The 113518-nt window shown below is 68.7% G+C and carries 108 protein-coding genes and 1 tRNA gene (1 of these 109 cut by a window edge); 57 read left to right on the plus strand and 52 right to left on the minus strand.

The genetic code is table 11. The annotated features are described in order from the left end of the window. A partial coding sequence (locus EP28_RS11590; RefSeq protein ID WP_255358277.1) for an SPFH domain-containing protein occupies window positions 1-665 on the minus strand: 665 nt, incomplete at its 3' end. Between the two features lie 146 nt (window positions 666-811). On the opposite strand from EP28_RS11590, the gene EP28_RS11595 reads away from it, so the two are divergent. Beyond that, window positions 812-1561 (plus strand): protein sorting system archaetidylserine synthase, encoded by a 750-nt coding sequence (locus EP28_RS11595; RefSeq protein WP_049984170.1) that lies wholly within the window; start codon window positions 812-814, stop codon window positions 1559-1561. Between the two features lie 97 nt (window positions 1562-1658). On the opposite strand, the gene psmB is transcribed toward EP28_RS11595, so the two are convergent. Continuing rightward, window positions 1659-2390, minus strand: coding sequence for an archaeal proteasome endopeptidase complex subunit beta (gene psmB, locus EP28_RS11600; protein WP_049984171.1), 732 nt, complete (start codon window positions 2388-2390; stop codon window positions 1659-1661). A gap of 142 nt (window positions 2391-2532) precedes the next feature. After that, window positions 2533-2706, minus strand: a complete 174-nt coding sequence (locus EP28_RS14475) for a hypothetical protein (protein WP_196219642.1) — start codon at window positions 2704-2706, stop codon at window positions 2533-2535. Between the two features lie 336 nt (window positions 2707-3042). On the opposite strand from EP28_RS14475, the gene EP28_RS11605 reads away from it, so the two are divergent. Further along, window positions 3043-3699: a uracil-DNA glycosylase family protein gene (locus EP28_RS11605; RefSeq protein WP_049984172.1), complete on the plus strand. Its 657-nt coding sequence runs from the start codon at window positions 3043-3045 to the stop codon at window positions 3697-3699. A gap of 413 nt (window positions 3700-4112) precedes the next feature. On the opposite strand, the gene EP28_RS11610 is transcribed toward EP28_RS11605, so the two are convergent. The 4 genes from EP28_RS11610 to EP28_RS11625 all read right to left on the minus strand — a co-directional run bounded on the left by EP28_RS11610 (window position 4113) and on the right by EP28_RS11625 (window position 8071). Further along, window positions 4113-5342, minus strand: a complete 1230-nt coding sequence (locus EP28_RS11610) for an asparagine synthase C-terminal domain-containing protein (protein ID WP_049984173.1) — start codon at window positions 5340-5342, stop codon at window positions 4113-4115. Window positions 5343-5347: 5 nt separating this feature from the next. After that, complete coding sequence (locus tag EP28_RS11615; protein WP_049984174.1) at window positions 5348-6031, minus strand: PHP domain-containing protein; 684 nt, start codon at window positions 6029-6031, stop codon at window positions 5348-5350. Between the two features lie 130 nt (window positions 6032-6161). After that, a complete protein-coding gene (locus EP28_RS11620) occupies window positions 6162-6428 on the minus strand; it encodes a DUF7513 family protein (RefSeq protein WP_049984175.1) in 267 nt (88 codons plus the stop codon). Further along, entirely contained in the window at window positions 6425-8071 is a 1647-nt protein-coding gene (locus EP28_RS11625) for a Na+/H+ antiporter NhaC family protein (protein WP_049984176.1), read from the minus strand. Before EP28_RS11625 ends, EP28_RS11620 begins: the two co-directional genes overlap by 4 nt. 315 nt (window positions 8072-8386) lie before the next feature. Between EP28_RS11625 and EP28_RS11630 the strand changes: the two genes are divergently transcribed. The 6 genes from EP28_RS11630 (at window position 8387) to EP28_RS11655 (ending at window position 12689) form a co-directional block, all read left to right on the plus strand. After that, a complete protein-coding gene (locus EP28_RS11630) occupies window positions 8387-8857 on the plus strand; it encodes a 30S ribosomal protein S15 (protein ID WP_049984177.1) in 471 nt (156 codons plus the stop codon). Between the two features lie 45 nt (window positions 8858-8902). After that, entirely contained in the window at window positions 8903-10120 is a 1218-nt protein-coding gene (locus tag EP28_RS11635; protein WP_049984178.1) for a hypothetical protein, read from the plus strand. After that, window positions 10117-10470 (plus strand): KEOPS complex subunit Pcc1, encoded by a 354-nt coding sequence (locus EP28_RS11640; protein ID WP_049984179.1) that lies wholly within the window; start codon window positions 10117-10119, stop codon window positions 10468-10470. The genes EP28_RS11635 and EP28_RS11640 overlap by 4 nt, the downstream gene beginning before the upstream one ends. Beyond that, on the plus strand, window positions 10467-11114 hold the full coding sequence (locus EP28_RS11645; RefSeq protein ID WP_049984180.1) for a 30S ribosomal protein S3ae: 648 nt from the start codon (window positions 10467-10469) through the stop codon (window positions 11112-11114). Before EP28_RS11640 ends, EP28_RS11645 begins: the two co-directional genes overlap by 4 nt. A 178-nt stretch (window positions 11115-11292) precedes the next feature. Next, window positions 11293-11571, plus strand: a complete 279-nt coding sequence (locus tag EP28_RS11650; protein WP_049984181.1) for a DNA-directed RNA polymerase subunit L — start codon at window positions 11293-11295, stop codon at window positions 11569-11571. A gap of 89 nt (window positions 11572-11660) precedes the next feature. Further along, window positions 11661-12689 (plus strand): glycosyltransferase family 4 protein, encoded by a 1029-nt coding sequence (locus EP28_RS11655; RefSeq protein ID WP_049984522.1) that lies wholly within the window; start codon window positions 11661-11663, stop codon window positions 12687-12689. A gap of 33 nt (window positions 12690-12722) precedes the next feature. Here the strand turns inward: EP28_RS11655 and EP28_RS11660 are convergent, their stop codons facing one another. Further along, window positions 12723-13043 carry a DUF7510 family protein gene (locus tag EP28_RS11660; protein ID WP_049984182.1) on the minus strand — a complete coding sequence of 107 codons (321 nt, stop codon included), beginning with the start codon at window positions 13041-13043 and terminating at the stop codon, window positions 12723-12725. Between the two features lie 141 nt (window positions 13044-13184). Here EP28_RS11660 and EP28_RS11665 point away from each other — a divergent pair, with 141 nt between their 5' ends. The 4 genes from EP28_RS11665 (at window position 13185) to EP28_RS11680 (ending at window position 17493) form a co-directional block, all read left to right on the plus strand. Next, a complete protein-coding gene (locus tag EP28_RS11665) occupies window positions 13185-14459 on the plus strand; it encodes a Single-stranded DNA binding protein (RefSeq protein ID WP_049984183.1) in 1275 nt (424 codons plus the stop codon). Then, a complete protein-coding gene (locus EP28_RS11670) occupies window positions 14456-16075 on the plus strand; it encodes a hypothetical protein (protein WP_049984184.1) in 1620 nt (539 codons plus the stop codon). The genes EP28_RS11665 and EP28_RS11670 overlap by 4 nt, the downstream gene beginning before the upstream one ends. Then, window positions 16075-16845 (plus strand): metallophosphoesterase, encoded by a 771-nt coding sequence (locus tag EP28_RS11675; RefSeq protein ID WP_049984185.1) that lies wholly within the window; start codon window positions 16075-16077, stop codon window positions 16843-16845. Before EP28_RS11670 ends, EP28_RS11675 begins: the two co-directional genes overlap by 1 nt. 72 nt (window positions 16846-16917) lie before the next feature. Beyond that, the gene (locus EP28_RS11680) at window positions 16918-17493 is read left to right on the plus strand and encodes a putative phosphothreonine lyase domain-containing protein (RefSeq protein WP_049984186.1); all 576 of its coding nucleotides are present in this window, start codon (window positions 16918-16920) and stop codon (window positions 17491-17493) included. 22 nt (window positions 17494-17515) lie between these two features. On the opposite strand, the gene EP28_RS11685 is transcribed toward EP28_RS11680, so the two are convergent. The 3 genes from EP28_RS11685 to mutL form a co-directional block, all read right to left on the minus strand. Next, window positions 17516-17989 (minus strand): Zn-ribbon domain-containing OB-fold protein, encoded by a 474-nt coding sequence (locus tag EP28_RS11685; RefSeq protein ID WP_049984187.1) that lies wholly within the window; start codon window positions 17987-17989, stop codon window positions 17516-17518. Further along, on the minus strand, window positions 17986-19146 hold the full coding sequence (locus tag EP28_RS11690; protein ID WP_049984188.1) for a thiolase family protein: 1161 nt from the start codon (window positions 19144-19146) through the stop codon (window positions 17986-17988). Before EP28_RS11690 ends, EP28_RS11685 begins: the two co-directional genes overlap by 4 nt. A gap of 105 nt (window positions 19147-19251) precedes the next feature. Continuing rightward, a complete protein-coding gene (gene mutL / locus EP28_RS11695) occupies window positions 19252-21603 on the minus strand; it encodes a DNA mismatch repair endonuclease MutL (protein WP_049984189.1) in 2352 nt (783 codons plus the stop codon). Between the two features lie 182 nt (window positions 21604-21785). On the opposite strand from mutL, the gene EP28_RS14300 reads away from it, so the two are divergent. Next, complete coding sequence (locus EP28_RS14300; protein WP_155118487.1) at window positions 21786-21944, plus strand: hypothetical protein; 159 nt, start codon at window positions 21786-21788, stop codon at window positions 21942-21944. A 102-nt stretch (window positions 21945-22046) separates the two neighbouring features. Here the strand turns inward: EP28_RS14300 and EP28_RS11700 are convergent, their stop codons facing one another. Continuing rightward, window positions 22047-23078, minus strand: a complete 1032-nt coding sequence (locus tag EP28_RS11700) for a glutathione S-transferase family protein (RefSeq protein WP_049984190.1) — start codon at window positions 23076-23078, stop codon at window positions 22047-22049. Window positions 23079-23434: 356 nt separating this feature from the next. Between EP28_RS11700 and EP28_RS11705 the strand changes: the two genes are divergently transcribed. The 12 genes from EP28_RS11705 to EP28_RS11760 all read left to right on the plus strand — a co-directional run bounded on the left by EP28_RS11705 (window position 23435) and on the right by EP28_RS11760 (window position 34175). Continuing rightward, on the plus strand, window positions 23435-23851 hold the full coding sequence (locus tag EP28_RS11705; protein ID WP_049984523.1) for an NADH-quinone oxidoreductase subunit A: 417 nt from the start codon (window positions 23435-23437) through the stop codon (window positions 23849-23851). Further along, window positions 23851-24549 carry an NADH-quinone oxidoreductase subunit B gene (locus EP28_RS11710; protein ID WP_006113007.1) on the plus strand — a complete coding sequence of 233 codons (699 nt, stop codon included), beginning with the start codon at window positions 23851-23853 and terminating at the stop codon, window positions 24547-24549. The genes EP28_RS11705 and EP28_RS11710 overlap by 1 nt, the downstream gene beginning before the upstream one ends. Beyond that, complete coding sequence (locus EP28_RS11715) at window positions 24546-26210, plus strand: NADH-quinone oxidoreductase subunit D (protein ID WP_049984191.1); 1665 nt, start codon at window positions 24546-24548, stop codon at window positions 26208-26210. Before EP28_RS11710 ends, EP28_RS11715 begins: the two co-directional genes overlap by 4 nt. Further along, window positions 26210-27283, plus strand: coding sequence for a complex I subunit 1/NuoH family protein (locus tag EP28_RS11720; protein WP_049984192.1), 1074 nt, complete (start codon window positions 26210-26212; stop codon window positions 27281-27283). The genes EP28_RS11715 and EP28_RS11720 overlap by 1 nt, the downstream gene beginning before the upstream one ends. Further along, entirely contained in the window at window positions 27283-27744 is a 462-nt protein-coding gene (locus EP28_RS11725; protein WP_049984193.1) for a NuoI/complex I 23 kDa subunit family protein, read from the plus strand. Before EP28_RS11720 ends, EP28_RS11725 begins: the two co-directional genes overlap by 1 nt. Before the next feature lie 49 nt (window positions 27745-27793). Next, window positions 27794-28060: an NADH-quinone oxidoreductase subunit J gene (locus EP28_RS11730; protein WP_049984194.1), complete on the plus strand. Its 267-nt coding sequence runs from the start codon at window positions 27794-27796 to the stop codon at window positions 28058-28060. 68 nt (window positions 28061-28128) lie between these two features. Continuing rightward, window positions 28129-28404 carry a hypothetical protein gene (locus EP28_RS11735; protein ID WP_230455368.1) on the plus strand — a complete coding sequence of 92 codons (276 nt, stop codon included), beginning with the start codon at window positions 28129-28131 and terminating at the stop codon, window positions 28402-28404. Then, window positions 28401-28721: an NADH-quinone oxidoreductase subunit NuoK gene (gene nuoK, locus EP28_RS11740; protein ID WP_049984196.1), complete on the plus strand. Its 321-nt coding sequence runs from the start codon at window positions 28401-28403 to the stop codon at window positions 28719-28721. Before EP28_RS11735 ends, nuoK begins: the two co-directional genes overlap by 4 nt. A gap of 1 nt (window position 28722) precedes the next feature. Next, window positions 28723-30765, plus strand: a complete 2043-nt coding sequence (nuoL, locus tag EP28_RS11745) for an NADH-quinone oxidoreductase subunit L (protein WP_049984197.1) — start codon at window positions 28723-28725, stop codon at window positions 30763-30765. After that, a complete protein-coding gene (locus EP28_RS11750) occupies window positions 30762-32294 on the plus strand; it encodes a complex I subunit 4 family protein (RefSeq protein ID WP_196219643.1) in 1533 nt (510 codons plus the stop codon). Before nuoL ends, EP28_RS11750 begins: the two co-directional genes overlap by 4 nt. Beyond that, window positions 32287-33795, plus strand: a complete 1509-nt coding sequence (locus EP28_RS11755; RefSeq protein ID WP_049984198.1) for an NADH-quinone oxidoreductase subunit N — start codon at window positions 32287-32289, stop codon at window positions 33793-33795. Before EP28_RS11750 ends, EP28_RS11755 begins: the two co-directional genes overlap by 8 nt. Before the next feature lie 83 nt (window positions 33796-33878). After that, the gene (locus tag EP28_RS11760) at window positions 33879-34175 is read left to right on the plus strand and encodes a hypothetical protein (protein WP_049984199.1); all 297 of its coding nucleotides are present in this window, start codon (window positions 33879-33881) and stop codon (window positions 34173-34175) included. 21 nt (window positions 34176-34196) lie between these two features. Here EP28_RS11760 and EP28_RS11765 read toward each other — a convergent pair whose 3' ends face one another. Both EP28_RS11765 and srp19 read right to left on the minus strand, forming a co-directional pair. After that, a complete protein-coding gene (locus tag EP28_RS11765; RefSeq protein ID WP_049984200.1) occupies window positions 34197-34427 on the minus strand; it encodes an H/ACA ribonucleoprotein complex subunit GAR1 in 231 nt (76 codons plus the stop codon). A 2-nt stretch (window positions 34428-34429) separates the two neighbouring features. Next, window positions 34430-34708, minus strand: a complete 279-nt coding sequence (gene srp19 / locus EP28_RS11770; protein ID WP_049984201.1) for a signal recognition particle subunit SRP19 — start codon at window positions 34706-34708, stop codon at window positions 34430-34432. A gap of 159 nt (window positions 34709-34867) precedes the next feature. Here srp19 and alaS point away from each other — a divergent pair, with 159 nt between their 5' ends. From alaS to citZ, 5 genes are all read left to right on the plus strand, one after another. Beyond that, window positions 34868-37645 (plus strand): alanine--tRNA ligase, encoded by a 2778-nt coding sequence (gene alaS, locus EP28_RS11775; RefSeq protein ID WP_049984202.1) that lies wholly within the window; start codon window positions 34868-34870, stop codon window positions 37643-37645. 18 nt (window positions 37646-37663) lie between these two features. Further along, window positions 37664-38467: an alpha/beta fold hydrolase gene (locus EP28_RS11780; protein WP_049984203.1), complete on the plus strand. Its 804-nt coding sequence runs from the start codon at window positions 37664-37666 to the stop codon at window positions 38465-38467. Window positions 38468-38517: 50 nt separating this feature from the next. Then, window positions 38518-39234: a type 1 glutamine amidotransferase gene (locus EP28_RS11785; RefSeq protein ID WP_049984204.1), complete on the plus strand. Its 717-nt coding sequence runs from the start codon at window positions 38518-38520 to the stop codon at window positions 39232-39234. Between the two features lie 60 nt (window positions 39235-39294). Continuing rightward, complete coding sequence (locus EP28_RS11790) at window positions 39295-41193, plus strand: PINc/VapC family ATPase (RefSeq protein ID WP_049984205.1); 1899 nt, start codon at window positions 39295-39297, stop codon at window positions 41191-41193. 120 nt (window positions 41194-41313) lie between these two features. Then, entirely contained in the window at window positions 41314-42462 is a 1149-nt protein-coding gene (gene citZ / locus EP28_RS11795) for a citrate synthase (RefSeq protein ID WP_049984206.1), read from the plus strand. A 64-nt stretch (window positions 42463-42526) separates the two neighbouring features. Here citZ and EP28_RS11800 read toward each other — a convergent pair whose 3' ends face one another. Further along, complete coding sequence (locus tag EP28_RS11800; RefSeq protein WP_049984207.1) at window positions 42527-43171, minus strand: ferredoxin--NADP reductase; 645 nt, start codon at window positions 43169-43171, stop codon at window positions 42527-42529. Window positions 43172-43474: 303 nt separating this feature from the next. On the opposite strand from EP28_RS11800, the gene EP28_RS11805 reads away from it, so the two are divergent. The 4 genes from EP28_RS11805 to EP28_RS11820 all read left to right on the plus strand — a co-directional run bounded on the left by EP28_RS11805 (window position 43475) and on the right by EP28_RS11820 (window position 49874). Beyond that, entirely contained in the window at window positions 43475-45232 is a 1758-nt protein-coding gene (locus EP28_RS11805; RefSeq protein ID WP_049984208.1) for a 2-oxoacid:acceptor oxidoreductase subunit alpha, read from the plus strand. A gap of 3 nt (window positions 45233-45235) precedes the next feature. Then, complete coding sequence (locus EP28_RS11810) at window positions 45236-46099, plus strand: 2-oxoacid:ferredoxin oxidoreductase subunit beta (protein ID WP_049984209.1); 864 nt, start codon at window positions 45236-45238, stop codon at window positions 46097-46099. A 75-nt stretch (window positions 46100-46174) separates the two neighbouring features. After that, the gene (locus EP28_RS13885; RefSeq protein ID WP_080506147.1) at window positions 46175-48526 is read left to right on the plus strand and encodes a PAS domain S-box protein; all 2352 of its coding nucleotides are present in this window, start codon (window positions 46175-46177) and stop codon (window positions 48524-48526) included. Between the two features lie 115 nt (window positions 48527-48641). After that, window positions 48642-49874 (plus strand): digeranylgeranylglycerophospholipid reductase, encoded by a 1233-nt coding sequence (locus EP28_RS11820; protein ID WP_049984210.1) that lies wholly within the window; start codon window positions 48642-48644, stop codon window positions 49872-49874. Here the strand turns inward: EP28_RS11820 and EP28_RS11825 are convergent. After that, entirely contained in the window at window positions 49871-51166 is a 1296-nt protein-coding gene (locus EP28_RS11825) for an ATP-binding cassette domain-containing protein (protein WP_049984211.1), read from the minus strand. The two genes, EP28_RS11820 and EP28_RS11825, sit on opposite strands and share 4 nt — an antisense overlap. After that, window positions 51163-52305 (minus strand): vitamin B12 ABC transporter permease BtuC, encoded by a 1143-nt coding sequence (btuC, locus tag EP28_RS11830; RefSeq protein ID WP_049984212.1) that lies wholly within the window; start codon window positions 52303-52305, stop codon window positions 51163-51165. The genes EP28_RS11825 and btuC overlap by 4 nt, the downstream gene beginning before the upstream one ends. Before the next feature lie 62 nt (window positions 52306-52367). On the opposite strand from btuC, the gene EP28_RS11835 reads away from it, so the two are divergent. Next, window positions 52368-53504, plus strand: coding sequence for a PGF-CTERM-anchored ABC transporter substrate-binding protein (locus EP28_RS11835; protein WP_049984526.1), 1137 nt, complete (start codon window positions 52368-52370; stop codon window positions 53502-53504). Between the two features lie 35 nt (window positions 53505-53539). On the opposite strand, the gene EP28_RS11840 is transcribed toward EP28_RS11835, so the two are convergent. Both EP28_RS11840 and EP28_RS11845 read right to left on the minus strand, forming a co-directional pair. After that, a complete protein-coding gene (locus tag EP28_RS11840) occupies window positions 53540-54274 on the minus strand; it encodes an MBL fold metallo-hydrolase (RefSeq protein ID WP_049984213.1) in 735 nt (244 codons plus the stop codon). A 34-nt stretch (window positions 54275-54308) separates the two neighbouring features. Next, a complete protein-coding gene (locus EP28_RS11845; protein WP_080506148.1) occupies window positions 54309-56366 on the minus strand; it encodes an ATP-dependent DNA ligase in 2058 nt (685 codons plus the stop codon). Window positions 56367-56489: 123 nt separating this feature from the next. Here EP28_RS11845 and EP28_RS11850 point away from each other — a divergent pair, with 123 nt between their 5' ends. Further along, entirely contained in the window at window positions 56490-58049 is a 1560-nt protein-coding gene (locus EP28_RS11850) for a glutamate-cysteine ligase family protein (protein WP_049984214.1), read from the plus strand. A 91-nt stretch (window positions 58050-58140) separates the two neighbouring features. Here EP28_RS11850 and EP28_RS11855 read toward each other — a convergent pair whose 3' ends face one another. From EP28_RS11855 to EP28_RS11870, 4 genes are all read right to left on the minus strand, one after another. Continuing rightward, a complete protein-coding gene (locus EP28_RS11855; protein WP_049984215.1) occupies window positions 58141-59385 on the minus strand; it encodes a glycosyltransferase family 2 protein in 1245 nt (414 codons plus the stop codon). Between the two features lie 84 nt (window positions 59386-59469). Then, entirely contained in the window at window positions 59470-60432 is a 963-nt protein-coding gene (locus tag EP28_RS11860; protein WP_049984216.1) for a segregation and condensation protein A, read from the minus strand. Further along, window positions 60425-64003, minus strand: coding sequence for a chromosome segregation protein SMC (gene smc, locus EP28_RS11865; protein WP_049984217.1), 3579 nt, complete (start codon window positions 64001-64003; stop codon window positions 60425-60427). The genes EP28_RS11860 and smc overlap by 8 nt, the downstream gene beginning before the upstream one ends. A 21-nt stretch (window positions 64004-64024) precedes the next feature. Next, window positions 64025-64459, minus strand: coding sequence for a DUF7518 family protein (locus tag EP28_RS11870; protein WP_049984218.1), 435 nt, complete (start codon window positions 64457-64459; stop codon window positions 64025-64027). A gap of 324 nt (window positions 64460-64783) precedes the next feature. Here EP28_RS11870 and EP28_RS11875 point away from each other — a divergent pair, with 324 nt between their 5' ends. The 4 genes from EP28_RS11875 to EP28_RS11890 all read left to right on the plus strand — a co-directional run bounded on the left by EP28_RS11875 (window position 64784) and on the right by EP28_RS11890 (window position 68139). Beyond that, a complete protein-coding gene (locus EP28_RS11875) occupies window positions 64784-65359 on the plus strand; it encodes a double zinc ribbon domain-containing protein (protein WP_049984219.1) in 576 nt (191 codons plus the stop codon). Between the two features lie 216 nt (window positions 65360-65575). Continuing rightward, the gene (locus EP28_RS11880; protein ID WP_049984220.1) at window positions 65576-65755 is read left to right on the plus strand and encodes a ribbon-helix-helix domain-containing protein; all 180 of its coding nucleotides are present in this window, start codon (window positions 65576-65578) and stop codon (window positions 65753-65755) included. A gap of 4 nt (window positions 65756-65759) precedes the next feature. Continuing rightward, window positions 65760-66974, plus strand: a complete 1215-nt coding sequence (ftsZ, locus tag EP28_RS11885; protein ID WP_049984221.1) for a cell division protein FtsZ — start codon at window positions 65760-65762, stop codon at window positions 66972-66974. 166 nt (window positions 66975-67140) lie between these two features. Then, window positions 67141-68139, plus strand: a complete 999-nt coding sequence (locus EP28_RS11890; protein WP_049984222.1) for a zinc-dependent alcohol dehydrogenase — start codon at window positions 67141-67143, stop codon at window positions 68137-68139. Between the two features lie 54 nt (window positions 68140-68193). On the opposite strand, the gene EP28_RS11895 is transcribed toward EP28_RS11890, so the two are convergent. The 3 genes from EP28_RS11895 to EP28_RS11905 all read right to left on the minus strand — a co-directional run bounded on the left by EP28_RS11895 (window position 68194) and on the right by EP28_RS11905 (window position 71542). Continuing rightward, the gene (locus tag EP28_RS11895; RefSeq protein ID WP_049984223.1) at window positions 68194-68976 is read right to left on the minus strand and encodes a CDP-alcohol phosphatidyltransferase family protein; all 783 of its coding nucleotides are present in this window, start codon (window positions 68974-68976) and stop codon (window positions 68194-68196) included. A gap of 71 nt (window positions 68977-69047) precedes the next feature. After that, on the minus strand, window positions 69048-69434 hold the full coding sequence (locus EP28_RS11900) for a DUF7475 family protein (RefSeq protein WP_049984224.1): 387 nt from the start codon (window positions 69432-69434) through the stop codon (window positions 69048-69050). A gap of 89 nt (window positions 69435-69523) precedes the next feature. Then, complete coding sequence (locus tag EP28_RS11905; RefSeq protein WP_049984225.1) at window positions 69524-71542, minus strand: aldo/keto reductase; 2019 nt, start codon at window positions 71540-71542, stop codon at window positions 69524-69526. Window positions 71543-71677: 135 nt separating this feature from the next. Here EP28_RS11905 and EP28_RS11910 point away from each other — a divergent pair, with 135 nt between their 5' ends. The 4 genes from EP28_RS11910 to EP28_RS11925 all read left to right on the plus strand — a co-directional run bounded on the left by EP28_RS11910 (window position 71678) and on the right by EP28_RS11925 (window position 75238). Next, entirely contained in the window at window positions 71678-72550 is an 873-nt protein-coding gene (locus tag EP28_RS11910; RefSeq protein WP_049984527.1) for an alkaline phosphatase family protein, read from the plus strand. A 71-nt stretch (window positions 72551-72621) separates the two neighbouring features. Continuing rightward, window positions 72622-72999, plus strand: a complete 378-nt coding sequence (locus EP28_RS11915; protein ID WP_049984226.1) for a 6-pyruvoyl trahydropterin synthase family protein — start codon at window positions 72622-72624, stop codon at window positions 72997-72999. Next, window positions 72996-74156, plus strand: a complete 1161-nt coding sequence (locus tag EP28_RS11920) for a glycosyltransferase family 4 protein (protein WP_049984227.1) — start codon at window positions 72996-72998, stop codon at window positions 74154-74156. The genes EP28_RS11915 and EP28_RS11920 overlap by 4 nt, the downstream gene beginning before the upstream one ends. Next, window positions 74153-75238 carry a hypothetical protein gene (locus EP28_RS11925; protein WP_049984228.1) on the plus strand — a complete coding sequence of 362 codons (1086 nt, stop codon included), beginning with the start codon at window positions 74153-74155 and terminating at the stop codon, window positions 75236-75238. Before EP28_RS11920 ends, EP28_RS11925 begins: the two co-directional genes overlap by 4 nt. Window positions 75239-75310: 72 nt before the next feature. On the opposite strand, the gene EP28_RS11930 is transcribed toward EP28_RS11925, so the two are convergent. The 5 genes from EP28_RS11930 to EP28_RS11950 all read right to left on the minus strand — a co-directional run bounded on the left by EP28_RS11930 (window position 75311) and on the right by EP28_RS11950 (window position 79933). Further along, window positions 75311-76339: a tRNA 2-thiolation protein NcsA gene (locus EP28_RS11930; protein ID WP_049984229.1), complete on the minus strand. Its 1029-nt coding sequence runs from the start codon at window positions 76337-76339 to the stop codon at window positions 75311-75313. Between the two features lie 129 nt (window positions 76340-76468). Then, window positions 76469-77257 carry a response regulator gene (locus EP28_RS11935; protein ID WP_049984230.1) on the minus strand — a complete coding sequence of 263 codons (789 nt, stop codon included), beginning with the start codon at window positions 77255-77257 and terminating at the stop codon, window positions 76469-76471. A gap of 102 nt (window positions 77258-77359) precedes the next feature. After that, window positions 77360-78313 carry an alpha/beta fold hydrolase gene (locus EP28_RS11940; protein WP_049984231.1) on the minus strand — a complete coding sequence of 318 codons (954 nt, stop codon included), beginning with the start codon at window positions 78311-78313 and terminating at the stop codon, window positions 77360-77362. A gap of 66 nt (window positions 78314-78379) precedes the next feature. Beyond that, entirely contained in the window at window positions 78380-79513 is a 1134-nt protein-coding gene (gene meaB / locus EP28_RS11945; protein WP_049984232.1) for a methylmalonyl Co-A mutase-associated GTPase MeaB, read from the minus strand. Further along, on the minus strand, window positions 79514-79933 hold the full coding sequence (locus EP28_RS11950) for a cobalamin B12-binding domain-containing protein (RefSeq protein WP_049984233.1): 420 nt from the start codon (window positions 79931-79933) through the stop codon (window positions 79514-79516). A 126-nt stretch (window positions 79934-80059) separates the two neighbouring features. Between EP28_RS11950 and EP28_RS11955 the strand changes: the two genes are divergently transcribed. After that, complete coding sequence (locus EP28_RS11955) at window positions 80060-80980, plus strand: VOC family protein (RefSeq protein ID WP_049984234.1); 921 nt, start codon at window positions 80060-80062, stop codon at window positions 80978-80980. 58 nt (window positions 80981-81038) lie between these two features. On the opposite strand, the gene pstB is transcribed toward EP28_RS11955, so the two are convergent. From pstB to EP28_RS11975, 4 genes are read right to left on the minus strand one after another with little or no spacing between them, the layout of a single operon-like run. Next, window positions 81039-81869 (minus strand): phosphate ABC transporter ATP-binding protein PstB, encoded by an 831-nt coding sequence (gene pstB / locus EP28_RS11960; RefSeq protein WP_049984235.1) that lies wholly within the window; start codon window positions 81867-81869, stop codon window positions 81039-81041. Between the two features lies 1 nt (window position 81870). Continuing rightward, complete coding sequence (gene pstA / locus EP28_RS11965) at window positions 81871-83637, minus strand: phosphate ABC transporter permease PstA (RefSeq protein ID WP_049984236.1); 1767 nt, start codon at window positions 83635-83637, stop codon at window positions 81871-81873. Then, window positions 83637-84611, minus strand: coding sequence for a phosphate ABC transporter permease subunit PstC (gene pstC, locus EP28_RS11970; protein WP_049984237.1), 975 nt, complete (start codon window positions 84609-84611; stop codon window positions 83637-83639). Before pstC ends, pstA begins: the two co-directional genes overlap by 1 nt. Window positions 84612-84667: 56 nt before the next feature. Continuing rightward, window positions 84668-85687, minus strand: coding sequence for a PstS family phosphate ABC transporter substrate-binding protein (locus tag EP28_RS11975; RefSeq protein ID WP_049984238.1), 1020 nt, complete (start codon window positions 85685-85687; stop codon window positions 84668-84670). Window positions 85688-85933: 246 nt separating this feature from the next. Here EP28_RS11975 and EP28_RS11980 point away from each other — a divergent pair, with 246 nt between their 5' ends. Then, window positions 85934-86260, plus strand: a complete 327-nt coding sequence (locus EP28_RS11980; RefSeq protein ID WP_049984239.1) for a DUF7853 family protein — start codon at window positions 85934-85936, stop codon at window positions 86258-86260. A 5-nt stretch (window positions 86261-86265) separates the two neighbouring features. On the opposite strand, the gene EP28_RS11985 is transcribed toward EP28_RS11980, so the two are convergent. From EP28_RS11985 to EP28_RS12000, 4 genes are all read right to left on the minus strand, one after another. Next, window positions 86266-88473, minus strand: a complete 2208-nt coding sequence (locus EP28_RS11985) for a heterodisulfide reductase-related iron-sulfur binding cluster (protein WP_049984240.1) — start codon at window positions 88471-88473, stop codon at window positions 86266-86268. A 90-nt stretch (window positions 88474-88563) separates the two neighbouring features. Then, window positions 88564-89277: an energy-coupling factor transporter transmembrane component T family protein gene (locus EP28_RS11990; RefSeq protein ID WP_049984241.1), complete on the minus strand. Its 714-nt coding sequence runs from the start codon at window positions 89275-89277 to the stop codon at window positions 88564-88566. Continuing rightward, entirely contained in the window at window positions 89274-90032 is a 759-nt protein-coding gene (locus EP28_RS11995; RefSeq protein WP_049984242.1) for an energy-coupling factor ABC transporter ATP-binding protein, read from the minus strand. Before EP28_RS11995 ends, EP28_RS11990 begins: the two co-directional genes overlap by 4 nt. 81 nt (window positions 90033-90113) lie before the next feature. Then, window positions 90114-90695: a biotin transporter BioY gene (locus EP28_RS12000; RefSeq protein WP_049984243.1), complete on the minus strand. Its 582-nt coding sequence runs from the start codon at window positions 90693-90695 to the stop codon at window positions 90114-90116. Window positions 90696-90825: 130 nt separating this feature from the next. On the opposite strand from EP28_RS12000, the gene EP28_RS12005 reads away from it, so the two are divergent. Further along, window positions 90826-91494: a hypothetical protein gene (locus EP28_RS12005; protein ID WP_049984244.1), complete on the plus strand. Its 669-nt coding sequence runs from the start codon at window positions 90826-90828 to the stop codon at window positions 91492-91494. A gap of 36 nt (window positions 91495-91530) precedes the next feature. Here EP28_RS12005 and EP28_RS12010 read toward each other — a convergent pair whose 3' ends face one another. Both EP28_RS12010 and EP28_RS12015 read right to left on the minus strand, forming a co-directional pair. Continuing rightward, window positions 91531-92925, minus strand: coding sequence for a signal recognition particle protein Srp54 (locus EP28_RS12010; protein WP_049984245.1), 1395 nt, complete (start codon window positions 92923-92925; stop codon window positions 91531-91533). 109 nt (window positions 92926-93034) lie between these two features. Continuing rightward, window positions 93035-93883: a pantoate kinase gene (locus tag EP28_RS12015; protein WP_049984246.1), complete on the minus strand. Its 849-nt coding sequence runs from the start codon at window positions 93881-93883 to the stop codon at window positions 93035-93037. A gap of 121 nt (window positions 93884-94004) precedes the next feature. Between EP28_RS12015 and EP28_RS12020 the strand changes: the two genes are divergently transcribed. The 3 genes from EP28_RS12020 to EP28_RS12030 all read left to right on the plus strand — a co-directional run bounded on the left by EP28_RS12020 (window position 94005) and on the right by EP28_RS12030 (window position 96185). After that, a complete protein-coding gene (locus EP28_RS12020) occupies window positions 94005-94538 on the plus strand; it encodes a zinc ribbon domain-containing protein (protein ID WP_049984247.1) in 534 nt (177 codons plus the stop codon). Between the two features lie 97 nt (window positions 94539-94635). Then, complete coding sequence (locus EP28_RS12025) at window positions 94636-95136, plus strand: FlaD/FlaE family flagellar protein (protein ID WP_049984248.1); 501 nt, start codon at window positions 94636-94638, stop codon at window positions 95134-95136. Further along, complete coding sequence (locus tag EP28_RS12030; RefSeq protein ID WP_049984249.1) at window positions 95133-96185, plus strand: actin-like salactin; 1053 nt, start codon at window positions 95133-95135, stop codon at window positions 96183-96185. The genes EP28_RS12025 and EP28_RS12030 overlap by 4 nt, the downstream gene beginning before the upstream one ends. Before the next feature lie 92 nt (window positions 96186-96277). On the opposite strand, the gene EP28_RS12035 is transcribed toward EP28_RS12030, so the two are convergent. Then, complete coding sequence (locus EP28_RS12035) at window positions 96278-96748, minus strand: hypothetical protein (RefSeq protein WP_049984250.1); 471 nt, start codon at window positions 96746-96748, stop codon at window positions 96278-96280. Window positions 96749-96997: 249 nt separating this feature from the next. Then, window positions 96998-97070, minus strand: a tRNA-Gln gene (locus EP28_RS12040). A gap of 115 nt (window positions 97071-97185) precedes the next feature. Between EP28_RS12040 and EP28_RS12045 the strand changes: the two genes are divergently transcribed. Continuing rightward, a complete protein-coding gene (locus EP28_RS12045; protein WP_049984251.1) occupies window positions 97186-97722 on the plus strand; it encodes a hypothetical protein in 537 nt (178 codons plus the stop codon). An 81-nt stretch (window positions 97723-97803) separates the two neighbouring features. On the opposite strand, the gene EP28_RS12050 is transcribed toward EP28_RS12045, so the two are convergent. Beyond that, on the minus strand, window positions 97804-98955 hold the full coding sequence (locus tag EP28_RS12050) for a hypothetical protein (protein WP_049984252.1): 1152 nt from the start codon (window positions 98953-98955) through the stop codon (window positions 97804-97806). Window positions 98956-99174: 219 nt separating this feature from the next. On the opposite strand from EP28_RS12050, the gene EP28_RS12055 reads away from it, so the two are divergent. The 3 genes from EP28_RS12055 to EP28_RS12065 all read left to right on the plus strand — a co-directional run bounded on the left by EP28_RS12055 (window position 99175) and on the right by EP28_RS12065 (window position 102331). Further along, on the plus strand, window positions 99175-100299 hold the full coding sequence (locus EP28_RS12055; protein ID WP_049984253.1) for a DUF7504 family protein: 1125 nt from the start codon (window positions 99175-99177) through the stop codon (window positions 100297-100299). A 103-nt stretch (window positions 100300-100402) separates the two neighbouring features. After that, on the plus strand, window positions 100403-101521 hold the full coding sequence (locus tag EP28_RS12060) for a DUF5305 domain-containing protein (RefSeq protein ID WP_049984254.1): 1119 nt from the start codon (window positions 100403-100405) through the stop codon (window positions 101519-101521). A 57-nt stretch (window positions 101522-101578) separates the two neighbouring features. Then, window positions 101579-102331 (plus strand): AMP-binding protein, encoded by a 753-nt coding sequence (locus EP28_RS12065; RefSeq protein ID WP_049984255.1) that lies wholly within the window; start codon window positions 101579-101581, stop codon window positions 102329-102331. 4 nt (window positions 102332-102335) lie between these two features. On the opposite strand, the gene EP28_RS12070 is transcribed toward EP28_RS12065, so the two are convergent. Next, window positions 102336-104249 carry an ABC transporter substrate-binding protein gene (locus EP28_RS12070; RefSeq protein ID WP_049984256.1) on the minus strand — a complete coding sequence of 638 codons (1914 nt, stop codon included), beginning with the start codon at window positions 104247-104249 and terminating at the stop codon, window positions 102336-102338. Window positions 104250-104347: 98 nt separating this feature from the next. On the opposite strand from EP28_RS12070, the gene EP28_RS12075 reads away from it, so the two are divergent. Continuing rightward, window positions 104348-104845: a LabA-like NYN domain-containing protein gene (locus tag EP28_RS12075; RefSeq protein WP_049984257.1), complete on the plus strand. Its 498-nt coding sequence runs from the start codon at window positions 104348-104350 to the stop codon at window positions 104843-104845. Between the two features lie 52 nt (window positions 104846-104897). Here EP28_RS12075 and EP28_RS12080 read toward each other — a convergent pair whose 3' ends face one another. The 7 genes from EP28_RS12080 to EP28_RS12110 form a co-directional block, all read right to left on the minus strand. Beyond that, window positions 104898-106109: a M20/M25/M40 family metallo-hydrolase gene (locus EP28_RS12080; RefSeq protein WP_049984258.1), complete on the minus strand. Its 1212-nt coding sequence runs from the start codon at window positions 106107-106109 to the stop codon at window positions 104898-104900. Next, entirely contained in the window at window positions 106106-107083 is a 978-nt protein-coding gene (gene dapF, locus EP28_RS12085; RefSeq protein ID WP_049984259.1) for a diaminopimelate epimerase, read from the minus strand. The genes EP28_RS12080 and dapF overlap by 4 nt, the downstream gene beginning before the upstream one ends. Then, complete coding sequence (gene lysA, locus EP28_RS12090; RefSeq protein WP_049984260.1) at window positions 107080-108531, minus strand: diaminopimelate decarboxylase; 1452 nt, start codon at window positions 108529-108531, stop codon at window positions 107080-107082. The genes dapF and lysA overlap by 4 nt, the downstream gene beginning before the upstream one ends. Then, window positions 108528-109367 carry a 2,3,4,5-tetrahydropyridine-2,6-dicarboxylate N-succinyltransferase gene (locus EP28_RS12095; protein WP_049984261.1) on the minus strand — a complete coding sequence of 280 codons (840 nt, stop codon included), beginning with the start codon at window positions 109365-109367 and terminating at the stop codon, window positions 108528-108530. Before EP28_RS12095 ends, lysA begins: the two co-directional genes overlap by 4 nt. A 76-nt stretch (window positions 109368-109443) precedes the next feature. Then, entirely contained in the window at window positions 109444-110250 is an 807-nt protein-coding gene (dapB, locus tag EP28_RS12100) for a 4-hydroxy-tetrahydrodipicolinate reductase (protein ID WP_049984262.1), read from the minus strand. After that, window positions 110247-111233: a 4-hydroxy-tetrahydrodipicolinate synthase gene (gene dapA, locus EP28_RS12105; protein ID WP_049984263.1), complete on the minus strand. Its 987-nt coding sequence runs from the start codon at window positions 111231-111233 to the stop codon at window positions 110247-110249. Before dapA ends, dapB begins: the two co-directional genes overlap by 4 nt. Window positions 111234-111566: 333 nt before the next feature. Continuing rightward, window positions 111567-112250, minus strand: coding sequence for a haloacid dehalogenase type II (locus EP28_RS12110; RefSeq protein ID WP_049984264.1), 684 nt, complete (start codon window positions 112248-112250; stop codon window positions 111567-111569). Between the two features lie 140 nt (window positions 112251-112390). On the opposite strand from EP28_RS12110, the gene EP28_RS12115 reads away from it, so the two are divergent. Both EP28_RS12115 and EP28_RS12120 read left to right on the plus strand, forming a co-directional pair. Continuing rightward, window positions 112391-113299, plus strand: a complete 909-nt coding sequence (locus EP28_RS12115) for an HD domain-containing protein (protein WP_049984265.1) — start codon at window positions 112391-112393, stop codon at window positions 113297-113299. Next, on the plus strand, window positions 113296-113518 hold the 5' portion of the coding sequence (locus EP28_RS12120; protein WP_049984266.1) for a PUA domain-containing protein. The gene runs 305 nt beyond the window's last position; only the first 223 of its 528 coding nucleotides appear in the window; the start codon lies at window positions 113296-113298; its stop codon lies off the right edge, out of view. The genes EP28_RS12115 and EP28_RS12120 overlap by 4 nt, the downstream gene beginning before the upstream one ends.

A 113518-nucleotide genomic window follows, 5' to 3' on the forward strand; every position in this document is an offset into this window, starting at 1 on the left:
CGGATGATGTTCGACTGCTTGTCACCCTCCGCCTGCTCGACCGCGGAGCGACGCTCTCCCTGCGCCTCCAAGATCATCGCGCGGCGGCGGCGCTCGGCGGAAGTCTGTTGTTCCATCGCCTGCTGGACGTCCTTCGAGGGGTTGACCTCGCGGACCTCGACGCTCTCCACGCGGATCCCCCACTCGTCGGTCGGCTCGTCTAACTCCTTGCGGATCTTCGCGTTGATCTCTTGGCGCTTGTTCAGCGTGTCGTCGAGTTCCATGTCGCCGAGGACCGCGCGCAGCGTGGTCTGTGCCAGGTTCGAGACGGCCTTCTTGTAGTCGTCCACTTCGAGAAACGCCTTCTTCGCGTCCATCACCTTGATGTAGACGACCGCATCCGCGGTGACCGGCGAGTTGTCCCGCGTGATCGCCTCTTGGCGGGGGACGTCGAGCGTCTGCGTCCGCATGTCGAACGGGTACGTGCGGGAGACGAACGGCGGGATGAGGTTGATGCCCGGTTCGAGCAGCTTCCGGTACTCGCCGAACACCGTGAGCGTCTTCTTCTCGTAGGCGTCGACGATCTCGACCGATTGCCACAGGGTGATGATCGCCAGAAACAAAAAGAGCAGACCGACGCTCACCAGCCCAAAGCCGAGACCGGATTGGAGGGTAATCGGGCCCATACCGAGGGTTAGGCCATCGGACGCTTAATACTTCGGCCGCCGTCCGTCGATCGATCTGCCGGTCTCGACGGCGATCTGCGATCTGTCGCTGTACCGCCCCGTCGACGATAATAAACCCTAAACCCCGGCTCGTCGACCGATCCGGTATGCACCTGCGGTTCGTCGAGCGGTTGGGACTCGCAGACGCGGTGACGGTGGCGAACGCGGCGGTGGGCTTTCTCGCCGTCGTGGCCGCGACCGTCGACGCCACGCTCGCAGCCCGACTGATCCTCCTCGCCGCGGTCGCGGACGGGCTCGACGGCGTCGTCGCCCGACACCGCGGCTCAACGGACGCCGGTCCGTACCTCGACTCGCTTGCCGACGTGGCGTCGTTTGGTGTCGCTCCCGCCGGATTGGTCGCGTTCCTCGTCCTCGACGCGAGGTCGTTCGCGACCGACCCCCTGTTCGTCGGCGGCGGCATGGCGGCGACGGCGCTTTTCGTCGCGGCCGCGGTCGCTCGATTGGGAATGTACACCGCCTACGACAGCGACAGCCGCGAGACGGTCGGCGTGCCGACCACGCTCGCCGCGACGGTGTTGGCCGCGGGGGTCGTCGCCGGATACACCGCACCAGGGCTGCTCGCCGCGGTCACGGCCGTGTTCGCTCTGCTTATGGGGTCGACGATCACCTATCCCGACCTCCACGCGCAGGACGCGCTCGTCATGGGCGTCGTGCAGGTCGCCGTGATCCTCACACCAGCGGCGCACATGGCGACGGCGCGGCTCCCGCCGTGGATCGGCGAGGGGTTCGCGTTCGCGCTGTTGTTTCTCTCGTGTGGCTACCTGCTCCTCGGTCCGCGGTTCTACTGGGGCGACGGGATCCGGTCGCCAGAGGAGACGACGGAACGACGAGTGTGAGCGCAGGCTGCGAGGTCACGACCGTCGAGAGAACTCGCGAACATCAGGAGAAATCACGAACGCCGGGAAAAAACAGATCCGGTAGACGCGACCGCGCCTACAGCAGCTCGTCGAACTCCTTGTAGCGGGTGATGTCGACGCCCTCGTCGGTGACGACGGCGACGTTGATCCCGTTGCCGGACGCGAGGTCGCGCTCGACGGCGGACTGGATCGCCTTGGCGGCGACGCTCTTCGCCTCGTCGACGGTGAGGTCGTCGTGGTACTCCTGTTCTAAGACACCGAGGGCGTACTGCGAGCCGGAGCCGGTGACGGTGTACTCCTCTTCGGTCGTGCCGCCGAGGGCGTCAATGGAGTAGATGTGTGCGCCGTCGTCGTCGACGCCGCCCAAGATCGGCTGGACGATGAAGAACGCGCCCGTCCGGAGGAGGTTGCCGGTGAGCGTCGAGAGCGCCTCCATCGACATGTCCTTGCCGCGACGGGTCTCGTAGAGGCTCGTCTCGGCTTTGAGCGTGGAGATCAGGTTCTGAGCCGCCGAGACGGATCCGGCGATGGTGAGCGCGCCGCGGGGATGGACCTCCTCGACCTTCTGAACGTCCTTCGAAGAGACCATGCCGCCCATCGAGGCGCGCATGTCGGTCGCCATCACGACGCCGTCGGCGGTGCGGATGCCGACGGTCGTCGTGCCGGTTTTCATCTCGCCTTCGCCGTCGGCCTGTGCCGCACGGCGCTCGCTGTGTTCGAACTCGCCGATCTCCGGTCCGAAGACGGGCTGGTCGCGGCCCAACTCGTCGACCGGGCTGCTGGAGAGATCGCCAGTCGGTGATCGCATTAGGCGTGCGTTGGCCCGGCGCGCTGATAAAGGCAACCCTTCGGGGACCGACCGCCGGTTCCGACGGGACTATCAGTCCACTCTCGACAGCGCAACCGAGGACGGAACCCGGCAGTCGGGCGCGGTGACGCGCTGTGTGTCGTCACTCCTCGGCGTTCTCGTACGCGGAGCCGGTGGTCTCGACGAGCCGGCCGATGGGAACGTTGATGCCGAGTCGGTTGCGCGCGAAGACGGCGACTGGGAACAGCGAGATGCCGATGGCGACGGTCGCCTGGTGCAGCCCGAAGAGGGCCGCCGAACGGATGCGGTCGAACATTGGTCGTCACCCGAGCCGAGCAGCGGGATGTATATATACTTTCCGTGGCGCTCGCCGATTCGAACTCTTCGCAGTCGTGCGATTTTGGAAATTCGTATATCTGTTCTGAAATGACCTGACCGGTCGGCCGAGGCCGCCATATCACAGGCCGTGTGGACCCCGTTCGTTTCCATAAGTTATGTGAATTACCACCGACTCGTGCGCCTCGCTTCACGTCGTGCGGTTCGGGAGGCCGGACTGAGAGCGGCGCTCGGCGTCGTCGCCGAGGGCGGTCCAGATCAGCCGGGTGAGAGCGGACCGAACGGGATATATCCGGGCGCGCGCCTATGGGTTCGCGTGCAGAACGTTACGGACCGGACCCGCAACCCGTTCGGGATGCGGCCCGACTGTCAGACGTACGTTCCCGGCTACGGCGACGCCAACGCGGACTTTCACCTCGTCGGCGACCACCCTGGCGTCCACGGCGGCGTCGAGACGGGCGTCCCGTTCACCGGCGAACCGTGGTCTGCAGCCTTCCTGTCGGCGTTGACCGACGCCGGGCTGATCGCGGGGTTCGATTCTGACGCCGCGTCAGCGGCCAACGAGACGCCGGTTCGAACCGAGCGGTCGTTCTTCTCGTACCTCCACATGTGTGCGGCGGCGGGAACGCCGAGCGAGGACGACTACGCCGACATGGAGCGGTTCTTCGACGCGGAACTCCGAGCGATCGCGGCCCACGTTCTGCTCCCGGTCGGCGCGCGGGCGACTGACCACGTCCTCCGACAGTACACCGCGCAGGCGCAGACGACCGACGTCGACATGCAATCGCTCCACGCCGAGGAGATCCTCGGCTCCGGCTGGCTCGTCGTCCCGATCAGAGACCCCGCCCAGTGGGCGGACGGCGACGCGGACCGGCTCGTCGACTCGCTCCGGGAGCTTCAGTCGACCGACTTCCGCCGAGAGAGCGACCTCGGTCGGTTCATCGCCGGCAGCGATCCGTATCTGGTCAGATGATCCAGACTCTGTCGCGCGCTCCGAACCTCGGCAGGCGACCCGGTCCCCGCAGGGCGATCCGAACCTCGGCAGGCGACCGGCGTCAGAGTCGAGGGGCTTCGAGCGATGTCGGCTCGCCGCGACGACCGCCGAACCCAGTGGATCGCGCCGATTCGCTGCCTGATGCATGTGGAGTTCCGGCGGCGCTCCGGGTCGGAAATCGGATCGTTCGACAAGAACCGACGCATGGACAGCCCGATCGTCAGCAATTTCGTGCGTAGGATAGCTATATTTGTCACTACTGCCCGAATTTTATAACGGTCACCGCTATCTCACAGCAGACGCCCGAACGATCGGGCGTCGGCCGTAGGACTGGTACTCCATACGGCGGCTTGGTCAGCCGGCCCTCACGGGCCATTTTTCATTCGAGATACTCAGCCGTCACTCACCAGCTCGTCGAGATACCGCCCGACGTGGTCGTCCATCCGCCGCTTGAACCCCGCCTGCCGCGCGAGTCGGTCGAGTTCGCGCGAAGCGTACGTCCCGTACTGGACCGCCTTCTTGTCGGCGACACGAACCGACTCCGGGACGCGGCCCGCCGCGGCGCGGCGCAGGGCGATCTTCCGCTCGCCGCCGGCGGACAGGAGCGCTCCGGGGAGCGCGAGCGCGGCGTCGACGATCCGGTCGTCGAGAAGGGGTGCGACCGGCTCCGTTCCCGCGGCCCGGATCGCGAGCACGTCCCGTTCGAGCTGGTCCGGGAGCGTGCGGACCGTCTCGGTCCGCGCCCCGCGGACGGTGTCCGCGTCGACGCGGTGGTCGTCGGCCGGATCGACGACCTTGCTGTAGCCGCCGAACAGCTCGTCTGCGCCCTGTCCGACCGCGAGTCGATCGAACCCGTCTTCGGCGGCCGCCTCGGCCACGAGGTACAGCGGGACCGCGATTGCGACATCCATCGGGTTCCGTCGCCCCGTCGCGTGAGCGACCGCGCGGACGGCGCGGATCAGCTCCTCGTGCGTGATCTCGACGACACGGAGGTCGACCGCTCGGTCGGCCGCCGCGGCCGCCTCGCGCGCTGCCGCGATGTCGTGACACCCCTCGAATCCGGCGACGTAGCGGGGAGCGTTCGGCACCGCGGCGGCGACGACGCCGGAGTCGACGCCGCCGGAGAACGCGACGGCGAGGTTGCCGGCCTCGCTCTCGCCGCCCGAACCGCCGCCGGCTCCGTCGTCCGAACCGCCGTCGCGAGCGAGGTCGGCGAGGACGTCGTCGAGCGCGGCGTCAACGGTCGCCTGCCCGGCGTCCGGATCGACGGGTCCGTCGTCGGGGAGGGTCCAGACGCGCTCCGTCCCCTCGGCGGACGCGACGCCGCCGGCGGGAACTGACACCGGATCGTCGAGATCGTGCCGGTCGAAGCTCCAGTTGGTCGGAGCGGTCGGATCGCGGTCGGAAGTGGGTGGGTCACGGTCGGTCTCGGGCGTCGCGCCGCGGTCGACGAAGATCGGCTCGCGGCCGAGCACGTCGCGGACGAGGACGGGGCCGGACCGACCGGGAGGATCGGCGATCCGTCCCGCGAAGCCGCGGCCGCCTGGAAGCGGGTCGCGCGTCCTGAGGGCCTCCCGAACGCGGTCGGCCGGCGCGCCGCGGAGCGTGGGCGTCCGCGTCATCGGCGTCAGCGAAGCCCCCGGAGCGCGCGGAGCGCGCGTCGCTTCGCGCCGCCACCGAACTGCCGGAGCGAGACGCGCCACGGCGTCCGCTTTCCGACGACGCTGGTCCGCCCCTCCCGGATCGCGTCGAGGATCGCGTCGGCGGACCGCTCCTCGGCCGCGACCTCGGTCACCGCCTGTCCGACCATCTCGGAGATGTGCGCGTCGCTTCCGGCGGTCATCGGGAGTCCGTGGCGTATCGCGAACGTCTCCGCCTGTCGGTTCGAGCGGCCGGTGAACAGCCGGGAGTTGTACACTTCGAGGGCGTCGGCGCTCGCCAGTCGCTCGTCGGAGATGTGAGCGGCGACGCCGTGGCGGGACTTCTGGAAGGGATGGGGAACGACCGCGATACCGCCCATCTCGCGGATGCGGTCAAGCGTCTCGTCGAAGGGGAGGCCGCTCTCGACGCGCTCGTCGATGCCGAACGCGAGGACGTGGCCCGCCGCGCAGGTCACCTCCATGCCGACGATGCCGACGAGCCCGTAGTCGGCGGCCTTCTCGGCCGCCTCGATGCTGGCGTCGATCTCGTCGTGGTCCGTGACGGCGAGCGCGTCGAGGCCGACGCCGGCCGCCTGCTCCAAGAGGAGGTCGACCGGGTCGCGCCCGTCGTACGAGAGCGCCGAGTGCGCGTGCAGCTCGACCGATAGCACGCGCTCACCTTCGCGAGTCGACTTAAAAAGCGCCTCGGTCCGGAGCGGCCGGCCCCGTTCCGGCGGCACCCCGGCGTTCGGCGGCCGGCACAGGTCGGTGACGCCGGGGAAGGCCGGCGGTGCCGACCGGTCAGAACGCGCTCTCGCCGACCGTCTCGCGGTAGGTGCCCGTGCCGCGGCGCTCGCCCGCGTCCCACGTCTCGACCTCGACGAGCACGCGGGTGTCCACCGCGTCGGCCGGTGCCTCCCCGATCTGCAGCGCCGAGTCGCCGATGCGGGCGATCGCGGTCTCGCCCTCGCGACCCGTCACCATCACTTCGATCGTCTCGCCCGGCTCGTAGGCCGGCGTCGAACTCCGGAACGACCAGCCGGCGAGGAACTTCTCGAAGACGCTCATGCGCGCGACACCTCCTCGGAGGTCCGGTCCGGGATGTACTCCCGCCCGAAGCCGGTCACGGCGGCGATCAGGAAGACGATCACGAGGAACCAGCCGTGGAAGACGTACGGCACGGCCTGTATCGGGTTGACGACCATCTCGGGGCCGTACTCCGCGCCGAGGCCGTTCGGCCCGACCATCACCTGATAGCCGACGAGGACGCCGCCGGCCCACGGGAAGATGTACCCGAGCGCCGACGTGTTGGCGTCGAGAATGTTCGCCCGTCGGTAGCCGTTGATGTTGAACTTCTCGCCGATCCGCGCGATGTACGGCGCGATCGCGATCTCGGCCGCCGTGTTGATCGTTATCATGCCGTTGATCGCGGCGGTGCCGAGCACCATCGTCACCTCGGCGCGGCGGACGGTCGTCGCGACGGAGTTCAACAGGAACTCCAAGATCGCCTCGAAGCCGCCGCCGCGGATCATGATCCGCGCCATCCCGACGATCAGGAGGGTGAGGACGATGAGCGGGAAAAAGCCGATCGCACCGGCGTAGAGGCTCCCGCCGACGCCCGCCGTCTCGCCGACGGCGACGAACGGGAGCGAGCTGAACGCGCCCTGTTCGGTCACCGTGAACACGAGGATGTCGGACACGGAAGAGAGCCCGAACGCGAGGTTGAACGCGATCGCGACGATCAGCCCCCACGAGATCGCCTCGACGATGTGGCGACCGGCGACCGCGGTCGCGATGACCACGCCCATCGAGATCAGGTGGACCAGTCCGGGCGCGGTCGCGGACTCGCGGAGCGCGGCCGCGCCTTCAAGGCTCGCGCCGGAGAGGACGGACCCCATCACGAGGTACGCGACGAACGCGGGCACCGCGGCGAGGATCGCGTACTTGAACCGCGAGGCGACCACGCCGCCGATGTCGGCGTTTTGCGTCACCGCGCTCACGATCGTGGTGTCGCTCACGGGCGCGAGGTTGTCACCGAAGACGGCACCCGACAGAATCGCGGCGAAGAGCAGGACGGGGTTCGCGCCGATGAGGACGCCCGCGGGGAAAAACAACGTCACGAACGCGACGGTCGCGCCGTAGCCGGTCCCGATCCCCGTCGCGAGCAGGCCACAGAGGACGAACGCGGCCGCCGGGAACGTCGCCGCCCCGACGTTCAACGCGTCGGCGGCGTAGATGAGTCCCTCGACGAACCCGCCGACCTGCAGCGTCTCAGCGAACATGCCCGCCCACAGCCACGCGACGATCGCCGTGGCCGCGACGCGCTGGGTCATCCCCTCGAAGATGGTGTTCGCGTACGCCTTCCAGTCGCCGCGCACGAAGAACATCCCGAGGATGGTGCCGAGAAGCGCGCCGATCACGAGGCCGTTGGTGTCGCCGATGCCGAGGACGCCGCTCTGGAAGATCGCCCAGAGGATGAACACGACGAGCGGGATCGTGCTGGCCCACTTCCCGCCGTAAAAGGAGATCCGCGGGCCGACCGCGGCGTCCGGGTCGTCCGCGAACCCGCCGTCCGCGACGGCGACCGGCTCGTCGTCGGTGGTCGTCTCGGCTCCGCCACCGCCGCTCCGTGGTTCGTCGCCGCGCGGCGCGTCGCCCGTTGGCGCGTCGTCGGTTCGATCCGTCGAATCGTCGTCGGGTGGGTTGATCATGTGTCGCTCCTACACCTCCTGTGCCCGACGATCCACCTAAATCCTCGTTTCTGTGCCGCGGCCGAGCCACACGAACACGCTTAAGAACCTCGGCGGCGACCGGTCGGACGGGAACAGCACAGCCGCAGATCCGACTCGCCGGGGTATTTTCGCCCGCGGCTTGGGAATGTGGCAGTGCGCCGACGCCTCCGGCGTCGCGGCCGGGATGGGTCCGCGCTCGCGAACCCGTCCGCGGGTCGCTCGCAGCCGCGAGCACCCGGTAGCCGCGTCGCCCGGAGCCGCACGTTGTGGTTGTGCCGTTCCAATTTCGAAACAATGGCACGAATGCACACGCGCCGTCGCGGTTCGTCCGGTTCGGACAAGCCGGCGACGGACGAGAACCCGGAGTGGAGCGACGTCGACGCGGAGGACATCGAGTCCCGCGTCGTCGAACTAGCGGAGCAGGGCCACGACCCAAGCGTCATCGGACTCAAACTCCGTGACGAGGGCGTCAAGGGCGTCCCGGTCCCCGACGTGAAGCTGGCGACCGGCAAGAAGCTCACCGAGATCCTCGAAGAGCACGACGCCGACTCGGAGTACCCCGAGGACCTCCGCAACCTGATGGCACAGGCCGTCCGCCTGCGCGAGCACATGGAAGAGAACGGCCAGGACTACCAGAACAAGCGCGCGCTCCAGAACACCGAGTCGAAGATCCGCCGTCTCGCGAACTACTACCGCGGCGACGAGATCGACGAGGAGTTCACGTACACCTACGAGCGCGCCGCAGAGCTACTCGCCGACGAGTAACACAGACAGATCCACCTGCGACGACAGACACGGCCCATCTCGACCATGACCGAAGCGACATCCGCCGCGCCAGCCCCCGACGCCCTCGCCGGCGTCCTCGCCGACGCGCCGTTCGTCCGGCTCGTCGCGACCGACGACGGCGACGCGCTCGCAGCCGCCGGGCTGCTTGCCAAGGGACTCAGAGCGGCCGGCACGCCGTTTCAAGTCCGCGTCGACCGCGACCCGATTCCCGACGACGTCGACGACGGGGTCGCGGTGACGGTCGGCGTCGATCGGGGGGCACACGCAATACCGGGAACGACTCGGCCGGCGAGCGCGGACGCGTTCGCCGTCGTCCGACGGCTGGGCGTCGACCCGGATCCGGTGGTCGCGCTCGCGGGCGTTGTCGCCGCCGGATCCGTCCCCGGAACGGACGGGTCCGGCGACGCGCTCGACGCCGCCGATCGAGACGGGCTGGTCGAGCGACGTCCGGGAGTCGCGGTCCCGACCGCGGACCTCGCGGACGGTCTCGCCGCCTCGACGCTCGTTCGGACGCCGTACTCCGGCGACCCGGAGGCGGCTCGCGCGGCCCTCGCCGACCTCGGCCTCCCTGCCGAGATGGACGGCGACGCGCACCGGCGGCTCGCGTCGCTCGTCGCCGTCGACGTCGTCGGCGGCGAGGAGGCGGCCGCGCGCTCGGCCTCGGCGGTCGAGCGCGCGCTCCGTCCGTACGCGATTGCGGGAGCTGCCGCACCGGTCGAGACGGTCGGCGGCTACGCCGACGTGCTCGACGCGCTCGCCCGCGAGGCCCCCGGAACCGGTATCGCGCTGGCGATCGCCGCCGACCCGAGCGCCGCGGTGCGCACCGCGGCGATCGAGGCGTGGCGGGCGCACGGGATCGCGGCACACCGCGCGTTAGACGCCGCGACGGTCAGCCGATACGACGGCTGCGTCGTCGCCCGCGTCGGAGGGCGCGAACCGGCAGACGACGCCGGCACGCCGCGCGCCGTCCTCCCGACAGTCGCACGGCTGCTGCGCGACTTCCGGTCGCCGGAGCCGGTCGCGGTCGCGGTCGACGAGTCCGACGACCGGCTCGCGGCGGCCGCGACCGAGCCGACGGGTCTCGGCGACGCCTGCCGGTCGGTCGCGGCCGAACTCGACGCCAACGGCTGGGGGACCGCCGACCGCGGCGGGATCGCGGTCGGCGAGAGCGACGGAGGCGGGAAAGCCGAGTCCGGCGCCGACATCACGGGCGCGCTCGCCGCGCTCAGGGAGGCGATATGACCGTGACGGGGTCCGACTCGTCCCGGACAGCGATCGTCCGGACGACGCACGCCGACGCCGCGCTCGTCGCGGCCGCGCTCGCGCCCGACGACACCGAGTCGATGGCGACCCGAGTCGACGGGGACGCGATCGCCTGTGAGATCGAGCGAGAGACGACCGGCGGGCTGCAGTCGACCGTCGACGACTACGTCGTGAACCTACACGTCGCAGACCGGATCGCGGAGCGCGCGCGGGCACACCGCGCCGCTCGCGGTTCGGACACAGACACAGCAGACACCACGAACACTGCAGACACAGCAGACACCACGAACACTGCAGACACAGCAGACACCACAGACACCAACACATGAGCGAACGATCCGTATCCAAGAGCAGAGAACAGAAGCGCTGGTACTCCGTGCTAGCGCCCGAACAGTTCGACCGACAGGAGATCGGCGAGACCCTCGCCGAGGAGCCTCAGCAGGTCGTCGGCCGCACGATCACGACGACGCTCGGCGAACTCACCGGCGACTCCGGCGCGAACAACACCAAGCTGACGTTCAAGATCACCGACGTCGGCAGCGACTCGGCGTACACCGAGTTCATCAAGTACGAGCTGACGCGCGATTACCTGCGCTCTCTCGTCCGCCGCGGAGCCTCGAAGGTTGAGGCGTCGATCACCGTGCTGACGACGGACGACTACCGGATCCGCGTCCAGCCCGTCGCGCTGACGACGAAGAAGGCCGACCGGTCCCAGGAGAAGGCGATCCGCCGCGTCATGATCGACAAGGTCAACGCGGCCGCCGCGGACCGGACCTTCGAGTCGTTCGTCGACGCGATCGTCGAGGGTAACCTCTCGTCTGCGGTCTACGGCGAGGCGAAGACGATCTACCCGCTGCGCCGCGTCGAGGTCCAGAAGCTGACCCTCGAAGCGCGTCCGTCCGAGGTCGCCGCCGAAGAGGAGGCCGCCGTCGACGTCGACGCCGACGAAGTGGCGGTCGACGCCGACGAGTAACCGGTTTCGCCGGCACGGCTTCTCTCCTTATTTCCGCCGCCGAGCGGTGACACTGGAAGACGTGAGGCCGTTCCCTGCGCCGACGGCATCGGCGAGGAGCCGTCTCCACACGACGGGGCGCGGCCGCCGGGATCCGAGAGACGAAACCTTGAAACGCCGCTCGCCCGAGGTTTGGAGCATGGAACTGCGGGTCATAGAAAAGACCGACACGGAACTCCGCATCGAGGTCGCCGGCGAGGACCACACCTTCATGAACGTGCTGAAGGGCGTCCTGCTGGAGACCGACGACGTCGCGGCCGCGACTTACGACGTGAATCCCGAGCAGTCCGGCGGACAGACGGAGCCGGTGTTGACGGTGAAAGCCGAGTCCGGCGATCCGCTCGATCTGGTCGGCGAGGCGGCGGACTCGATCACGGACCAGACGACCGCGCTTCGCGACGCGGTGCAGGCGGCCTGACCGGTCGGCACCGACGCTTCTCCGAGCGAACGAGGGGCATACCTAAGTGGTGACTCCCGAAACGGGTGAGTATGCCGCCGAGCGTACTCATGTTGGGATGGGGGTATCCGCCGAACATCACCGGCGGCCTCGACGTCCACGTCGGTGAACTGTTCTCCGGGCTTCGCGACGACCTCGGAGTCGACGCCACCCTGGTGTTGCCCGCGGAGTTCGCGCCGGACGACGAGCCGGGTCTCGAACCGGTCGAGACGGGCGAAGGCGACGTCGCAACGCGAGTCGAGCGCCTCAGCGACCGGTTCGCAGAACTCGCGTCCGACCACGACGTGATCCACACCCACGACTGGTTCGGCTACGCGCCCGGGCGACAGGCCGCTCGCGTGTCGGACGCGACGTGGGTGTCGTCGTTCCATTCGCTCGCGAGCGACCGGAACATCGACCCGCCGAAACGCGAGGTCGAAACGGAGCGTCGGCTCGCGAACGCGGCCGACACGAACGTCGCGGTCAGCGAGATAGTCCGCGAGGACATCCGAGAGCTGTACGACGCCGACGCTCGGGTCGTGTACAACGGCTTCTCGACGCCGACGTTCTCGGGGAAAGACGTGCGCGCGGACCTCGGAATCGACGGCGAAATGCTGTTCTTCGTCGGTCGCCACACGGACCAGAAGGGGATATCGCACCTGCTGTACGCGATGAAGAAGCTCCGCGGGCGCGACACGACGCTCGTCGTCGGCGGGTCCGGCCACCAGACAGAACAGCTGAAACGGTTCACAGAGCTTCTCGGCATTGAGGAGCGCGTCGAGTTCGTCGGCTACGTCCCCGAGGAGGAACTCGGCGACTACTACGCCGCCGCCGACGCGTTCGTCTCGCCTTCCTTCGCGGAGCCGTTCGGGATCACTATCACCGAGGCGCTTGAGGCCGGCACGCAGGTCGTCGCGACCCGCTCCGGGGTCGCAGAGGTGCTCCCAGACGGCTGTCTCGTCGAGGTCGAGACCGACTCGGAGTCTATCGTAGAGGGACTCATTACCGCGCTCGACCGCGAGGAACCGCCCGCGTACGAGCGCCGCGAGTGGTCGGCGGTCGCGGAGGACACGCTGGCGGTGTACGAAGACGTCGCCTGAGAACACACGCGTCGCTGCGTCCGTCGCGGCGAGCTAGGTGTCGTCGCCGCGAAACACATCGAACGCCGTGGCCGCCTCCGGGTGCGTGATGCGGAACCCGTCCACGGTCTCGACGACGCCGCGTGTGCTGCCCGAAGTGCCGCCGTACGGACTCTCCTCGCCGTCGACTCCGCTTCCGCCCTGATACGGCGACGCGTACGGCGACTCGGACACCGGCTCGTCGAACCCCTCCGGGGGGAGGTAGATCCGTTCTGCCCCAGCCGACCGGACGACGACGGCGACGTCGCGGGTGCCGCTCACGTCGATGACGGTGCGGTCGTCCGTGACGCGCGCGTCGATGTCGATTTCGTCCATGCCGAACGGTCGGACGGGAGCGGTTTAGCCCTACCGGCCGCGTTGACGACACTCAGCTGGCGGCGAGAGTGGCTGTCGGCGACCACGCGACCGGCCGAACGTGGTGAATCCTTTTGTGTGGTCGCGTCGAATCTCGCCTCGATGGACGTCAACAGCCATGCCGAGGAACTCGCCTCCGACCTCGGTGTCGACAAAGAGGAGGTCAAAGCCGACCTGCAGAATCTACTGGAGTACAGCGTCCCGATAGACGAGGCGAAACAGAGCGTTCGCCGGAAGCACGGCGGCGGGGGAGGGGGGTCGACGCCGACACCCGACTCCGTCGACGTCGGCGATATCACGACCGACCACGACGGCGTGACGGTCACCGTCCGCGTGCTCACGCAGGGGACTCGAACCATCCGCTATCAGGGGGACGATCTCACGATTCGCGAGGGAGAGGTCGCGGACGAGACCGACGTCGTCTCGTACACGGCGTGGCAGGAGTTCGGCTTCGAGCCGGGCGACTCGCTGACGATCGGCAACGCCGGCGTCCGCGAGTGGGACGGCGAGCCGGAGCTCAACCTCAACGACTCCACCACCGTCGCGATCGCCGATGAGCCGGTCGAAGTCGACCGCGAGGTCGGCGGCGACCGATCCCTCGTCGACATCCAGGCGGGCGACCGCGGTCGCAACGTCGAGGTCCGCGTGCTGGAGGCCGAAGAGAAGACGATCTCCGGACGCGACGGCGAAACGGAGATAGTCGAGGGCGTCGTCGGCGACGAGACGGCGAAGCTCCCCTTCACCGACTGGCAGCCGCGCTCCGCAGTCGAGCCCGGTGCCGACCTCCGGATAGAGGACGTGTACGTCCGGGAGTTTCGCGGCGTCCCCTCGCTCAACCTCACCGAGTTCTCGACGGTGACCCCGCTTCCCGATCCCGTCGCAGTCGCAGAGGAGGCCCCCCGTCTCTCCGTCGCCGACGCGGTCGCCTCCGGCGGGATGTTCGACGTCGAGGTCGTCGGAAACGTTCTCGAAATCCGGGACGGCTCCGGGCTCATCGAGCGCTGTCCGGAGTGCGGTCGCGTCGTCCAGAACGGCCAGTGTCGGAGCCACGGCGCGGTCGACGGCGAGGACGACCTGCGCGTGAAAGCGATCCTCGACGACGGGACAGACACCGTCACCGTCGTCTTGGACGACGAGCTGACCGCCGAGGTGTACGGCGGCGGACTCGACGACGCGCTCGCTGCGGCACAAGAGGCGATGGACAAGTCGGTCGTGTCCGACGACATCGCCGACGAGACCGTCGGTCGGGCGTACCGCGTCCGCGGGAACCTCTCCGTGGACGAGTACGGCGCGACGCTCGACGCGACGGAGTTCGCGGTCGCGGACGACGACCCGACAGAGGCCGCTCGCGCCGCGCTGGCGGAGGTGGGCGAATGAGCGCCGACGGCCCGGGGACGCGGGAGGTCGCACACCGCGTGTTCGCCGCGGAGTTCGACGACGCCTCGCTGTCGTACTCCGAGAGCGACGAGGAGCGCGCCCCGAACTACGTGGTCACGCCGACGGGCGCGCGCGTGAATCGGTTGTTCGTCGCGGGCGTGCTCACCGAGGTCGAGCGGGTGAACGACGAGACGCGCCGCGGGCGGGTCGTCGACCCCTCCGGCGCGTTCGTCACCTACGCCGGCCAGTACCAGCCGGAAGCGCAGACGTTCCTGGAGCGCGCCGACCCGCCGGCGTTCGTCGCGCTGACGGGGAAGGCGCGCACCTTCGAGCCCGAGGACTCGGACCGCGTGTTCACCTCGGTCCGCCCGGAGAGTCTCACCGACGTGGACGCCGACACTCGCGACCGGTGGGTCGTCTCGGCCGCGGAGGCGACGCTCGACCGGCTCGCGGTGTTCGCGCAAGCCCTCGACTCGGACCGCCGCGGCGACGACCTCCGAGCGGCACTTGAGGCCGGCGGCGCGCCGGCGGCGCTGGCGGACGGAATCCCGCACGCGATAGCCCACTACGATACTTCGACGGCCTACGTGGAGGCGGTCCGGCGGCTCGCGGTCGACGCGCTCGAACTCGTCGCCGGCGACCGCGACGAGGTCCGCGCACCCGAGTTTGCGCCCGACGGCGGCGGCGACGCCGCGATCGGGCCGCTCCCCGAAACCGACGTGACGATCGACGCGTCTGCAGACGCGGACGAGGCGGACGAGGCGGACACGGAAGCCGGTTCCGTGGACGCGGAGTCGGAAGCCGCAGAGGCGGAGTCGGAAGCTGTGGACGCAGAACCGGAAGCTGTGGACGCGGAGTCGGAGGCCGCGGATCCGGAGCCTACGACGGCAGCGACCGACGCGCAAGAGTCGGCGACCGAGCCGGCAGGCGGGACGGAAGCGCCCGACTCGGCGACCGAACCGGAGTCGAGCGCCGAGGCCACTGCCGACGCCGACGGAATCGAGTCGGAGGGCGTCGACGACGACGGATCCGAGGACCAGCCGAGCGGCGCGGGGCTGGGGGACTTCGACGCCGGAGGGGACGAAACGGACCCGACCGGGGACGCCGGCGGCGAGGCCGCCTCGGACGACATGTACGAACTCGACGACGAGGAGCGCGAGGAGATCGAAGCCGAGTACGGGACGGACTTCTCGACCGGCACGGAAGTCAGTGAGCCCGGCGAGGCAGACATCGACGTGCCGGACCCGGACGACCTCGCCGAAGAACCGGCCGACGGAGCCGAGTCGGACGACGCGTCGCTCGGCGGCGCTGCGCCCGACGACGTGCCGACCGCCGAGACCGACGAAGCACCCGGCGAGTCGACCGCCGCCGAGACAGACCGTGGTGGCGAGGAGGCGGACGAGACCGGGGAGGCGGCCGACATCGACCTCGAAGCCGCGGCCGTCGACGCGATGGCAACCCTCGACGACGGCGAGGGAGCCGACCGCGAGACCGTGGTCCAAGCGGTGGTCGACGAGTACGGCGCGGACGCGGACGCCGTCGACGACGCGATCCAAGATGCGCTGATGAGCGGGAAGTGTTACGAGCCCGGTGACGGAGTTCTCAAGCCCATCTGATGGCGCGCGTCGAGCCGGTCGTCGGCGAGCCGGCCGCGGTCGCGGACCTCGGGGAGGAACGGGCCCTCCTCGTCGCCGACGTCCACGCCGGCATCGAGGCGGGGCTCCGCTACGAGCGCGGCGTCGAACTCGACAGCCGAGCGGGCGAGCGGCGCGAACGGCTCCGCGCGCTTATCGACGAGACTGACGCCGACCGGCTCGTCGTCCTCGGCGACCTCGCCCACCGGATCGCCGCGCCGGAGGGAGACGAACGCGAGGAGCTGACGGAGCTGATCCGCGCTGTCACCGACCGCGTACCGATGACACTCGTCGAGGGGAACCACGACGCCGGCGTCGCGGAGGCGTTCGCGGACGACCTCAGCGTGATCGGCCCTGCGGGCGGACTGCTCGGCGGCGACGTCGCGGTCTGCCACGGCCACACATGGCCCGGTCCCGGCCTGCTCGACGCCGACGTGGTCTGTTCTGGCCATGAACACCCGCAGGTCCGGCTGGAGGACGCGGTCGGCGGCTCGCGCGTCGAGCGCGCGTGGCTCCGCGGCGAACTCGACTCCGCGGCGTTCACCGGGGATCGATCCGAACTCGCTGAGGGCTCCCGCGATACCGACCCGCCCGAACTCGTCGTCTTCCCGGCGTTCAACGAGCGGTCCGGCGGCACCTGGGTGAACGTGGAGGGGCAGTCGTTCCTCGCGCCGTTCCTCCCCGCGGCGCTGCCGGACGCGGACGCATACCTGCTCGACGGGACGCGGCTCGGCGACTACCGGCGAGTCTGAGCACCGCGATCCCGACGGCGCTCGCGCCACGTCCGGCGGGACCGTTTTCCCTCACGGCGCGGAACTGGTCCCATGGTCACCGACCGCTCGCCCACGGCGATCGACGAGACCGGGTGGCACTGGCTCCGGGTCAAACACGCGACCGGGTTCCCCCGGCAGGCCCGCGACGGCTACTTCCCGGACCACGACGTGACGCGGCCGGCCGCGGCGGCCGAGGAGGATCTGCCGAACATCGGTCTCGAAGCGGAATCGATTCCGGCCGACCGCGAGACCGTCCGCGACGCCGACCGGCTCGCGCTGGAGACGACCTACCTGAGCGGGAAGTGGCTCGTCGAGCGTCCCGCGGCGACGGTCGACGATCTCTGGGAGGCGGTGGTCGACGACGTCGCAGCCGGGCGGTTCTGGGACGCGAAGGCGACGACCCGCGCCGGCCGCGAGGCGTTCGACGAGACGGAACACGCCGTGCTGGTGTTCACGCCGAACTACTTCGATCGGGCGGACGTCGATCGGGTTCGGCGTCGGCTCAGGGAGGCGCACGGAGTGACCGAAGAGATCCGATACCGCCCCGACGTCTACACGCTCGACGGAGTCCACGAGGAGCGGATCGGCGCGCTCGCAGATTCCGCCGCGTCGCGGTTCCGGACCTGAGACTCGCAACCGGGGCGTCGGACTACTCGACCGGCCGGAACCGGAACCCGTCCCACTCCTGACTGTCGGGTTCGCGGATGCCGGCTCCCGGCTCGCGGATCTCGTCTGCGTACACCGGTTCGACGCGGTCGCCGATCTCGACGTCGACCTGCCCGCCGTCGCCGTCCGCGGCGACGTCACCCGCGCCGTCGCGCTCGACGACCTGTCCGAGCGCGCGGACCGGCGGTCCGTCGTAGTCGTCGCCCATCTCGAACTCGACGATAGCGAGCGTGTTGGGCTCGCGGACGCCCGGCGGCGTCGCCGTTGAGGTCGTCCATGTGACGATCCGTCCCTCGTAGTCCCGAAGGTCGACCGATCCCGTTCGGTCCGCACCGTTCGGGCTCACGGTGTGGGGCGGGTACGTGACCGTCCCGTCCGCGTACTCGGCGGCTTCGAACGTCGGTTCCGCGCCTGTCTCCTCGCCGCCGTCCGTCCGCGTCTCGTCGTGGTCGCTCATTGGTTGCCCTCCAAGATTGCGGTGGTCACGCAGTTGCCGAAGCCGCCAACGTTGCAGGCGAGGCCCGTGTCAGCCTCGACCTGCCGCGCGCCGGCGTCGCCGGTGACCTGCTCGACTATCTCGTACACCTGTGCCACGCCGCTGGCTCCGAGCGGGTGCCCCTTCGATTTGAGCCCGCCTGAGGTGTTGATCGGGAGGTCGCCGTCGCGGTCGGTGACCCCCTCCTCGACGGCCTTCCATCCCTCGCCCTTCTCGAAGAACCCGAGATCCTCCGACTGGAGGAACTCCAAGATGGTGAACATGTCGTGTAGCTCCGCCACGTCGATGTCGTCCGGGCCGACACCCGCCATCTCGTAGGCGGTCTCGGAGGAGTCGACGACGCCGCCCATCGTCGTCGGGTCGACGCGCTCGTGGACGACGTGCGTGTCGGTCGCGCCGCCGATCCCGGATATCACCGCGTACTCGTCCGCGGGGACGTACTCCTCGGCGACGGACTCGGGGCAGAGCACGAGCGCCGCGGAGCCGTCCGTGATCGGACAGAAGTCGTACAGCCGCAGGGGGTCGGCGACGATCGGCGAGTCGAGCACCGTGTCGAGGTCGACCTCCTTGCGGAACTGGGCGTGCGGGTTGTCCACGCCGTTCGCGTGGTTCTTCACGGCGACCTTACCGAGGCTCTCGCGGGGCGCATCGTACTCGTCGAGATAGAGCCGCGCCGTCATCCCCGCGAAGGAGGGGAGCGTGACGCCGTGTTTGTACTCGACCGGATGCGTGAGCGACGCGATCACGTCGGTCGCTTCCGAGGTGGAGCGGTGAGTCATCTTCTCGCCGCCGACCAACAGCGTGAGGTCGCTCGCGCCGGACGCGACCGACTGCCACGCCCCGTACACACCGGCTCCGCCGGAGGCGGACGTCTGGTCGATGCGGGCGGTGTACGCCGGCGTCGCGGCTAAGTCGTGAGCCAGCGCGTTCGAGACGCCCGTCTGTCCCTCGAACTCGCCGCTCGCCATGTTCGAGACGTACAGGTGGTCGAGGTCGTCGCCGTCGACGCCGGCGTCGGCGAGCGCGGCCTCGCCCGCCTCTGCCAACAGTTCTCGCACCCACGCGTCACGCTGCCCGAACCGGGTCATCGACGCGCCGATGATCGCTACGCGTTCCATACCCGTCGGTTCACCGCGGCCGACTAAAACGTACCTCTCTGCGGGCGAGTGAAAGCGCCGACCCGTCGGTGCCGTCGGCTCGAACGCACCTCGGCTTCGGGCGGGCTACTCCGCGCGGCGTTCGGCGTGTCCGGGGTAGTCGCGCTCGAACCGGGAGCCGATCTCCTCCCGATCGAGCCGAATCACGACCGGCCGCCCGTGCGGGCACGCGTACGGGTTCTCACACGCGTCGAGCCGGTCGAGCAGGTCGATGACCCGCCCCTCCGTCAGCGAGGTGTTGCCGGTGACGGAGGGGTAACACGCCAGGTCCGCGAGCAGTTCGTCGACCACGTCCGCGACGGGCTCGTCGCCCTCGGTCGCGTCGCCCACGAGCGACGAGAGCACATCGCACAGGAGATCGGGGTCGAGCGCGGTGTCGAACACCGCGGGGACAGCCTCGACGACGACCTCGCGGTCGCCGGTCCGCTCGGCTCGAAATCCTATCTCGACGAGATCGTCCGTGAACTCCGCGAAAAGCGCCGCCTCCCGCGCCGTCAGTTCCACGCGGACCGGTTCCGCGAGCGCCTGCGCGTCCGCGCCGTCGGCGAACGTCTCGCGGAGCCGCTCGTAGTGAACCCGCTCGTCGGCCGCGTGCTGGTCGATCAACACGAGGCCCTCGGGCGCCTCCGCGATCACGTACGTCTCGTGGAGCTGTCCGAGCACCCGCAACGGTGGCAACGAGTCGTAGGCCCGCTCGCTCCCCGTCGTGTCGCCCCCGAGCGTCGACTGGTCCGTCGGCTCAGACCGGACGGTGCGGTCGGCCGCCGCGGCGCGTCCGGGACCGGACGAGTCGCCGGCCGACGAGTTCGGCTCCGGACGCGACTCTCCGCCCGAGTCCGACTGGCGGGTCCGTGACGACGGCCGGTCCGCCGCCGACGCGGGCGTGGTGTCGGCGTCGTCTGCGGCTGCAGACGGAGTCGTCGGCTCCGCCCCGTCAGGCCCGGCGGCCGACGATTCCGCGGCCGGGGGGTCCGCGTCGGCGGATCCGCTCGCTCGATCGGCCGACTCGTCGCCGGAGTCCGTCGTCGACGCCATCGACGGCGGTGGTGTCGACGACGGTGGTGTCGACGGCGGCTGCAGGTCGTCTGCTGCGTCCGGGGGGCCATCCCCGCCGACATCCTCGACCGCCCACGCGCCCGCGTCGGTCGGATCGAGCTCGGCGGTCCCACCGGCCCCGACGCTCTCGTCCGCCTCGCCTTCGGGTCCGTGCTGGCTCCCAGTCTCGTCGGCCGTACGGTTCTCCCGCGCCGCGCGCTCGTGGTCGGTTCCGGCGCCGCCGACGGCGGCGTGGTCCGGCGACTCCGGACGGACTGTCGTCTCGTCGGGCGCGGACTGTCCGCGCGGGGCCGTCGACCGGATCAGTCCGTGATCGAGAAGCGCCGACTCGACTGCGGTCTCGACGGCCGACCGCACCGCCGGCTCCTCGTCGAACCGGACTTCGAGCTTGCGTGGGTGGACGTTCACGTCCACGTCGCCGGGCGGCACCTCAACGAACAGCACCGCGAACGGGTACCGGTCGGGCGCGAGCTGGCCGCCGTACGCCGCAAGCGTCGCGTCGCGGAGCGCGCTCGCGGTGACGTACCGGTCGTTGACGTACGTCGAGAGGTACTCGCGGGTCGAGCGCGTCGTCTCCGGATGCGAGACGAGCCCGGTCACGCGGGCGACGGGAGGAGCGTCCTCGCCGGCGCGGCCGCCTTCGGCGACGCCACCCGCCTCGCCGTCGTCCGGCGTCCACTCGACGTCGATCATCGACTCGGCGACCTCGCGGCCGTACACGGCGAGTACGGCGGACCGGAGGTCGCCGTTCCCCTCCGTGGCGAACGTCTCTCGGCCGTCGTGCTCCAGCGAGACGGCCACGTCGGGATTCGCGAGCGCGTAGCTCGTCGCGACGGTGTTGACGTGGTCGAACTCGGTCGCCGTCCGCTTGAGGAACTTCTTTCGCGCGGGTGTGTTGAAAAAGAGGTCCTCGACCTCGACGGTCGTTCCCGCGGGACAGCCCGCGGGGCGGACCTCGCCGACCTCGCCGCCCTCGACCGTGATCTCCGCGCCGGCGTCTGCGCCCGGCGGTCGCGAGCGGACGGTGAGTCGGGAGACGGCACCGACGGTGTACAGCGCCTCGCCGCGGAAGCCGAGCGTCGAGACCCCGTGGTCGAGGTCACCGATGTCGCCGATCTTCGAGGTGGCGTGTTCCGCGACGGCCGCCTCCAACTGGTCGGCGGGAATGCCGACCCCGTCGTCGCGGACCCGAACTCCCTCGATCCCGCCCGACTCGACGGCGACCGCGATTCGGCTCGCGCCCGCGTCGAGGCTGTTTTCGATCAGCTCTTTCACCACGCTCGCCGGACGCTCGACGACCTCGCCGGCCGCGATCTTCTGGACGGTCCGCTCGTCCAGCCGCTCGATGTTCGGCGACTCCATAGCTGGGATCCGCTCCGTCGACCGCGCACTTGAACCCGTTGGCGACTGCCCCGAGGCGGGCGGGCCCGCGCCTGCGCCGAACTGCGGCGGCGTTCTGCGACACGAAAACAAGTTGAGGCGTATTAGATAAATCTGAATAGATCATTTTATGTGGATCGAGCGTGGCGTCTCTCACACGACAGATGGATCCTGTTACGTTACACCACGTCAGCGAGGGGATGGTCGCCGGACTCGTCGGCTTGACCGGAATCGTCTCATTCGGAGCCGGCGTCGCGTACGCGCGGCTCAAAGACCACGGGTCGCTCAGCGGTCCGAGCAGGACGACCGAACCGGTGGAGTGACGACCGACTGAGCGAGACGAACGGTTCAGACGACGAACGGTGTCGTCGCCAAAGTGGCGTCGACGACCCCGTCGCCGAACGGTAGCACCGCAAAAGCGGGTGTCAGTCGCCGGCCGTCGGGGTCGGCGCGGTGCCGTCGAGTTCCTCGCGGTCGTGTGCGGCGTCGAAGTCAAGATCGGGTCCGCGCGCGATGATACCCGACGGGGTCACGTCCGGGTGCGTCGTGTAGTAGTGCTCTTTGATGTGGCTCATGTTCACCGTCTCCGCGACGCCCGGCGTCTGGTAGAGATCGCGCAGGTACGGCCAGAGGTGGTCGTACTGGTGGACGAACGTCCGGTTGCACATGAAGTGGGTGTGATAGACCTGATCGAAGCGGACCAGCGTCGTGAACATGCAGATGTCCGCCTCGGTCAGGGAGTCGCCGACGAGGTACCGCCGGTCTGCGAGTCGATCGTTCCAGCTGTCAAGCGCCGAAAAGAGGTCGTCAATCGCCTCGTCGTAGGCGTCCTGAGAGGTGGCGAACCCGGCGCGGTAGACGCCGTTGTTGATCGGCTCGTAGATGTCGGAGATTGCGTCGTCGACGTCCGCGACGGTCGCCTCGTCGTCGGGACCGGGAAGGAGCGACGCGCCGTTGCTCAGCTCCGTGAACGCGGTCGACAGCATCCGGAGGATCTCGCGGGACTCGTTGTTGACGATGGTCTCCGCTTTCGTGTCCCACAGGACCGGGACCGTCACTCGACAGGTGGCGTCGGGGTCGGCGTCGACGTACCGCTCGCGGAGGTAGTCGCTGCCGTGGAGTCGGTCCGGAGTGCAGCCGTCCTTCTCGGGTGAGAACTGCCAGCCGTCCTCGCCGCGCCACGGGTCGACGACGCTCACGCCGATCGCGTCTTCGAGGCCGAGAAGCGACCGCGCGAGAAGCGTTCGGTGCGCCCACGGGCAGGCGTACGAGACGTACAGGTGGTATCGTCCGGTCTCCGGCTGAAACCGCTCGTCCGGCTCGGCGTCGACGTGGTCGGGCACGTCGCTGCCGGCGACCCAGTTCCGGAACGTCGTCGTCCCGCGCTCGAAGGCCCCGTCCGCGTTCGTGGTCTCGTACGCGTCCGTTCGCCACTCGCCGTCGACGAGTTGGTTCATACCCCGATGTGGGGTTCGATGCCCATAACGTGGCCGGGGACACGCGTGTCACCGGCCGACCCACCGCCGAAGCCGCCACGTCCGTCCACCGGTTCGGGACCGTCGTTGCCGCGCCGGACCCGCTCAGATCGGTCGGCAAACGGATCGCACTCGGAGCGGTCGGCAAATGGATCGCACTCGGAGCGGTCGGCAAATGGATCGCACTCGGAGCGGTCGGCAAACGGATCGTGGTCAGGACGGCGCTTCGGCGGCGCTTCGGGCGAAAACATGTGTTCTCGGGCCGAATACACGCGGGCGTACAAGACTCAACGCTTATGAGGGGGCGGTCCAAATCCCCGCACGTTACGGAGACCTATATGAGCGATTGGATAGCGATCGGCGCCTTGGCGGTCGTCGGCCTGCTCATCCCCGTCGGGATGATGAGCGTGTCGGCGTTGCTCCGTCCGAGCGTGCCTGAGACCGGTAAAAGTACCACCTACGAGTCCGGCGAGACGCCGACGGGCACGACGCGGATCCGGTTCAACATCCAGTACTACATGGTCGCGTTGTTGTTCGTCGTGTTCGACATCGAGACCGTGTTGCTGTTCCCGTGGGCCGTCATCTACCGTCCGGCGATACAGGCCGGCGTTCCGATGACCGCTCTCCTGTGGCCGATGCTGGCGTTCGTCGGCATCCTCGCCATCGGGCTCGTCTGGGCGTGGCGGTCCGGGGCCATCAGTTGGGCCCGGAGTCCCCGCGCGACCAGCAGAAAGACGGAGCGTGACCTCAACTAATGAGCAGCGATCAACCTTTCATCACCGACGAATCGCAAGTCGTAACCGAGACCCGCGACGCCCGAATGACCGGGCAGGGCGATCGGTTCAACTCTCGGCTTCGGGAGGCGTTCGGCTCCTCGCCGTTCATCCTCACCAAGTTCGATAAGTTCCTGAACTGGTGCCGCGGCTCCTCGATGTTCATGCTGCAGTTCGGGATCGCCTGTTGCAGCATCGAGATGATGCACACCTACGCGGTGAAACACGACCTCGACCGGTTCGGGTCTGGCGTTCCCCGCGCGTCGCCGCGGCAGGCCGACGTGATGATCGTCCCCGGGACGATCGTCTCGAAGTTCGCGCCGCGGATGAAACGTGTCTACGACCAGATGCCCGAGCCGAAGTTCGTCGTCGGCATGGGCTCGTGTACCATCTCCGGCGGTCCGTTCCAGGAGGGGTACAACGTGATCAAGGGCGCAGAGGAGGTCATCCCGATCGACATCCACGTCCCGGGCTGTCCGCCCCGTCCCGAGGCGCTCGTCTACGGCGTCGTGAAGCTGCAAGAGCGCGTCGCGAACGGCGAAGCGGCACCGGTGACCGTCAAGCCCTACGAACTCGAGGAGTTCTCGGACCTCGAACGCGACGAGCTCGTGGACAAGCTCGCAGACCAGATCGACGACGACGAACTCGTCATGCGGTACAACTTCGCTGATTCGCCATGAGCCTCGAACGACCAGACACCGTCGACGATGGGGTTCCGGCGCAGACGCCGGACGAGCTCGAAGCCCTGCTCGGCGACCTCGTCGTCGGCCGCGACGACCATCTGAACGCCCCCGGATTCGTCATCCGTCCGGACACCGTACAGGAAACGCTCTCGATCCTGAAAGAGCAGGCGGGATACGACCACCTCTCGGTGGTCACAGCACAGGAGTACGAGAACCGGTACGAGTCGATCTACCACCTGAAAAAGTACGACGACCCGACCCAAGAGGTCAGCGTCGTCGTCCCCGCAGACAAGGACAACCCCGTCTCCGAGACGGGAGAGCCCGTCTTCCGAACCGCCGACTGGCACGAGCGGGAGGCGTACGACCTGATCGGCATCGAGTACGAGGGGCACCCGGACCTCCGGCGTATCCTGTTGCCCGAGACGTGGCAGGGACACCCGCTGTCGATGGACTACGACAAGGACCGGCCACAGATCGCCACGCTACCGGAGCACGCGAACCCGCTACAGGACCATCACAAGGACGACGAGTCCGACACGATGTTCCTCAACATCGGACCACACCACCCGGCGACACACGGCGTGCTCCACCTGAAGACGGTCCTCGACGGCGAGCAGGTCGTCGACGTCGAACCCGACATCGGCTACCTCCACCGCAGCGAAGAGCAGATGGCTCAGTCGGGGACGTACCGCCACCAGATCATGCCGTACCCCGACCGCTGGGACTACATCTCGGCGGGGCTTCTCAACGAGTGGGCGTACGCCCGCGCGGCCGAGGACCTCGCCGAGATCGAGGTGCCAGAGTACGCGCAGGTCATCCGCACGATGGGCGCGGAGATGTGCCGCATCGCGGCGCACATGCTCGCGCTCGCCACGTTCGCGCTCGACGTGAACGGCGACTTCACGGCGACGTTCATGTACGCCATCAACGACCGCGAGCGCGTACAGGACCTCTTAGAGGATCTGACGGGCCAGCGGCTGATGTTCAACTACTTCCGGCTCGGCGGCGTCGTCTGGGACCTGCCGGAGCCGCGCGAGGAGTTCTTCTCGAAGACGCGCGACTTCCTCGACCAGCTGCCCGAGTCCGTCGAGGAGTACCACAACCTCGTCACGTCGAACGAGATCTTCCAGATGCGGACGATCGACACGGGCATCCTGCCGCCCGAGGTCGCGAAGAATTACGGCGCGACCGGTCCCGTCGCCCGCGGGTCCGGGATCGACTACGACCTCCGGCGGGACGACCCGTACGGCTACTACGACGAGCTCGACTGGGACGTCGTGACCGAGGACGGGTGCGACAACTTCAGCCGCCTGCTCGTCCGGATGCGCGAGGTCGAGGAGTCGGCGAAGATCATCGAGCAGTGCGTCGATCTGCTCGAAGACTGGCCGGAAGACGAGCGGACGATTCAGGCGAACGTGCCGCGCACGCTACGTCCCGACGACGACACCGAGATATACCGTGCCGTTGAGGGCGCAAAGGGCGAACTCGGGATCTACATCCGCGCGGACGGCACTGACAAGCCGGGGCGGTTCAAGATCCGGTCGCCGTGCTTCTCGAACCTCCAGACGCTTCCGGAGATGGCGAACGGCGAGTACATCCCCGACGTCATCGCGGCGCTCGGGAGCCTTGACATCGTGCTCGGGGAGGTGGACCGCTGATGGGGACGGCACCCGCACAGCTGTTCCCCGAGTGGCTTGCAGAGACGTTCGGACTGCCGGGCGTGCTCGGCGAGGTCGTCGCGGCGCTCATCGCCGCGGCGGTCGTCGGCAACATCGTGCTCGCGTTCACGGGCGTTGCGGGTCCGTGGGCAAAACGGAAGATCACAGCCGCGTTCACGGACCGAATCGCGGTCAACCGCGTCGGGCCCTTCGGGTTGCTCATCATCCCGGCGTCAGCGGTTCAGCTGCTCGCGAAGGAGCTTATCGTCCCCGAGGGCGTCGACCGCCCCTCCTGGGACATTGCGCCCATCATCCTGCCGGCGTCCGCGCTTTTAGGCTTCGCCGTGATCCCGATGGGGCGGCTCGGCCCGATAAACTTCCACCTCGCCGACCCCGAAGTCGGGTTCGCGCTGGTGTTCGCGTTCGCGTCCATCGCGTCGATATCGCTTGTGATGGCCGGCTACGCGTCGAGCAACAAGTACTCGCTTTTGGGCGGGCTCCGCGCGGTCGCACAGAATCTCGCCTATGAGATCCCGCTCATCGTCACGGCGATGTCCGTCGTGATCTTCGCGGGGACGCTCCAGATGAGCGGCATCGTCGGCGCGCAGACGGAGACGCTCGTCACGATCGCCGGGTTCGATATTCCGGCGTGGTACGCGTTCGTGAACCCGTTCGCGTTCGTGTTGTTCCTCACGGCGAACCTCGCTGAAATCGGACGAAACCCGTTCGACATCCCGGAGGCACCCACCGAGATCGTCGCCGGGTACCAGACCGAGTACTCCTCGGCGTACTTCGTCCTCTTTTATCTCGGCGAGTTCGTGCACATCTTCCTCGGCGGCGCGATCCTCGCCGTGACGTTCCTCGGCGGCGCGTCCGGCCCCGGGCCGGAGAGTATCGGCTTCATCTGGTTCGTGGTGAAGCTCTGGGCCTTCTTCCTGTTCACGCAGTGGGCCCGCTCCGCGCTGCCGCGCGTCCGCATCGACCAGCTCATCGAGATCGGCTGGAAGGGCATGCTGGTGCTGTCGTTCGCGAACCTGGTTCTCACGGCCGTAATCGTGGGGGTGATCGCGTAATGATCGGACTCATGAAATCCATGGCGACGACGATGAAACACGCGCTGGACGGGTCGACGTTCACGGTGGAATACCCGGAGGACGCCCCCGAGGTGAGCCCGCGGTTCCGCGGCGTTCACAAGTTCAGCCAAGAGCGGTGCATCTGGTGTCGACAGTGCGAGAACGTCTGCCCGAACGACACGATCCAGATCGTTCAAGACGACCAGCGCAACGGGGAGCAGTACAACCTCCACATCGGCCAGTGCATCTACTGCCGGCTCTGTGAGGAAGTCTGTCCCGTCGACGCGATCTTGTTGACCCAGAACTTCGAGTTCACCGCCGACACGAAAGACGACTTCGTGTTCAACAAAGAACAGCTCAAGAACGTCCCGTGGTACAAGGGAATCGACCCGCTGGAATCCCGAAACCCCGATCGCAGCGCGTGGATCGGGGAGGGAGACGGCGAGGTCGACTACCAATAGCGGGCGCGTCTCGAAATCTTCAAAGGGACTCTCATAGGAGACACACACAATGGTTTATGCTACCATCGCGTTCGGGCTGTTCGCCGCTGTCACGCTGGCGTTCAGTCTCGGGGTCGTCTTAGCGCGCGACGTGTTCCACGCCGCGTTGCTTCTGGGCGGTGCCCTGACGAGCGTCGCGGTGCACTACGTGATGTTACAGGCGGAGTTCATCGCCGCCATGCAGATCCTCGTCTACGTCGGCGGGGTTCTCATTCTCGTCACGTTCGCCGTGATGCTCACGCGAATGGACACGGAAACGGAGGTGAATAGCGCGTGAGCGATTCGAGTTCCGGAGTCGGAAGCCGGATCGTCCCCGTCATCGCGGTCGCGGCCCTGTTCGTCGTGATGGCCATCACGGCCCTCTCGGCGGAGTTCGGTGCGGTAACCGGCTTCCCGGCCGACGCGTCGATCGTTCACAACATCGGGTACGCCCTGTTCGGGCTCGGCGAGTACGACGTGACGACGGTCCCCGCCGAGGGGTTCCTCGCGGCCTTCCTGATCGCCGCAGTGGCCCTCGACGTCGCCGTCGACGGCGCGGTGTATCTGGCGAAACGCGAGGAGGACGGCTCCATCGTCGCCGCGGTCGGGCAAGCGCTTACCGACGGAGGTGACCGGCAGTGACCGCCGTCGCCGCGTCCATCCCCCCGTCGTGGTACCTGCTTTTGGCGGCCACGGTGTTTTGTGTCGGACTACTCGGCGTGCTCACCCGGCGGTCGGCGCTGTACTTCCTCATGAGCGTCGAGCTCATGATGAACGCCGCGAATATCAACTTCGTCGCGTTCGCGCTGTACTACGGCGACCTCACGGGACAGGTGTTCGCGCTGTTCGTCATCGCGCTCGCCGCCGCCGAGGTCGCGATCGGTATCGGCATCATCCTCGTGTTGTACCGCAACTTCGGCGTCACAGACGTCACCGTTCCAACGGAGATGAGGTGGTAACATGATAGACGTGTTCTCGTACGTTCCGGCGATAGTTCTCCTGCCGTTCTTCTCGTTCCTGGTCGCGCTCGGGGCAGGCAAGTACCTCCCGAAGGGGGGTGCCTTCGGCGGCATCGCCGCGACTGCGGGGTCGTTCCTCCTCTCGCTTTGGGTGCTCGCGACCGTGGCCGGCGGACAGGCAGCGAATCGGACGATCTACACCTGGGCGAGCGCCGGCGGTATCGGGCCGACCGACGTCGAGCTCAGCTTCGGCATCCTCGTGGACCCGCTTTCGGCGCTCATGCTCGTCATCGTGACGCTCGTGGCGCTTTTAGTCCACGTGTTCTCGCTGGGATACATGAACGACGAGGGCGAGACCGGGCTCCCGCGGTACTACGCCGGACTCGGGCTCTTTACCGCGTCGATGCTCGGCTTCGTCGTTGCGGACAACCTGCTCATGGCGTTCATGTTCTTCGAGCTGGTCGGGCTCTGCTCGTACCTGCTCATCGGCTTCCACTTCCGGGAGCCCGGGCCGCCGTCGGCGGCGAAGAAGGCCTTCCTCGTCACCCGGTTCGGGGACTACTTCTTCCTGATCGGCGTCGTGGCGGTGCTCGCGACGTTCGGCACGGCGCAGTTCGCGGGTAGCGAGTCGTTCCCGCACCTCGCCGAGGCCGCACTCGCCGGAGAGGGGTCGGTCGCGTGGACGCCCGGCGGGCTCGCACTCGACACATGGTTCACGATCGTCGGGCTGCTCGTGCTCGGCGGAGTCGTGGGGAAGTCGGCGCAGTTCCCGCTACACACATGGCTCCCCGACGCGATGGAGGGTCCGACGCCCGTCTCCGCGCTGATCCACGCCGCGACGATGGTCGCGGCCGGCGTCTACCTCGTCGCGCGGATGTACGGCTTCTACGCGCTGTCACCGACGGCGCTCGCGGTGATCGCCTTCATCGGCGGCTTCACCGCGCTGTTCGCGGCGACGATGGGCGTCGTGAAAGACGAACTGAAGCAGGTGCTCGCGTACTCGACCATCTCGCAGTACGGCTACATGATGCTCGCGCTCGGCGCGGGCGGGTACGTGGCCGCGGTCTTCCACCTGACGACCCACGCCTTCTTCAAGGCCCTGCTCTTCTTGGGCGCGGGCTCGGTCATCATCGCGATGCACCACAACGAAGACATGTGGGACATGGGTGGACTGAAATCGAAGCTGCCCGTCACCTACTACACGTTCTTGGCCGGTTCGCTGGCGCTCGCGGGTATCTTCCCGTTCGCCGGCTTCTGGTCGAAAGACGAGATCCTCTATGAGGCGCTCGTGCACGCGCCCGGCGAGCCGCTGCTGTTCGGCGGCTACCTGATGGGGCTGCTCGCGGTACCCGTCACCGCCTTCTACACGTTCCGGATGGTCTTTTTGACCTTCCACGGCGAGCCGCGCAGCGCCACCGCACGCGACCCCGAACCCGTTCGCTGGAACGTGAAGGGGCCGCTTTCGGTGCTGGGCGTGCTCGCCGTCGTCACCGGCTTCATCAACATGGTGCCGGTCCAGAAGGTGCTCGGACTGGAGGGCATCGACCTGCTCCATCTCTGGCTCGACAACCACTGGGGCGGCATCGAGGGACTCTCTTCGCACCACTACGCCGACCTCGGTCCGTACAGTAGCGAGTACCTCTTCGGCGGCGAGGTCGGCACTATCCTCGTCGGCGCGGCGGTCTCGCTCGGTCTGGCGCTTGCTGGCCTCGGACTCGCGTGGCGGCTCTACGGGGTTCCGTCGCCGACGGAACACACGGCGAAGCTCGGCGGGATCAAAGACGTGCTGTACAACAACTACTACCTCGACGAACTGCAGGTATGGCTCGCGTATCGCACCGAGGACGTGGCCGGCGTGGCCAACGTCTTCGACCAGGGGATCATCGACGGCGTCGTCAACGGCGTCTCGTCGGTGAGCCTTTTCGGGGGGAACCGGATCCGACGGATCCAGAGCGGCGTCGTCTCGCAGTACACGGCGCTTTTGACGCTGGGCCTCGTCGCGCTCGTCTTGGTCCTCGGCGTCACAGGGGGGTGGTTCCTGTGATACTCGAAGCGCTCATCGCCGTCGCGTTCGTGAGCGCGCTCGTCATCCTCCTCGCGCCCAACGAGTGGGCGGGGAAACTGGCGTTCGCACTCAGCCTGATCCCATTCGCGGGGTCGCTGTACCTGTGGTCCGCCTTCGACGGCTCCGGCAACGCGCTTACGGGCGGTGACATCGCGTTCCAGACGCAGATCGAGTGGCTCGAAGTCGGCGGCCGGTCGGTGTCGTGGTTCGTCGGCCTCGACGGGATCAGCCTCCCGCTCGTGGTGCTCACGACGTTCCTCGTGCCGCTCGCTATCGTGAGCGCGTGGACGCCGATCGACTCCCGACAGAGCCAGTTTTACGGGCTCATGCTGTTCATGGAGGCGAACCTCCTCGGCGTGTTCACGGCGCTCGACTTCTTCCTGTGGTTCATCTTCTGGGAGGCCGTCCTCGTGCCGATGTACTTCCTCATCGGCATCTGGGGCGGCCCGCGCCGGAAGTACGCCGCGATCAAGTTCTTCGTGTACACGAACGCGGCGTCGCTCCTGATGTTCATCGGGTTCATGTCGCTCGTGTTCGCGCTCGGCGACTCGGTGAGTTCGTTCGCGCTCCCGGAGATCACGCAGGCCATCGCGGCCGGCGATCTCTCGGCGTGGTTCGGGATATCGCCCGATCGGATGGCGCTCCTCGCCTTCCTCGCGATGTTCCTCGGGTTCGCCGTGAAGGTACCCATCGTCCCGGTGCACACATGGCTGCCTGACGCCCACGTCGAAGCGCCGACACCGGTGTCGGTGCTTCTGGCGGGCGTGCTCCTGAAGATGGGGACGTACGCGCTGCTCCGGTTCAACTTCACGATGCTCCCGAATCAGGCGTCCGCACTCGCGATTCCCATCGCGGCTATCGCCGTTATCAGCGTCATCTACGGCGCGATGCTGGCGCTGGCACAGAAAGACCTGAAACGTATCGTCGCGTACTCCTCCGTCTCGTCGATGGGGTATGTCATCCTCGGACTCGTCGTGTTCACCGAGTACGGCGTGGGCGGCGCGACGTTCCAGATGGTCGCTCACGGACTCATCTCCGGGCTGATGTTCATGGCCGTTGGCGTCGTCTACAACGCGACGCACACGCGGATGGTCGGCGACATGGCCGGAATGGCCGACCGGATGCCGATCACGGTCGGGATCTTGGTCGCCGGCGCGTTCGGTTACATGGGGCTTCCCCTGATGGCCGGCTTCGCCGGTGAGTTCTTCATCTTCGTGGGCTCGCTTTCGGCACCGGCGCTCCCGTACGCGCCCGTGTTCACCGCGCTCGCGATGTTTGGTATCGTCATCGTCGCCGGCTACCTGCTGTCGGCGATGCAGAGCACGCTGTTCGGGCCGTTCCACCTCGAGACGGACTACGAGGTCGGCCCCGCGCCGTTCCACGACGTCGCCCCGCTCGCGGTGCTTCTGGTGGCGATCATCGTGCTCGGCGTCGCACCCGACATCTTCTTCGAGATGATCCGTGACGCTGCGCTGCCTGTCGTCGAGGGGGTGACGCTCAATGGGTAACGCACCGGCTGCGGTGACGGCGCTGCTTCCGGTGTTGCTTCTGGCACTCACCGGGCTCGCACTGCTGTTGGTCGATACGATCCGACCGTCGGAACGGTCGAACACCTCGATGGCAGTCGTGAGCGCGCTCGGATCGCTGGGCGCGCTCGCCGCGACCGCGTGGCTCGTCGTCTCCGGGACGGTCGGCGTCGAGGCGGGCGCGGTTCGCCTGTTCGCGGACACGATCGCCGTCGACACCATGGCGCTGTTCTTCACCGCCATCTTCGCGTCGGTGACTGCGCTCGTCGTCGTCGCCGCGCACGACTACTTCCACGACCACGCGAACCCCGCGGCGTTCTACTCGCTCGTGCTGTTCGCGACGACGGGGATGGCACTTCTCGCGGTCGCCAACTCGCTCGCGGTCGTGTTCGTCGCTCTGGAGATGGTGTCGCTGCCGTCGTACGTGCTCGTCGCGTTCTTGAAACAGAACCGCGGGAGCGTCGAGGCGGGGATGAAGTACTTCCTCGTCGGCGCGCTCTCGTCTGCGATCTTCCTGTTCGGGATCTCGCTCGTCTACGCGGCGACCGGGTCGCTGCTGTTCGGTGACGTCGCCGAGGCGATGGGATCGCTCGACGGACTCGCGGGCGTCGCCGGGCTCGGCATCGTGATGATCGTCGGCGGGGTGGCGTTCAAGACCGCCTCCGTTCCGTTCCACTTCTGGGCTCCGGAGGCGTACGAGGGCGCGCCGGCACCCGTGAGCGCGTTCCTCTCGTCGGCGTCGAAGGCCGCCGGGTTCGTGGTGGCGTTCCAGCTGTTCACGGAGGCGTTCCCGGTCGGCGCGTCGCTCGGTGCCAACATCGACTGGGTGCTCGCGTTCGGGATCCTCGCGGCCGTGACGATGACGCTCGGGAACTTCGCGGCGGCCGTTCAAGAGGAGGTCAAGCGGATGCTCGCGTACTCCTCGATCGGTCACGCCGGCTACGCGCTCATCGGTCTCGCCGCGCTGTCGGCCGGCGGTCAGGCCAACGGGACCGTGATGGGCGCGGCGATGGCGCACCTGCTCGTCTACGGGTTCATGAACACCGGCGCGTTCCTCTTCGTCGCGATGGCGGAGCGGTGGGGCGTCGGTCGGACCTTCGCGGACTACGCCGGGCTCGCGCGTCGCGCACCCGTCGCGTCGACCGCGATGGCCGTGTTCATGTTCTCGCTCGCGGGGCTCCCGCCGTTCGCCGGGTTCTTCTCGAAGTACTTCCTGTTCCAGGCGGCCATCGACAACGGCTTCCTGTGGCTCGCTGCGCTCGGTGCGGTGAACAGCGTGATCTCGCTGTACTACTACAGCCGAGTCGTCAAGGCGCTGTTCATTGACGATCCCAACTCGCCGAGCGCGCTCGACGCGATCGACGTGCGGCCGACGGCGCTGTACGCCGCGGTCGTGTTCGCCGCCGTCGCGACGGTGCTGCTCTTGCCCGGCTTCGGGCCGGTCATCGAGACCGCCGAGGCGGCCGCGTCCGCGCTATTCTGACCGCCTCGGGAATCGGGTCCCGACTTTTTGTTCGATTCGACCGGTACCCGCAGGTATTCGGGCGTCCGGCACCTCCGTTCGATATGGGACGCACTCGCACGTACCGGTGTCTTGGCTGTCTCGATCACACGCTAGACCGCGCGTTCGACACGTCACACCTCTCCGTGACGTGTCCGTCGTGTGAGTCGTTCGAGCGGTTCGTCAATGAGGCGGCATATCAGACGTTTCGCGGGTTCGAGGAGTCGCCGCCCGACGAACTCGACTGGGCGCGTCTGGAACGGGAGGAGAAGCTGCTCATTTCCGAACGAGTCACCCGAACGACGAAGACGCTCGCCGACTTCGACGTGATCGACGACCGCGACGCGATGCCGGCCGAGTGAGCGGTCCGTGTGGGAACTGGCCTACCGAGCGTAGAGCTTTCCGCCGATGAGCGACGCGAGCGCGACGCCGTCGTTCGGCGTCACCGCCACGTAGGGGCGATCGACGGGGCCGAACACGTCGACTACCCGGCCCACCGTCGAGAGCGACTCGTCGACGACCGACGAGCCGATCCGCGGCGGTTCCTCGTCGGCGTCGGCACGGGCGATAGCGAGCCCCCCGGCGGTACGGACGACGGAGCCTACTCGTCGCATCGCTACTCTCGGATGACCCCGAGGTAGGCGGCGATCGCCTGCACGAGGTCGTTTTTCGCCGTGTCGTCCGTTCCGCGGACGACGACCATCCCGCGGGGTTCGAACTCGCGGGAGTACGCCTTGTCGCGTTCGATCACCGCGTCGTAGCCGATCTGCTGAACAGCCTTCGCGATCTCGTCGACCGTCGGGTCCTCGACCGCCAGGTCCATCGGGACACGGCGGCCCGCAGACCGCGACCGATCGGCGTCGAAGTACGCGGGATAGACGACGTTCTCGACCATATACCGGAGAGGCGAGCGCGCGGCGTAAGGTCGTTTCGGACGCGGTCGGGGTGGTTCGTCGGTCCATGTAGACGTTCGAGCGCGGCACTCTCACCCCGCGGAGCCGCCGCGAGATCCACCCCGGAACCCTTTTGGAGCAACACGGGCCACGTTCGTGTAATGAGCGATCTCGAAGCGGAGTACCGTCTCGACTACTTCGAGGAAGAGGGGTTCGAGCGCAAGGAGTGTCCCTCCTGTGGCGCGCACTTTTGGACCCGCGACGCCGACCGCGAACTGTGCGGCGAACCGCCCTGTGCGGACTACAGCTTCATCGGCGACCCGGGCTTTCCGGAGCCGCACTCGCTGTCGGAGATGCGCGAGGCGTTCCTCTCCTTTTTCGAGGATCACGGTCACGAGCGGATCGATCCGTACCCGGTCGCGGCGAACCGCTGGCGCGACGACGTGCTCTTAACGCAGGCGTCGATCTACGACTTTCAGCCGCTCGTCACCTCCGGGCAGACGCCACCGCCGGCGAACCCGCTTACCATCTCACAGCCCTGCATCCGGATGCAGGACATCGACAACGTCGGGAAGACCGGGCGGCACACGATGGCGTTCGAGATGATGGCACATCACGCGTTCAACACGCGCGAGGACGCGGACGAGGAGTACGCCTACGAGGGCGAGGTGTACTGGAAAGACGAGACGGTCCGGTACTGCGACGAGCTGTTCGAGAGTCTGGGAGCCGACCTGGAGGAGATAACCTACATCGAGGACCCGTGGGTCGGCGGGGGCAACGCCGGCCCCGCAATCGAGGTCATCTACAAGGGCGCGGAGCTGGCGACGCTCGTCTTCATGTGCATGGAGCGGGACCCCGACGGCGACTACGAGATGAAAGACGGGCACACGTACTCGTTCATGGACACGTACATCGTCGACACGGGGTACGGGTTAGAGCGGTGGACGTGGATGAGTCAGGGGACGGCGACGGTGTACGAGGCCATCTATCCGGACGCAATCGACTTCCTCAAAGAGAACGCCGGCATCGAACACACGGCCGACGAACGCGAGATCGTCCACCGCGCGGCGACGCTCTCGGGACGGCTCGACATCGACGACGTCGATGACGTGGAGGCGGCCCGCGGGGACATCGCCGACAGGCTCGACGTCGACGTCGAGCGGCTCCGCGAACTGGTCGAGCCGCTCGAAGCCATCTACGCTATCGCGGACCACTCGCGGACGCTTGCGTACATGTTCGGCGACGGCATCGTCCCGTCGAACGTCGGCACGGGCTACCTCGCGCGGATGGTGCTCCGCCGGATGAAGCGGCTGGTCGACGAGGTGGGCGTCGACGCGCCGCTCGACGAACTTGTCGATATGCAGGCCGACCGGCTCGGCTACGAGAACCGCGACACGATCCGCGAGATCGTCCGCAGCGAGGAGCGGAAGTACCGCAAGACGCTGGAGCGAGGCTCCCGGAAGGTCGAACAGCTCGCCGACGAGTACGCCGGAACCGGCGATCCGATCCCGACGGAGACGCTGTTAGAGCTGTACGACTCCCACGGCATCCAGCCGGACATGGTGGCCGATATCGCGGCGGAGCGCGGCGCGACCGTCGACGTGCCGGACGACTTCTACGCGCTCGTCGCCGACCGTCACGAGGAGGCCGACGGCGACGACGCGGCCACAGCCCGCGACGAGCGGTTCGACGACCTCCCCGAGACGGAGAAGCTCTTTTATGACGATCAGGGGCGGACCGAGTTCGAGGCGGTCGTCCTCGACGTGTTCGATCGCGAGGAGGGGTACGACGTCGTGTTGGACCAGACGATGTTCTATCCCGAGGGCGGCGGCCAGCCCGCGGACCGGGGGCAGCTCACGGTCGGCGAGACCACGGTCGACGTGACGGACGTACAGGAGGTCGGCGGAGTCGTCCTCCACCGCACCGACGCCGATCCCGGAAAGGGTGAGTTCGTTCGCGGGCAGGTCGACGGCGACCGTCGCGACCGGCTGCGGGCACACCACACGGCGACGCACCTGATCGGGCACGCGGCCCGCGAGGTTCTCGGCGACCACATCCGGCAGGCGGGCGCAAAAAAGGGGATAGATTCCTCTCGGCTCGACGTGCGCCACTACGACCGGATCACGAGAGAGCAGGTCAAAGCGATAGAACGCGTGGCAAACGAGCTGGTCCGCGATAACGTCCCGGTTCGACAGGAGTGGCCGGACCGCAACGAGGCAGAGGCCGAACACGGGTTCGACCTGTACCAAGGCGGCGTCCCGCCGGGAACCAACATCCGGCTCGTCCACGTCGGCGACGCCGACGTGCAGGCGTGTGCCGGCACGCACGTCGACCGCACCGGACAGATCGGCGCGGTGAAGGTACTGAAGACAGAGCCCGTCCAAGACGGCGTCGAGCGGATCGTCTTCGCCGCCGCCGGCGCGGCGGTCGAAGCGACCCAGCGCACCGAGGACGCGCTGTACGACGCCGCCGATGCGCTCGACGTCGACCCGCTCGACGTGCCCGAGACGGCAGAGCGATTCTTCGAGGAGTGGAAGGCGCGCGGCAAAGAGATCGAGTCGCTCAAAGAGGAACTTGCGACCGCGCGCGCGTCCGGTGGTGCCGACGCCGAGGAGGTCGACGTCGGCGGGGCGACGGTCGTGGTCCAGCGGCTCGACGGCGACGCGGACGAGCTGCGCGCGACCGCGAACGCCCACGTCGACGACGGAAAGGTCGCCGTCGTCGGGAGCGGCGGCGACGGATCCGCGAGTTTCGTCGTCGGCGTGCCCGACGGCGTCGGTGTCAACGCCGGACAGGTCGTCTCGGCGCTCGCCGACCGGGTGGGCGGCGGCGGCGGCGGGCCACCGGACTTCGCACAGGGCGGCGGCCCGGACGTCGACGCGCTCGACGACGCCCTGGAGTCGGCACCGGAGATAGTACGCAGCGTCCAAGAGGCCTGACTCGGGGAGACCAGACCGATGCCGAGAGCCGACAACGCCGGAGTCTCGATCCGGTACGAGGTCGACGCGCCTGACGCGAGCGACGCCGACGAGGCGGTCGTGTTCTGTGGCGACGCCGGCCTCGGCGCGTGGCAGTTCGGCTGGCAGCACGCCGCGGTCGCGGGGCCGCACACGGTCGTCACGCCCGAGACGCGGGGCGTCGGTCGGTCCGACGCGCCACCGGGGCCGTACTCGGTCGAGACGCTTGCGAGCGACGTCGACGCCGTCTGTTCCGCGGCGGGAGTGCGGAACGCCCACGTCGTCGGGTACGGGCTGGGCGGGATGGTCGCGCTCGCGTACGCCCTCACGTCGTCGCGGCCCGCGAGCCTGACCGTCGTCGGGACGCCGCCGTCGGGGGCGGACTACAACGCCCTCGGGGTGTGGGCCGATCCGTCGACGCCGACGGCGGTCGAGGGGTCACTGACCGGACTGCTCTCTGAGCCGTTCCGCGAGAGGCACCCGGACGTGCTCTCTCGGATCGCCGACTGGCGGATGAGAGAGGACGCCGACCGCGAGACGTTCGAGGCGCACCGCGCGGCCGTAGAGGGCTTCGACGTCTCGGACCGGCTGTACGAGATCACGACGCCGACGCTCGTCGTCCACGGCTCGGAAGACACCGTCTGCCCGCGGACGGCGGCGGAAACGCTCGTCGACGGGCTTCCACGCGGCGAGTCGTTCGTCGTCGAGGGGGCGAAACACCTCGTCGGCGTGGAGGCGTCCGTGGCGGTCAACGACGCGCTTGTCGGGTGGCTCGCGGAGCACGCCGCCGATCCGCTCTCCTGAGTGAACCGCGCCCACAACCGTTTTCAGTGTCTCTGACCACCGTTCGGTCAATGACACGCCTCCGGTTCGCGCTGTTGAACGCGGCGCAGACAGACGGAAGCACCCGGCGGAACTTCCGCCGCGAACTCGACGCTGACCTCGCGGAGTTCGACGCCGCGAACGGCCACCTTCCCGACCACACCGAGTTCGACGGCGTCGTGGTCACCGGGTCGCGGTCGTCGGTCTACTGGGACGAGGCGTGGATCCCCTCGCTCATCGAGTACGTCGCCGACGCCGCCGACGCGGGGGTTCCGGTGCTCGGCGTCTGTTACGGCCACCAAGTGCTCGCGGAGGCGCTCGGCGGTCGCGTCACCGGAATGGACGGGTTCGAGATCGGCTACAACACGGTTCGACACCGCGGGAACGACCCGTTATTCGAGGGGATAGACGAGGAGTTCACCGTCTTCACGACGCACGGCGACACGGTCGTCGACCTCCCGCCGAGCGCGACGCTGATAGCCGAGAACGACCACGGCGTCCACGCGTTCCGCGACGGGCACTGCTGGGGCGTTCAGTTTCATCCGGAGTACGACATCGACACGGCGCGCGACGTCACGGACGGCAAGCGCGAACGGCTGGGCGACGCCCGCGTCGACGCCGTCTTGGAGGAGATCACGCCCGACGCCTACGACGCAGCCTGCGAGGCGAAGGGGATCTTCGACAATTTCGTCGCGTACGCCCGGCGGCTGAAAGCCGAACGCGAGTCGGCTGCCGCTGCCGACGACTGACCGCCGACGGAGTCCGCTCGGGTCGAACACCCTTATACCGCTCCCGCCCGGAGCGACCGTATGAAGGTAGTACCGGACACCAGTGCGGTCGTCGACGGCCGCGTGTCCGAACGCGTCGCCGCCGGGAGCTACGAGTCGGTGACGGTGCTCGTTCCCGAGGCCGTCGTCGGCGAACTGGAGTCGCAGGCCAACGACGGCCTGGAGTCTGGATGGGACGGCCTGAGCGAACTCAAGCGGCTCGCCGACCTCGCCGACGAGGGGACAATCGAACTGCGATACGTGGGCGAGCGCGCGAGCGGCGACGCGCGATCGCACGCACACGAGGGCGACGTCGACGCGCTGATCCGCGATCTGGCGACGGACCACGAGGCCACGCTTCTGTCGAGCGACATCGTGCAGGCCGAGGTCGCCCGCGCGAAAGGCGTCGACGTCGAGTACGTCGAACCGGTCGCCCGAGGGGTCGTCGACGACCTCCCGATACAGGACTTCTTCACCGACGAGACGATGTCGGTCCACCTCAAGACCGATACCGTTCCGAAGGCCAAACGGGGGAACCTCGGCGAGATGCGGTACGTCGAGATCACGGAGGAGCCGACCGACGAGGCGCAGATGCGCGAGTGGGCGAACTCGATCGTCGATCTCGCGCGCCAGTCGAACGAGGGGTTCATCGAGCTCTCCGACGACGGGATGGACATCGTCCAGTTCCGCAACTACCGGATCGCGGTCGCGCGGCCGCCCTTCGCCGACGGGATCGAGATCACGGCCGTCAGGCCGATCGCGAAGACGACGCTCGACGACTACGAGTTCGCCGACGAACTCCGCGAACGGTTCCTCGAACGGAAGCGCGGCGTGCTCATCTCCGGATCGCCCGGCGCGGGGAAATCGACGTTCGCGCAGGCGGTCGCGGAGTTCCTGAACGACGCCGACTACGCCGTGAAGACGATGGAGAAGCCGCGCGACCTGCAAGTCGGTCCGGAGATCACCCAGTACGGCGCGCTCGGCGGCGACATGGCGAACACCGCCGATTCGCTGCTTCTGGTTCGACCCGACTACACCGTCTACGACGAGGTGCGAAAGACCGACGACTTCGAGGTGTTCTCCGACATGCGGATGGCCGGCGTCGGAATGGTGGGCGTCGTCCACGCCTCCCGCGCTATCGACGCGCTCCAGCGGCTCGTCGGCCGCGTCGAACTCGGGATGATCCCGCAGATCGTCGACACGGTCGTCTACATCGAGGCCGGGGAGATCCACACGGTCTACGACGTCGAGACCGAGGTGAAGGTGCCGGCGGGACTCACCGCCGAGGACCTCGCCCGGCCGGTCATTCAGGTGTCGAACTTCGAGACCGGTCGTCCCGAGTACGAGATCTACACGTTCAACCGACAGGTGGTCACGGTTCCCCTCGACGACGCGGACGGTGACGACGCGGAGTCCGGAGTCGGTCGGATCGCCAAACAGGAGATCGAACGGGAGATCCGGTCGGTCGCACACGGACACGTCGACGTCGAACTGAAGGGCAACGACAAAGCCATCGTGTACGTCACGGAGGGCGACATCGGCACCGTCATCGGCAAGGGCGGCGGACGCATCAGCGACATCGAGAACCGGCTCGGCATCGAGATCGACGTGCGGACGCACGCGGACAAGCCCGGTGGGGGTAGCGCTTCGGCCGGTGCCGGAACCAACGGAACTGGCGGCTCGGACGGGAGTGCCGGCGGACAGGTCGGCGAAGAGCGCGGCACCGTCGTCGAACCGGAGATCACCTCCCGGCACGTCGTCATCGACGTCGACGACGGCGTCGGCGAGACCGTCGAGGTTCGCGCGGACGGCGAGTACCTCTTCACGGCCACCGTCGGTCGCGGCGGCGAGGTTCAGGTGTCTCGCGGCTCTGCGATCGCGGAGGAGCTCGAAGACGCGATCGACCGAAAGCGCCGGGTAACGGTCGTCCCGGCGCGCTGACTCACACCGGGACCAGATTCTGCGGCCTCCGTCGTTCGGTTCACACGAAGTACCACGATCGTCGAATCGTATCCCTCCTGAAAGATAACGCTTTTTTGGTGGTGGAAGGAACCCACCTCCATGTCAGACGAGTTAAAGCGCGGGCTCGAAGGTGTCCTCGTCGCGGAGTCGGATCTGAGTTACGTCGACGGCGAGGTTGGCAAGCTCGTGTACCGCGGGCACGACATCGAAGACCTCGCGCGCGGCGCGAGCTACGAGGAGGTGTTGTACCTCCTCTGGTACGGCTCGTTGCCGACGCGGGAGGAGCTCGACGCGTTCGCCGCGGAACTCGCGACCGAACGGGACGTCGACGACGACGTGCTCGAAACGGTCCGCACGCTGGCCGACGCCGGCGAACGGCCGATGGCGGCGCTCCGGACCGCGACGTCGATGCTCTCCGCGTACGAGCCCGAGCCGGACGCAGACCCGGAGGACCTCGAGGCGACGCTCCGGCAGGGACGTCGGATCACGGCGAAGATCCCGACGGTGCTGGCCGCCTTCGAGCGCGCGCGGCAGGGCGACGACCCGATCGCGCCTGACCCCGACCTCTCGCACGCGGCGAACTTCCTCTACATGCTCACGGGGACCGAACCCGACGCCGTCAGCGCGGAGACGTTCGACATGGCTCTCACGCTCCACGCCGACCACGGGCTCAACGCCTCGACGTTCACCGCGATGGTGATCGGCTCGACGATGGCCGACATCTACTCCGGCGTCACCGGCGGTATCGGGGCGCTCTCCGGGTCGCTTCACGGGGGCGCGAACCAGGACGTCATGGAAGTGCTCTACGAGATCGACGCGTCCGCGAAAGACCCCGTCGAGTGGGTAAAAGACGCCCGCGAAGAGGGTCGGCGCATCCCCGGCTTCGGTCACCGCGTGTACGCGGTCAAGGACCCGCGAGCGAAGATCCTCGAAGAGAAACTGCGTGACCTCGCCGAGTCCTCGGGCGACACGAAGTGGCTCGACTACACCACCGCGATCGAGGAGTATCTCACCGATCAGGGGCTCTTAGAGAAGGGAATCGCGCCGAACGTCGACTTCTATTCGGGGTCGGTGTACGACTCGCTTGGCATTCCCGTCGACATGTACACGCCCATCTTCGCGATGAGCCGCGTCGGCGGCTGGATCGCACACGTCGTCGAGTATCAGGAGGACAACCGTCTCATCCGGCCGCGGGCGCGGTACACCGGTCCCGACGACACCTCGTTCGTTCCGATCGACGAGCGCTGATTCGGCCGGTCGGCCGCCGGTTCGGACGACCAGCCCGCCGCGTTCGCCTGCCGCGGTCGCCTCGTCAGCCGAAGTTCTCCACTTTCGCCGCGTCAGCGTCGCCGCCTGCGGCCTCGATCGCTGCGGTCGCGTCGTCGACGAGGTCGGCGAAGCCGTAGACGAAGAGGGTCTCGTCGGCCGATCCGGTCACCGCGTCGTCGAGCGCGTCGCGCAGGTCGGCGTCGGCGTCGAGGAGGTGGACGGTCACGCCGCGCGCCGTCAGCGCCTCGATCCGATCGGCGTGTGCCACGTCGGCGGCGCGGTAGAGTATCGCCGCCTCGCCGCCGTCGTCGAGCGCGCGTTCCGCGATGGCCACCGCCGGTCCGACGCCGGGGCCGCCGGCGACGACGACCGCCCGAGCCTCGCCGTCGTAGTGCTGGTCGCCGTACGGCCCGGAGAGCGTCATCTCGGTTCCGGCCTCCGCGTCCGCGAGGAACGCGGAGAAGTCGCCGCCGTCGTCGGGGTCGATGCCCACGGTGACCTCGAAGGTGTCGTCGACGGTCGGCGAGGAGAGCGTGTAGAAGCGGGCGACCGACTCCCCGTCGATCTCGGTGCCGAGCTTCACGAACTGTCCCGGCTCCGCGGTGAAGCCGTCCGGCGCGTGAAATCGGAGGGCGTACGTGTCGCGGCCGACCGTCTCGACCGAGCTGACCGTAGCTATCGTGTCCATGGCGTCGATCGGACCGGCGGACACAAACGTGTTCCCGTCGGCGTCGGTCCTGCCCCGGTCGACACACCGGAGTCGGGTCGTGTCCGTCTGACGTGAAAAATACGACGATCGTCGAAATGTACTGCGACAGAAAGGGTCGATCATGAGGGACATAGAACACAAACGCCCACTTATTTCTATATAATCCAACGTATATTTTTTAACTCGGCAATACTTACAGATAAAAACACGAACGTACAGATCTGTGTCGGTGGCTCCTTCCAGAAGTCTTTTGATGAGTCCGGTGAAACGTCCGACTATAGCATGGCTGCGGACTTCAACTGGGCCGTCGGCGGAGAGGCCGGTGACGGCATCGACTCGACCGGGAAGATTTTCGCGCAAGCGCTCTCTCGGGCGGGTCGGCACGTGTTCACGTCGAAGGACTTCGCGTCGCGTATCCGAGGGGGATACACCGCGTACAAGGTGCGGACGTCCGTCGACAAGGTACAGAGCGTCGTCGACCGTCTGGACGTGCTCATCGCGTTGACCCCGCGGACCATCGAGGAGAACCTCGACGAACTCCACGAGGGGTCGGTGATCATCTACGACGGCGAGCGAACGACGATGCAGAACGTCGAAATCCCCGACGAGATGATCGGGATCGACGTGCCGCTCAAACGGCTCGCAGAAGAGGCGGGCGGAGCGATCATGCGGAACGTCGTCGCGCTCGGTGCCGCCTGTGAAGTCGCCGAGTTCCCGATCGAGAACCTCGATTCGGCGCTCGAAAAGCGCTTCAAGGACAAAGGACAGAAGCTCGTCGACAACAACAAGGAGGCCGCCCGCGCGGGGCGGTCGTACGTCGCCGAGGAGTTCGACCACGAGTTCGACTACGACTTGGAGACGACGGACGAAGACTACGTTCTCCTCAACGGCGACGAGGCGATCGGGATGGGGGCCATCGCGGCCGGCTGCCGCTTCTACGCCGGCTATCCGATCACGCCCGCGACCGACGTGATGACGTACCTCACCGGTCGCATCGAGCGGTACGGCGGCCACGTCGTGCAGGCCGAAGACGAGCTGTCAGCGATCAACATGGCGCTCGGAGCCGCCCGCGGAGGCGCGCGATCGATGACCGCCACGTCCGGTCCCGGGATCGACCTGATGACGGAGACGTTCGGGCTCATCGCCACCTCGGAGACGCCGCTCGTCATCTGTAACGTGATGCGCTCCGGCCCCTCCACCGGGATGCCGACGAAACAGGAGCAGGGCGACTTGAATCAGATGCTGTACGGCGGCCACGGCGAGGTGCCGCGGTTCGTGCTCGCGCCCACGACGATCGCCGAGTGCTTCTGGAAGACCGTCGAGGCGTTCAACCTCGCCGAGAAGTACCAACTGCCGGTGTACATCACCGCGGACCTCTCGATGGCGGTCACGGAACAGACGTTCACGCCCGAGACGTTCGATATGGACGCAGTCGATATCGACCGCGGCTTCGTGGTCGACGAGTCCGCGATCGACGACCACATGAGCGAGTCGGGCGGCTTCCAGCCCCACGAGATTACCGAGGACGGCATCTCGCCGCGCGCGTTCCCCGGCACCGCGGACGGCGCGCACATGTCCACGGGCCTCGAACACGACGAGCAGGGCCGCCGGACGGAGGACACGGAGATGCGCGTCGAGCAGGTCGACAAGCGCAACCGGAAAGTCGAGACCGCCCGCGAGCGCGAGGACTGGAGTCCGCGCGAGTTCGGCGACGAGGACGCCGACACACTCGTGATAACGTGGGGATCGAACGAGGGCGCGCTCGCCGAGGCGATCGAGTTCCTCGACGACGAAGGGATCGATGTCCGGGTGCTTTCCGTTCCGTACATCTTCCCGCGGCCGGACCTGTCCGAGGACGTGGCGGCGGCGGAGAACGTCGTCGTCGTCGAGTGTAACGAGCAGGGACAGTTCGCCGACCTCGTGGAGCACGACGTGCTCGAACGGGTCGACCGGATAAACAAGTACAACGGCGTGCGGTTCAAGGCCGACGAACTCGCAGACGAAATCAAAGCCACCCTCGCGGCGGAGGTGGAGGCGTAACCAATGAGCTCAGACATTCGATTCACCGACTTCAAATCCGACAAGCAGCCGACGTGGTGCCCGGGGTGCGGCGACTTCGGCACGATGAACGGTATGATGAAGGCGCTCGCGGAGACGGGCAACGATCCCGACAACACCTTCGTCGTCGCCGGTATCGGCTGCTCCGGTAAGATCGGAACGTACATGCACAGCTACGCGCTTCACGGCGTTCACGGCCGGGCGCTTCCGGTGGGCACGGGCGTCAAGCTGGCCCGTCCCGACATCGAAGTGATGGTCGCCGGCGGCGACGGCGACGGCTACTCTATCGGCGCGGGCCACTTCGTCCACGCCGTCCGGCGTAACGTCGATATGACGTACGTCGTGATGGACAACCGCATCTACGGACTGACGAAGGGGCAGGCGTCGCCGACCTCCCGAGAGGACTTCGAGACGTCGACGAGCCCGGAGGGACCCAAACAGCCGCCGGTCAACCCGCACGCGCTGGCGCTGGCGTCGGGCGCGACGTTCATCGCGCAGTCGTTCTCCTCTGATGCGCTCCGCCATCAAGAGATCGTCCAGCAGGCGGTCGAACACGACGGGTTCGGCTTCGTGAACGTCTACTCGCCCTGTGTCACGTTCAACGACGTCGACACCTACGACTACTTCCGCGACTCGCTCGTCGACCTCAAGGAGACCGACCACGACCCGTCCTCCCGCGAGGACGCCAAGGACGTCATCTTGGACAGCGAACAGGAACACCAAGGCGTCATCTACCAAGACGAGGAGTCGGTGCCGTACCACGAGCAACACGGCGTCGACGAGGACATGTCCGTCATTCCCGACGGCGCGCCGGAGGGCGCGACGGACCTCGTCCGCGAGTTCTACTGAGCGGCCAGCGGTCGTCCGATCCGTTTTGTCGCCGGACGACACAGCTATTTATTCTCGACGCGAGCATCACGACGTATGGACGAGATCCGGGTTCTCCACGTGGACGACGAGCCCGACTTCGTCGATCTCACTGCGACTTTCCTCGAACGGATAGACGATCGATTCACAGTGAAGACGGCCACGTCTGTCGCGGCGGGACTCGACGCGCTCGCCGAGGAGGCGACCATCGACTGCGTGGTGTCCGATTACGACATGCCGGAACGGTCGGGTATCGAGTTCCTCCGTGCCGTCCGTGAGGACCGTCCGAACCTCCCGTTCGTGCTGTTCACGGGCAAAGGCTCCGAGACGGTGGCGAGCGAGGCGCTCCGGGTCGGCGCGACCGACTACCTCCAGAAGGAGCCGGGCACGGAGCAGTACGAACTGCTCGCGAACCGGGTTATGAACGCCGTGTCGCAGTTCCGCGGTCGGCGCGCAGAACAGCGGCTGGTCGAGGTCGCGGACAACACCGATCAGCTCATCTTCGTCTTCGACGCCGACTGGAGCGAGCTGCTGTTCGTGAGCGCCGCCTACGAGGATCTGTGGGAACGGCCGATATCCGGGTTGGAGGGCGATCCGACCGCGTTCCTCGACGGCGTCCATCCCGATGACCGCGGACGCGTGCGAGACGCGATGGACCGGCTCGCAGCCGGGGAGTCCGTCACACGGACGTTTCGCGTCACGCCGGACGAGAGCGCGCAGCGGTGGATCGAGATCCGCGGTGAACCGATCCGCGACGAGACGGGAGCGGTCGTTCGAGTCGCCGGCTTCGGCGTGGACGTGACCGACGCGAAGCGCCGGCGACAGCGCCAACAACGTCAACAAGAGACGCTGCTTCGGTTGGCCACGAACGAAGCGGTGGCCGAAGGCTCCTTCGAAACGGCGATCCGGACGATCACGGAGGCGACCGCTCAGGTGCTCGATGTCGACCGCGTCAACGTCTGGCTGACCGATCCCGAACCGGGCGATACCGTGACGAACGCCGCCGACGAAGGGGTTCTCCACTGCGTCGACGACTACGACCGTCGGGCCGACGAGCACGCCGCGGGAGCCCGGTTGCGGATCGACGAACATCCCACGTATCTAGATGCGCTCGAAACGAACCGCGCGGTCGCCGTCGACGACGCCGAGAGCGACCCGCGAACGGCCGAGTTGGCGGAGGGGTACCTCGCGGACCACGACGTCGGTGCGCTGCTCGACGGGACGCTCCGGTCCGGCGGCGACGTGATCGGGATGATCTGCCACGAGCACATCGGAGAGAGACGCGAGTGGACCGACGACGAGGTCGAGTTCGCGAGCGACGTGGCGGAGATCGTCCATCGCGCGGTCCGGAACCGTGAGCGCGCCGCGCGCGAACGCGACCTCGAACGGTACGAGACGATCGTCCAGTCGCTCGCGGATGCTGTGTACACGCTGGACGACGAGGGCCGGATCGACTTCGTCAACGAGGCGTACGCGGAGCTGAAGGGGGCGAGCCGCGAGGAACTGATCGGGAGACCGATACGCGATCTCGTCGACGAGGAAGTGATAGCGCAGACGACCGCGATGTACCAGTCGCTGGACCGACGCGATCAGGATGTCGGCCGGATCGAGTACGACTTCCGGACGATAGACGACGAGACGATACCGGCTGAACTCCGATTCACGTCGCTTCCGGGGGCAGAAGAGGGGGCCGCGCGCGTCGGGGTGATTCGCGATGTCAGCGATCGGAAAGAGTGGGAGCGCGAACTCGAACGGCAGAACGAGCGGCTCGACGCGTTCGCGAGCCTCGTCTCTCACGATCTGCGGAGTCCCCTCCGCGTGGCCGCCGGGAATCTCGATCTCGCGAGAGAGTCGTGTGAAAACCCGCGGCTCGGGGACGCCGCGAACGCGCTCGACCGCATGGAAGCGCTCATCGGCGATCTGCTCGCGGTCGCGCGCGAGGGGAAGCCGGTCGAGGACCGGGACGAGGTTCACCTCGGAGCCGTGGCTGAGGCGGCGTGGCGGACGGTCGAGACCGGGGACGCGACGCTCGAAGTCGAGACGGACGCGCGAGTCAACGCCGACGAGAGCCGCCTTCGACAGCTCTTCGAGAACCTCTTTCGGAACGCGATCGAGCACGGACGTGCCGAGAAGGCGGAGACCGACGGGTCGTCTCTGTCGATCACCGTCGGACCGCTGGCGGATCGGACGGGGTTTTTCATCGAAGACGACGGCGTCGGAATCCGTGCCGCCGAGCGAGACCGCGTGTTTGAGGGGGGCTACTCCACGGACTCCGACGGGACCGGCTTCGGTCTCACGATCGTGCGGGAAGTGGCCGAAGCACACGGCTGGTCGGTCGACGCGGTCGCCGGTGAGGCGGGCGGAGCGCGGTTCGAGGTCTCGGGCGCGACGGTCATCCGGAGCGAGTGAACGGCGGGGATTCCGACCTCTCCGTTCGGCCAAAATACGCCGGTAGCGAGGGTTCAGCGGTCGGTCACGACCGGTTTCAGCAAGCCTAATTACGTGGGTCCGTATTCACCGGTATATGGTTGACCGCTACGACGTCGTGATCGCAGGTGCCGGACCGGCGGGGGCACAGTGCGCCCGCGATCTGGCGACCCGCGGCTACGACGTCGTCGTCCTCGAAACGGAGCCGGAGGCCGAGTTCCCCCGCCAGAGCAACAAATCGACCGCCGGCACCTTCCCGTCGATGATGTCCGCGTTCGGCATCCCCGACGACGTGGTGATGTCGTACACCGACGACGTGGTGTTAGAGTCGCCGAACAGCTACTATGAGAGCTACCAGCCGGGCGCGGTGTTGGAGTTCGGGGAGTTCAAGCGGTTCCTCGTCGAGGACGGCCGCGAGAACGGTGCTGAGTATCGGTTCGACGCGCGCGTCTCTCGGCCGATTCTCGACGGTGAGGAGGTCATCGAGGGCGTCCGATACAACGGCGACGAAGCGGTGTACGGCGAGGTCGTGATCGACGCGACCGGTCCGGCAGCCCCCATCGCGAGCGCGCTCGACGTGGTCGATCTGGAGCGTGAAAACCAGGCGATCGGCATCGAATACGAGATGGAGGGCGTCGAGATGAACCACCCGGAGTACGCCGACCTGCGGCGCGCGATGATGCTCCGGCTCGACCACGACATCGCCCCGGGCGGATACTCGTGGATCTTCGCCACCGGGGAGGACACGGCGAAGGTCGGCATCTGTTACATCCAGAACGACCGCCACCGCGAGTTCGCCGACGAGGGGCAGACCGTCGACGGCTACTTAAACGAGTGGATAGAGCGAGATCCGCGGTTCGCCGACGCCGAACGCATCGACGGGAAGGTCCACCGCGGCTCCGCCCACATCCAGATGCCGGACGAGATGCACACCGACCGCTTCCTCGCAATCGGGGACACGGTCCCCTCCATCGACCCGCTGTGGGGCGAGGGGATCCATAAGGGGATGAAGTCGGCTCGCGCCGCCGCGGCCACCGTCGACCGGTGTCTCACCGACTCGGAGCGCCGCCTCGACGCGGAGAGCCTCGCGGTTTACGAGCGGCTCTGGCACCGCGACGTCGCGCCGCGGATGAAAGCACGGCTGATGCTCACGCGCCTTCTGTACCTCGCGCCGAACGAGCGGTACGACCGGTTTATGCGCGACCTCCGCGCGACCGACGAGAACACGCTTGAGAAGGCGAATCAGGGAGACACCGCCGCGATGGCGAAGCTTCTCCACCTCGACGACCTCCCGCTTTTGGCCACCTTCGCCCGCGAGCATTTCCTTTAACTCGGGCTCGGATCGCGCTCTTCGCGAGCGCTCTCCGGATCGTCGTCGGGGACGGGGGCGGCCTCGCGAACCGCCGCCAGTAGCGCCTCGTCGCTCGCGTCTCCGTCGACGGAGACGACCTGGTCGGCGGCCGCGAGAACGGGCGCGTTCGGTCCCGCATTCCCGCCGAACGCGACCGTCACGTCGACCGTGCTCGCGAGGGCGACCGCAGCCTCCAGCGCCTCGTCGTCCACCGGCTCGAACGGCGGAGCGGAGACGACTGTCGCGGCCGCGTCCGCGGCGACCGCGGCGGCCGCGTCACCCGCGGGAACGACGCCGACGGAGAGACTGTAGCCGGCGGCGGCGAGTCGGGCGATCGCCCGTGCCGCGTCGCGGCCGCTCCCGACGACGTGGATCCGACGGGCGTCGGATTGGACGGCTCCTCCGGAGGAGTGACCGGAATCAGACGCGTCTCGGCCGCTGGACGCGTCCCAGTCGTCGACCGCGGCGAACGCCGTCACCGCGGCCTCGCCGGTCGCGGGACTTCGGCCGACGAACGCCTCGGCGTCGAAGGCCGCGCGCAGCGTCTCCGCGGTCAGCACGTCGTCCGGTGGCCCGGCGGCGTGGACGCCGCCGTTCGCGACGACGACGAGTTCGTCGCAGAACCGGGCGGCCGCGTCGAGGTCGTGGATCGCCGCGAGCGCGCCGCGTCCGTCGTCGACGAGGTCGCGGACGAGTTCGAGTGTCTCGACGGCGTGGTTCACGTCGAGGCTCGCGGTGGGTTCATCGAGGAGCAGGGCGGGCGTCTCTTGAGCCAGCGCCCGCGCGAGGAGCACCCGCTGGCGTTCGCCGCCGGACACGGCGGTGATCGACCGGTCGGCGAACCGGGACACGCCGGCGGCGTCCATCGCCTCGCGAACCGCGCGCTCGTCGTCTGCTCCGTGGCCGTCGAACCGCCCGAGGTGCGGGGTCCGTCCCATCTCCACGACGTGTCGCACTCGGAAGTCGAACGCGAGGTTCGTCTCTTGGGGGACGCTCGCGACGCGGCGTCCGGTCTCGCGCGCGGAGAGGTCCGCGACCGACTCGCCGTCGAGCCTGACCGAACCGGCGTCCGGGGTGATCGTCCCCTTGATAGCCCGGAGGACCGTGGTCTTGCCGGCCCCGTTCGGGCCGACCAGTCCGACCAGATCGCCGCGGTCGACGCGGAGGTCGACGCCCGAGACGACGGAGACGTCACCGAAGGCGACGGCGAGGTCGTCGACGGCGACGAGTGGAGCGTCGCGGTCGGACGGCTCCGGGGCTTCGGGAGTCACAGCTCGTGCACCTCCCGGTTCACGAGCAGGTAGACGAAGAAGGGCGCGCCGACGGCGGCGGTGACGATGCCGACCGGAAGCTCCGTGCTCCCGGCGCGGGCCACGGTGTCTGCGGCGACGAGGAACGAGCCGCCGGCGAGCGCCGCAGTCGGGAGCAGGACGCGGTGGTCAGGGCCGACCACGAGCCGGAGCATGTGCGGGACGATCAGCCCGACGAAGCCGATCACGCCGGCGAAGGCGACCCCCGCGGCGGTGATGAGCGCGGAGGCACAGAGCAGGATTCGCTTCGTACGTTCGACGGCGACCCCGAGTCCGCGCGCCTCCTCTTCGCCGAGCAACAGGACGTTCAGGTCGCGCGCGTACGCGAGAAGCAGAACGAAAAGCGGCGGCACGACGACCGCGGTGACGGCCACGTCGCTCCACGCGGCGCCCGAGAGGTGACCCATGAGCCACGCGACGACGCGGCGGAGCGACTCGCCGGCCCGTAACTGGAGGTACGAGATCACCGCGCCGAGAAACGTCTGGACGGCGACGCCGGCGAGGAGGAGAGTCGCCACGGGCGTCCGACCGCGAGTGGTCGCGATCGCGTAGACGCCGAACGCGGCCGCGAGCGCGCCGACGAACGCGAAGAGGCTCACCCCGGTGCCGTCCGAGACGCCCACGTCGACCGCGCCCACGAGCGGGAGGGTGACGGTGGCGGAGACCGCGACGGGAAACACGATGAACGCGACCGCGCCGGCGGCCGCGCCCGAGGAGACGCCGATGATCGACGGGTCCGCCATCGGGTTGCGGAAGAACCCCTGCATGACGGTTCCGGCGGCCGCGAGCGCGAAGCCGACGAGCGCGGCCAAAAGGATCCGCGGGAGCCGCACCCCGACGACGATCTGGCGGTGGACGTCGTCGACGGGGAAGGCGAACGGCGAGCGGTAGGCGACGTCGACGCCCGGCAGCAACAGCGGTCCGCCGCCGAGCGACGTGAACTCGACGCCCACGGGGACGACGAGCACGTTCACGACCGCCTTCAGCACCTCCGTAGGCGGGATGGTGACCGGACCGATCGCGGCGCTCACCACCATCACGGCGACGAGCGTCGCCGCGAGCGCCGCGGACCACGCCATCGACCGCGTCCACGCGTGCATCTGTTCACCAAGGAGACTTGTGGTAGATAAGTACTTATTGGGTGCGCGCCGTCGTCGATCTGATGCGACTCACATCCGTCTTCGTCGCGGCGCTGCTCGTGACGAGCGCGATCGCCGGCGGCGTCACCGCCGCGACCGTGAACGCCCAGCCAGCGGTAACACACGTCGACCACGCCGCCGCTCACCCTGTCGCCTCTGCGGACCCCGTCACGTCCGGCGGTGTACAGTCGCAGGCGCAGGCCAGCCACGGCGGCGGGGCCTCCGACGCGTGTGAATTCCCGGTCGAACTGACGGACGCGACGGGGACGACGGTCACGCTCGACGAGCGACCCGAGCGGATCGTGACGGTAAACCCATCGGCCGCCCAGACGCTCTGGGAGATCGGCGCGCGCGACCGCGTCGTCGGCGTGACGCAGTTCGCGGCGTACCTCGACGGGGCCGGAGAGAAGACGGACGTCTCGGCCGAGGGACTCGGCGTCAGCGTCGAGAAGGTCGTGAACGCCGATCCCGACCTCGTGCTCGCCCCGAACGCCTCCGCCGATCAGGTTGCGGACCTCCGCGAGCAGGGGCTCACCGTCTATCACTTCCCCGCGGCGACGAGCGTCGACGACATCGCGGCGAAGACGACGACGACCGGCCGGCTGGTCGGCAACTGCGAGGCAGCGGCGGCGACCAACGAGGAGATGGCCGCGGCCGTCGCCGACGCGGAAGCGCGGACCGCGGACGTCGACCGGCCGAAAGCGCTGTACCCGCTCGGCGACGGGTTCGTCGCCGGCGGCGACACGTTCATCGACGAGATCATGCGCGTCGGCGGCGTCGACAACGTCGCCGCCGAGGAGGGCGACGGCTACCCGCAGCTGTCGAACGAGGTGATCCTCCAGACCGACCCCGAACTGATCATCGTCACCGATCCCGACGCGCCGCTCCTCGACGAGGAGCCGTACGCGAGCACGACCGCGGGCGTCGAGCGGAACTACGTCGTCTTGGACCGGAACTACCTCAACCAGCCCGCGCCGCGCAGCGTGATCGAGACGACGACGACGCTCTCGACTGCAATCGCGGACAGACAGGCACAAGCCGGCAGCGGTGACGGCGCGAGCGGGGCGGACGACGGGACCGGCGCTGCCGCACCCGGCTTCGGCGTCGTCGCCGCCGTACTCGCAACGCTCGCGGTCGCGGTGCGGGCGAGCCGACGCTGAAGATCGGAACTGACGCCGAGAGGCGGCGACCCGACCTACTGGTTCGCCGAGCGCGCGTCGAGCGCGACCGGGATCGATCGCGCCGCAACGTCGCCCGCGAACGCTTCGCCGTCGGCTTCCAGCCGGTCGAAGGTGTCGTAATGGATGGGAACGACCAGATCCGGATCGAGCTCCTCGGCGAGGTCGGCCGCGGCATGGCGGTCGGAGACGAGTCCGCCACCGGCGATGTTCGCGAGGAATATCGAAACGTCGAGCTCGGCGAACCCGTCGAGCGCGTCGGAGTCGCCGGGCCAGAACACGGTGCGACCGCCGACAGAGAGGAGGAAGCCGCAGCCGAGCCCCGGCGGGTGGACCACCGAGCCGTCCGGGCCGGCGTTCGGCCCCTCGGGGTCGTTGTGCGCCGGGACGGTCCAGCACGTAGCCACGCCGGCGGGAGTGTCGACATCAACCTGCGCCTCGTCGTCGACGCGGACCACGTCGTAGTCGGCCGCGAGCGATTCGATCGGCTCCACGTCGCGGTCGATACCGGCGGAATCGACGGCGTCGTAGATCACGACCGTCGCGTGGTCGGCGGCGACAGACCGGATCCCCGCGGGGTCGTAGTGGTGGTCGTGGGTGACGACGACGAGGTCGCCGTCGCGTGCCCAGTAGTCGTCCAAGACGCCGTATCGGCCGGGGTCGGTGTACGCGACAGGGCCGTCCGCGGGCTCCAGCCGCGCCGTCGCGTAGCCGAGCCACTCCACGGTGAACTCGTCGTATCGAACGGTCATGGGGGGAGTCCGATTCCCACCGCCTTGAGCGTGGCTATGGTCGATCGGGGCGATCGGCCGCGCTGTCGTCCCGGCCGGTCGTCCCGCCGTCCCGGCCGGCCGTCTCGTCGTCGATCACGGCCGTCGAATCGCCCGCCAGCCGCTCCACCCGTTCTAACGAGTCGGCGTCGGCCACATCTTTGTCCTCGCGGACGCCCACGAACCGCGGGAACCGGAGCGCGTAGCCGGACGAGTACGTCGGCGACGGCTGGATCTCTTCGTACCCGACCTCGACGACGAGCGCCGGGTCGAACGCGACCGTCGTCCCCTCCTCGCGGACGACGTGCGGTCTCAGACGCTCCGTGAGGTCGGCGAGCTCCTCGTCGGTGACGCCCGTAGCGACTTTTCCCACGGTCGCGTAGCCGGCGAGAGGGGCCGCGTCGCCGGCGGTGGTGTCGGCGTCTCCGGACTCGACGACTCCAGAGTCGAGACCCCCGGAACCGCCCGATTCGTCACGAACCCCGAGCAGGAACGTCCCGAACAGCTCCGCGCGACGGCCCTCGCCCCACTCCGCGCCCACGACGACCGCGTCGAGCGTCTCCACGTCGGGCTTGCGCTTCAGCCAGTCGCGCCCGCGGTCACCGGGCGTGTACGCCGACGCGGGGTTCTTCAGCATGACGCCCTCGTGGCCCGCCTCCAGTGCGGTGCGCTCCGCCGCCGCAATCGCCTCGACGTCGGTCGCGACCGACCGGTCTACGGCCGCGTCGGGGAGGACGTCGACGAGCCGCTCGTGGCGGACACGGCGGGGGCCGTCTACGAGATCGGTGCCGTCGGCGTGGAGACAGTCGAACGCGTGCAGCCGGAGCCGGACCTCCTCGCGCATCCGATCCACGTCGTGTTTCCGCCGGAAGCGTCGGAGTACCTCCTGAAACGGACGGGGGTCGCCGTCGTCGTCGACCGCGACCACCTCGCCGTCGAGGATGACCGGGGCGTCGACCCGCGCTTCGACGTACTCCGCAATTTCCGGGAGCGCGTCCGTCACGTCGTCCATGTTGCGCGAGTAGATCCGCGGGCCGAGGCCGGCGGGGTCGGGGTCCGTGGAGTCGCCCGCCGCGTCTGCAGGCGAGCCGGAGTCGCTCGCCGCGTCGGCGTCGGGCGCGTAGTGTATCTGCACCCTCGCGCCGTCGAACTTCGTCTCGACGGCGACCTCGCCGAACGACTCGAGCGCGTCGGTGGCGGTCCCCGCCTGCGCGAGCATCGCCTGCACCGGGCGGCCGACCGCAAGGTGCTCCTCGCGGAGCCCCGTGACCCCCTCCTCGCGCGCGAGCCTGGCGACGCGTCCGTAGTCGTTCGTCACCTGCAGCGCGCGCTCGACGGCCGCGACCGCTTCGGTGTCGGCTTGGAGTGCCGGTTCGTCGGCGTCTCCATCGTCGCTCTCTGCGTCACCGTCAGCGCTCTCTGCGTCGTCATCGACCGTGAGAAACGCCTCCGCGACCGCGTCGCGGACGGTTCCCTCGCCGACGCCGAGCCGCATCTCTCCGAGCACAAGCCGGGAGAGCAGCTTCGCCTCGGCCGGGCCGCAGCGGTTGAACAGCCCGAACAGCGCGTCGCGCTTGCGCGACTCGCTGCCGTCGCCAGCCGCGGCCGCGAGCGAGCGAAGCTCCGCGTCGACCGCGCGGACAGTGAGCGCATCGCGACCGGCGGTTCCGGGCTCGCTTCCCCCGCCGAACGTGGCGAGCCCGCGCTGTCCGCCGACGTCGAGGCCGGCGGCGACCGCGCCGATCTCGCCTTCGGCCGCGAGTCGGTCCTCGACATCCGCGGCGGTGACGTTGGGGCCGGCGGCCTTCGCGAGCGCCTCACGACACAGCGTCGGCCCCACGTCCAACGTCTGCGTGTCGTGCGCCGGGAAGACGCGACCGAGCAGGAACCGGGTGACCGTCGGGAGGTCGTCGGAGCTATCGGCGATGTCGCCGTCAGCGCCGGCCGTGTCGCCGTCAGATCCGGTGTCCTCGCCCGCGGCGGCGAGCAGGTCGGCGACCGCGAGGGTGGTCTCGATGTCGCCCGGCTCGTCGGCCAGCCGCTCCGCCCGCTCCGCGAACGCGGCGAACTCCATGTGCCGACTCGGCTATCGGCGGGCAAAAACGCGCCGATACGTCGGACGCCGGCGCGTGGTGACCGCTCGCACGCCGCCGATCGGCCGTTGCCCTTTTTAGGTGGGCGGTCCGTCGACCGTCGCATGAGCACCGAGTCCGCCCTCGCCGACGGCGTCCGCGAGGCGCTCGCGGTCGACCCCGACGAGTTCGCCGCCCGGGCCGAGGAGGAGGCGGAGATCGTCAAACAGGAACTCCGAGACGGCTCGTTCGACAACCATCAGTCGATCGTCGGATTCGAGTACGAGTTCTACGCGGTCGCCGACGGCCGGTGGAGCGAGGAGTCCCGCGCCGGCGACTACGCGTTGATGCGCGTCCCGCGCCGGATGCTGGAACTCATGGGATTCGAGAAGGAGCTCGGCTTGCATAACGCCGAGATGTCGACGAGCCCGCAACCGCTCTCGGACCACGGGCTGATGGCACAGCTCGCGGAGGTCCGCGCGCGGCTAGAGGCCGCGGAGAACACTGCGGGCGTCGAGGGGATGCGGCTCGTCTCAGACGGGATCTGGACCATCCCGCCGGCGGGCGAGACGGCCGCGGGATATATCACTGACAGCGTCGACGTCGACGGGGTGACCGTCGCCGTCAACATGAGCGACTCGGTCCGGTACCATGCGATGGCCAACACCGAAGGCGCGGGCGCGACGGACGTGTCCGTCGACGCGCCGGGCGTGTCGCTGTCGGCGGACACCGTGATGCCGGAAAGTCTCATCACCTCGATCCAGCCGCACTTTCAGGTCGCGCAGGCGACGACGCTGCCGCGGCACTTCCGGTACGCCCTCCGGATCGCCGGGCCGCTTCTCGCGCTCGGCGTCAACTCGCCGTTTTTCCCGCCGGAGCTGTACGACGACGACTGGGACGGCGAGCGCGTGCTCGCGGAGGGTGCGACCGAAAACCGGGTCCACGTGTTCGAGTCCGTGCTCAACGCTCGGACCGACGCGGACAAGGTCCGGTTCCCGCGGGAGTTCCACGACGTGGAGACCGCGGTCGACCGGATCGCCGGCGACGAGACGCTCATCCCGATGCCGGAGTCCGACGGGACGGACCGGTTCGACGACGCGTTCGCGACGTTCCGGACGAAACACGGGAGCTACTGGCGGTGGGTCCGCCCCGTCTTCGAGGGGGCGAGCCGTTCCGCCGCGAACGCCCGCATCGAGTTCCGGCCGATCCCCGGCCAGCCGACGGTCCGCGACTCGATCGCGTTTCAGGGCGCGTTCGCCGGGCTGATGCAGGCGCTCCCGCAGCGCGAGCACCCCGCGATCGGATTGGAGTGGGAGACCGCTCGCGACAACTTCTACGCCGCGGTTGCGGACGGGCTCGACGCCGACATCGAGTGGATCGGCCCCGACGGCGAGCGAACGACGGACACAGACGCGCTGTTCGCCGACATCCTCGACCACGCGGAGGCCGGGCTCCGGACCGCGGGCTGTGCGGACGACGAGGCGGCCGCGTGGATCGCGCCGCTGCGGTGGCGCGTCGCGAACCGCACCACGCCGGCGAGCTGGAAGCGCGACCGCGTCCGCGAACGGCTAGAGGACGGCGACGACTTCGAGACCGCCCTCTCCGACACCCAGCGGGAGTACATCGACAACCAGTCCGAGACGCTCATCGACGGCGGGTTCTCCGCGTGGATCGACGACGAGTGAGCGGGAATGAGCGGCGACCGACCGGAAATGAGCGGCGACCGAGCGAGCACGGAGAGCGGCGCGTCCGCAGGCGTCACTGACGGTGGCCGCCCTAGTCGTCGAACACGTCGAAGGTGGACTCCTCGTCCGCCTCACGCATCAGCCGTTCCGCGCCGTCGTGTTCGCTGAGCGCACCGTCCTCCATCGACTCGTGGACTGACTCGATCACGTCCGGCGTCACCTTCTCCGTCACCTCGAAGGTCGTCACGGGACTGACGACGCCCCACAGCGCCCCGGCGGAGTGGGCGAGGAAGGCGACGGGCGTCAAGAGGAGGTACAGCGGCCACGTAAGCGGATGTTTGTCGTACGCGGCCGCGCCGACGAGCGTGTAGACGAACAGGATGCAGAAAAGCGCCAGCGACGCGGTCCGATACCACTCCATACCGGGGGCGGTGCCCGGGAAGACGAGCGACGCGAGCACGAGAAGCGGCACCAGCGGCGAGAACGCCCACGCGATTATCCGCGTGTAGTACAGCGGCCGGTACGCGAGCGGGAGCAGGTCCCCGTCGGCGCGCGTACCCGAGATCCACCGTCGGCGCTGTTTCGTCATCGCGCGCAGCGACGGCGGGGCCTGATTGCGGAACCGCACGTCGAGCACAGCGAAGGAGACGCCGACCTCGTCTGCGGCCCGCCAGATAAAATTCGTGTCCTCCGTGATCGTCGCCACGTCCCACGTGATCTCCTGTTCGAGCGACCACCGGACCGCCACGCCGCCGCCCCACGCGTACAGCGGATATCGCAGCCGGTGGAACGCGAACTGCTCGTACTGGTAGCCGACCCGGAACACCTCGCTGAGGTACGCGATCCGCGATCCGGTGTACAGCGGCTTCTCCGTGAACTGGACCACGTCGGCGTCGGGAAGCCCCTCGAAGCCGGCCATGATCGTGTCCTCGTCGAGGTAGAGGACGTACTCGCGGTCACAGGGAACGTGTCGACGGGCCCACTCGACGGCTCTCCCCTTGTTCGTCGCGTCGCACTCGAAGGCGTCGGGGACGACGTGGACCTCCGCGCCGTCGACGTCGATGTCCGCCTCGGCGATCACCCGGACGTCGTCGAGCCCGTCTGGAACGGCGTTCACCGTCGCCTGCACCACGGCGTCGGCGTCGATGGTCAGTATGCGCACCTGTATGTCGTCGTACTCCCACTCCACCTCTTCGGGGTCGACGCGGCCGTCGCGCGCGAGCACGATCGCCTCGACGATCCACCAGAGTGCCGAGGCACCATACAACACGAGGGCGATCCACAGCGCCGCGACGACGACGGCGAGCGCCGGGTTGGCGGCGGCGAACTCTATCACTACCGGTCTTCTCCGTCGGCACCCATATCAACGTGTTGAAATTTCCCGATCGGACGCGTCGTGGCTCGTCGCGGACGCGCCCGCTCAGTCCGCGACCGCCTCGGAATCGGCGGTCGCGGCCGCGGGGTCTTTCACCCACAGGTCGTCGAACAGCTCGTCCTGCTGGAGCCGCACGGTTCCACGGTGCGCCATGAACAGCAGCGCGAGATACGTCATGAACGGACGCCCCCCGGCCGTTGCGATCTCCGCGAACAGCACCTCCGTGCGGCCGCGGTCGAAGTGGGTGCGAAGGGCGTTGTCGATTTCCACGATGACCTCCTCTATGTCCTCGTCGTGGGTTCGCTCCGTCGCCTCGCCCGCGGTCGGTTCCCCGTCTCTGCGGAACTCGTCACCGGCGTGGTAATCGAGCGTCTGCGTGCCGCGGGCGTAGCCGCTCGGCGACTCGCTCGTGTCGTACTCGCGGGACTGCTTCCACCACGAACCGCGCTCGGCCTCCCGAAGCTCCCGGACCAGTTCGTCGAGCGTCTCCGGCGAGCCGCGGGTGCTCTTCCGGTCGAGCCGGCGGTCCATCTCCGCCTCCAGTTCATCGACGGGATCGAAGTCGCCGTCGGCGGGGTCCGGCGCGCCGCCCTCCATCGCGCGCTCCCACGGCTCCGGCTCCGGCTCGGCGTCCTCGCCGTCGTCGTCGGACAGCATCCCGTCGCTTTTCATTCGCAGGAGGACGCTGGCGTAAAACAGCGCCCGACCCGTGGTTCGGAGGTCCGTCTCGTCGAGCCGGTCCAAGAACGCGTCCGTCACCTGCACGATGTCGATGTCCCACGGTTCGATCTCTCCTTCCTCTGCGAGTGAGACGAGCAGTTCGACGGGCTCGACCTCCTCGTCGTCCGCCTCCGTAGCGCCGCCGTCGCCCGGCGAGTTCGAGCGGTCGTCTTCATCGCCGCCGAACGCGGGGCCGGCGCGAGCGCGGCCACCGTCGCGTTCGCTCGTCAGGTCGAGGTCGGGAACGCCGCCGCTCGCCCCGGCGTCGGCCGAGCCGTCGTCAGTCATCCGCGGTCACCTCCTCGTCGCCGTCGCCGAACTGCATCCCCGTCACAGCAGAGAGATTGTCGCCCTGCATGGTGACGCCGATGGCGCGGTCGGAGCGCTCCAAGAGCGCGGAGCGGTGGCCGACGACGACGAACTGCGCGTCCGCGGCCAGTTCCTCTATCATCTCGCCGACGCGCTCTGCGTTGACCGCGTCGAGGAACGCATCGATCTCGTCGAGCGCGTAGAAGGGTGCGGGGTTGTGCCGCTGGATAGCGAAAATAAAGGAGAGAGCGGTCAGCGACTTCTCGCCGCCGCTCATCGCGTCGAGCCGCTGGACCGGCTTGTCCGCCGGCTGCGCTTTCATCGTCAGTCCCTCCTCGAACGGGTCCGCCGGGTTCTCCAAGAGGAGTTCGCCGCTGCCCGCCGACAGACGCGCGAAGATGTCCTCGAAGTGGTCGTTTATCGACTCGAACGTCTCCATGAACGTCCGCTTTTTTTCCGCCTCGTACCCCTCGATGCGCTCTTCGATCCCGTCCCGCTCCTCTGCGAGCACGTCGCGACGCTCCTGGAGCCGATCGAGCGCCTCCTCGACCTCGTCGTACTCGTCTATCGCGAGCATGTTCACTGGCTCTAACGCCTCCATCTCCGACTCCAGCTCCTCGATCCGCGACTCGACCGCGTCGAGGTTGGGTATCTCTTCGGGGTCGTACGCGCCCACCTGTGACTCCAGCTCGTCGATCTCCCACTCCAGCCGGTCGCGGCGGTCGGTGAGGTTCTCCAGCGTCGACTCCGCGTCCGCGACGCGGGACTGCTGTTCGTCGCGCTCGCGGGTCGCCTCCGTGATCGCCTCGCGAAGCTCCTCGCGCTCCGATTTCAGTTCGGTCAGTTCCTCTTCGAGGTCCGCGATCGCCTCGCGTTTCTCTTCGAGGACGATCTCCTTCTCTTCGATGGCCGCCTCGTGTTCGGCGACTGCCTCCTCCGCGTCCGCCTTCCGGTTCTGTGCCTCCTCGACCGTGTCGTGGAGGTCAGAGAGCGCGTCCTCGGTGTACCCCTTCTCTAACTCCAGCTCGTTCTGTCGGCCGTCGAGAGAGCCCATCCGGTCTTCGAGGTCGTCGATATCGGCGCGGATCTCGTCCGCTCGCTCGGAGAGCTCCGGGATCTTCGAGTCGGCGAGCTCGGCTTCGATCTCCGCGATCGAAGACTCCACCTCGCGGATCTCGGCGTCGAGGTCGTCGATCTCGCTGTCGAGATCGCTCATCTGCTCGTCGACAGACTCGCGTTCCGCCTCCAACTCGTCGATTTCCGTCTCCAACTCGCCGATCCGCGCTTTCGCCTTCGCGAGTTCGTCCTCGGCGCGATCCACGTCGGCTTCGAGCGACCGGACGCGCTCCGCGGCGTCCGCCTTCCGGTCGCGGGCGTCGTCGATGTCGCTTTCCAGCTCGTCGATATCGGTCTGCAGCGACTGTCGCTCGTCTTCTAACTCGGATATCTCCGCCGCGAGCCGTTCGAGCTTGCCGCCGCCGGACTTGGTAAACGAGTAGCGGGAGCCGCCGCCGGAGCCGCCGGTCATCGCGCCGGACTTCTCGACTAAGTCGCCGTCGAGGGTAACCATCCGGTAGTCGCCCATCAGCTCGCGGGCGGTCGCCATGTCCTCGACGACGAGCGTCGAACCGAGCACGTACGAGAAGATCGACTCGTAGGCGGCGTCGTACTCGACGAGGTTTCGCGCGAAGTCGACCACGCCCGGCTGTGAGGGTTTCCGCGGGAGTCCCCGATTGTCCATCTTCGTGATCGGGAGGAACGTCGCGCGGCCGGCATTGCGCCGCTTGAGGTAGTCGATACACGTCGATCCGACGCCGTCGTCGTCGACGACGACGTTCGCGAGCCGCCCGCCGGCGGCCGTCTCGCAGGCCTCGGCGTACTCCGCGTCGACGGAACCGAGTTCGCCGACCGCGCCGTGAACGCCGTCGATACCGCCGTTTTTCACCTCGGTCACCGCGCGGGGCCACGAGGCGTCACCGCGCTCGTCCGCGGCCGCCTCCAGTTTCGCGTACTCGTTCTGCTTCTCGCGGAGGTCCGCCTCGATCTCCTCCAGCCGTTCGCTGACCTCGGCCTTCTCGGCGAACAGGTCCGCGACCCCGTCTTCTATCGTCGACTGGTTCTTTTGTGCCTTATCGAGTTCGCTGTGCAGCTCCGAGATGCGCGCTTTCCGCTCCGGGATCGACTCGCGGGCCTCCTCTAACTCCTCGCGCGTCTCGCTCACCGCGTTCGAGCGCCGGCGGGCCTCGTCAAGGAGCCGATCCTTCTCGCGTTGCAGCTCGTTTTTCTCCTCGCGCAGCGACTCGACGCGCTCTTTTTTCTCGGACAGCTCGGATTTTAGCTCGTCGAACTCGGTGTCTGCGCCCTCGATTTCGGCCTCCACGTCCGCCAGCTCTGAGCGCTTCGTCGCGATCTCCGATTTGACCGACGCCTTCTCGACTTTCACCTCGCGGATCTCGGCGTCGAGGTCGTCTATCGTCTCCTCTTTTCGGTCGATCTGGACGAACGCGTCGCGACGCTCGGTCTCCGCGTCGGCCGCGCGCTCTTCTGCCGTCTCGATTTTGTCTTCGAGCCGCGAGATCTCGCCTTTGATCTCCTCTATCTCCGAGCGGATCTCGATCTGTTCGTCCTCGCCTTTCGTCTCGATCTCGTGGTTGAGATCCGCGAGATCCCCCTCCAGCCGCGTGAGCCTCCCCTGTTTCGCGTCGAGTTCGTCTCTGCGGTCGTCGAGTTCGGCGTCGGCGTCGTCGATGTCGCTCTCGACGTCCGCGAGCGTCTCGCGTTTCTCCTCTAACTCGGAGGCCTTGAGGAAGCCGCGGTACTCCTCTAACTCCTCGCGGTACTCCTGATACTGGAGGGCGGTCTCGCGCTCGTCTTCGAGCTGGTCGAGCCGATCCTGTTTCTCGCCGATCCGGAGGTCAGCCTCGCCGATCCGGTCTTCGACCGTGTCGAGTTCCTCGTAGGCGGCCGCCTTTTTTTCGTCGAACTCGGCGACGCCCGCGATCTCGTCGATTATCCCCCGCCGCTGGTAGGGGGTCATGTTGATGATCTCGGTCACGTCTCCCTGCATCACGACGTTGTACCCCTCCGGCGTGACGCCCGCGGCCGCGAGCAGATCTTGGACGTCGGAGAGGTTCACCGACCGGCCGTTGAGGTAGTAGTACGAGTAGTAGTTGTCCTCCGTCTCCTTGACGCGACGTTTGATCGTGATCTCGGAGACGTCGCCGACATTCTCCGTGCCCGCCGCGGAAACCACCTGCGAGCGATCCAGCGTCCCGTCCTCGTTCGAGAGCACCACCGTCACCGAGGCCTCGCTCGGCCCGTCGGCCTCCTCGTCGCCGTCGTGGCCGGGGTTGTAGATGAGGTCGGTGAGCTTCTGGGCTCTGATCCCGCGGGTGCGCGCCAATCCGAGCGCGAAGAGGACGCCGTCGATGATGTTCGACTTGCCGGAGCCGTTCGGCCCCGTGACGACGGTGAAGTCGTCATAAAAGGGGATCCTCGTCGTCCGCCCGAAGCTCTTGAACCCGTCCAAAACGACTTCAGTGATGTGCATGTGTCGCGGTGTGGCGTCGGCTTACGCGACGATGATGTCGCTGTCCGACTCCGCCTCGTCGTCCGTGTCGGTCTCCGCGTTGCCCTCGGCGTCCGGCGTCGTCGCCTCCTGTTCGGGGACGACGACCTCGTCTCCGGCCGGCCCGGCGTCTGCGGCCGAGTCAGGAGACGCGGTCTCGTCGTCGGTCCGCTCTACAACTTCGACGTGGTCGTCGGAGTGGGTCCGCCGCTCGCCGCCGGCGGCCGCGTCGGTGTCGGCGTCCGCCTCCGCGGTCGCGGGCTCCGAATCGGACGCGTCTGGGGCCGCCTCGGTCCCCGCCGCGTCGGCGGTCGCCGTCTGGGCGTCCTCCAGTTGTCTGACGCGCTCTTTCATCTCCACGAGCTCTTCTGTGAGCCCGTTGACCGCTGCTTGGAGTTCCGAGACCTGCCGTTCGAGATCCTCGACGCGATTGCTCATATACTCACGTATGCCCACGCGGGCCGTATAAATCTGCGTCAGACACATGTGTGATCACACCGCATGGAACGGGGATACACGACGGATCACACCAAGCGTCGTACACGGCGAGTCAGCCGACGTCATACCGCGTCCCGGCGGCCCGTCTCACGAGTGAGAAATATGTCAGGAATTGTGATATGTGGGCGGCTGTCGACGACGACGCGCGTCACACGGTCGGACGCGATTCGGTCGCTTGACCGATGTTTCGTGCGGTTGAAACGAGTCTGACGTGAGACTGACGGCAGGGGAAGATTCTTGTACCCTGACCGATATCTCGGGCACATGAGCAAGATCACCTTCCGGGCCGACGACGACCTCGTCGAGCGGCTGGAAGCGTGTGACGCCTCTAAGAGCGAGGTGATGCGCGAGGCCCTCCGGACGCACCTCGGAGACGGGGACTCCGCGTCCGACGCGTCTGACGCCACGCTGGACGCCGCGGTGGCAGACCGAATCGACGATCTCATCGCCGACCGACTCGACGCCGCGTTAGACGACCGGCTCGGCGGGTCGGGTGACCGCGCGTATACGCCTGGAAACGCCGGTGAGATCAACGTAAACGTCACACTCGACGCCAACGGTGCCGAAGACGGCGATGCGCGTGTGACACGGGAGGCCGCGACAGACGCCGAGTCGGAAACGCGTAAGACGCCGGCCGATACCGACGTGCAAACGCGAGAAAACGTCTGTGGCGGATGTGGCGAAAACGTCCCCTCTGACCACGTTTACTGCCCGAACTGCGGCGAAAAGCAGTCGCACCGAGCGTTCTGTGAGTGCGGTGACGAACTCCGAACAGACTGGGCGTTTTGCCCCGGTTGCGGTCGTCGGACCCCCGCAGCGGACGTGTTGAACGACCGGTAATTGGCCGATGGATGCGTGTATACACCTGAATTCCAGTGTTTCCGCCTGTGTCTTACGCCGGGCGATAGTTTTATAATCCTAGCATCGGTGGATACGACTGCGTAAGACGGTCGTCTTACAGAGGCCGCCCGGGGCGGGGGACACCCCCGCAGTCGGGCGATTCGTCGCTGTAAGACACACGCGTCGCGTGCCTGCCGTCTTACCGGGGGAATACCAATGGAGCGTGTGACACTACGAATCCCGAAACAGCAGATAGACGAGGTCGAACAGATGGTCGAGACGGGGGAGTTCCCGAATCGGAGCGAGGCGATCCGCTCTGCCGTTCGCGACATGCTGAACGAACAGGACGGCGAGCACGAAGAGCGCAGCCGCAACCGCAACTGGGCAAAGGTGTAATCTGATGCAAGATCTTGTTCAAGAGGCCCTCGACAACGCGGAAGCGGAGAAGCGCGAGATGGACGCCAGCATGGACGACGACGAGTTCGGCGACCCCCGAATCGTCATCGTCGGTGCCGGCGGTGCCGGAAACAACACGATCAATCGCCTGTACAACATCGGCGTCGACGGCGCTGACACGGTCGCGATCAACACCGACAAACAGCACCTCAAGATGATCGAAGCCGACACCAAGATCCTCGTGGGCAAGTCGCTCACGCAGGGGCTCGGTGCCGGCGGCGACCCCAAGATGGGCGAGCGCGCGACCGAGATGGCCCAAGGGACGATCAAAGAGGTGCTCGGCGACGCCGACCTCGTCTTCGTCACGGCCGGGATGGGCGGCGGCACGGGGACCGGCGCGGCCCCCGTCGTCTCGAAGATCGCGAAAGACCAGGGCGCTATCGTCGTCGGGATGGTGTCGACGCCGTTCAACGTCGAGCGCGCTCGCACGGTGAAAGCCGAGGAGGGGTTAGAGGACCTCCGCAACGAGGCCGACTCGATCATCGTCCTCGATAACAACCGGCTTCTCGATTACGTCCCCAACCTGCCGATCGGAAAGGCGTTCTCGGTGATGGATCAGATCATCGCCGAGACCGTGAAGGGCATCTCGGAGACGATCACCCAGCCCTCGCTCATCAACCTCGACTACGCCGACATGTCCACCATCATGAACCAGGGTGGGGTGGCGGTCATGCTGGTCGGCGAGACTCAAGACAAAAACAAGACCCAAGAGGTGGTCAACGACGCGATGAACCACCCGCTCTTGGACGTGGACTACCGTGGCGCGAGCGGCGGACTCGTCCACATCACGGGCGGTCCGGATCTGACACTGAAGGAGGCCGAGGGGATCGCGAACAACATTACCGAACGTCTGGAGGCGAGCGCCAACGTCATCTGGGGCGCGCGCATCCAAGACGAGTACAAGGGGAAGGTGCGCGTCATGGCGATCATGACGGGCGTTCAGAGCGCGCAGGTGCTCGGCCCCTCCACGCAAAAGCAGGCCGACAAGTCCCGTGCCGCGGTCAACAGCGAGGACCTCGGCGACTCGCGCTCCCGTGCGGCGGAGGCGAGCGGGACCGCGGGCGGCGCAGCCACCTCCGGCGGCGAACGCGGCGCGTGGGAGTCCGACGGCGGCAGCGACCCCGTCGAAAAGAACAACGGCCTCGACGTCATCCGCTGAGTTCGACTCACCTCGACGGCCACCGCTTTTTCCAGTGCGTCGCGCGACGGGCGCGAGGACTTAACATCGCGCGACCCAAGCAGAGTCATGTGTTACCTGCCCAGTCGCCTCGGCCGGGTTGGAATCGTCCGAACGCCGACCGCAATCTGCTCCGAGTAGTGCGCCGATGACGGACGCCGCGCTCGCGTTCACGGGACCGAAGACGGTCGAGATCCGCGAGGCCGACGTCGGAGAGCCGGCCGCCGGCGAGCTCCGGGTTGACACGCGCGCGTCGGCGATAAGCGCCGGCACGGAGCTGCTCGTCTACCGGGACCAGACGCCGTCTGACGTGCCCGTCGACGAGACGCTCGACGCGCTCGACGGGGAGTTCTCGTATCCGCTCCGATACGGTTACGCCGCGAGCGGCGTCGTCGACGCGGTCGGTGCGGACGTCGATTCGGACTGGATCGGCCGGTCGGTGTTCGGGTTCGTCCCGCACCAGACGCGGTTCGTGGCCGAACCCGACGACGTGGTCACGCTCCCCGCCGGAACCCCGCCCGCGGTCGGCGCGCTCCTCCCGTCCGTCGAGACGGCGACGAACCTCGTCCTCGATGCGGCCCCGCGGCTCGGCGAGCGCGTCGTCGTCTTCGGAGCCGGCGTCATCGGCCTCTGTGTCACCCGGCTGCTCGCGTCGTTTCCGCTCTCCTCGCTCGTCGTCGTCGATCCCGTCGAGCGCCGGCGCGGTCTCGCCGCCGCGATGGGTGCAGACCGGACAGAGAGGCCAGAAACCGTCGATGACGCCGTCGGCGACGCGGACCTCGCGCTCGAACTGTCCGGACAGCCGGATACGCTCGACGACGCGATCGGTGCCGTCGGCTACGACGCGCGGATCGTCGTCGGCTCGTGGTACGGCGCGAAGCGCGCACCGATCGACCTCGGCGGGCGGTTCCACCGCGACCGGATCGACCTGATCTCCAGTCAGGTGTCGACTATCAGCCCGTCGCTGCGGGGACGGTGGGACCGCGACCGCCGGTTCGACGAGGCGCTCGGCTGGCTCGACCGGATCGACGCCGACGAGCTGATCACGCATCGGATCCCCTTCGAGCGCGCGCCGGAGGCATACGAGCTTCTCGACTCCGAGGCGACCGACGCGGTGCAAGTCATCTTGGCGTACGGCGAGTCGTGACGGGCGATACGTGAGTCGGGAGCGACGCGGTTCCGCTCCGGACGGGGGCTTACTCTACTCCGGGTCGCCGAGAGTCGCGGCGTGGCGCGACACCCGTCCGCTGACGACGAGATAGTCGCGAGCGAACACGGCGAGCGAGGGCGTGAGGACGACCGGCGCGGCGGTCCGGACGAGTGCGGTCGGCGCGGCGGGGACGAGCGCGGCGGTGAGAAAGACCATCTGGACGCCCGCGAGGTACTTGCCGAGATCGCTGTCGGGGAGGTCGAAGACCGGGCGACCGCGAGCGCGACGCAGCCCGACGGCTCCCCGGAAGGCGTAGCGCGCGGCGGAAAGCGAAAGATACCAGACGGGGAGGACGCCCCAGACGACCGCGACGAGGGGTGCCGCGACGAACCCGAACGTGTCGTACGCCATATCGAGCCGTTTCCCGATCTCTGTCTCGCTGCCGATCGTTCGCGCGACGCGCCCGTCGAGTCCGTCGAGGAGGACGCCGACGCCATACCCCACCGCCGCGATCCACGCGACGTTCGCGTCCGGGGACGCGACGACGAGGCCGGCGACGGTGGCGTAGAGCGCGCCGCGGACGAGCGTCACACCGTTCGCGAGGCCGAAAAGGCGAGGGCCGTCACCGCGTGCTGTCGACCCGTCTGTCGGCTCGCCCGCGGGTGCCCCGGTCGCGTCGACGCCGCCGAGTGCGAACGCGACGTACCAGAGCTGGCCCGCCAGACAGAGGCCGGCGACGGTCGTCGGCGAGACGCCCAGCCGCCCCGTCTCAGTCACCGGGAGCGCCGTCGACAGCCCGACCGCGAGCGCGACGCCGGCCAGCGCCGGGAGCATCAGACCGGCGAGAACCGCGGAGGCGCTGCCGAACGCGCCACCAAGCGGGGGTCGAGAGGTCCCGGACACGACTACCGACGCAGCAGGACGGCGAGCACGACCACCAACACGACCTGTGCGAGCTTGTCGACCGCGCCGAGGGTTCCGACGTCTGCCGGGAACGACCGACCGCCGCCGGCGAAGTTGACGACGTACCACAAGAGGATCTGAACGAGCGTGAACGCGACGCCGACCCCGTACAGCGCGCGGCGGCGGTAGCCGCGCACCAAGAGGACGATCCCGCCGACGAATCCGAGCCCGGCGAGGACGAAGCTGATCCCGAGCGCCGAGGGGACCATCCGCACACCCAGAAGGAGGTGGACCGCGGCGGAGACCACGGCCGCGAGGATACCCACCCAGTGGAGGCCGTTCAGCGACTCGACGCCGGCGGTCGGCTGTTGTGGTGCGGTCGTCGCCATACGAGGTCCATGCGCCTCACCCACATATGTATACTGGCCACGCCGACGTCTCGGGGGGCGTCTCGTGACCCCCGCGGCGATACGGCGGGTCACGCCCCGCGCGGATCGAACTCGGGGTCGCGGAGTGCATCGACGCGAGCGAGTTCGTCCGGCGTCAATCGTTCTGCCGCCGCCGCGAGGTTGTCGACGAGGTGCGCGTCGGTGGTGCTTGAGGGAATCGGAACCACCCCTCGGGAGACGTTCCACGCGAGCACGACGCCGGCGGGGGAGAGGTCGCGGTCCGCGCCGATCGCGGCCAGCGCGGGCTCGTCGAGGAGTCCGGGCGCGGACAGCGGCGAGTGGGCGATCACCCGTATCCCGCGGTCGTGACAGAGCGAGACGAGGTCGTCTCGGGGGAGATACGGGTGGCGCTCGACCTGCACGAGCGCCGGAGCGATCGTCCCCGTCTCAAGCACCGTTTCGAGCTGGTCAACGGAGACGTTACAGATGCCGATCGTCCGAGCCAGCCCGCGCTCGCGGACGGCCTCTAGGTTCCGCCACGCCTCGGCGAGCGATACGTCCGCGGTGTCCGGGCCGCCCGCGTCGTCCTCCGGAAACGCGAGCGCCTCCTGGCGATCGGGCGGCAGCTCGGCGAGCCGGCGAAGGTCGCCGGTGTGTGCGAGCGCGCCCGGCCAGTGGAGCGCGTAACAGTCGAACGCGTCGACCCCAAGGTCGGCGAGGCTCCCCTCGGCGGCGGCGAGCATGTGCTCGCGTCGGTGGTTCGTGCGCCACGGCTTCCCGAGCAGGAAGACGCGCTCGCGGTCCGGCGCGCCGGGCGCGGCGAGCGCGTCGCCGATCCGATGCTCGTTGCCGTACAGCTCCGCCGTGTCGAGCAGGCGGTAGCCAGAATCGAGCGCGGTCGCGATCGAGCCCGCCCGGTCGACGTACTCGCCGTCGCGGTAGCGCGAGCAGCCGAATCCGATCGGCGGGAGTCGCAGGGCGCTCGCGCCGTCGCCTCCGCACGCAGACTCATCCTCGCGCGGCGGAGAGACGACCGGGGCCGCGGGCGGGTCCGCGGTCGCGCCGCGGTCGGAAACGAGGACCGGTCCGCCCTCGTCGGCCGCGGTCTCGATCGCGTTGCAGACGGCGACGACGTGTGCCCCTCGGCGGCCGGTCTCGCGAGAGGGGTCTCCGACCACGACGCTCGCCGCGAGCCGCTCGACGGCGTCCACGTACGCGTACGGCGTCTCGGGATGTTGCGGCGGCGCGCTCACGTACTCGCGGCCGATTCGCCCGAATTGTACGTCGTCGCGGGCGGTCGACATCGCGCCGGTTCCGGTCAGGTACAGCGAGCCGTCGTCGCCGTGCAGTTCCAGCCCGTAGAACTCGCGGGCGCGGTGAGGCGCGTAGAAGCTGGCGGTGAGCCGCACCGTCGGCCCGGCCGCGAACGACAGCGTCGCCTCGACGTGGCTCGGTACCGACGGGCTGCGCTCCTCCCGCTCGGGCCAGACGTCGAGGGCGTCGGCGACCCGCACCCGGTCGACGGGACCGAACCACGAGACGAGAAGCGTCAGCGGATACACCGCGCCGTCGTACAGCGGGCCGATCGCCAGAAACGAGTCGGGACGATCGTGCCAGTCGGTGACGCGTCCGACGTGTGCGTGCGCGTATCCCAACTGTACGGGACCGAGCCGGCCGTCGGCGAGCAGCCGCCCCGCCCGCCGCTGGGACGGCGCTCGCGGCGTGTCGGGGGCACAGCCGAGCGCGAGTCCGCGTCGTCGCGCGAGCGCGAGGAGGTCGCCGGCCTCGTCGGCGTCGAGCGCGAGCGGCTTCTGCGAGTAGACGTGACGGTCGGCCGCGAGCGCGGTCCGCGTCACGGACGCGTGCGCGGCGTGGCTCGTCAGGTTCACCACGAGCGGCGCGTCGACCGCCGACAGCGCGTCGTCGAGGTCGGTGAAGGCGGGGACGGCCGCGTCGTCGGCGTCGCGGCGGTCACCGTACGCGGTAGCGAGCGCGGCGGCGCGGTCGGCGTCGAGGTCGACGACGCCCGCGAGCGAGAGGTCGCTCTCGGACAGCCCCGCGGCGTACTCCTCGGCGATCGCCCCCGCACCCACGAACAGGCAGTTCACGATCGTACCGGGTGGTCGAGCCACATAGGTGTCCCGGCGGTCGCGGAGACGAGGTGACGGCCGCGCGCGCAGTCCGACCGTCGGTGCGGTTTAGTCGTCGCGTCTCGAACGACGGCCGTGCACCGAGAGCCCGGGATGAGTCGGCTCGGCACCGCCTGTCTCCGCACGCTGCAGGCGGCGGGGCGACGGCTCTCCTACGGGACGAACGTCTTCGAGCGCGAGTGGGACGTGCTCGTCGTGCTCGACGCCTGTCGGGCCGACCTCCTGCGATCGGTCGCGTCCGAGTACGAGTTCCTCGGTCCCGTCGAGACGGTCCGGTCCGTGGGCAGTTCCTCCTCGGAGTGGTTAGAGAAGACGTTCGAGGGACACCCGGAGACCACACAGACCGTGATGGTCACCGGAAACACGTGGACTGACCGGTACTTGGAGGCCGACGCGTTCGCCGCGCTCGACGAAGTGTGGAAGTACGCGTGGGACGGGGAGGCCGGAACAGTGCCGGCTGCGGCCGTGACCGACAGAGCGATCGCGCTCGCCCGCGACCGCGACCCCGACCGACTCGTCGCCCATTACATGCAGCCGCACCACCCGTTCGTCCCGGACCCGATCGCGGGCGATGAGGGGTTGGCGCGGACCGGCGAGGAGAGCAACGAGGGGAACCCGTGGGTGCTGCTCCGGCGCGGCGAGGTGGGGGTCGACCGCGTGTGGGACGCCTACGAAGCGAACCTCCGGCACGTCTTGAGTGAGGTCGAATCGCTCGCGGCCAACGTCGACGGGCGGATCGCGGTCACCGCCGACCACGGGAACCTCTTCGGCGAGTGGGGGCTGTACGGCCACCCGATGTACACGCCGGTTCCCGCGCTGCTCGCGGTTCCGTGGGCGATGGTCGACGGCGAGGACACCGGCACGCGCGATCCGACGCTCGCGCCGCCCGAGCCGCTACCGGTGTCGCGAGTTCACGAGGACGGCGAGACGGAGCGGGGTCGGCTGCGCGCGCTCGGGTACCTCTGACCGGACCGGAGCACCGACGGCGCTTCCGTCGCCCTCCGGATTTACGTGGATCGCGTCCGTGGATCGGCCACATGTACGCGACGACGGTCACGACGGCGTTCGTGGCCCAGCATTACCTCACGGTCGTCGACGAGGGTCCCGAGAGCGTTCCACACTCGCACCGGTTCGAGGTGGAACTCACGTTCCGCGGCCCCGCGTTGAACGAGCACGACTACCTCGTCGATATCGACGACGCCGACGCCGCGCTCGACGGGCTCGCCGACCGCTACCGCGACGCGCTGCTCAACGACCTCCCGGAGTTCGAGGGGGGAAATCCGAGCGTCGAGCGCTTCGCCCGCGTCGTCTTCGAGCGCGTGACCGACGCCGTGACCGACGACACCGTGCGCGAGCTGGCGGTGACCGTGTGGGAGGACGACGACGCCGCGGCGACGTACGACGCGCCCGTATGAAGATCGGCCTCACGCTGTACGGGAGCCTCGACGAGCAGTCGGGAGGGTTCCGCTACGACCGGAAGCTCGTCGAGGAACTCCGGCGGGCGGGCGACGCCGTCGAGGTGATCGAACTCCCGTGGCGCGGCGCGGCGGGCGGGGCGTGGCGGGCGTATCCGCGCGGCCTGCTTGACGGCGTCTCTCCGCGGTTCCGGGACCGACTCCGCGTCGACGTCGACGTCATGCTGCAAGACGAGTTGGCGCATCCGTCGCTGTGGCGGCACAACCGCGCCCTGTCGTGCCCGATCGTAGGAATCGTTCACCACCTTCGCGCCAGCGAACCGCGTCGGCTCTCGCCGCTGTACCGGGCCGTCGAGCGGCGGTACCTCGACACGCTCGACGGCGTCGTCTGCAACAGCACAGCCACTCGCGAGGCGGTGACGGACCTCGGCGTCGACCCGGACGCCACGGTGGTCGCGCCGCCAGCGGGCGACCGGTTCGAGGGGCCGAACAGTCTCGGCGATTCCGCCGGCGGCGGCGACGGAGGGACACTCGCAGATCGGATCGCCGACCGCGCGGCCGAGCGCTCCCTCCGGGTCGCGTTCGTCGGTAATCTCGCGCCGCGGAAGGGGCTCGACACGCTGGTCGAGGGGGTCGCCGCCGCGGACGCCGAGATCGACCTCACCGCCGTCGGTCGGTCGGTCGACGAGTCCCACGTCCGCGACGTGAGGCGGCTCGTCGACCGACGGGGGCTCACAGAGCGCGTGCGGTTCGCCGGACGGCTCTCCGACGGCGAGCTCGCGGCGACGCTCCGGGAGAGTCACGTCCTCGCCGTCCCCTCCCGCTACGAGGGGTTCGGCATCGTCTACGTGGAGGGGATGGCGTTCGGGTTGCCGGCCGTCGCCTCGCGCGCCGGCGGCGCGGAAGACGTCGTCACGGACGGAGAGACGGGACTCCTCGTCGACCCCGACGATCCCGAGTCGGTCGCCGACGCGCTCGACGCGCTCGCGAGCGACCCGGACCGACTCGCCGAGATGAGTCGAGCCGCCAGACGGCGGTACGAACGGCATCCCGACTGGAAAGAGACGACGGCGCGAGTCCGACGGCTCCTCGCGGCCGTCGCCGACGGGGACTCACCGGATGTAGCGCAGTCTCCAGTTCCGGAGGTGCCGACGTGACTGGATCTTTCCGGCGGTATCTCCGGGCGAAGCGATCCGTCGACGACAGAGCGCTCGACCGGCGGCTCGTCGGGCTGTTCCGCGAGCGACTGGCGGAGCGGGCGTCGCGATCTGAGCAGGCCGAGAGCGCGACGAAGAGGGAGCAGGCCGAGAGCGCGACGAAGAGGGAGCAGGCCGAGAGCGCGACGAAGACGGAACGGGGCGAGGGGGCGTCCGGACCCCTCCGCGTGCTGGAGGTCGGAGCCGGCGTCGGCACGATGGTCGCTCGGCTGATCGACTGGGAGGTGCTCCCGCCGGGACGAACTAGATACGTCGCCGTCGACCGCGACGGCGACACGCTCAGCGGGTTCTCACCCTTCCTCCGCGAGTGGGCGGCCGGCAGGTCCGACGTGTCGATCACCGACGCCGGTCCGCCCGCTGACGGTGGGTCGCCCGCGGACGAGGGGAGACTCGTCGTCGAGTCGCCGACCCGTACCGTCGAAGTCGAACCCGTCGCAGCCGACGCCGCAGCGTACGCCGAGTCGACCCGGGGGGAGTGGGACGCGCTGATCGGTATGGCGCTTCTCGACGTGCTCGGACTCGACCGACTCGACCCGCTGCTCTCGGCGCTCGCGCCCGGCGGCACGTACTACTTTCCGATCACTTTCGACGGCGGGACGCGTTTTCGTCCGTCCCGCCCCGACGACCGGGCCGTCGAGCGGCTGTACCACCGACACATGGACGAGAAGCCGGGCGGGACGAGCCGCGCCGGCGGCGACGCGCTCGACCGGTTGCGCGAGGCGAACGGCTCGACGCTCCTCGGCGTCGCCGGATCGGACTGGATCGTGCGGCCGGACGACAGCGGAGGCGGCTACCCCGGCGACGAGGCGTACTTCCTCCAGCATATCCTCGACAGCGTCGAGGAGGCGGTCGGCGAGGTGATCGCCGAAGAGGCACAACGGAGAGTGGACGCGGCAGGGAGCCTCTCTGCAGTCGACCTCGACGCGTGGCTCGCCGGTCGTCGCGAGCAGGCCGACGCCGGCGAACTCGTCTATCTCACGCACCAACTCGATCTGCTCGGCCGCGTCGACGGCGGGGCGTGATTCACGGGCTGGTCGACTCGGAACCGCGGTGAGACCTGACCCGGGCGCTGGTCGGTCCGATCGACGACCGGGTCAGGTCGCCGCCTCGATCGACGCCAGCAGCCGACACTTCCGACACACGTCTCGGCTCGTCTTCGAGCCGCAGCGCTCGCACTCGGAGATGTCGGGAGAAGAGACGCCGGCCGAGTCGTCGGCCGCGTCGCGTTCGGCGTCGCCGGTCGACTCTCCCTCCCCGCTTCCGCGATAGGCCTCGGCTGCGAGCGCCGACAGCTCCTCGTAGCCCGCCATGATCGAGTGGCGCGCGCCGGGGTGGTTCTCCTCTAACTCGTGGATCGTCGACTGGATCTCGCCGCGGTACGCCTCCTCGGCGTGGGGACACTCCGCCATGTGCGTCGGGAGGTCGCGGACGTGACAGTAGAGGGCGATCTCCTTTTCCGGCACGTCGCGCAGCGGTTTGGCGCGCGGGACGAACTCGTCTGTCCCCTCGCGCTCGTCGAACGGGCCGAGCGAGGCGTCGAAGTGTTTCGCCACCTGCCGGACGTCGCCCTCCAAAAAGTTCATCATCGCCGTCTGAGCCTCGTCGTCGAGGTTGTGGCCGGTGAGCAGCTTGTCGGCGGCGAACTCGGCGGCGTAGGTTTCGAGCAGGTCGCGGCGGAACACGCCGCAGTACGCGCAGGCGGCCATGTTCTCCGGGTCCGACTCGACGACGTCGTCCATCTGGACGCCGAACTCCGCCTCGTAGGAGACCACCTCGTGACGCAGCGAGAGGTCGTCGGCGAGTTCGACGCAGGCGTCGAGGCTGGCGTCACGGTACCCCTCGATCCCTTCGTGGATCGTCAGCGCCAGCATCTCGACGCGCGGATCCTGCCCGAACACGTCGTCTAGGATCTGTGTGAGCGCGACGCTGTCTTTCCCGCCCGAGAGGCCGATCACCCACCGGTCGGGGTCGTCCGGCGTGGCGTCCGGATCGAGCAGTCCGTCCTCGCGGACCCGGCGTTTCACGCGCTTTTCGACCGACCGGCGGAGGTGCTCGCCACAGAGATGCGCCCCGGAGTAGGCGGCGTGGTGGATCGCGTCCGCCCCGCACTTGTCACACTCCATCGGTGCCGGGTTGCAGACGCGCGGGGATACCCGTTTCGGGGCGGACGCCCCGCGGCACTCGGAGCAGTCGTCTCACAGGCACGGGAAGCCGCCCCGCGGCACTCGGAGCAGCCGCCCCGCCGGGGTCGGTCAGTCGTCGCTCGGATGAGGGACGCCGACGACGTCGTCGACCGCCGAGGCGGCGATCACGAGCCGCTCGTCGCTCGTCGTAGTCACCATCTTCGACTCTGCGAACGTCGTCCCGTCGGCGCGGAGGCCGGTGCTCGTCCCGGTCCACCGCTCGCCCTCCGCGACGGCCGGGAGGATGTGGGTGCGGATGTGTTCGACCTCCTCGTCCGGATGTAGCCGCTGCCAGCGCTCGCCGACGAGATCGTCCGGGTCGTAGCCGTACAGCGCACCGTACCGCTCGTCGACGAACTCGAACGTTCCGTCCGGCCCCACCGTGCAGACGCCGTCGAACGCGACGTCGGTCACCGGACGCGTCCCCTCGGCCGGGTTCGCCGCGCCGTCCGCATCGAACTGTCCGGTCTCGCCGTCGAGCGCGTGTTCGACCCGGCGCAACAGCGCGGTGTACCCGTCGACGCCGCCGCGCTTGTGAACGTAGTCGCTGACGCCCGCGCGGATCATCTCGGCTGCGATCGCGTCCGGGTCCTTCGAGGAGAACAGCAGAAACGAGAGGTCTGGACGACTCTCTCTGGCCGCCGAGAGCAGTTCGACCCCGGTGTATCCGGGCATGTCGTAGTCGCTGACGACGCAGTCGAACGGCTCCGACTCGATCCGGTCGAGAGCGACCGTCGGATCGGTCTCTGCGACCGCCTCGTAGTCGACCGCGTCGTCGCGTTCGAGGTACGCCGCGACGAGTGCGGCGAGCCCCGGCTCGTCGTCCACACAGAGTACTCGGTGGGACGGGACGGTCATGAGCGTGGTTGGTGTCCCGCCAATATAGCGGTTGTGTCCCAATATCGATACTGATAGCTGGCGGCAGGCCGCGCGCCACGCTTCGGGTTGCGGTTTGGGGCGTTACACCGCCGCTCCCGCGACGAGCGCCTCTTCGACCGTCTCGACGAACCGGTCGGGATGCTCGACGTGCGGGAGCAGTTTGGCCCGGTCGAAGACGACGAGACGGGCGTCCGCGGCGTCGGCGAGTTCCCGTCCGTCCGCGAGGGGGCTCACCTCCGCCTCGCGGCCCCAGACGATCGTCGGCGGCGTCTCCATCGCGGCGAACGCGGCCGCCAGATCGAGGTCGCTGTTGAGGTAGCCGGCGACGAACGACGCGGGCGCGAACCGGGCGTTCTCGACGTGACTCGTCCGCCACTCGTAGTCGGTCCACTCCTCGCTCGGATTCGTCGGATCGTCGTAGCCGTGATCGGCGTTGAAATAGCGGATCGACGGCTTCGAGACGATGAGGTTGAACAGGGCGTCACCGAGCACCGGCGACCGCAACAGCTCTCGCAGCCACGACTTCGGCGGGCTCGGCCCGGCCACCGTCGTCGGACAGACGCCGACGAATCCGCGGACCGACGCGTCCGTTGTCGGGTCGGCGGCGTCGACCGCGCGCGCCGCGTACGCCGCCGACAGCGACGAGGCGACGACGGCCGGGTCCTCGAAGTCGGCGAGGAAGTCGCGGACGAAGTCCTCGTACAGCGCCGCGGAGTACCGCAGCGGCGGGCGGTCGGACCGACCGAACCCGGGGAAGTCAGGGGCCACGACGTGATAGTCGGCCGCGAGTTCGTCGAACACCGCGCGCCACTCGCCCGACGATCCGGCGGCGTTGACGCCGTGGAGCAGTATCAGGTCGGGGTCGTCGGGGTCGCCGGCCTCGGTGTAGGCCACGTTCATCCCGCGCCAGCGGAACGTTCCATCGTCGCCGTCGAGCGGAGATTCCAGTTCGCCCTCGTAGCGGAGGCCGGTGTTGAGCGCGGCGAGCGCGCCGGTACCGAGGAGGAGGCCGCCGGCGAGGTTCCTGAGTTTCATGGAAAACTGTTGGTTCGCGGGCGACTTATACCCGGTGGCCGAGCGACAGACGCGATTCGTGCGGACTCACTCGGTCTCATTCCCGTCGCGCTCGGCACGCTCCACGCACGCCTCGATCGGGGCGACGACCTCGGCCGCGACGGTGTACGGGTCGGTCTCGCGCCGTCGGACGGCCTCCGATAGCGCGTCGATCCCGCCGTGCCGCTCTATCTCCCCGCTGGCGAGTGCGCCCACGTCAGCGCGGACCAGCGTCCGGATCTCCTCGGCGTAGCGCAGGCGCTTCGTCTCCTCTATCTCGCCGGACTCGCGGAGATGTCGCGCGTGTGCGTCGAACGTCGCGATCAGGTCCTCGACTCCCTCACCCGTGTTCGCGACGGTCCGGGTCACATCGGGCGTCCATCCGGCGGCGGTTCCGTCGCGCTCCCCGGAACCGCCCGCGTCGCCTCCCTCACCGTTGCCCTCATCGCCGTCCGGGTGGGCCGGCGCGTCGAACCCGTGGTGGCCCGTGTCCAGTCCCGCGGTCGGGCTCTCGCGTCTGTGAACCATCTCCTCTAGCTCCGCGAGGGTGCGTTCGGCCCCGTCCATATCGGCTTTGTTGACGACGAAGACGTCGCCGATCTCCAAGATGCCCGCCTTCAGCGTCTGGATGTCGTCGCCGGAACCTGGTTGGACGAGCACGGCCACGGTGTCCGCGGTACGGACCACGTCGATCTCGTTTTGGCCGGCACCGACCGTCTCCACTATCACCACGTCCTTGCCGAAGGCGTCGAGCGCCTTCACCGCGTCCGCGGTCGCCATCGAGAGGCCGCCGAGCTGGCCGCGCGCGCTCATCGATCGGAAGAACACGTCCATGTCGCCGACGTTCGACCCCATCCGAATCCGGTCGCCGAGCACCGCGCCGCCGGTGTACGGCGAGGAGGGGTCGACCGCCACGACGCCGACCGTGTCGCCGCGGTCGCGGTAGGCGGCCGCGAGCTTGTCCACGAGCGTCGACTTGCCCGCGCCGGGCGAGCCCGTGATGCCGATCACGTCCGCGCCGCCGGTGTGTTCGTGGAGCTGCGAGACGATCCCGCGGTGGCCCGGCGAGCGGTTCTCGATGCGCGTGATGACGCGGGCGAGCGCGCGATGGCTTCCGGCGAGCAGTTCCGCGACGAGGTCGGCGTCCGCGTCGCTGAGCGCGGTGGCTGTTGACCCGTCCATCTACGCTCGCTCCGAGACGTTGTTCCGGATGAACTCGATCGTCTCCTCCATCGGGGTTCCGGGACCGAACACCTCCGCGACGCCCAGATCCTTGAGTTCCGCCTCGTCGTCGTCCGGGATGATCCCGCCGACCAAGACGAGCGTGTCCTCGAACGCGTCGTACTCTTTGAGCCCGTCTATCACCTTCGGGACGAGGGTGTTGTGCGCGCCCGAGAGAATGGAGATGCCGAGCACGTCGACGTCCTCTTGGACCGCCGCCTGGACGATGTCCTCCGGCGCGCGGTGGAGCCCGGAGTAGACGACCTCGAAGCCGGCGTCGCGGAACGCCCGCGCGATCACGTGTGCACCGCGGTCGTGGCCGTCGAGCCCGACCTTCGCCACCAGACAGCGGATGGCCCGCTCCTCCTGTTCGACGCTCATGGTCACCACTGCGTCGCGTGCCGTTTTGACTCTAACGGAAGTTCGGGACATAGCCCGGTCGCCGGCGAGCGATCGCCGCCGGCATCGACGCATTGATCGCGCGAGCGGCCCTGGCTATCACCAGAGATGAGTGCAGACGACGACGGCCACCTCTCCGACGCGCGGATCGGTCGGATCGCGCTCCGCGTGGCCGACTTCGACGAGACGGCGGCGTTCTACCGCGACGTGGTCGGGCTGGCGGTGCTGGACCGCGAGGGCGACGCGGTCGTCTTCGGCATCGGCGAGACGCCGCTTCTCCGCGTACGGCGCGCCCCGGACGTCCCGGAGCGCGCCCCGACCGACGCCGGCCTGTTCCACGCCGCGTTCCGCGTCCCGAGTCGGGCCGCGCTCGGCGAGGCGCTTTCCAGAGTGCGAGACCGGTGGCGGCTGGACGGCGCGTCCGACCACCGCGTCAGCGAGGCGCTGTACCTCGCGGATCCCGAAGGGAACGGCGTCGAAATCTACCGCGACCGCCCGCGCGCAGAGTGGCCGACCGAGGCGGACGGTTCCGTCGCGATGACGACCGAGCCGCTCGACCTCGACGCCGTCGCCGCGGCGGCGGAAACAAGGGGCGACAGCGGGGACGCGACCCCCGCCGACGCGCCCGGAGCCGGCTCCATCCCGGTCGACCGCGTTCCGCCCGGTACCGACGTGGGACACGTCCACCTCGAAGTCGCCTCGCTCGACGCGTTCGAGTCCGCCTACGTCGACGGACTCGGGTTCGAGGTCCGGCAGGCGGCCCCGGACGTGCGGTTCGTCGCGGCCGACGGCTACCACCACGTCGGAGCGAACACATGGCGCGGACGAACGACCCCGGCGACGGGCCGCGGGCTCGACTGGTTCGAGGTCGTGGTCCCCGACGCGGCCGCGCTGGCGGCGGTGCGCGAGAGGCTCGACGCGGTCGCGGACGCGACGACCGGCGAGACCGAGTTCGCCGTCGACGACACAGACGACGGGATCGCGCTCACCGACGTCGACGGTATCAAAGTCCGAATCCGAACCGAATGAGAAGCGGAGAAAAACACCGTTCGAGCCGCGCCCGCCGGCCGCGACGCCGCTAGTGGCGTTACCCGAACTTGCCGGTGATGTAGTCTTCGACGCGCTGTTCTTCCGGATCTTCGAAGATTTTGGTGGTGTCGTCGTATTCGACGAGGCGACCGCCGGTGAGGAACACGGCGGTCCTATCGGAGATCCGGGCCGCCTGCTGCATGTTGTGCGTGACGATGATGACGGTGTACTCCTCGGCTAAGTCGTCGATGAGGTCCTCGATCTTCGAGGCGGCGACGGGGTCGAGCGCGGAGGTCGGCTCGTCCATCAGGATGACTTCCGGGTCGGGCGCGATGGCGCGGGCGATACAGAGGCGCTGTTGTTGGCCGCCCGACAGATCGAGCCCGGAGGAGTCGAGTTGGTCTTTCACCTCGTCCCACAGCGCCGCACCCTTCAGGGACTCCTCGACGCGCGCGTCGACGTCGCCGTCGAAGCCCTGGATCTCGAGGCCGTACGCGACGTTGTCGCGGATCGACTTCGGGAACGGGTTCGGCTTCTGGAACACCATGCCGATCTTCCGACGTAAGGCGACGGGGTCGACGTCGTCGTCGTACACGTTCTTGCCGCCGAACTCCACGTCGCCCTCGACCCGACAGACGTCGATCATGTCGTTCATCCGATTAATACATCGGAGGAACGTGGACTTCCCGCAGCCGGACGGGCCGATGAGAGCGGTCACCCGCTTTTCGGGGATCTGTATCGACACGTCGTCTATCGCCTGTTCGTTCCCGTAATAGACGTTCAGGTCGCGCGCGGCGACCGCAGTCGTGCCGGAAACGGCCGATCGGTCTGTCGACTCGGTCTGTACGTCGGTCGTGATGAGCGAATCGCTCGATGGTGTGTTACTCATGTTAGTTCCCCCGCTCCGCGCGGTTCCGCAGCAGTATCGCCGTGCCGTTCATGCCGATGAGGATGATCAAGAGCGTGATGACGCCCGCGGCGACGACTCCGTAGCGGAAGTCGGCCTGCGGGAAACCGGCCCACGCGTATATCTGCAGCGGCATCGCGCTGAACTTGCTGAACAGGCTGTCCGGTGCGCTGAACACGGTGGTCGCCCCGCCGATCATGATGAGCGGCGCGGTCTCGCCGATCGCCCGCCCGAGCGCGAGGATCGTTCCGGTGAGGATCCCGGGGAGCGCCTCGGGCAGGACGACGTTCTTCGTCGTCTGCCACCGCGTCGCGCCCATCGCGTCCGACCCCCGACGCAGGTCGTCCGGGACAGAGCGGATCGCCTCCTGTGCGGAGATGATCGTGATCGGTAAGATGAGAAGCGATAGGGTCAACGAGGCCGTCACCGCCGTCCCGAATCCGAACCCGAGCAGGTTCGCGAACAGCCCGAGTCCGAGCAGTCCGTAGACGACGGAGGGGATCGCGGCGAGGTTCGCGATGTTGACCTGTAACAGCCGCGTCAACGACCCGACGAGCCCGCTTCCGGCCGTGTACTCCTCTAAGAATATTGAGGTGCCGACGCCGAGGACGAACGACAACACCGCGACGAGCGCGATGATGATCACGGAGCCGACGATGGCCGGGTACAGCCCCGCCTCCGCGGGCGTCCGAGAGGGCGACTCCGTAACGAAGGAGCCATCGAGCCACGGGTCCGGCGCGGGCACGCCCCACGCCTCCACGACGAGCGCGCCGACGATCACGCCGGCGGCGATGAGGAGGGGCAGCCCGAGGCCGACCACTCCCTCACCATCATCGATCACGCGGTGGACGTACACCGCCGTCGGCACACCGGTCACGACGAGCACTATCAGCGTGGTCGGACCGGGAACGCCGAGGCCGCCCGCGAGGAAGCCGGCTGCGGTCGCGACGACGAGCGGAACGCCGCCGGCCGCGGCCGCCGCCGTCCGACTCCCGCGGCCGGCGACGACGAGCGCGCCGACCGCCGCGATCGGGACCGCGAGCGTCCAGAGGTAGATGATGAGATCCGACGGGTACGTCGCGATCACGCCGCGGAGGAACACCGCGGCGACGACACCGACGAGTCCGACCGGGAGCGCGGCGCTCGCCGCCCGATCCGCGTCGCGCCAGCGGCCGTACGCGTACAGTCCGGCGGCCGGGAGGACGCCGAGCGTGTACGCGAGGAACCACACCAGCTCGTCGAACACCAGAAACAGGGTCCCGACGGCCAGCCCGACCGCGACGCCCCCGACGAGCCGCCCGAGCAGTCCGAAGCCGACCGCGCCGACGCGCCCCCGACTGCCGACGTACGCGAGGTACGCCGTGGTCGGCGCGGCGACGACGAAGAGGTACGCGAGCTGCCAGTTGAGTCGCGGGATCGGCGCGAGGAACGCCTCGATCGCGGTGAAAAGCGCCGCGACGGCGACGAGGCCGCCGCCGAGCGCGCCGACCGCCCGGCGGGTGACGTCGGCGTCGCCCGCGCTGTACAGACAGAAGCCGAGGAAGGGCACGACGAGCGTGAGGAAGTACGTCAACAGCCACTCCGGACTGGCGTTCGCCAGATCGAAGGCGTCGATCGCGACGTACACCAAGAGCACGCCGAGCGCGACGAGGCCGGCGACGCTCGCGCCGAGAGAGAGGTACTCGAAGACGATCCCTCGGACCCGACTCACCTCGCCGAACCCGCCGTCGGTCGCGTTGTCCGTCGCCATCAGTACTCCTCCCGGTAGCGTTCCGCGATGATGTCACTGAGAACGTTCATTACGAGCGTCACCACGAACAGCGTGAGTCCGAGCGCGAACATGGAGTCGTACGGGATCGTCCCGCCGGTGAGATCGCCGCCCGCGATCTGCACCATCGCGACAGTGATCGTCATCCCCGACTCAAGCAGAATGTCCGCGGGGGTGATGTACGGAATCCCGAAGACGGCCTCACGGACGGCCGGCATCCGCGCCTGCGCGCCCATCGCGACGACGACGATCATCGTCTCACCGATCGCCCGCGAGACGGCGAGGATGTACGAAGAGGCGATCCCGGAGATCGACGCGGGGACGACGATCCCCGTCGACACCTCGAACTTCGTCGCGCCGAGGCCGTAGCCGGCCTGTCGAAGCTCGTCCGGGACGGCGCTCATCGCGTCCTCCGAGATCGACGACACCATCGGGATGGTCATGATCCCGACCATGATCGACGCCGACAGCGCGTTGAAGGTACTCATCTCGGGGAACAACGTCGCCTTCAGCGCCGGCGTGATGTACACCAACGCGAAGTAGCCGTACACGACCGTCGGAATGCCGGCAAGGATCTCCAAGAGCGGCTTCAGGATCGAGCGCGCGTTAGGGGTCGCGTACTCGCTGAGGTAGATCGCCGTCAGCGTTCCGACGGGAAGCGCGATGACCGCCGCCGTGATCGTCACGACGAGCGTGCCGATCAAAAGCGGGATGATGCCGAACGCCTGTCCGCCGCCGGCCGGGTTCGGGCTCCAGTTGGTGCCGGTGAGGAACTCGGCGATCGGTATCTCTTGGAAGAACACCACTGCGTCCGACAGGAGCGTCACGAAGATCGCGATCGTCGTGAGCAGGGTGGCCGCGGCACACGCGGCGAAGAGACCGCCGTACGTCCCCTCTTTCAATCGCCTGAGCCCGCTCCGCCGCTGGAGATCGGGGCTTTCGGTACTGTCTGTCACAACCAGTGGGGTATCGCACGCTGTCGTAAATCAATACACCGGTTCATGACGCGGGGTTAGCCCTGCGCCTGTTCGATCGCGTCTTCGAGCGTCTGCATCTGCTCTTCTTGGATCTCCTCGGTCGCGGGAACGTACCCCACGTCGCCGGCGACGAGGTCCTCGTTCGTCGTCTGCTCGACGAAGTAGCGCGCGAACTCGGCGACGTGTTCGTTGCCGAGCGAGGAGATCGACGGATAGGTGAAAAGCGGCCGCGAGAGCGGCGTGTACTCGCCGTTCGAGGCGGTTTCGAGGCTCGGCTCGACGGGACCGTCGCCGTCGTCGATCCCGAGCGCCTTGAGCTGGTCGGGGTTCTGGTAGTAGTAGGAGAAACCGAAGTAGCCGATAGCGTACTCGCTCCCGCTCACGCCCTGAGCGATCGTGTTGTCCTGTTCTGTCGCCTGATAGTCGCTGGTATGGCCGCGCTCGCCGAGGATCGCCTCGATGAAGTAGTCGTACGTCCCGGAGGTGTCTGCGGCACCGAACCGCTCTATCTCCTCGTTCGGGAACTCGTCGCGCACCTCGTCCCACGTCTCGACGGCGTCGGCCTCCCAGATCGTCGCCAGCTCTTCGGTCGTGAGCGAATCGATCCAGTCCGCCTCGGGGTTGACGACGACGGTGAGCGCGTCCGTCGCCGCGATCAGTTCGACGTACTCGACGCCGTTGTCCGAACACAGCTGTTCTTCTTCCGGCTTTATCGGTCGGCTCGCGTTGTTGAAGTCGGTCTCGCCGACACAGAAGAAGTTCGAGAACCCGCCGCCGGACCCGGTGGAGCTGATGTCGATGGAGACGTCCGGGTGGTCCTCGGCGAAGTCCTCCGCGATCGCGCTCATCAGCGGGAACACGGTCGAGGAGCCGGCGATGTTGATCGATCCGGAAAGCGAGTCTGACCCGCCGTCGGATCCGTCCGACCCACCGTCACCGCCGTCTCCCGTGCTCTGCGTACAGCCCGCGAGCGCCAGCGCCCCCGCACCGGCGAGCGTCGCGAGCGATTTCCGACGAGTGATCCCCTCGGTGTCCGCGTCGTGAGTTGCTGCCATCACCCGACTGTGGGCGAGTTTTGGTTAAGTAGTATGCTATGAACGGTACAGGACGGACGGTACCATTTGGGTGGAATACAGACTCATGTGTGAGGTATATAGTGCTATATATCTGGTTGGTTCTGTCGGAAGCGAGACGGGAAACCGCCGGAACGGACCAGAGCACCTCGTCCGCGTCGCCGACACAGTGTCACCGCCCGGAAGCGCGGGCGTATTTTTAAGTCCCTCCGGGCGAAGACCGGGACGATGTCCCCCTCGACGAACGGGAACCGGATCGCCCTCTCGCTCTCTCGCGAGGAGGCGTGGATCGCCCACGCCGCGCTGCTCGACGCGGGCGCGGCCGCGGTCGACGCCGGCGACGACGCCCCAGCGCAGTGTCGGCCGATCCGCCGGATCGAGCGCGACCGCGCGCTCGATGCGGACGGTGCGGTACTCCTCCGCGACGCGTTAGTCGAGTACCTCGGCGACGCGCCCGTGCGCGACCGCGCCCCGGGCCGCGCGCTGTTCCGTCGGGCCGACGACGCGATCGAGGCGACGCCGCAGTCGACTGCGCGAGGCCCCCAAGAGTTCTGAGACCGCTACGAGCCGGCCTCCACCGCCTCGATCAGCAGCTCCGCGACGTCGACGATCTCGATCTCCTCTTCGAAGTCACCCGTCTTGCGTCCGTCCTCGAACATCGTCGTGCACATCGGGCAGGCGACGACGAACGTCTCTATCGCGTCGCCGGCGGCGGTGTCTTCGACCGCCTCGCGGAGCCGCTCCTCGCTCGGCTTGACCGCCTCGTCGTGTTCGGTCCACAGTCCGCCCCCGCCGCCGCCACAACAGAACGAGTCCGCGCGCGAGCGCGGCATCTCGTACAGCTCCGCGCCGGTCGCGCGTATCAGCTCGCGGGGGGCCTCGTACTCGTCGTTGTACCGCCCGAGGTGGCAGGGGTCGTGGTAGGTGACGGCGTAGTCGAGTTCGTCGCCGGAGAGTCCGAGCCGTCCGTCCGCGACCAGCCCCTCGACCACCTGCGTCCAGTGAAAAACGTCAACCTCACCCTCCGAGTTCCACGGCTCCTCGCGGTCGAACGGCATCATCGGGTCGTCTGCAAACTCGCCGAACTCGACTTCGGGGTACTCGTTTTTGATGGTGTTATACGAGTGCGGGTCCGTACAGACGATCGACTCGAACTCGCAGTCGGAAAACGTCTCGACGTGATGGCCCGCGAGTTCGAGGTAGAGGAACTCCTCGCCGATCCGGCGGACGTCGTTGCCGTCCGTCTTCTCGTCGTCGAAGAGGATGCCGAACGACACGTCGGCCGCATCGAAGAGCCGGGCGATCGCGCGGGCCACGTTCTTGTTCCGGTCGTCGAAGCTCGGGTAGTCGCCGACGTACCAGAGGTACTCGACCTCCGTTTCGCGGGCGTCCGGCACGTCGACGTCGTCGAGGTCGTCCGTCCAGTCGCCGCGGGTCGACTGCGGCTCGCCGAACGCGTTGCCCGTCTGTGTCACGTCCTGAAAGACGTCTTGGACGTTCGGATCGACCGCGCCCTCGTCGACGAGCTGGCGGTTCATCCTAGTGAACGAGGTGAGATGTTCGATGTCTACCGGGCAGGCGTCCATGCAGGCCAGACAGGACATACACGACTCCATCGACTCGGCCGCGATCACTCCGCCCTCCTCGGCGACGATGGGGACGGTCCCGCCGTCGGAGGCGGAGCCTCCCGCGCCGCCGTCGGCGCTCGCGACTCCCCCGTCGGTCGCGACCGATCCCCCGCCGCGCGATCCGGCCACCGGGTCGTCCGTCACCGACTCGCGGTACGCTTTCAAATCGAGGATCACGTCCCGCGGGTCGAGGTTCCGTCCCACGGTGTCGGCCGGACACGCCGACGAGCACCGGCCGCACTTCGTGCAGGCGTCGCCGTCGAGAAGCTCCTTCCACGTAAAATCCGCGAGCGATTCGGCGTTCGTGTGATCGAGGTCGGCGGGGACGTTCGGGAGGCGCACGCCGGCCATCTCGTCCCGTGCGACGACGTTCGCGAACGACGAGATCATGTGGAACGGCTTGGCGTAGGGGATCCACGCGACGAACGCGAACGCCAGGAGCGAGTGACCCCACCAGGCGACGGCGTAGAGCGCCTCCGCGCCCGCGGCCGTCAGCCCCACCGACTCGAAGAGGGTCGCGAGCGCCATTCCGACGAAGCTCACGGTCTCGCCCGCCCGCGCCGGCTGACCGACGATACCGATCGCTTCGAGGGCGAACCCGCCGACGCCGAGAAGAAGCACGATCCAGACGAACGCGTCGTCCTCCGTCGATGTGTGTTTCCCCCACAGCCGCCCGTCACGGTCGCGGTAGCGGCGAGCGATCGCCATGGCGACGCCGACGACGAACAGCAGGCCGAACGCGTCGACCCCGAACTGATAGACCAGATAGAACTCGCCAACCCAGAACGACTCGCCCGCGAGGGGGCGGTACACGTCGATGTCGACGCCGAGGATCGTCGTGGCGACCAGCAGGACGAGGAATCCCCACAGCACGAACGTGTGCATCACGCCCGTGTACAGGTCTCCGTCGAACTGGTTCTCGTTCGCGAGGACGGTCTTCGTCGCCGCGAGCGTCCGAGACGGGAGCGCGGACAGGCGGTCTCTGGGGTCCGCTCTTCCGCGCGCATACGCCGCGAACCGAGCGTAGACGCCGTAGCAGAACACGGCGATCGCGACCGCGGCGAGCCAGTAGAACGCCGCCTTCCCCACCGGACCGATCGTCCAGAAGGTCTCGCGGGCGGCCGCCTGCAGCGGGATCATGATAGATCAGCGGGATCGGGCGAGGTTAAAGCTTGGTGCGCCGCCGGGCGACCGGTTCGATCGGCAGGCGGCGGGACGGGCCGTCTCGCGTCACGCGACCCGCCAGACCGCTCCCGCAGTCAGGAGCGCGCACAGAGCAAGCATCGGGACGTCAGCCCGGCCGAACGCGAGCCGCGGAAGCGTCGGGTTCCACGCGAAACACCGCGCGGCGAGCGCGGTGCCGAGCCGGTCGGCCCGCCCGAACGCCCGATCGAGGCCGGCCGTCGCGACGATCCGGATCCGATCCGTCACCGCGCGCTCGGCTCCGGCTCGCGCGCGAACCGCCTCGCGCGCCGCCGTCAGGTCTCGGCGGAGCAGCGGAAGAAACCGGAACACGAGCGCGACGCCGGCCCCGAGGAACTGCCCGGGGCGGCCGGGCACCGCGCGCTGTATCGCCGCGCGCGAGTCGCGAACCGGCGTCGACCTGACGTAGCCGGCGGCGACGACGAGGATCAGGAGGACCCGGTAGCTCGCGAGCGCCGTGTCGACCGCGCGGTCGGGGCGGAGCCACGGCGACCCGAGCGTCACGCCGGCGACGACGGGCGCGACCGCGAGCACCGGGAACGCGGCGCGGTAGCTCCAGAGGTCGCGGAGGCCACCGCCGGAAAGCCGCAGCGTCCCGACGCCGAGGAGCGTGAGGGCCGCGAGCCCGCGCGGCGTGGTGTACGCGTACGCGGCGGCCGCGAACGCGATCTGAAAGCACAGCTTCGTGCGAGGGTCGAACCGGTGAAACGGGGTGTCGCCGGGAACGTACGCGAGCGTCATCGCTCGACCTCCGCCGGCATCCGCACACCCAGATCGGGAAGGGCCGCGACCGCCTCCGCCGGCGGGGCGTCGACGGCGACCCGCCCGTCCGCGAGCCCCACGACGCGGTCGGCGAGGTCGAGCACGCCGCGGAGGTCGTGGGTGACGGCGATCACGCTCGTCCCGGCCGCGTGGAGGCTGTGGAGCCGCCCGAGGACGGCTCGCCGCGCGGGATCGTCGAGCCCGGTGAACGGCTCGTCCAAGACGAGGTGGTCCGGCTCCATCGCGAGCGCGCCCGCGATCGCGACGCGTTCCCGTTCGCCGCCGGAGAGCACTCCGATCCGATCGGCCTCGCGGCCGGTCATGTTCACGGCCGCGAGCGCGTCGGCGACCCGGCGGTCGATCTCCTCGCGCGCGCAGCCGAGATTCTCCGGGCCGAAGGCGACGTCAGCGCCGACCGTCGACGCGACGAACTGGTCGCGGGGCTCTTGGAACACCATGCCGACCGCGGTGCGAGCTGCAACGAGGTCGGCGTCGACCGGCGTCCCGTTGACCGCGACTGTCCCCGCGTCCGGCTCGACGAGGCCGTTGAGCGTCCGGACGAGCGTCGTCTTGCCGGATCCGTTCGCGCCCGCGAGGACGAGAAACTCGCTGTCGTCGATCCGGAGAGAGACGTCGTCGACGGCGACGACGCCGCCGCGCCCGTCGGCGTCAGTGTCGCTGCCGTCCCGCCGCCCCGCACCGTACCGGCAGGTGACGCCGTCGACGTCGATCACGGGGGTACCCCGCGTGCGATCACCGTACTCGCCTCGCGCGCGGTCACGGCGTCGCCTCGTCGAGCGCGCTCACCGTACACCTCACGCGGCTGCGACCGCGTCGGACCTGACGATCCCGACCGCGGCGGCGATCTTCAGGGCCTCGGCCGGGAGGAACGCGACCGCGCCGACCGTCACCGCCTCGACGGGACCCAGAGAGAGCACGAGCGCGAGGCCGGCGACGCCGAGCGCGTAGATGACGGCGGTGCCGGCGACCATCGCGCCGACGAGGGAGGGGAGGCCGACCGTATCGAGGTCGCGGAGCGTGACCCCGCGGTGGACGACCGCGCCGACGACCGCCGCGGCGAGCGGATACGACCAGAGGTAGCCCGCCGACTGACCGACCAACTGGCCGATGCCGGCCGAACCGCCCTGGAACACGGGCGCGCCGAGCGCGCCGGCCGCGAGGTACAAGACGAGCGACGCCGCCCCCCACATCGGACCGAGATAGATCCCGGCGAGGAACACGCCGAGCACCTGCAGCGTCACCGAGACGGGCGAGACGGGGTTCGGAAACGTGACGTACGCGAACGCGCCGACAAGCGCGGCGAAAAGCGCCGCGCGCGCGAAGTTCGTCGCGGCCTCGTCGCCGACGAGGTCGACGGACTCCGTGTTCGTTGCCATGGGCGTGACACACTCGTAAACCAACTTGAAGATGTTGGTTGACGGCGGGTCGAAGTCGCTTCGACGCCCGTCTCCGGACCGCGAGCGTGGACGCGAGGCTTATCTGCGGCGAGCGCGTTGTCTCCCGTCCATGGACGAGAAGACCTCCGATCTCCGCGACATCTTCGTCGAGACGACGGGTGGGGAGACCGTCACCGAGCGGCAGGCGGCCGGACGCGGGACGCTCACCGATCGCGACGCCGCGGCGGTGGACGAGCGCGTCCGCGAACTGGTCGCGGCGATGCGCGATCGGTACGGCTTCTCGACCGACCTCGACGACGCGGCCTACGCGCGGATCGCGCGCGCCAGCTTCGAGGAGTCGGACGACGCGGCGATCGCGGCTCGACTCGCCGACGACGAGGGGACGGAAGACGCCGAGGACGACCGGATCGACGCAGAAGGCGACCGGATCGATCCCGAGACCGTCCGAGACGCCCGTCTGGATCTCCATCTCGTCTGCGAGCGCGACCGCGCAGTCGACACGGACGCGTTCGCGTACGAGGACGTGAAGCGACTGACGGCCGCGGGGCGGTCGATAGTCGAATGCGTGGACGCGCTCGACGCCGACCCCGACGTCGTCGCGAGGTACGCGCGGGTCGCTCGCGTCGACCTGACCTCCACCCGCGCGAACGACCGGTTCCGCGACGAGCTCCGCGACCGCCTCACCGACGCCGAAATCGAGGGATCACACGCGGCCGACGCCCGCGAAGACGGACTCGAAGAGGCGACGGAGGACATCGAAACGGACGTGTCGCTGTGACGCACGTCGCGTGAGAAGCGGCGGGTCGGCGACCACCTAGAACGGCCCCTTCCCGCCGCCCATCATGTCGCCGAGACCGCCGCCGCCCTCGCCGCCCATCTTCTTCATCATGCGCTGCATGTCGCCCTCACCCATTCCCTGGAACTGGCCGATGGTCTGTTCCATCATCGAGTGCTGCTCTAAGAGCTGCTGGACCGTCTCCTCGTCAGTGCCGGAGCCGCGGGCGATCCGCCGAACGCGCGACTGACCGACGACGCGGGGGTTCTCTAGCTCCTCGTCGGTCATCGAGTCCATGATGCGCTCGAACCGCCGCATGCGGTCCTGTGTCACGTCCATCGCGTCGTCCGGGAGCTGGTCCATCATCCCGCCGCCGAGCCCGGGGATCATGTCCATCACCTGGTCGAGCGGTCCCATCCGGTTCATCGCGTCCATCTGCTTTTTCATGTCTTTCAGGGTGAACTCGCCCTGAAGCATGTCCTCCGGGTCCCAGTCGTCGTCCCCCTCCGTGGCCTCCTGCATCGCGCGCTCGACGCGCTCGGAGAGCTGCTTGAGATCGCCCATCCCGAGCAGCCGCGAGATGAACCCGGACGGCTCGAACCGCTCGATGTCTTGCACCGTCTCGCCGGTTCCGAGAAAGGCGATAGAAGAGTCGGTCTCGTTGACGGCGGTGAGCGCCCCGCCACCTTTCGCGGTCCCGTCGAGCTTGGTTATCACGACGCCCTCGATGCCGATCGACTCCTCGAACTGGCGAGCCTGGTCTTTGGCTCCCTGTCCGATCGCGGCGTCGAGGACCAACAGAGAGCGGTCAGGGTCGACGACGCCGTCGATCTCTTCTATCTCCGCTATGAGATCGTCTTCGAGCGCGTGTCGGCCGGCGGTGTCGACGATGTGGACGTCGGCGTCGGCGGTCGCGTCGAGTCCCTCGCGCGCGATCTCGACTGGGTCGTCGGCGTCGGGGTCCCCGTAGAAGTCGACCTCGGCGCGCTCGCACATCTGTTTGGCCTGGTCGTACGCGCCCGGCCGGAAGGTGTCGGTCTGGATCACCGCGGGGCGGAGCCCCTTCTTCGAGAACCACCACGCCATCTTTGCGGCGGAGGTGGTCTTCCCCGACCCCTGGAGGCCGGCGAGCAGGATCGTCTGGTCTTCGAGGGGGAGTTCAGTGGAGTCGCCGACCAAGTCGACCATCTCCTCGTAGACGATCTTGAGGACGTGGTCGCGCGCCGTGGTGCCGCCCGGCGGCTCCTCGTCGAGCGCGCGGGCCTTGATCGAGTCGGACAGCTCCATCACGAGCGAGACGTCGACGTCGGCGGAAAGCAACGATCGCTGGATCTCTTTGACGATCTCCTCGACGTCGCTCTCTTCGAGCCGGCGTTTCCCTTGGAGCTTGTCGAGGCTGCCCCGCAGGGAGCTTCCGAGGTCGTCGAGTACCATTTGCCGGAGCTAGGCGGGCGACGGGGTAAAGCTTTGTTCGTCGGCGGCGGCGTCCGGCAGTCCCGTCGGCCGCTTCCTCATCGACTCGGCGCGCCGATCGACCGCCTCCTCATCGATCGCAGACGAGCCGCGCACCGGCCGGGTGGATCCGACACGCGTCGGGGGCGTAGCCGGCGTCGGAGAGGCCGGTTCCGAGCGCGAAGACGGTCCGGCCGAGCATCGCCATCGCGGCCTCGCCGCCCGCCGCCTCGACCGCGTCGACCGCGGCCTCGACCTCGGGCACGAGGAGGTCTGCCGAGCGCGCGAACCCGCGGGCCGCGGTCATCATGGTCGGGAGCCGCGGGTCGGCGCGGAGCCGGTCGAGGGCGGTCTCGCCGGCGGCGGAGAGCGCGGTCGTGTCGCCGCCGAGCACCGCTTCGGTCGACAGCTCGCCGAACGTGACGTACTCGATCCGGTCGTCCGCGGGGATCCCGTCGAGCGCGCCGAGTCCCGGTGCACCCGGTTCGAGTCGGAGCGGGACGCCGCCGCGCGCCTGCGCGACTACGTCACCGAGGCCGGTGCCCCGGTCGACTTCCGCCACATGGGCGAGGCGGACGAGTTCGTTCTCCGAGCGGCCGCAGTCGAAGGCCCGGTTCGTCGCGAGGGCGGCCCCCAAAGCGGCCGCGCCCGACACGCCGAAGCCGGAGCCGATCGGGAGATCGCTCTCGACCGTGACGTCAACGGCGGGGACGGAAAGCGCGTCGAGCACGTCATCGACCGCGCCGATCGCGCCGGAGTCGCCGTCGAGGAGGCGTGTGCCGTCGTCTCCGGCGACAGCCGACACGGTAACGGTGACCCCGTCAGTCAGCGTCACGCCCGCCCCTCGGGACCCGGCCGCCGCCGGACGGTCGTTCGGGTGCGCGCTGAAGAAGGCCGTGACGTGTCCGGGGACGAACGCAGTCGCCCGCTGCCTGCTCATGCTCCGCCGGAAGCGCGGGTGTCGATTAACGGTTGTTATCCGCGGCGACGCGGCCACTCGGCCACGCGACGCGAGACGGACACCGCAGGCGGTAAGTAGGGTCCACACGAACGGCCGCTGTATGCGAAACCAGTTGCGCCCCCTCATCGCCGCCGCCCTAGCGATGCTGTTCCCGGGCCTCGGCCACCTCGTCTTGCGCCGATGGGGACGGGCGCTGCTGTGGCACCTGACTATCGTCGCCGGCGGCGTGGCGCTTTTCGCGTTCTACGACGTGACCGTCGAGGGGTCGATAACCGCCCCGGCGGAAGCCGCCGAGGCCGCCGCGTCGCTCCCGACCGACGTGACGGTGTCCATCGTCCTCCTGTACGGGCTGTCGGCGATCGACGCGTACGTCGTCGGGCGCGCCGACGCCGCCGCGAGAGAGCGAACCGACGCCACCGTCGAAGCGATCCGCCGACGCGCCGCGGGCGCAGACGAGGCCGAGGGTGCCGACGGCGACGACACCGGGGGGCCGCCGTCTCCCGTCACCGCCGTCACCGGGTCGGACGCCGAGCCGATGGAGGTTGAGTGTCCCCACTGCGGCAAGGAGACCGACGCCGATCTCGACTTCTGTCACTGGTGTACGGAGCCGCTGCCGTGGGCCGACGAGAAGTGAGTCTGGCCGAGGTTTTCTCACGGGTGATAACTACGGAGCAACTATCATATATCGCCGTCGTGATGTCGGAACTACGGACGCGAACGACGGACGGACTATGAGTCTGAATCCACGGAGATACGACGTACGGGAGCTGCGTCAGATCGCGGGGGCACCGCGAGTCGACGCAGACGAGGCGGCTCGGGAGCGGCCGCTTCGTCAGCCGAACCGGAACCGAGCGGAGCAAGCCGCCCGCTCGGCCGCGTTCACGGAGCTGCTCCAGCGTCAGCGAGGGCAGCGGCTGGCCGCCGACGAGCCTCAGTCCGACGACGCCGGAGACCGCCCGTACCTACGGACGGTTCCGGCCTCGCCGGAGGCGGAACACGAACTCGGCGAGTGGCTCGGCTACCTCGTCGACGTCGGCGGTCATCTGCGGAGCCGCGACGCGCTGTCGTACTACGCCGAACTCGGGTGGATCGATCCCGACGCGGTCGACGCGTTAACGCGTCGGCTGGAGGGGTTCGACGCACCGCGGTACGACCGGGCGTTCCTCCCCGCAGACCACCGGATCAGCCTCGTCTCCATCGTCCGGATCGCTTCGTGTGCGAGTGAATCATGAGCGACGACGAATCCACGGACATCAACGAATCGGACGAATCGGTAGCGGTGGGAGTGAAACTCGGCAGCACCCGAACGGTGCTCGACATTCCCGACGGACGGGGCGGCCGCGAGCGCCACTCCATACTCACCTGTCTGGCGACCTACGAGGACGCCATCACCGGCGAAGAGAAAGTGCTGTTCGGCGAAGAGGCGGCGGTCGAGTACCCGGACACGGTGCGCTTTATGCTCCGGTCGGGTCTCCCCGAGGACGAGGAGAGCGTCGCGGACGCGGAGCGGTTCTTCGAGGCGGTCGTGGACGCCCACGACGTGCCCGAGGAGAGCGCGGTCGTCTACGCGGTGCCGACCATCGACAACGAGGCGGGCGTCGAGAATCTCACCTCGGTGATCGAGGGGTCGTCGATCGGCCAGATCGAAGCGCGGAGCTTCCCCGAGTCACTGTGCGGTTCGATCCCCGCCTACGGCGACGGACTCGACGCGATAGACGAGGTGTTCCTCTCCGTCAACATGGGCTCGACCACGATGGAGGCGTGCGCCTACCGGCGCGGCGAGCAGCTCTCGCCGTTCTCGACTGGCTCGGTGACGGGCAACGAGGTCGACCGGCGGATCGTCGCTGCCGTCGAAGAGGAGAGTCAGGGCCGCGTCCACATCGACCGCACGACCGCTCGCGAATACAAGGAGAACCACGCCGACGTGTACGACTTCGAGCCGTTCACCGACGTGATCCAGCAGCCCGGTGGCGGGAGCCACGAATTCACCGTCGACCGCGGCGTGCGCGAGCCGGTCGACCGGTACATCGACGAAGCGGTCGACGTCGTCGCCAACGAGTTCCTGCCGGAGCTCGCGAACGACCACATGAAGCCGTACCAGCTGGCGCTCGGACGCCCCATCGCCGCCACCGGCGGCATGGCGTGCATCCCGGGACTCACCGAGGAGTTCGAAAAGCGACTTTCAGCGGAGCTCGACCGCGACGTCGAGGTCGTCTCGCCCGATGATCCCGCGACCGCAGCCGCAGAGGGCGCGGCCCGGATCGCAGAACGTCTGGTCTGAGAGCGCCGCCGCCGAGATTTTTTGTGCGGCCATACGGTGAGCCGTCGGTCTACCGCCGGGACGTCACGGAGACATCGACGCGGTCGAGGGGATCACACGTCGAACAGCCGCTCCGCGTCCGCCGCTTGCCGGCGGTAGATCCCCCTCCCCTTCAGCCGCGGAACCTCGTGTCGGTGGAGGCGTTCGCTCGCGCAGTCGTACACCAGCGGGAACACGTTCGTCCGTCGACGCGCGACGGTGTACGACCGCGCGGCGTCGACGAGCGACGGGTCGGGATCGGTCACCGGAAACGCGACGTATCCGAGCGGCGTCGTCGGCTCCGGCTGTCCGTCGATACGGTCGACGAGCACGTCCCGGAACTCGTCCGTCCGCGCGGTGATCGCGGTTGGGTCGGGGTCGGTATCGTCGACGACCGTCGCCAGTACGACGACGTCGCCGACGGACGCGTCGTCGTCGCGTGTCTTCCACACCGAGTCGAACCCGTTTGTGTCGTCGTCGAGCGCGTCGAAGCCGTGTTTGCGCCGGTTCGCAGCGACCGCGTCGCGGTACTGGCTCGGATCCATATTCATCCCACGAACTGCATGGTAAAAAATGACATACATGGCGGAGGCGGGCGGCGGCCCGTTCTCGAAGCACGACTCCGTGCTGACGGTCGCTTCTGAGCCCGAATCCGCGGGACGTACTTGCCGCCCGCGGTGCTTCTGGCTGGAACGGTAGTCCCGGACAGATTCGAACCTCGGTCGCTCACTCCGTTCGCCCCCTACCTCGAATCCGGCGTTGAGACTATTCGTGCTCACTTCGTTCGCACGAAATAGTCCCGGGCGGATTCGAACCGCCGTCAATGGCTCCAAAGGCCATTATGATTGGCCACTACACCACGGGACTGCGATAGGAGATTGCCCGTGCGCACTCAAGTAGGTTACTTTTCGGCGACTCTGTGCACCATTCGCGATACCACACCACACAGTTATGTGAGTTGAAATTAAACACGTCGGGTGATATGCCAGGGCGGGGAGCCGATCGACGGCCGCGTGACGACGCGACCGATATCGGTTGCCGCGCGCGGTCCGAGAAGCGGCGAGCGCATCCGGGATCCACCCGGTCGGTCGAGCCGCGCGCCGCGGTTCGGGACCGCAGTGCCGGTCGGTCGATGGAGGGGCGTCAGTTCGGTCGCAGCGTGCTCTGTCTGCCCGGGATTGCGCTGTTGACGGCGACGAAGCTGGCAGATGCGCTCACCACGGGCGTCGGCCTTCAGTTCGTTCCGGTGGCGTACGAAGCCAATCCCGTCGCGAGCGCGGTGATAGCTCGTGTCGGCGTCGACACCGGATTGATCGTCAGTTCCTTCGGCTTCGTCGTCGGTATCACCGCTATCACCGAACTCGCTGCCGTCGCCGTCTCGTTCCGTCGGCGCGACGGGCACCTCGCCCCACTCGTCCGATTAGCCGGCTACGGGCTTCCGTCGGCGGTGTTCGCCGTCGTCTCCGTGTACAACACCACGGTGATAGTCGCGGGACTGCGAACCGTCGAACTGGTCTGACACTGCGTGGCATAGAACGGTCCCGTTGCGTGTCACAGAACGGTCCTGATGCGTGCCGCGAGACGGCGTCTCGCCGGCGGTTCAGCGTCCGTCGACGATATCTCTTGGGTGGGCCGGCTCGGCGTCGGAGACCGCGTCCCGCGTGGCGACCTCGGTGTGAAGCGTCGCGGTCGAGAAGGGATTCCACCAGCGACCGGGCGTGAGGTCGGTAAACGAGCGGTCACAGGCGGGACACGCCGGCTCGGTGAGCATCGAGAGGTCGACGGACGACTCGCAGTGGGCGCAGGTCCCCTGATCGATCCCGTGGTCGATCGCCTCTCGGCGTAGCTCGGCGACGCCGCGACGCGCGGTCGCCATCGCTTCGACGGTGTCGGTCGACCGCTCGACGTCGCTGAGTCGGTCGTCGAGGTCGTCGGTCCGGTCGATCAGCCGCTCGAACAGCGCTTCGATCTCGTCGAACTCGCGGTCCACCCACGCCTCGAACTCGTCGTGCGCCGATTCGAGCCCGGCGTGTGCCGATTCGAACTCGGTGAGCGTCTGCTCGACGGCATCGAGGCGGCGATCGAGGTCGTCATCGTCGACCGCCGCGTCGAGCTGCTCGACGCGTTGGTTGAGGCGCGTGATCTCGTCGGTGATGCGGTCCGTGAACCCGTCCTGTCTCGACCGCTGGTGTTCGACGTCGAGGGACAAGTCGGACACCTGCCGACGGAGTTCCGCGACGGTTTGGACCAGATCGAGTTGCGTCTGGAGTGAGTCGCGAAGCTCTTCGATCTCGGCGGCGTCGGGGTCGCTGCTCGGTGTATCGGCGGCGTCGGCGGCGTCCGTCCCGGAGACCGGTGTATCGGCGGCGTCGCCGTCGGAGGCCGACGTGTCGTCGGAACTGGCGTTTTCACCGCCGGACTCGACGTCACCGCCTGTCGGGTCGTCGGTCGCGGGCCACGGGGACGGGGCGGGGTCGTCGGGTGCGCGAGCACCGGCTGCGGGACGGTGACGGTTCGACGAACGCCACTGTGAAGGGGCGTCCTCGTTCGGCCTCGCCGACGCGCTGGGTTTGCCGGCGGGCGTGCCGGGGACGACGTCGCTCATCTCGTCGAGGACCCAGTAGGCGGAGACGAGCCGATCCAACAGTTCCCCCTCGTCGAGGTCGCGCGATTCCGCCGTGTGGCGGAGCCACTCTTGGAAGGTGTCGACGTCGATCGACTTCGGCTCGTCCGCTTCCCAAGAGTCTGACACAGGCGAACGGTTGCGTATCCAGTAGGTTAACCGTTGTGTCGCGACGAACAGTGACCACAATCGGACGATAGTTTTTTACTCTGAAATGACGAGGGTTCAGAAAATGCAGCAGTCGCAGCGAGTGGCAGACGGTCCCGCCACTGAACCACCGCTTCCGGAAACCGGATCACCGGGCCGAGCGCGGCCGCGACACGCCGCGTCGACGCCGTCATTCCGTCGATGAGCGACCCCGGATCGAACGACATCGAGTCGGAAACCGACACGGCGGACTCTAGAACGGACCGCCCCTCGCGGTTCAGGTCGCTCCGAGCGCGACTGGGCGATCTCGCGGGGACGTCGCCGTCCGACGATGCGCAGGGGGACCCGTCGGGCGTGTCAGGGCGTGAACCGTCGCTCGACTCGAACGGCGGCACCGGTCCGGACGGCAGTCCGGATCCGAACCGTAACCCCGAACGGATCGACGGGGACGAGACCACCGCGGTGGACGACTCGCCGGCACGTCACGACCGGCGTGACTCTACGTCCGGAGCGGACGAGTGGGAGTGGTCGACGGCGGCCGTCGATGCGGACAGCGACACGGGCGGTGACGGCGGCGGCATCGAGGCGCGCGAGTCGACCGATCCAATCGACACCGACACGCAGCCGACCGGCACCGACACGTCTTCGCACGAGCAGGCTGGCGATCACACCGGGCGAGTCTGGGATCGTGTCGACGAAGCCGGAGCCTCCGCCGACAGCGGACCGCCCGGATCGAATGACACGGGCGGCGGTAAACGCAGGCTTCCCGTCGATATCACTCCCGGGACGAGCGTGCTCGTGCAGGCCGAAGTACAGAACGATCACGCGGAACGCTCCTGTGACGAACTCCTCGGACTCAGCGGAAGCGGGGCGGCTCCCCGAGTGCTTCTCGTCCGGTATCAGGAGCTCGATCCGGATCGGCTGGCGCAGATCGCGGAGGGCGCAGACCGGTTCACGCTGATCGCGGTCGGCTACGCGCAGTCGGTGCCGGCGTCGGTCGACGACGCCGTCGACACCGTCCGGGTCACGAACCCGAAGGATATCACCCGGCTGGGGATTGTCGTCTCCGGGACGATAGAGGACTGGGCCGACGACGACCGACCGATCGCGTTCTGTCTCGACTCGCTGAACGTGGTGTTGAACTACCGGGGCGTGAAGAGCACGTTCCGATTCCTGCATGTGCTTCTCAACACGCTCCACAGCGGCGGGGCGGTCTCGCACTTCCACGCGGATCCGACGGCTGAAAACCGTCAAGACCTGAATACGCTCGAACCGCTGTTCGACGACGTCGTCGCCGTCGACTCGGACGGAGTACACGCAGAATGACCGGCCGTAGCCGTCGACGGCCGACGGGGAATCGAAGCGCGTCCGCAGCGCCGGACCGGACTGCGTCATCGGTTCGACCGACCGTTCCTCGCGGAGGCTGCTCGTGAGCGACGTCGACCGATCGATACGAGTCCGGGCGTTTCTCGAACAGTGGCTCTCGGTGCTTCTGATCGCGGCGGTGCTTCTCGCGGCCGTCGGCGGGTGGTGGAGCTATCAGGTCCACGCGAACCCAGACATCGAGCGGGAGTCGGTGACCGTCGGCCAGTGGACCGAATCGACCGCGTTCGACCACAGCTCAGTGGTCGTCAACGACTCGCTGGTGTTCGAAGAGGGCGAGCGCGTCCGGAACCGACCGGTGTACTACGTGAACCTCGCTGAGGAGCTCGATGTGACGTACAGGTACGCACACACCGCGTCCGAGGGCGCAGTCGACGTGACGACCGACGTCCGCCTCGTGTACCGCGGCGTGGAGGGAGAAGACGTCCTCTGGCAGTACGCGGAACCCCTCGCGAGCGGGAGCGACGAGGGGGTCACTGCGGACGAAAACCACACCGTCGACGCGACAGTCGACATCGACGAGGTGTTCGCGAACATCGACACGATCGAACGCCAGCTCGGCGCTGCCGGTACCATCGAGATCCGAGTGGTCGCCGCGTCGAGCGTCGAGGGCACGCTGTCCGGTCGAGACGTGAGCGCCACCTACGAGAGCGCGATGCCGATCACGGTCACCCAACAGACGCTCCGCGTCCTCGAAACCGAGACGATAGACGAGAGCGGTCAGCGGACCGACACCGTCGAGCGCGTGGTCGAACCCAGCGGGCTCGAAGCCGCCGGGTCGGTGCTCGTGTTCGTCGTCGGGCTCGCCGGGGCGGGCGGTCTGCTGGTCGCTCGCCGTCGCGGACTCGTCGACCTCTCGCCGGACGAGCGCGAGATACTTCACGTCCACCAGCAGGAACAGGAGTTCTCCGAGTGGATCACGCGCGGGACGTTCCCCTCGGAGCGGGAGTACGAGGCGACGGTCCTCGTCGACGATCTGGAGGGGCTCGTCGACGTCGCCATCGACACCAACAAACGCGTCATCAAAGACGAGCAGCTCGGCGTGAGCACGGTGCTCGACGGTGACTACGTGTACGTCTACGTCCGACCCGACTCGCCGGCTGAAGACTGGCTCGTCAACTACGCCGACATGACGATGGACGAACTCGAGCAGTTCGACGTGTGAGGCACACGAGCGCCGCGGAGCCGCGCGTTTTTACTCTCCCCCGACCTGTACTCGGACATGGACGTCGTCGGCGACCTTCTCGCACGCGACCGGCGGAGCCGCGACACCGCGCTCGTCACGGCCGACGGCCGCGAACGCACCTACCACGACCTGATCACCAACGCGTACAAGGCGGCGAACGTGTTGCGCTACCTCGGCGCGCGCGAGGGGTCGGTCGTCGCCCTCGCTCCCGCCCCCGGACTGCACACCGTGCTCGCGTTTCTCGGTGCCGCCCGTCTCGGCGCGCCGGTGCGATTCGATCCGGAGGCGGGAATCGCCGCCGGCGATCGCGTCGTGCTCGTGGCCGTCGACGACGAGCCGGGGGTCGACCCGAGACCGGGGACGAACCTCGTCGCGTTCGGCGGCCCGCCGGCGCGCCCGGAGACGACTCACTGGGAACAGGAGCTGTGGAGCGAGAACCCGGCGACTCCGCCGAGTTCGGTGACTCCGGACGACGCGGTGATCTGCGGGGCGGACGGCGGTGAGGAGGACAGGGACGCGGGCGACGGTGACATCTCGCACGGTGCGCTCCTCGACGCGGCCGCGACGGTGAGCGAGAAACACGACCTGACCGCCGGGTCGCGCGTGGCGTTCGGCGGGGATCTCTCGGACCCGCGGGCGGTGACCGCGGGGCTCGTCGCCCCGCTGTCGGTCGGGGCAACCGTGGCGCTCACCGATCAGTCGAGGTCTGGCGTCGAGATCGCGGCGTCCGTAGACGAGACGGACGAAAGCCCTCAGTCGGTCGATCTCGGGTCTATCGCGTTCCGCTGACCGGTCACTCGTATCGCCACGCCGCTCGGTTCCATCCGTTCGAGAAGCGTTCGATCGGCCCGGAGAGTCCGGCGCGGTAGCCGATCGTGGCGTCCGGAAACGCCAACGTCACGTACGGTTGTGCTCGCGCGAGCGCAGTGAAGAGTTCGAAAAGCGTCCCAGTGAGCGCCGCTCGATCGGACGCGCTGCGGGCGCGCTCGAAGAGCGCCGCGGCGTCGAACTCAGGGTAGTACCCGACGGCGTTGTACGGCGCTGTCGCCCCGTCGAAGCGCGCGGCGGTGGCGAGCGGGTTCCGAGGATGCGTGTTCGACCGGAACACGACCTCCATGTCCCACGGGGCCTCCGCGGTGACGCTCCGGGGGCCGGGATTGACCGCGGTGGGACGCGTCCACGCGACCCGTTCGCCCCGCACGTCGTCGATAAGCGCCTCCGGTACGTCGGCGAGGTCGCCGTCGGCGTCGCGCTCCGGCCTCGGCCGGTCGTCGACCGCGTAGTGTGCGGACGCGAACCGTTCGCGGGTGGTCCCCTCGACGGTCACGTCGATGCCGAGGGTCGCGCCGATCTCGTCGGCGACGAACGCGGCGACGCGGCGGCTCTCGGCGTCGCTCCGCCGGTACAGACCCAGCGAGACCCTGTCGCCGTCCGGCGTGACCATGTCGTCGCCGTCGAACCCGTAGTCGTGCGCCGACCGGTCGAACGCCCGCCGCGCGAGGTCGCGAGCGTACTCGCGGCCGTGTCGGTCGCCGGAGCCGTATCGCGGGAGCGCGTCCTCCGGCGGGTGGAACTCGCCGAACGGCGGCTGCCACGTAAACTGCGGGGTGGCCGCGCCGCGAAACGCCGACTCGATGAGCGCCTCCGTGTCGATCGCGGCGGACAGCGCCTGCCGAAACGATCGGTGTCGGAACAGGTTTCCGGGACCCGCGGTCCACCCGTTGTCGCGCATGTTGACCGCGATCCGCTCGGCGTGCGCCTGCGGGACGCGATCGATCGTGACCGCGCCGTCGTCGCGGTACGCACCGACCCGGTCGACGGGGATCGCCGCGGCGTCGATTGCGCCCGCGTCGAACGCGTCGAGCCGCGACGCGCGGTCGGGAAGCACGCGGACCGCCGCGGCGTCGAAGTGCGGCGCGCCGGCGAAGTGCGGAGCGCCGGCGAACGCCGACGAGACCGCTCCGTCCGGCGAGTCGACATCGGCCGTACCGAGGTAGTACCGGTCGTTGCGAGTGAACCGAACTACCTCCCCCGGTCTCCACTCGTCGAGAACGTACGGGCCGAGATTCCCCGCGAACCCGAGTTCGGTGAGCGTCCGATCCGTGCGGAGCCCGTCAGCGTCTCTCGCCTCGACGTACGGTTCGAGGAGGGCTCGGGGGACCGGATACACGAGCGGCTCGTAGCTCTCGGGCCACAGCAGCCGCGGTCGCGGGAGCCGCGCGCGGAGCGTGCGCTCATCGACGACCGAGACCGAAACGCCTCGCCAGTGTGCTGCCGCCGGCGACGCCGCCCAGTCGCGCTGGTGGACCTCGCGGACGAGGTACGCGAGGTCGTCCGCGGTCACGGACCCGTACGGGTCGCTGAATCGCAGTCCGTCGCGCAGCCGGAACGTCCACTCGCGGCCGTCGTCGCTAGAGAGGTCGTACAGCAGGGGGACGAACTCGTCGTCGCCGTCGAACGCGTACCCGGGATCGATCACGCGAGCGATCGCGTTGCCGCCGGCGTTCCCGGCGTTGTATATCGGATTGAGCGTCTCGATCGGCTCCGTGACTGCCGTGGCGTACGTCGCCGTGTCGGCGTCGGGCGCGCCGAATCCGAGGCTCGAACAGCCCGCGAGAGCCGCCGCCACACCGCCGGAAAGCGTCGAGAGGTACCGCCGTCGTCCGACTCCGCGATCTGCGCCCACACCGCCGCGTTCACGTCTCATTCGCTCACTCAGCGCACTGGTCTATAAAACGGTTCAGATACGCGGCGGCTCGCGCCGCGGATCCCAAAAGCCGTAACCCGTCGCGTGGAAACGCCGGTATGAACGAGGTCCATCCCCACCAGCGCGTCGCCGTGCTGGCGGACTCACAGAACCTGTATCACTCCGCACAGAGCGTTTACTCTCGGAACATCGACTACTCCGGCCTGCTGGAGGAGGCCGTCGCCGACCGGGCGCTCGTCCGCGCCATCGCGTACGTGATCCGCGCCGACTCACCCGAAGAGGAGAGCTTCTTCGAGGCGCTCCGCGACATCGGCTTCGAGACGAAGATCAAGGACATCAAGACGTTCGCCGACGGGTCGAAAAAGGCCGACTGGGACCTCGGCATGAGCCTCGACGCCGTCTCGCTCGCGAGCCACGTCGACACCGTCGTGTTGTGCACCGGTGACGGCGACTTCGCGCGCCTCTGTACGCACCTCCGCCACGAGGGCGTGCGCGTCGAGGCGATGGGGTTCGGCAACTCCGCCGCCGATGAACTGATCGAGGCCGCAGACGAGTTCGTCGACCTCGCCGAAGAAGAAGAGACGTTCCTGCTGTAGCCGACGGTCGGCGCTTCGTCCGCGACCCTACCGCGACCGCTATCACGTACTGCTATCCGAGAATCGTCGCGATCGACCGCTCGACGGCCTCTGCGGCGGCTTCGACCTCTCGCACCCGGACGTACTCGCGCTCGGCGTGCGCGACCGCGCCAGTCTCGTCCGCGAGGTCGCCGGGGCCGAACACGACCGTCGGTGCGGGCGCGAAGTACGACGCCTCCGTCGCCGCGCCGAACGGCCGCACCGCGCCGCCGCGGTCTGGCGAAAGTCCCGCGTCGTCGCCCGCCGCCCGCGCTGCGCCCGCGACGGCGTCGACAAGTTCGTGGTCGGGGTCCGTCGAGAACGCCTCGAAGAACGGCGACTTGCGGTCGGTGAGCGCCACGTCGACGCCGACGTCGTCGGGGACCGCCGCGCGGACGGCGGCGGCGAGCGACGACCGGAATCCCTCGGCCGTCTCCGGCGGCACGCTCCGGCGGTCAACCGTGATCGAACAGTCGGCGGGCACCTGGTTCGTCGCGTCGCCGCCGTCGATGACCGTCGGCGTGAGCTTCGGCGCGCCGAGCTGCGGGTGATCGTCGCTGTCGTCGTCGAACGTCCGGATCGCCGCGAGCGCGCCCTCGGCGGCCGCGATCGCGTTCGCGCCGGCGAACTCGGCGGCGTGTGCCGCGACGCCCGACAGCTCGACGGTCCCCTGGAACCGACCCTTGGCTGCGGTGCAGGCGTCGAGACCGGTGGGTTCGCCGACGAGGTATGCGTCGGCGTCGAGGTACGGATCGCTCTCCGGGAGCCTCCCCGTCAGCGCCGCCGCCCCGAGCGAGAGCGACTCCTCGTCGGGCGTGAGCGCGAGCGTGAGCCGCCCGCGATCCGGGTCTGCGGCGAGAAATCCGGACAGCAGTGCCGCGAGCGGCCCCTTCGCGTCGCACGACCCGCGGCCCCGGATCACCTCGTCCGGGCGCTCGGCCCCGTGACCGCGCTCGCCCTCGACCGCCGGGCCACGGTCGACGGAGACGTGCGGCGTCACCGTGTCGAGGTGCGTGTTCACCGCGAGGTGCGGGCCGCTGGCGGGCGCGGGCGACGTCTTCTCGGCGACGACGCAGCCGTCCGCGACGACCGCGCCCTCGACCCCGTGTGATTCGAGCGTCTCGACGACGAACGAGCGCATCGACTCGACCGACTCGTGTGAGGGAATCTGCACCGCCGATTCGAGGAACGCGACCGGATCGAACGACGCCGCGCCGGCAGAGCCGGACGCGAGATCGTCGCTCATCGCGGGTTCACCGGGAGCGTCCCGCTGAACTCGTGGGCGACGGGGCCGGTGAGCGTCGCGTGTCCGACGTCCGGAACGACGATTTCGAGGTCGCCGCCCGGCGGGCGGCTCACGGCTGACTCGCCCGCGATCAGTCCGAGCCGGCGCGCCGCGGCCACGACGGCGACCGCGCCGGTACCGCACGACTGCGTCTCGCCCTCGACGCCGCGCTCGAAGGTCCGCTGGTCGATGATCGCCGTCTCCTCGTCGCTCCCGTCGTCGCTCCCATCACCGCCACTGCCGTCGTCGACGACGGCGGCGAGGTTCACGTTCGCGCCCTCCGGGAACACGTCGGCGTGGCGCACCGGGGGCGCGAGCGCGTCGAGGTCGTAGCTGTCGATCCCGTCCGGGTCGTCGCGGCCGCCGTCGACGAACGCGACCGCGTGGGGAACGCCGGTGTTGACGGCGGTGACGGACAGCCCCTCGACGGGTTCGTCGATCAGTGGCTCGCCGGCGCGGTCGCCCTCGCGGGCGACGGGGACGCGCGCCGGGTCGAACGTCGGCACGCCCATCTCGATGGTGGCCGCGCTCGCGTCGTCGCTCACGGTGGCGTGGCGCGTCCCCGCCTGCGTGTCGATCATGAACTCGCGGTCGCCCGTCCGGTCGTGCGCCCAGCGGGCGACGACCCGCGCGCCGTTGCCGCACATCGACGCGGTCGAGCCGTCCGGCTGGACGAGCGTCATCACGACGCGGGTCGGGTCGAACCGCTCCGCGATACTCAAAAACAGGACGCCGTCGGCACCGCGGCGACCGGTCGCGCTCGACGGGACGGACCCGTCACCGACGGCGGCGTCGACCGTCACGCCCGTCTCGCGGTCGCAGTGGGCGCGCGCGAACGCCGCGCGGTCGCCGACGGTGTGGGCGTCCGCGTCGACGACGAGGAAGTCGTTGCCCGTGCCGTGGTACTTCTCCACGGGGACGGCGTGAGCGCTCATCGGTCCGCCTCCGGCGCGTCGGGACCGCTCCGGGGCGGCTCCCGCTCGACCGCCGTGAGGTCCGCGAGCGTCTCGCGGCGACGGACGAGCCGCGCCGTCCCGTCGGCGAGCGCGACCTCCGCCGGCCGCGGCCGGGAATTGTACTGATTCGCCATCTCGTACCCGTACGCGCCGGCGATCCCGATCGCGAGGACGTCGCCCCGCGCCGGGTCGGCGAGCGTCCGATCCGTGGCGAACGTATCTCCGGTTTCGCAGATGGGGCCGGCGACGGTGACGGGCCTCGTCGATCGCTCCTCGGGGGCCACCTCGCCGTCGGCTCCGCCGAGGTTACAGATCGGATGGTACGCGTCGTACATCGCCGGACGCAGGAGGTCCGTCATCCCGGCGTCGACGCCGACGACGCGCTCGTCCGGCGTCGGCTTCACGGTGTTCACCCGCGTCAGGAGGACGCCGGCGTCGGCGACGACGTACCGCCCGGGCTCTATCGCGAGGTCGACGCCATCGGGGAGCGGCGCGACCGCCTCGCGGGTCGCGTCGGCGACCGCGGGGAGGTCGAGCGGCGGCGCGTCCTCCTCGTAGGGGACGCCGAACCCGCCGCCGACGTCGACGTACTCGATGGCGAGGGGGCGCGGCCCCGCGGCGTCCCCGTCGGCCGTCCCGTCCGGATCCGTGATCTCACGGGCCAACTCACCCATCCGGGAGACGAGTTCGCGGTGGCTGTCCAACTGGTCGGAGTCGATCCCGGAGCCCGCGTGGGCGTGGATCCCGACCACCTCGAAGCGGTCTGCGGCCTCGCGGGCCGCGTCGGCGGCGCGGGCGTACGGAATCCCGAACTTCGCCGCGCCGCCGGTCGTCACCTTCTCGTGGTGGCCAGCGCCGACGCCGGGGTTCACGCGCAGACAGATCCGCCCGTCGTAGCCGCGGTCGGCGAGCCGATCGAGGGTGTCGAGCGCGCCGACCGTGATCGTCAGGTCGGGCTCGGCCTCGGCGACGCCGGTGACGTAGTCGAGGTCGCGTGCGGGCGGGTTGACCGCGGTGTAGTGGAGCCGGTCGCCGCCGAAGCCCGCCGCGAGCGCGCGGTCGAGCTCGCCGGCCGAGGCGCACTCCGCGTCGAGCCCGGCGTCACGGACCGTTTCGAGCACCGCGCGACCAGTGTGTGCCTTCACCGCGTAGCGCACGTCGGCGTCCGGAAACGCGTCTCGGAGGCGTGTGCAGTTCTCGCGGACGCGGTCGAGGTCCTGAACGTACAGCGGGGTGCCGTGAACGGCCGCGATCGACCGGAGCCCCTCGCCGTCCCAGTCGGACACGCGGCGGACCGCGGGGCCGCCCGCGTGGCCGCCGGAGCGGGAGCCTTCCGCCGTCCCCGAGCCGTCGCGGTCGGCGTCGCTCGCCGTCCGGTCGCCGGAGCCGCGGTCGCCGGAGCCGCGGTCGGAACCGACGTCGCTCATTCTCGGAGCGCGTCCTCGCGCTGTGTCGCCTCCAGCGTCTCCGCTTCGACGTGCGTGGCGACGACAGCGGGCTTGTACGCGCCCCCCTCGAACAGGTCGTGATCGCCGACGGACGACTCGACCATGCGGGTGAACGCCCGGCGCTCGGCGGGGAGGTGCCCGTAGAGCACCTCCTCCTCGACGAGGTCGTAGACGGGGATGCGCGGGGTCAACAGGGTGTTCTCGCCGACGATCGAGTTCTCGCCGACGCGGAAACCCGAGGTCACCCGACAGCCCGCTCCGAGCGAGACGCCGTCCTCGATTATCACCGGCGCGTCCTCGACGGGTTCGAGGACGCCGCCGATCAGGGTGTTCGCGCCGAGCTTCACGTTCGCACCGAGTTGCGCGCAGGAGCCGACCGTGTCACAGGAGTCGACGAGTGTGCCGTCGCCGACGTACGCACCCACGTTGACGAAGGAGGGACTCATCATGATGCAATCGCTGCCGAGGTACGCGCCCCGGCGGATCGCGGTCCCGTCAGGCGTGTTCCGCGTGCCGCGCTCGCCGAGGTCGGCGGTGTCGCGCAGCGGGAGCACGTCGTGGTAGCGCACGTCGCCGTACTCGCGGGGTTCGGTCGCGCGCAGCCCGAAGTTGAGCAGGATGCCGCGTTTTACCCACTCGTTGGCCTCCCACGAGGTCACGTCGTCGCCGGTCTTCTCCGCGGCGCGCACCTCGCCGGCCTCCAGCGCTTCGAGGAACGCGTCGAGCACCTCGGCGTCCGCGGCGGTCGCGTCGGCGGCCGTCAGGCCGTCCTGATAGCGGTTCCACAGATCGGATACGTCGGATTGGAGCGTCATTGCGTGGTACGTGGGCGAGCGGTCGTATTTACCCGTCGGTGTGCGGTCGGCGCTGACTGCGGGGGCTGCGAGGCGCTCACGCGTCGTCCCCCGCGTCGAGCACGTCGCCGAAGTCGTACCAACCGGGATCGCGGCCGGCGAGCCAGACGGCGGCGTCGAGCGCCCCCTCGGCGAACACCCCGCGGTCGCCGGCGCGGTGCGTGAGTTCGATCGACTCGCGGTTGCCGGCGAACAGCACCTCGTGCTCGCCGGTCACGTCGCCCGCGCGCCGGGCGTGGACGCCGATCTCACCGGCATCTCGCGGCGCGTCGCCCTCGCGGCCGTGGACGCGCCGGTCGAGGTCCGCGCGGACCTCCTCCACGTCGTCGAGGATCGACTTCGCGGTGCCCGAGGGGGCGTCCCGTTTCCCGTTGTGGTGCGTCTCGGTCAGCTCCACGTCGTAGCCGGGGAGCGCGGCCGCGGCCTCGCGGACCGCCCGGCGGAGCGCGGCGACACCGCGGGCGAAGTTCGACGCCTTGAGCACCGGGACCGCGTCGCTCGCGGCGCGGAGGCTGTCTGCCTGACTGTCCTCGAACCCGGTCGTTCCGGTGACCATCGGGACGCCGGCGTCGGCGCACGCCTCGGCGTACGCGACCGCCGAGGCGGGACCGGTGAAGTCGACGAGGACGTCCGGACCGCCCTCGCCGCGGTCGCCCGCGAGCAGTTCGGGGAGGTCGGCCGCCGCGCGCACGTCGACGCCCGCGACGGGATCCATCGGCGAACGGTTCACCGCGACCGCGACGTCGACGCCCTCGCGGTCGCTCGCGGCCTCGATCACCTCCCGCCCCATCCGGCCGCCCGCGCCGGTGACGGCGACGCGGAGCGGGGGTTCGGGGCCGCTCATTCCGCGCCTCCGACGGCGGAGACGTCGACCGCCCCCGGCTCGCTCGTCTCGTACTCGGCGAGCAGGTCACGGAGCCGACCGCGGCGCTCCTCGGAGAGACGCGAGAGCGGCGAGCGGACGCGCGGACCGCCCCGCCCGCGGATGTGCATGGCCTCCTTCACCGGGATCGGATTCGTCTCGGCGAACAGCTCGCGCACGAGCGGGGACAGCTCGTGGTGGAGCGCCCGCGCGCGGTCGTAGTCGCCGGAGAGCGCCGCGCCGACCATCGCGCAGGACCGCTCGGGCTCGACGTTAGCGACCACGCTTATCGTCCCCGTGCCGCCGATGGAGGCCACGGGCAGCGTGAGCCCGTCGTCGCCGGAAAGCACCGAGAAGGCCTCGTCGCGCGTGCGCTCTATCACCTCGCTGATGAGGTTCAGATCGCCGGAGGCGGCCTTGTATCCCTGAATGTTCGGGTGCTCCGCGAGTTCGACGGTGACGTCGACGGGGATCGACTGGCCGGTCCGGCTCGGCACGTTGTAGACGATCTGCGGGAGGTCGACCGCGTCGGCGATCGTCCGGTAGTGTTCGAGGAACCCGGCGGCTTCGGGCTTGTTGTAGTACGGCGAGATGAGGAGCAGGCCGTCCGCGCCGGCGTCGGCGGCGCGCTCGGACAGCGAGAGCGCCTCGGCGGTGTTGTTCGAGCCGGTTCCGGCGATCACCGGGATGTCGTCGACGGCGTCGCGGACGGTCTCGATGACCGCGACGTGCTCGTCGTGGGTCATCGTCGCCGACTCGCCGGTCGAGCCGACGGGGACCACGCCGTCGACGCCAGCGCGCTCCATGTACCGGGCGTTGTCTGCGAGCTGGTCGTGGTCCACCTCGTCGTCGTCGGTGAACGGCGTCGTCATCGCGGGATAGACGCCCTCGAACGGTTCCGCTGTCGCGTCTCGGTCAGTCTCTTCCTGTGCCGTGTACGGTGTCGTTGTCGTCGTGTTCGTCATGATGGGATGTCCGCGTCGTGTGTTCGGTGTCTGTGGGGTGCCGCGCCCCGAGGGCGGGGCGCGCGATTGCGCGTGATCGTCGTCGAACGGAGCGTGCGCGGTCGGGGGTCGTCCGAGACGGGGTCGCCACTCCCGCCGGTGGACGTCTCACGCGCGTTTTTTCGAGAAGAGCCGCGTCGCTGACGGCGACGGCGAGCCGCGTCCGGACGCGGGTCGGTTCACACCCGTAATGGACGCCTCCGTCGCTTATAGATTGTGGCTCGGGTCGTACCTGCCGTGAGAGGGAGCCGCTCCGCGGATCCCGTAGTCGTCGCGGCGCTCGGCCACGCGCGGCTACACGCCGAGCCCGTCGGCCAGCTCGTGGAGCGTGTCGACGGTCGCGTCGGGGTCGCCGGCGAACGGCTCCCACGGTGTCCCCTTCCGGTCGACCCACGCGGCCTGCATTCCGGCGTGGCTCGCGCCGAGCACGTCGAACCACCCCGCGGTGACGTGGACGATCTCGTCGACCGGCGTTCCGGTCCGTGCGGCACCGTGACGGTACACCTCCGCGGCCGGCTTGAACGTCCGGACCTCGTCGGCGCTTATCGTGTCCTCCACGAGGTCCGCGATGTCGGCGTGGTCGACGAGCGACGCGAGCATCTCCGGGTTCCCGTTCGAGAGGACGTAACAGTCGTAGCCGCCGTCGCGCAGCCGCTCGATCCCCTCGCGGACGTCGTCGAACACGTCGAGCTCGTGGTAGACGGCGAGGATCTCGTCGCGTTCTTCGGTCGAGAGGTCGACGCCGTGGGCGTCGAGCGCGTACTGGAGCGCGTCGCGGTTCATCTCGTAGAAGGGCTGGTACGCGTCGACCTGATTGGCGACGAACGTGTACGCCAGAGAGCGCGACCGCCAGAGCCGCGAGACGGGCTCCGGGTCGGCGACGCGGTCGGCGAGCGCCTGCTCGGCGGCGTCAACGTCCACGAGCGTGCTGTACGAGTCGAACGTCACCGTCGACACCCGCTCGGCGTCGAGTCCCATGTCACGACGGATCGAGGGGTCCGGGCATAAGCCTCCGGACGGCGGCGATCCGCGGAGCGACCGCGAGCCCGCGAGCCGCCGGCCGCCGTCGGACGCGCTCGCCCGAGGCTGTTTTAACCCGACGTCGCCTCTCTTATCGCATGACCGACCACGCGGACGAGCCGGCCCCGGCCCCGGACCCGCACGAAGACGATACGGACGCGGACATCGGCGCCGGCCCGCACGCCGACGTCGAGGCCGACACCGATGCCGGCCGCCACGAGTACGACCCGGACGCGGAGCACGCCTTCCCGGACGACCGGCTCAACGAGGTGTTAGACCGAATAGAGTCTGACCCGGAGATCACGGCGTACTTAGAGGCACAGAACGTCAACCCCGTCGACCGGAAGGGGTACAACGACCACGGCGCGAAACACGTCGAGATCGTGCGCGACCGCGCGCTCCGGCTGTACGACCTGTTGAAGGCCGGCGGCGTCGAGTTCAACGGCGCGCTCCAGCAGGGGCTCGACGAGGCCGACGAGGCGGTGATCGTCGCGCTCGCGGCGACGCTCCACGACATCGGCCACGTCGTCCACCGCCACGACCACCCGTACTACTCGATCCCGCTCGCGGCCGACCTCCTCGACGACTTCCTCACCTCGTTTTACGGCGTATCTGAGCAGGTCAAGATTACAGCCGAGGTGCTTCACGCGATCTTGTGTCACCACACGGAAGAGCAGCCGCTGACGCGCGAGGCCGGCGTCGTCCGGATCGCCGACGGGCTCGACATGGAGCGCGGTCGGTCGCGAGTCCCGTACGAGGAGGGTGGCCGCGGGATAAACACGGTCTCCTCGCAGGCGATCGAGCGCGTCTCGCTGCGAACGGGCGACGAGACGCCGGCACAGGTCGTGATCCGGATGAACAACGCCGCCGGGGTGTATCAGGTCGACTCGCTGCTCAAAGCGAAGATCGACGGATCGATGCTCGAAGACCAGATCCGGACGGTGGCCATCAACACGCACCGCGATGGCGACGGCAACGGATCGATCGTCGACCGGATCGAGCTATGACCGACGCCGAGACGCTCGCCGACCTCCGAACCGGTGCCGACTACCAGTTCGGTGCCGGCGCGGGAGCGGCGCTGTTCCCGCCCGGCGAGACGCTCACCGTCCGCCGGTCGAGCGGCGGCCGACCGCGACAGGTGCTCGTCGGGGACGTCGACGACACGCCGGGCAGCGCCGCGGGAGAGCGGCTCGTCTCCTACGGGACCGACGGCCGGTTCACGCTCG

The sequence above is a fragment of the Halorubrum sp. BV1 genome (genome assembly GCF_000746205.1).
Taxonomy (GTDB): domain Archaea; phylum Halobacteriota; class Halobacteria; order Halobacteriales; family Haloferacaceae; genus Halorubrum.

Coding starts and splice junctions, on each gene's coding strand:
- nuoL (WP_049984197.1), top strand. CDS start 28,723: ATGATAGACGTGTTCTCGTACGTTCCGGCGATAGTTCTCCTGCCGTTC.
- EP28_RS11610 (WP_049984173.1), bottom strand. CDS start 5,342: ATGACGCGGACGCCCACGCTCCGCGGCGCGCCGGCCGACCGCGTTCGG.
- EP28_RS12075 (WP_049984257.1), top strand. CDS start 104,348: ATGAACGAGGTCCATCCCCACCAGCGCGTCGCCGTGCTGGCGGACTCA.
- EP28_RS11875 (WP_049984219.1), top strand. CDS start 64,784: ATGAGCAAGATCACCTTCCGGGCCGACGACGACCTCGTCGAGCGGCTG.
- pstA (WP_049984236.1), bottom strand. CDS start 83,637: ATGGCGACGGACAACGCGACCGACGGCGGGTTCGGCGAGGTGAGTCGG.
- EP28_RS11820 (WP_049984210.1), top strand. CDS start 48,642: ATGGTTGACCGCTACGACGTCGTGATCGCAGGTGCCGGACCGGCGGGG.
- meaB (WP_049984232.1), bottom strand. CDS start 79,513: ATGGACGGGTCAACAGCCACCGCGCTCAGCGACGCGGACGCCGACCTC.
- EP28_RS11780 (WP_049984203.1), top strand. CDS start 37,664: ATGCCGAGAGCCGACAACGCCGGAGTCTCGATCCGGTACGAGGTCGAC.
- EP28_RS11785 (WP_049984204.1), top strand. CDS start 38,518: ATGACACGCCTCCGGTTCGCGCTGTTGAACGCGGCGCAGACAGACGGA.
- EP28_RS11690 (WP_049984188.1), bottom strand. CDS start 19,146: ATGGAACGCGTAGCGATCATCGGCGCGTCGATGACCCGGTTCGGGCAG.
- EP28_RS11790 (WP_049984205.1), top strand. CDS start 39,295: ATGAAGGTAGTACCGGACACCAGTGCGGTCGTCGACGGCCGCGTGTCC.
- EP28_RS11920 (WP_049984227.1), top strand. CDS start 72,996: ATGAAGATCGGCCTCACGCTGTACGGGAGCCTCGACGAGCAGTCGGGA.
- srp19 (WP_049984201.1), bottom strand. CDS start 34,708: ATGGTCGAGAACGTCGTCTATCCCGCGTACTTCGACGCCGATCGGTCG.
- EP28_RS12030 (WP_049984249.1), top strand. CDS start 95,133: ATGAGCGACGACGAATCCACGGACATCAACGAATCGGACGAATCGGTA.
- EP28_RS12110 (WP_049984264.1), bottom strand. CDS start 112,250: ATGGGACTCGACGCCGAGCGGGTGTCGACGGTGACGTTCGACTCGTAC.
- EP28_RS12025 (WP_049984248.1), top strand. CDS start 94,636: ATGAGTCTGAATCCACGGAGATACGACGTACGGGAGCTGCGTCAGATC.
- EP28_RS14300 (WP_155118487.1), top strand. CDS start 21,786: ATGGATCCTGTTACGTTACACCACGTCAGCGAGGGGATGGTCGCCGGA.
- EP28_RS11810 (WP_049984209.1), top strand. CDS start 45,236: ATGAGCTCAGACATTCGATTCACCGACTTCAAATCCGACAAGCAGCCG.
- EP28_RS11710 (WP_006113007.1), top strand. CDS start 23,851: ATGAGCAGCGATCAACCTTTCATCACCGACGAATCGCAAGTCGTAACC.
- EP28_RS11755 (WP_049984198.1), top strand. CDS start 32,287: ATGGGTAACGCACCGGCTGCGGTGACGGCGCTGCTTCCGGTGTTGCTT.
- EP28_RS11620 (WP_049984175.1), bottom strand. CDS start 6,428: ATGAGCGTCTTCGAGAAGTTCCTCGCCGGCTGGTCGTTCCGGAGTTCG.
- EP28_RS12115 (WP_049984265.1), top strand. CDS start 112,391: ATGACCGACCACGCGGACGAGCCGGCCCCGGCCCCGGACCCGCACGAA.
- EP28_RS11725 (WP_049984193.1), top strand. CDS start 27,283: ATGATCGGACTCATGAAATCCATGGCGACGACGATGAAACACGCGCTG.
- EP28_RS11860 (WP_049984216.1), bottom strand. CDS start 60,432: ATGACTGACGACGGCTCGGCCGACGCCGGGGCGAGCGGCGGCGTTCCC.
- lysA (WP_049984260.1), bottom strand. CDS start 108,531: ATGAGCGACGTCGGTTCCGACCGCGGCTCCGGCGACCGCGGCTCCGGC.
- EP28_RS11665 (WP_049984183.1), top strand. CDS start 13,185: ATGGACGTCAACAGCCATGCCGAGGAACTCGCCTCCGACCTCGGTGTC.
- dapF (WP_049984259.1), bottom strand. CDS start 107,083: ATGAGCGCTCACGCCGTCCCCGTGGAGAAGTACCACGGCACGGGCAAC.
- EP28_RS11760 (WP_049984199.1), top strand. CDS start 33,879: ATGGGACGCACTCGCACGTACCGGTGTCTTGGCTGTCTCGATCACACG.
- smc (WP_049984217.1), bottom strand. CDS start 64,003: ATGCACATCACTGAAGTCGTTTTGGACGGGTTCAAGAGCTTCGGGCGG.
- citZ (WP_049984206.1), top strand. CDS start 41,314: ATGTCAGACGAGTTAAAGCGCGGGCTCGAAGGTGTCCTCGTCGCGGAG.
- EP28_RS12035 (WP_049984250.1), bottom strand. CDS start 96,748: ATGGATCCGAGCCAGTACCGCGACGCGGTCGCTGCGAACCGGCGCAAA.
- EP28_RS11900 (WP_049984224.1), bottom strand. CDS start 69,434: ATGGCGACGACCGCACCACAACAGCCGACCGCCGGCGTCGAGTCGCTG.
- EP28_RS11850 (WP_049984214.1), top strand. CDS start 56,490: ATGAGCACCGAGTCCGCCCTCGCCGACGGCGTCCGCGAGGCGCTCGCG.
- EP28_RS11980 (WP_049984239.1), top strand. CDS start 85,934: ATGTCCCCCTCGACGAACGGGAACCGGATCGCCCTCTCGCTCTCTCGC.
- EP28_RS12010 (WP_049984245.1), bottom strand. CDS start 92,925: ATGGTACTCGACGACCTCGGAAGCTCCCTGCGGGGCAGCCTCGACAAG.
- EP28_RS11895 (WP_049984223.1), bottom strand. CDS start 68,976: ATGCTCCCGGCGCTGGCCGGCGTCGCGCTCGCGGTCGGGCTGTCGACG.
- EP28_RS11705 (WP_049984523.1), top strand. CDS start 23,435: ATGAGCGATTGGATAGCGATCGGCGCCTTGGCGGTCGTCGGCCTGCTC.
- EP28_RS12065 (WP_049984255.1), top strand. CDS start 101,579: ATGGACGTCGTCGGCGACCTTCTCGCACGCGACCGGCGGAGCCGCGAC.
- EP28_RS12020 (WP_049984247.1), top strand. CDS start 94,005: ATGCGAAACCAGTTGCGCCCCCTCATCGCCGCCGCCCTAGCGATGCTG.
- EP28_RS11685 (WP_049984187.1), bottom strand. CDS start 17,989: ATGAGCGACCACGACGAGACGCGGACGGACGGCGGCGAGGAGACAGGC.
- EP28_RS11975 (WP_049984238.1), bottom strand. CDS start 85,687: ATGGCAGCAACTCACGACGCGGACACCGAGGGGATCACTCGTCGGAAA.
- EP28_RS11715 (WP_049984191.1), top strand. CDS start 24,546: ATGAGCCTCGAACGACCAGACACCGTCGACGATGGGGTTCCGGCGCAG.
- EP28_RS14475 (WP_196219642.1), bottom strand. CDS start 2,706: ATGTTCGACCGCATCCGTTCGGCGGCCCTCTTCGGGCTGCACCAGGCG.
- pstB (WP_049984235.1), bottom strand. CDS start 81,869: ATGAGTAACACACCATCGAGCGATTCGCTCATCACGACCGACGTACAG.
- EP28_RS11660 (WP_049984182.1), bottom strand. CDS start 13,043: ATGGACGAAATCGACATCGACGCGCGCGTCACGGACGACCGCACCGTC.
- EP28_RS11640 (WP_049984179.1), top strand. CDS start 10,117: ATGACCGTGACGGGGTCCGACTCGTCCCGGACAGCGATCGTCCGGACG.
- EP28_RS11930 (WP_049984229.1), bottom strand. CDS start 76,339: ATGGAGTGTGACAAGTGCGGGGCGGACGCGATCCACCACGCCGCCTAC.
- EP28_RS12000 (WP_049984243.1), bottom strand. CDS start 90,695: ATGGCAACGAACACGGAGTCCGTCGACCTCGTCGGCGACGAGGCCGCG.
- EP28_RS11890 (WP_049984222.1), top strand. CDS start 67,141: ATGACGGACGCCGCGCTCGCGTTCACGGGACCGAAGACGGTCGAGATC.
- EP28_RS11840 (WP_049984213.1), bottom strand. CDS start 54,274: ATGACCGTTCGATACGACGAGTTCACCGTGGAGTGGCTCGGCTACGCG.
- EP28_RS11950 (WP_049984233.1), bottom strand. CDS start 79,933: ATGAGCGTCGAACAGGAGGAGCGGGCCATCCGCTGTCTGGTGGCGAAG.
- EP28_RS11625 (WP_049984176.1), bottom strand. CDS start 8,071: ATGATCAACCCACCCGACGACGATTCGACGGATCGAACCGACGACGCG.
- EP28_RS12005 (WP_049984244.1), top strand. CDS start 90,826: ATGGACGAGAAGACCTCCGATCTCCGCGACATCTTCGTCGAGACGACG.
- ftsZ (WP_049984221.1), top strand. CDS start 65,760: ATGCAAGATCTTGTTCAAGAGGCCCTCGACAACGCGGAAGCGGAGAAG.
- EP28_RS11680 (WP_049984186.1), top strand. CDS start 16,918: ATGGTCACCGACCGCTCGCCCACGGCGATCGACGAGACCGGGTGGCAC.
- EP28_RS11765 (WP_049984200.1), bottom strand. CDS start 34,427: ATGCGACGAGTAGGCTCCGTCGTCCGTACCGCCGGGGGGCTCGCTATC.
- EP28_RS11935 (WP_049984230.1), bottom strand. CDS start 77,257: ATGACCGTCCCGTCCCACCGAGTACTCTGTGTGGACGACGAGCCGGGG.
- EP28_RS11870 (WP_049984218.1), bottom strand. CDS start 64,459: ATGAGCAATCGCGTCGAGGATCTCGAACGGCAGGTCTCGGAACTCCAA.
- EP28_RS11635 (WP_049984178.1), top strand. CDS start 8,903: ATGACCGAAGCGACATCCGCCGCGCCAGCCCCCGACGCCCTCGCCGGC.
- EP28_RS11650 (WP_049984181.1), top strand. CDS start 11,293: ATGGAACTGCGGGTCATAGAAAAGACCGACACGGAACTCCGCATCGAG.
- EP28_RS11910 (WP_049984527.1), top strand. CDS start 71,678: ATGAGTCGGCTCGGCACCGCCTGTCTCCGCACGCTGCAGGCGGCGGGG.
- EP28_RS12080 (WP_049984258.1), bottom strand. CDS start 106,109: ATGAGCGACGATCTCGCGTCCGGCTCTGCCGGCGCGGCGTCGTTCGAT.
- EP28_RS11655 (WP_049984522.1), top strand. CDS start 11,661: ATGTTGGGATGGGGGTATCCGCCGAACATCACCGGCGGCCTCGACGTC.
- dapB (WP_049984262.1), bottom strand. CDS start 110,250: ATGAGCGGCCCCGAACCCCCGCTCCGCGTCGCCGTCACCGGCGCGGGC.
- EP28_RS11940 (WP_049984231.1), bottom strand. CDS start 78,313: ATGAAACTCAGGAACCTCGCCGGCGGCCTCCTCCTCGGTACCGGCGCG.
- EP28_RS11985 (WP_049984240.1), bottom strand. CDS start 88,473: ATGATCCCGCTGCAGGCGGCCGCCCGCGAGACCTTCTGGACGATCGGT.
- EP28_RS11915 (WP_049984226.1), top strand. CDS start 72,622: ATGTACGCGACGACGGTCACGACGGCGTTCGTGGCCCAGCATTACCTC.
- EP28_RS12045 (WP_049984251.1), top strand. CDS start 97,186: ATGCCAGGGCGGGGAGCCGATCGACGGCCGCGTGACGACGCGACCGAT.
- EP28_RS11645 (WP_049984180.1), top strand. CDS start 10,467: ATGAGCGAACGATCCGTATCCAAGAGCAGAGAACAGAAGCGCTGGTAC.
- EP28_RS11720 (WP_049984192.1), top strand. CDS start 26,210: ATGGGGACGGCACCCGCACAGCTGTTCCCCGAGTGGCTTGCAGAGACG.
- EP28_RS11835 (WP_049984526.1), top strand. CDS start 52,368: ATGCGACTCACATCCGTCTTCGTCGCGGCGCTGCTCGTGACGAGCGCG.
- EP28_RS11630 (WP_049984177.1), top strand. CDS start 8,387: ATGGCACGAATGCACACGCGCCGTCGCGGTTCGTCCGGTTCGGACAAG.
- psmB (WP_049984171.1), bottom strand. CDS start 2,390: ATGCGATCACCGACTGGCGATCTCTCCAGCAGCCCGGTCGACGAGTTG.
- EP28_RS11700 (WP_049984190.1), bottom strand. CDS start 23,078: ATGAACCAACTCGTCGACGGCGAGTGGCGAACGGACGCGTACGAGACC.
- EP28_RS11730 (WP_049984194.1), top strand. CDS start 27,794: ATGGTTTATGCTACCATCGCGTTCGGGCTGTTCGCCGCTGTCACGCTG.
- EP28_RS12055 (WP_049984253.1), top strand. CDS start 99,175: ATGAGCGACCCCGGATCGAACGACATCGAGTCGGAAACCGACACGGCG.
- dapA (WP_049984263.1), bottom strand. CDS start 111,233: ATGACGAACACGACGACAACGACACCGTACACGGCACAGGAAGAGACT.
- EP28_RS11805 (WP_049984208.1), top strand. CDS start 43,475: ATGGCTGCGGACTTCAACTGGGCCGTCGGCGGAGAGGCCGGTGACGGC.
- EP28_RS12015 (WP_049984246.1), bottom strand. CDS start 93,883: ATGAGCAGGCAGCGGGCGACTGCGTTCGTCCCCGGACACGTCACGGCC.
- EP28_RS12070 (WP_049984256.1), bottom strand. CDS start 104,249: ATGAGACGTGAACGCGGCGGTGTGGGCGCAGATCGCGGAGTCGGACGA.
- EP28_RS11880 (WP_049984220.1), top strand. CDS start 65,576: ATGGAGCGTGTGACACTACGAATCCCGAAACAGCAGATAGACGAGGTC.
- EP28_RS11990 (WP_049984241.1), bottom strand. CDS start 89,277: ATGACGCTCGCGTACGTTCCCGGCGACACCCCGTTTCACCGGTTCGAC.
- EP28_RS13885 (WP_080506147.1), top strand. CDS start 46,175: ATGGACGAGATCCGGGTTCTCCACGTGGACGACGAGCCCGACTTCGTC.
- EP28_RS12095 (WP_049984261.1), bottom strand. CDS start 109,367: ATGACGCTCCAATCCGACGTATCCGATCTGTGGAACCGCTATCAGGAC.
- mutL (WP_049984189.1), bottom strand. CDS start 21,603: ATGGAGTCGCCGAACATCGAGCGGCTGGACGAGCGGACCGTCCAGAAG.
- EP28_RS11595 (WP_049984170.1), top strand. CDS start 812: ATGCACCTGCGGTTCGTCGAGCGGTTGGGACTCGCAGACGCGGTGACG.
- btuC (WP_049984212.1), bottom strand. CDS start 52,305: ATGCACGCGTGGACGCGGTCGATGGCGTGGTCCGCGGCGCTCGCGGCG.
- EP28_RS11735 (WP_230455368.1), top strand. CDS start 28,129: ATGGCCATCACGGCCCTCTCGGCGGAGTTCGGTGCGGTAACCGGCTTC.
- alaS (WP_049984202.1), top strand. CDS start 34,868: ATGAGCGATCTCGAAGCGGAGTACCGTCTCGACTACTTCGAGGAAGAG.
- EP28_RS11800 (WP_049984207.1), bottom strand. CDS start 43,171: ATGGACACGATAGCTACGGTCAGCTCGGTCGAGACGGTCGGCCGCGAC.
- EP28_RS11955 (WP_049984234.1), top strand. CDS start 80,060: ATGAGTGCAGACGACGACGGCCACCTCTCCGACGCGCGGATCGGTCGG.
- EP28_RS11845 (WP_080506148.1), bottom strand. CDS start 56,366: ATGGAGTTCGCCGCGTTCGCGGAGCGGGCGGAGCGGCTGGCCGACGAG.
- EP28_RS11675 (WP_049984185.1), top strand. CDS start 16,075: ATGGCGCGCGTCGAGCCGGTCGTCGGCGAGCCGGCCGCGGTCGCGGAC.
- EP28_RS11670 (WP_049984184.1), top strand. CDS start 14,456: ATGAGCGCCGACGGCCCGGGGACGCGGGAGGTCGCACACCGCGTGTTC.